97 protein-coding genes (1 of these 97 only partly in view) are annotated in these 115,343 nt (G+C 63.8%); 33 read left to right on the top strand and 64 right to left on the bottom strand.

The genetic code is table 11. The features are described from left to right. Positions 1–323: 323 nt before the first annotated feature. Together BUE39_RS07975 and BUE39_RS07970 are read left to right on the top strand one after the other, a co-directional pair. Positions 324–1,694, top strand: coding sequence for a phospholipase A (locus BUE39_RS07975; RefSeq protein WP_083083785.1), 1,371 nt, complete (start codon positions 324–326; stop codon positions 1,692–1,694). Positions 1,695–1,765: 71 nt separating this feature from the next. Next, positions 1,766–1,969 (top strand): DUF1289 domain-containing protein, encoded by a 204-nt coding sequence (locus BUE39_RS07970; protein ID WP_073428095.1) that lies wholly within the window; start codon positions 1,766–1,768, stop codon positions 1,967–1,969. A 40-nt stretch (positions 1,970–2,009) separates the two neighbouring features. On the opposite strand, the gene BUE39_RS07965 is transcribed toward BUE39_RS07970, so the two are convergent. The 4 genes from BUE39_RS07965 to BUE39_RS07950 form a co-directional block, all read right to left on the bottom strand. Beyond that, positions 2,010–2,678: an OmpW/AlkL family protein gene (locus BUE39_RS07965; protein ID WP_073428094.1), complete on the bottom strand. Its 669-nt coding sequence runs from the start codon at positions 2,676–2,678 to the stop codon at positions 2,010–2,012. Positions 2,679–2,748: 70 nt separating this feature from the next. Continuing rightward, positions 2,749–3,939 carry an NAD(P)H-dependent flavin oxidoreductase gene (locus BUE39_RS07960; protein ID WP_073428093.1) on the bottom strand — a complete coding sequence of 397 codons (1,191 nt, stop codon included), beginning with the start codon at positions 3,937–3,939 and terminating at the stop codon, positions 2,749–2,751. A gap of 128 nt (positions 3,940–4,067) precedes the next feature. Beyond that, positions 4,068–5,492: an aldehyde dehydrogenase family protein gene (locus tag BUE39_RS07955; RefSeq protein ID WP_073428092.1), complete on the bottom strand. Its 1,425-nt coding sequence runs from the start codon at positions 5,490–5,492 to the stop codon at positions 4,068–4,070. A gap of 152 nt (positions 5,493–5,644) precedes the next feature. Further along, complete coding sequence (locus BUE39_RS07950) at positions 5,645–7,237, bottom strand: ABC-F family ATPase (RefSeq protein ID WP_073428091.1); 1,593 nt, start codon at positions 7,235–7,237, stop codon at positions 5,645–5,647. A gap of 290 nt (positions 7,238–7,527) precedes the next feature. On the opposite strand from BUE39_RS07950, the gene BUE39_RS07945 reads away from it, so the two are divergent. Further along, complete coding sequence (locus BUE39_RS07945; protein WP_073428090.1) at positions 7,528–7,734, top strand: dodecin; 207 nt, start codon at positions 7,528–7,530, stop codon at positions 7,732–7,734. A gap of 148 nt (positions 7,735–7,882) precedes the next feature. On the opposite strand, the gene BUE39_RS07940 is transcribed toward BUE39_RS07945, so the two are convergent. The 4 genes from BUE39_RS07940 to BUE39_RS07925 form a co-directional block, all read right to left on the bottom strand. Continuing rightward, a complete protein-coding gene (locus BUE39_RS07940; protein ID WP_073428089.1) occupies positions 7,883–8,989 on the bottom strand; it encodes a BMP family ABC transporter substrate-binding protein in 1,107 nt (368 codons plus the stop codon). Positions 8,990–9,057: 68 nt separating this feature from the next. After that, on the bottom strand, positions 9,058–9,987 hold the full coding sequence (locus BUE39_RS07935) for an ABC transporter permease (protein WP_073428088.1): 930 nt from the start codon (positions 9,985–9,987) through the stop codon (positions 9,058–9,060). Between the two features lie 78 nt (positions 9,988–10,065). Further along, the gene (locus BUE39_RS07930; protein ID WP_073428087.1) at positions 10,066–11,172 is read right to left on the bottom strand and encodes an ABC transporter permease; all 1,107 of its coding nucleotides are present in this window, start codon (positions 11,170–11,172) and stop codon (positions 10,066–10,068) included. Between the two features lie 44 nt (positions 11,173–11,216). Then, entirely contained in the window at positions 11,217–12,818 is a 1,602-nt protein-coding gene (locus BUE39_RS07925; RefSeq protein ID WP_073428086.1) for an ABC transporter ATP-binding protein, read from the bottom strand. A gap of 250 nt (positions 12,819–13,068) precedes the next feature. On the opposite strand from BUE39_RS07925, the gene BUE39_RS07920 reads away from it, so the two are divergent. After that, entirely contained in the window at positions 13,069–14,001 is a 933-nt protein-coding gene (locus BUE39_RS07920; RefSeq protein ID WP_073428085.1) for a LysR substrate-binding domain-containing protein, read from the top strand. Between the two features lie 71 nt (positions 14,002–14,072). Here the strand turns inward: BUE39_RS07920 and BUE39_RS07915 are convergent, their stop codons facing one another. Beyond that, a complete protein-coding gene (locus BUE39_RS07915; RefSeq protein ID WP_073428084.1) occupies positions 14,073–15,461 on the bottom strand; it encodes an 8-oxoguanine deaminase in 1,389 nt (462 codons plus the stop codon). A gap of 537 nt (positions 15,462–15,998) precedes the next feature. Between BUE39_RS07915 and uraH the strand changes: the two genes are divergently transcribed. The 4 genes from uraH to BUE39_RS07895 all read left to right on the top strand — a co-directional run bounded on the left by uraH (position 15,999) and on the right by BUE39_RS07895 (position 19,608). After that, positions 15,999–16,352, top strand: a complete 354-nt coding sequence (gene uraH, locus BUE39_RS07910) for a hydroxyisourate hydrolase (RefSeq protein WP_073428083.1) — start codon at positions 15,999–16,001, stop codon at positions 16,350–16,352. A gap of 199 nt (positions 16,353–16,551) precedes the next feature. After that, complete coding sequence (locus BUE39_RS07905) at positions 16,552–17,745, top strand: urate hydroxylase PuuD (RefSeq protein ID WP_073428082.1); 1,194 nt, start codon at positions 16,552–16,554, stop codon at positions 17,743–17,745. Between the two features lie 244 nt (positions 17,746–17,989). Further along, on the top strand, positions 17,990–18,256 hold the full coding sequence (locus BUE39_RS07900; protein ID WP_073428123.1) for a helix-turn-helix domain-containing protein: 267 nt from the start codon (positions 17,990–17,992) through the stop codon (positions 18,254–18,256). Then, positions 18,253–19,608 carry a type II toxin-antitoxin system HipA family toxin gene (locus BUE39_RS07895; RefSeq protein WP_073428081.1) on the top strand — a complete coding sequence of 452 codons (1,356 nt, stop codon included), beginning with the start codon at positions 18,253–18,255 and terminating at the stop codon, positions 19,606–19,608. Before BUE39_RS07900 ends, BUE39_RS07895 begins: the two co-directional genes overlap by 4 nt. A 112-nt stretch (positions 19,609–19,720) precedes the next feature. On the opposite strand, the gene BUE39_RS07890 is transcribed toward BUE39_RS07895, so the two are convergent. The 11 genes from BUE39_RS07890 to BUE39_RS07840 form a co-directional block, all read right to left on the bottom strand. Next, on the bottom strand, positions 19,721–20,233 hold the full coding sequence (locus tag BUE39_RS07890) for an ureidoglycolate lyase (RefSeq protein ID WP_073428122.1): 513 nt from the start codon (positions 20,231–20,233) through the stop codon (positions 19,721–19,723). After that, on the bottom strand, positions 20,233–21,243 hold the full coding sequence (gene alc, locus BUE39_RS07885; protein ID WP_073428080.1) for an allantoicase: 1,011 nt from the start codon (positions 21,241–21,243) through the stop codon (positions 20,233–20,235). Before alc ends, BUE39_RS07890 begins: the two co-directional genes overlap by 1 nt. A 73-nt stretch (positions 21,244–21,316) precedes the next feature. Continuing rightward, the gene (gene uraD / locus BUE39_RS07880; RefSeq protein WP_073428079.1) at positions 21,317–21,838 is read right to left on the bottom strand and encodes a 2-oxo-4-hydroxy-4-carboxy-5-ureidoimidazoline decarboxylase; all 522 of its coding nucleotides are present in this window, start codon (positions 21,836–21,838) and stop codon (positions 21,317–21,319) included. Then, positions 21,835–22,785, bottom strand: coding sequence for an allantoinase PuuE (gene puuE, locus BUE39_RS07875; RefSeq protein WP_073428078.1), 951 nt, complete (start codon positions 22,783–22,785; stop codon positions 21,835–21,837). Before puuE ends, uraD begins: the two co-directional genes overlap by 4 nt. Before the next feature lie 207 nt (positions 22,786–22,992). Continuing rightward, entirely contained in the window at positions 22,993–23,859 is an 867-nt protein-coding gene (locus tag BUE39_RS07870) for an aspartate/glutamate racemase family protein (protein ID WP_073428077.1), read from the bottom strand. A 27-nt stretch (positions 23,860–23,886) separates the two neighbouring features. Next, positions 23,887–25,377 (bottom strand): NCS1 family nucleobase:cation symporter-1, encoded by a 1,491-nt coding sequence (locus BUE39_RS07865; RefSeq protein ID WP_073428076.1) that lies wholly within the window; start codon positions 25,375–25,377, stop codon positions 23,887–23,889. A 314-nt stretch (positions 25,378–25,691) separates the two neighbouring features. Beyond that, complete coding sequence (locus BUE39_RS07860; RefSeq protein ID WP_073428075.1) at positions 25,692–26,432, bottom strand: GntR family transcriptional regulator; 741 nt, start codon at positions 26,430–26,432, stop codon at positions 25,692–25,694. 242 nt (positions 26,433–26,674) lie between these two features. Next, positions 26,675–27,601 (bottom strand): muramoyltetrapeptide carboxypeptidase, encoded by a 927-nt coding sequence (gene ldcA, locus BUE39_RS07855; protein WP_073428074.1) that lies wholly within the window; start codon positions 27,599–27,601, stop codon positions 26,675–26,677. A gap of 46 nt (positions 27,602–27,647) precedes the next feature. Next, on the bottom strand, positions 27,648–28,199 hold the full coding sequence (tadA, locus tag BUE39_RS07850; RefSeq protein WP_412534853.1) for a tRNA adenosine(34) deaminase TadA: 552 nt from the start codon (positions 28,197–28,199) through the stop codon (positions 27,648–27,650). 185 nt (positions 28,200–28,384) lie between these two features. After that, a complete protein-coding gene (locus BUE39_RS07845) occupies positions 28,385–28,786 on the bottom strand; it encodes a DnaJ family domain-containing protein (protein ID WP_073428072.1) in 402 nt (133 codons plus the stop codon). Positions 28,787–29,384: 598 nt separating this feature from the next. Next, positions 29,385–29,987, bottom strand: coding sequence for a 2'-5' RNA ligase family protein (locus BUE39_RS07840; protein ID WP_073428071.1), 603 nt, complete (start codon positions 29,985–29,987; stop codon positions 29,385–29,387). A gap of 516 nt (positions 29,988–30,503) precedes the next feature. On the opposite strand from BUE39_RS07840, the gene sapR reads away from it, so the two are divergent. The 7 genes from sapR to BUE39_RS07805 all read left to right on the top strand — a co-directional run bounded on the left by sapR (position 30,504) and on the right by BUE39_RS07805 (position 37,473). Then, positions 30,504–31,451 carry a sap1 transcriptional regulator SapR gene (gene sapR, locus BUE39_RS07835; protein WP_073428070.1) on the top strand — a complete coding sequence of 316 codons (948 nt, stop codon included), beginning with the start codon at positions 30,504–30,506 and terminating at the stop codon, positions 31,449–31,451. A gap of 17 nt (positions 31,452–31,468) precedes the next feature. Continuing rightward, positions 31,469–32,032 (top strand): D-alanyl-D-alanine dipeptidase, encoded by a 564-nt coding sequence (gene ddpX / locus BUE39_RS07830; RefSeq protein WP_073428069.1) that lies wholly within the window; start codon positions 31,469–31,471, stop codon positions 32,030–32,032. A 61-nt stretch (positions 32,033–32,093) separates the two neighbouring features. After that, positions 32,094–33,698 carry an ABC transporter substrate-binding protein gene (locus BUE39_RS07825; protein WP_073428068.1) on the top strand — a complete coding sequence of 535 codons (1,605 nt, stop codon included), beginning with the start codon at positions 32,094–32,096 and terminating at the stop codon, positions 33,696–33,698. 62 nt (positions 33,699–33,760) lie between these two features. Next, entirely contained in the window at positions 33,761–34,840 is a 1,080-nt protein-coding gene (locus tag BUE39_RS07820; protein ID WP_073428067.1) for an ABC transporter permease, read from the top strand. 58 nt (positions 34,841–34,898) lie between these two features. Then, on the top strand, positions 34,899–35,813 hold the full coding sequence (gene nikC / locus BUE39_RS07815) for a nickel transporter permease (RefSeq protein ID WP_073428121.1): 915 nt from the start codon (positions 34,899–34,901) through the stop codon (positions 35,811–35,813). 2 nt (positions 35,814–35,815) lie between these two features. After that, a complete protein-coding gene (locus BUE39_RS07810) occupies positions 35,816–36,694 on the top strand; it encodes an ABC transporter ATP-binding protein (RefSeq protein ID WP_073428066.1) in 879 nt (292 codons plus the stop codon). Then, complete coding sequence (locus tag BUE39_RS07805) at positions 36,691–37,473, top strand: ABC transporter ATP-binding protein (RefSeq protein WP_073428065.1); 783 nt, start codon at positions 36,691–36,693, stop codon at positions 37,471–37,473. The genes BUE39_RS07810 and BUE39_RS07805 overlap by 4 nt, the downstream gene beginning before the upstream one ends. 57 nt (positions 37,474–37,530) lie before the next feature. Here BUE39_RS07805 and BUE39_RS07800 read toward each other — a convergent pair whose 3' ends face one another. The 12 genes from BUE39_RS07800 to BUE39_RS07745 form a co-directional block, all read right to left on the bottom strand. Beyond that, on the bottom strand, positions 37,531–38,301 hold the full coding sequence (locus BUE39_RS07800; protein WP_200799507.1) for a DUF2182 domain-containing protein: 771 nt from the start codon (positions 38,299–38,301) through the stop codon (positions 37,531–37,533). Between the two features lie 22 nt (positions 38,302–38,323). Further along, positions 38,324–38,926: a DUF1326 domain-containing protein gene (locus BUE39_RS07795; protein WP_073428063.1), complete on the bottom strand. Its 603-nt coding sequence runs from the start codon at positions 38,924–38,926 to the stop codon at positions 38,324–38,326. A gap of 298 nt (positions 38,927–39,224) precedes the next feature. Beyond that, a complete protein-coding gene (locus BUE39_RS07790; protein ID WP_073428062.1) occupies positions 39,225–39,536 on the bottom strand; it encodes a hypothetical protein in 312 nt (103 codons plus the stop codon). Next, on the bottom strand, positions 39,533–39,901 hold the full coding sequence (locus BUE39_RS07785; RefSeq protein ID WP_227470742.1) for a hypothetical protein: 369 nt from the start codon (positions 39,899–39,901) through the stop codon (positions 39,533–39,535). Before BUE39_RS07785 ends, BUE39_RS07790 begins: the two co-directional genes overlap by 4 nt. Beyond that, positions 39,898–41,118: an NRAMP family divalent metal transporter gene (locus tag BUE39_RS07780; RefSeq protein WP_073428060.1), complete on the bottom strand. Its 1,221-nt coding sequence runs from the start codon at positions 41,116–41,118 to the stop codon at positions 39,898–39,900. Before BUE39_RS07780 ends, BUE39_RS07785 begins: the two co-directional genes overlap by 4 nt. 99 nt (positions 41,119–41,217) lie before the next feature. Next, entirely contained in the window at positions 41,218–42,495 is a 1,278-nt protein-coding gene (locus BUE39_RS07775) for an NAD(P)/FAD-dependent oxidoreductase (protein ID WP_073428059.1), read from the bottom strand. A 98-nt stretch (positions 42,496–42,593) separates the two neighbouring features. Further along, positions 42,594–44,165, bottom strand: a complete 1,572-nt coding sequence (locus BUE39_RS07770) for an ABC transporter substrate-binding protein (protein WP_073428058.1) — start codon at positions 44,163–44,165, stop codon at positions 42,594–42,596. Positions 44,166–44,366: 201 nt separating this feature from the next. Continuing rightward, on the bottom strand, positions 44,367–46,382 hold the full coding sequence (locus BUE39_RS07765) for a hydantoinase B/oxoprolinase family protein (protein WP_073428057.1): 2,016 nt from the start codon (positions 46,380–46,382) through the stop codon (positions 44,367–44,369). Between the two features lie 23 nt (positions 46,383–46,405). After that, entirely contained in the window at positions 46,406–48,445 is a 2,040-nt protein-coding gene (locus BUE39_RS07760; protein ID WP_073428056.1) for a hydantoinase/oxoprolinase family protein, read from the bottom strand. A 43-nt stretch (positions 48,446–48,488) separates the two neighbouring features. Next, positions 48,489–49,823, bottom strand: a complete 1,335-nt coding sequence (locus BUE39_RS07755) for an NAD(P)/FAD-dependent oxidoreductase (protein ID WP_073428055.1) — start codon at positions 49,821–49,823, stop codon at positions 48,489–48,491. A gap of 107 nt (positions 49,824–49,930) precedes the next feature. Then, complete coding sequence (locus tag BUE39_RS07750) at positions 49,931–51,334, bottom strand: aminotransferase (RefSeq protein ID WP_412534852.1); 1,404 nt, start codon at positions 51,332–51,334, stop codon at positions 49,931–49,933. A 29-nt stretch (positions 51,335–51,363) separates the two neighbouring features. Continuing rightward, positions 51,364–52,248 carry an aldo/keto reductase gene (locus tag BUE39_RS07745; protein ID WP_073428054.1) on the bottom strand — a complete coding sequence of 295 codons (885 nt, stop codon included), beginning with the start codon at positions 52,246–52,248 and terminating at the stop codon, positions 51,364–51,366. A gap of 161 nt (positions 52,249–52,409) precedes the next feature. Here BUE39_RS07745 and BUE39_RS07740 point away from each other — a divergent pair, with 161 nt between their 5' ends. Continuing rightward, positions 52,410–53,141 carry an IclR family transcriptional regulator gene (locus BUE39_RS07740; RefSeq protein ID WP_073428053.1) on the top strand — a complete coding sequence of 244 codons (732 nt, stop codon included), beginning with the start codon at positions 52,410–52,412 and terminating at the stop codon, positions 53,139–53,141. 69 nt (positions 53,142–53,210) lie between these two features. Here BUE39_RS07740 and scpA read toward each other — a convergent pair whose 3' ends face one another. From scpA to BUE39_RS07690, 10 genes are all read right to left on the bottom strand, one after another. After that, the gene (scpA, locus tag BUE39_RS07735) at positions 53,211–55,310 is read right to left on the bottom strand and encodes a methylmalonyl-CoA mutase (RefSeq protein ID WP_073428052.1); all 2,100 of its coding nucleotides are present in this window, start codon (positions 55,308–55,310) and stop codon (positions 53,211–53,213) included. Beyond that, positions 55,307–56,131, bottom strand: coding sequence for a Pnap_2097 family protein (locus BUE39_RS07730; RefSeq protein WP_073428051.1), 825 nt, complete (start codon positions 56,129–56,131; stop codon positions 55,307–55,309). Before BUE39_RS07730 ends, scpA begins: the two co-directional genes overlap by 4 nt. A 13-nt stretch (positions 56,132–56,144) precedes the next feature. Further along, positions 56,145–57,449 (bottom strand): MSMEG_0569 family flavin-dependent oxidoreductase, encoded by a 1,305-nt coding sequence (locus BUE39_RS07725; protein ID WP_073428050.1) that lies wholly within the window; start codon positions 57,447–57,449, stop codon positions 56,145–56,147. Between the two features lie 76 nt (positions 57,450–57,525). Beyond that, positions 57,526–57,810 (bottom strand): MSMEG_0570 family nitrogen starvation response protein, encoded by a 285-nt coding sequence (locus tag BUE39_RS07720; RefSeq protein ID WP_073428049.1) that lies wholly within the window; start codon positions 57,808–57,810, stop codon positions 57,526–57,528. A 25-nt stretch (positions 57,811–57,835) separates the two neighbouring features. After that, entirely contained in the window at positions 57,836–59,005 is a 1,170-nt protein-coding gene (locus BUE39_RS07715) for an MSMEG_0565 family glycosyltransferase (RefSeq protein ID WP_073428048.1), read from the bottom strand. Next, positions 59,002–59,988 carry a sll0787 family AIR synthase-like protein gene (locus BUE39_RS07710; RefSeq protein ID WP_073428047.1) on the bottom strand — a complete coding sequence of 329 codons (987 nt, stop codon included), beginning with the start codon at positions 59,986–59,988 and terminating at the stop codon, positions 59,002–59,004. Before BUE39_RS07710 ends, BUE39_RS07715 begins: the two co-directional genes overlap by 4 nt. Further along, complete coding sequence (locus tag BUE39_RS07705) at positions 59,985–60,548, bottom strand: MSMEG_0567/Sll0786 family nitrogen starvation N-acetyltransferase (protein WP_073428046.1); 564 nt, start codon at positions 60,546–60,548, stop codon at positions 59,985–59,987. The genes BUE39_RS07710 and BUE39_RS07705 overlap by 4 nt, the downstream gene beginning before the upstream one ends. A 2-nt stretch (positions 60,549–60,550) precedes the next feature. After that, positions 60,551–61,678, bottom strand: a complete 1,128-nt coding sequence (locus tag BUE39_RS07700) for an MSMEG_0568 family radical SAM protein (protein ID WP_073428118.1) — start codon at positions 61,676–61,678, stop codon at positions 60,551–60,553. Next, positions 61,659–62,696, bottom strand: coding sequence for a Nit6803 family nitrilase (locus BUE39_RS07695; RefSeq protein ID WP_073428119.1), 1,038 nt, complete (start codon positions 62,694–62,696; stop codon positions 61,659–61,661). Before BUE39_RS07695 ends, BUE39_RS07700 begins: the two co-directional genes overlap by 20 nt. A gap of 20 nt (positions 62,697–62,716) precedes the next feature. Next, a complete protein-coding gene (locus BUE39_RS07690) occupies positions 62,717–63,199 on the bottom strand; it encodes an MSMEG_0572/Sll0783 family nitrogen starvation response protein (RefSeq protein ID WP_073428045.1) in 483 nt (160 codons plus the stop codon). A gap of 385 nt (positions 63,200–63,584) precedes the next feature. Between BUE39_RS07690 and BUE39_RS07685 the strand changes: the two genes are divergently transcribed. Next, the gene (locus BUE39_RS07685; RefSeq protein ID WP_073428044.1) at positions 63,585–64,976 is read left to right on the top strand and encodes an aminotransferase-like domain-containing protein; all 1,392 of its coding nucleotides are present in this window, start codon (positions 63,585–63,587) and stop codon (positions 64,974–64,976) included. A 70-nt stretch (positions 64,977–65,046) separates the two neighbouring features. Here the strand turns inward: BUE39_RS07685 and benD are convergent, their stop codons facing one another. The 5 genes from benD to catA all read right to left on the bottom strand — a co-directional run bounded on the left by benD (position 65,047) and on the right by catA (position 69,778). Further along, complete coding sequence (benD, locus tag BUE39_RS07680; RefSeq protein WP_073428043.1) at positions 65,047–65,823, bottom strand: benzoate diol dehydrogenase BenD; 777 nt, start codon at positions 65,821–65,823, stop codon at positions 65,047–65,049. Further along, positions 65,820–66,842: a benzoate 1,2-dioxygenase electron transfer component BenC gene (gene benC, locus BUE39_RS07675; RefSeq protein WP_073428042.1), complete on the bottom strand. Its 1,023-nt coding sequence runs from the start codon at positions 66,840–66,842 to the stop codon at positions 65,820–65,822. Before benC ends, benD begins: the two co-directional genes overlap by 4 nt. A 43-nt stretch (positions 66,843–66,885) precedes the next feature. After that, positions 66,886–67,374, bottom strand: a complete 489-nt coding sequence (gene benB, locus BUE39_RS07670; protein WP_073428041.1) for a benzoate 1,2-dioxygenase small subunit — start codon at positions 67,372–67,374, stop codon at positions 66,886–66,888. Beyond that, positions 67,371–68,729 carry a Rieske 2Fe-2S domain-containing protein gene (locus BUE39_RS07665; protein ID WP_073428040.1) on the bottom strand — a complete coding sequence of 453 codons (1,359 nt, stop codon included), beginning with the start codon at positions 68,727–68,729 and terminating at the stop codon, positions 67,371–67,373. Before BUE39_RS07665 ends, benB begins: the two co-directional genes overlap by 4 nt. 113 nt (positions 68,730–68,842) lie before the next feature. Next, positions 68,843–69,778 (bottom strand): catechol 1,2-dioxygenase, encoded by a 936-nt coding sequence (gene catA / locus BUE39_RS07660; RefSeq protein ID WP_073428039.1) that lies wholly within the window; start codon positions 69,776–69,778, stop codon positions 68,843–68,845. 175 nt (positions 69,779–69,953) lie between these two features. Here catA and BUE39_RS07655 point away from each other — a divergent pair, with 175 nt between their 5' ends. The 3 genes from BUE39_RS07655 to catC all read left to right on the top strand — a co-directional run bounded on the left by BUE39_RS07655 (position 69,954) and on the right by catC (position 72,480). Continuing rightward, entirely contained in the window at positions 69,954–70,877 is a 924-nt protein-coding gene (locus BUE39_RS07655; RefSeq protein WP_073428038.1) for a LysR family transcriptional regulator, read from the top strand. Positions 70,878–70,982: 105 nt separating this feature from the next. Continuing rightward, complete coding sequence (locus tag BUE39_RS07650; RefSeq protein ID WP_073428037.1) at positions 70,983–72,110, top strand: muconate/chloromuconate family cycloisomerase; 1,128 nt, start codon at positions 70,983–70,985, stop codon at positions 72,108–72,110. Between the two features lie 91 nt (positions 72,111–72,201). Further along, on the top strand, positions 72,202–72,480 hold the full coding sequence (catC, locus tag BUE39_RS07645; RefSeq protein ID WP_073428036.1) for a muconolactone Delta-isomerase: 279 nt from the start codon (positions 72,202–72,204) through the stop codon (positions 72,478–72,480). Between the two features lie 320 nt (positions 72,481–72,800). On the opposite strand, the gene BUE39_RS07635 is transcribed toward catC, so the two are convergent. Both BUE39_RS07635 and BUE39_RS07630 read right to left on the bottom strand, forming a co-directional pair. Next, positions 72,801–73,418 (bottom strand): TetR/AcrR family transcriptional regulator, encoded by a 618-nt coding sequence (locus tag BUE39_RS07635; protein WP_073428035.1) that lies wholly within the window; start codon positions 73,416–73,418, stop codon positions 72,801–72,803. A gap of 201 nt (positions 73,419–73,619) precedes the next feature. Then, positions 73,620–75,080 (bottom strand): efflux transporter outer membrane subunit, encoded by a 1,461-nt coding sequence (locus BUE39_RS07630; protein ID WP_073428034.1) that lies wholly within the window; start codon positions 75,078–75,080, stop codon positions 73,620–73,622. 94 nt (positions 75,081–75,174) lie between these two features. Here BUE39_RS07630 and BUE39_RS07625 point away from each other — a divergent pair, with 94 nt between their 5' ends. The 3 genes from BUE39_RS07625 (at position 75,175) to BUE39_RS07615 (ending at position 80,124) form a co-directional block, all read left to right on the top strand. Continuing rightward, positions 75,175–75,792 (top strand): TetR/AcrR family transcriptional regulator, encoded by a 618-nt coding sequence (locus BUE39_RS07625; protein ID WP_073428033.1) that lies wholly within the window; start codon positions 75,175–75,177, stop codon positions 75,790–75,792. Between the two features lie 82 nt (positions 75,793–75,874). Continuing rightward, entirely contained in the window at positions 75,875–76,990 is a 1,116-nt protein-coding gene (locus BUE39_RS07620; protein WP_073428032.1) for an efflux RND transporter periplasmic adaptor subunit, read from the top strand. Continuing rightward, complete coding sequence (locus BUE39_RS07615; RefSeq protein WP_073428031.1) at positions 76,987–80,124, top strand: efflux RND transporter permease subunit; 3,138 nt, start codon at positions 76,987–76,989, stop codon at positions 80,122–80,124. Before BUE39_RS07620 ends, BUE39_RS07615 begins: the two co-directional genes overlap by 4 nt. Positions 80,125–80,177: 53 nt before the next feature. Here BUE39_RS07615 and BUE39_RS07610 read toward each other — a convergent pair whose 3' ends face one another. After that, positions 80,178–81,107, bottom strand: a complete 930-nt coding sequence (locus tag BUE39_RS07610; RefSeq protein WP_073428030.1) for a LysR family transcriptional regulator — start codon at positions 81,105–81,107, stop codon at positions 80,178–80,180. A gap of 213 nt (positions 81,108–81,320) precedes the next feature. On the opposite strand from BUE39_RS07610, the gene BUE39_RS07605 reads away from it, so the two are divergent. The 4 genes from BUE39_RS07605 (at position 81,321) to BUE39_RS07585 (ending at position 90,120) form a co-directional block, all read left to right on the top strand. Beyond that, complete coding sequence (locus BUE39_RS07605) at positions 81,321–82,730, top strand: MFS transporter (RefSeq protein WP_073428029.1); 1,410 nt, start codon at positions 81,321–81,323, stop codon at positions 82,728–82,730. Continuing rightward, positions 82,727–83,257: a GAF domain-containing protein gene (locus BUE39_RS07600; RefSeq protein WP_073428028.1), complete on the top strand. Its 531-nt coding sequence runs from the start codon at positions 82,727–82,729 to the stop codon at positions 83,255–83,257. The genes BUE39_RS07605 and BUE39_RS07600 overlap by 4 nt, the downstream gene beginning before the upstream one ends. A gap of 12 nt (positions 83,258–83,269) precedes the next feature. Continuing rightward, positions 83,270–85,090 (top strand): CocE/NonD family hydrolase, encoded by a 1,821-nt coding sequence (locus BUE39_RS07595; RefSeq protein ID WP_073428027.1) that lies wholly within the window; start codon positions 83,270–83,272, stop codon positions 85,088–85,090. A 941-nt stretch (positions 85,091–86,031) separates the two neighbouring features. Continuing rightward, positions 86,032–90,120 carry a P-loop NTPase family protein gene (locus tag BUE39_RS07585; RefSeq protein ID WP_084561375.1) on the top strand — a complete coding sequence of 1,363 codons (4,089 nt, stop codon included), beginning with the start codon at positions 86,032–86,034 and terminating at the stop codon, positions 90,118–90,120. A 400-nt stretch (positions 90,121–90,520) separates the two neighbouring features. Here BUE39_RS07585 and BUE39_RS07580 read toward each other — a convergent pair whose 3' ends face one another. From BUE39_RS07580 to BUE39_RS07550, 6 genes are all read right to left on the bottom strand, one after another. Next, positions 90,521–91,396: a LysR family transcriptional regulator gene (locus BUE39_RS07580; RefSeq protein ID WP_073428026.1), complete on the bottom strand. Its 876-nt coding sequence runs from the start codon at positions 91,394–91,396 to the stop codon at positions 90,521–90,523. A 511-nt stretch (positions 91,397–91,907) separates the two neighbouring features. Beyond that, on the bottom strand, positions 91,908–92,909 hold the full coding sequence (locus BUE39_RS07570; RefSeq protein ID WP_235004830.1) for a substrate-binding domain-containing protein: 1,002 nt from the start codon (positions 92,907–92,909) through the stop codon (positions 91,908–91,910). 127 nt (positions 92,910–93,036) lie between these two features. Further along, positions 93,037–94,479 (bottom strand): LLM class flavin-dependent oxidoreductase, encoded by a 1,443-nt coding sequence (locus tag BUE39_RS07565; protein ID WP_167363271.1) that lies wholly within the window; start codon positions 94,477–94,479, stop codon positions 93,037–93,039. A gap of 78 nt (positions 94,480–94,557) precedes the next feature. Continuing rightward, a complete protein-coding gene (locus tag BUE39_RS07560; RefSeq protein WP_073428023.1) occupies positions 94,558–95,796 on the bottom strand; it encodes an SfnB family sulfur acquisition oxidoreductase in 1,239 nt (412 codons plus the stop codon). A 151-nt stretch (positions 95,797–95,947) separates the two neighbouring features. Continuing rightward, positions 95,948–97,030, bottom strand: a complete 1,083-nt coding sequence (locus BUE39_RS07555; RefSeq protein WP_073428022.1) for an ABC transporter permease — start codon at positions 97,028–97,030, stop codon at positions 95,948–95,950. Further along, positions 97,027–98,502 (bottom strand): sugar ABC transporter ATP-binding protein, encoded by a 1,476-nt coding sequence (locus tag BUE39_RS07550; RefSeq protein ID WP_412534851.1) that lies wholly within the window; start codon positions 98,500–98,502, stop codon positions 97,027–97,029. Before BUE39_RS07550 ends, BUE39_RS07555 begins: the two co-directional genes overlap by 4 nt. 397 nt (positions 98,503–98,899) lie before the next feature. Here BUE39_RS07550 and BUE39_RS07545 point away from each other — a divergent pair, with 397 nt between their 5' ends. From BUE39_RS07545 to BUE39_RS07535, 3 genes are read left to right on the top strand one after another with little or no spacing between them, the layout of a single operon-like run. Then, complete coding sequence (locus BUE39_RS07545; RefSeq protein WP_084561373.1) at positions 98,900–99,940, top strand: aliphatic sulfonate ABC transporter substrate-binding protein; 1,041 nt, start codon at positions 98,900–98,902, stop codon at positions 99,938–99,940. Positions 99,941–99,946: 6 nt separating this feature from the next. Further along, positions 99,947–100,837, top strand: coding sequence for an ABC transporter permease (locus BUE39_RS07540; RefSeq protein ID WP_073428020.1), 891 nt, complete (start codon positions 99,947–99,949; stop codon positions 100,835–100,837). Next, positions 100,837–101,598 (top strand): ABC transporter ATP-binding protein, encoded by a 762-nt coding sequence (locus tag BUE39_RS07535; protein ID WP_073428116.1) that lies wholly within the window; start codon positions 100,837–100,839, stop codon positions 101,596–101,598. Before BUE39_RS07540 ends, BUE39_RS07535 begins: the two co-directional genes overlap by 1 nt. Before the next feature lie 206 nt (positions 101,599–101,804). On the opposite strand, the gene BUE39_RS07530 is transcribed toward BUE39_RS07535, so the two are convergent. The 8 genes from BUE39_RS07530 to BUE39_RS07495 all read right to left on the bottom strand — a co-directional run bounded on the left by BUE39_RS07530 (position 101,805) and on the right by BUE39_RS07495 (position 111,738). Then, on the bottom strand, positions 101,805–103,463 hold the full coding sequence (locus BUE39_RS07530) for an ABC transporter substrate-binding protein (RefSeq protein ID WP_084561372.1): 1,659 nt from the start codon (positions 103,461–103,463) through the stop codon (positions 101,805–101,807). 10 nt (positions 103,464–103,473) lie between these two features. Continuing rightward, complete coding sequence (locus BUE39_RS07525; protein ID WP_073428019.1) at positions 103,474–104,406, bottom strand: ABC transporter substrate-binding protein; 933 nt, start codon at positions 104,404–104,406, stop codon at positions 103,474–103,476. A gap of 21 nt (positions 104,407–104,427) precedes the next feature. Then, positions 104,428–106,251, bottom strand: coding sequence for an amino acid ABC transporter permease/ATP-binding protein (locus BUE39_RS35990; RefSeq protein ID WP_073428018.1), 1,824 nt, complete (start codon positions 106,249–106,251; stop codon positions 104,428–104,430). 62 nt (positions 106,252–106,313) lie between these two features. Beyond that, the gene (locus BUE39_RS07515) at positions 106,314–107,633 is read right to left on the bottom strand and encodes an LLM class flavin-dependent oxidoreductase (protein WP_073428114.1); all 1,320 of its coding nucleotides are present in this window, start codon (positions 107,631–107,633) and stop codon (positions 106,314–106,316) included. A gap of 76 nt (positions 107,634–107,709) precedes the next feature. Further along, a complete protein-coding gene (locus BUE39_RS07510) occupies positions 107,710–108,645 on the bottom strand; it encodes an ABC transporter substrate-binding protein (RefSeq protein ID WP_412534848.1) in 936 nt (311 codons plus the stop codon). A gap of 26 nt (positions 108,646–108,671) precedes the next feature. Continuing rightward, entirely contained in the window at positions 108,672–109,223 is a 552-nt protein-coding gene (locus tag BUE39_RS07505; RefSeq protein WP_073428017.1) for a GNAT family N-acetyltransferase, read from the bottom strand. Between the two features lie 183 nt (positions 109,224–109,406). Beyond that, a complete protein-coding gene (locus BUE39_RS07500; RefSeq protein ID WP_073428016.1) occupies positions 109,407–110,435 on the bottom strand; it encodes a succinylglutamate desuccinylase/aspartoacylase family protein in 1,029 nt (342 codons plus the stop codon). 10 nt (positions 110,436–110,445) lie between these two features. Further along, positions 110,446–111,738, bottom strand: a complete 1,293-nt coding sequence (locus BUE39_RS07495) for an NtaA/DmoA family FMN-dependent monooxygenase (protein WP_073428015.1) — start codon at positions 111,736–111,738, stop codon at positions 110,446–110,448. A 339-nt stretch (positions 111,739–112,077) separates the two neighbouring features. Here BUE39_RS07495 and BUE39_RS07490 point away from each other — a divergent pair, with 339 nt between their 5' ends. From BUE39_RS07490 to BUE39_RS07480, 3 genes are all read left to right on the top strand, one after another. Further along, entirely contained in the window at positions 112,078–113,142 is a 1,065-nt protein-coding gene (locus BUE39_RS07490; RefSeq protein ID WP_073428014.1) for an LLM class flavin-dependent oxidoreductase, read from the top strand. Positions 113,143–113,163: 21 nt separating this feature from the next. Beyond that, positions 113,164–113,736, top strand: coding sequence for a GNAT family N-acetyltransferase (locus BUE39_RS07485; RefSeq protein ID WP_073428013.1), 573 nt, complete (start codon positions 113,164–113,166; stop codon positions 113,734–113,736). 62 nt (positions 113,737–113,798) lie between these two features. Continuing rightward, on the top strand, positions 113,799–115,343 hold the 5' portion of the coding sequence (locus BUE39_RS07480; protein WP_084561371.1) for an ABC transporter substrate-binding protein. Its footprint extends 105 nt past the window's final position; 1,545 of the gene's 1,650 nt are visible here — the first part of the coding sequence; the start codon lies at positions 113,799–113,801; its stop codon lies beyond the right edge, outside the window.

Here is a 115,343-nt window from a genome sequence, read left to right as displayed (position 1 = left end):
GAAGCCGCGCTACGAAGCCACGCCCCAAGGCTCGACCATCAACCAACCCACGCGACCTTTTCTCGCCCCCGGCTCCGGATGAAGTAAATTGGCGAGCATCGCCTGAGTATTTCGCCATAATCGGCGACGCCGCCCTCGGCCCGCGCCCCGCCGGCCAGGGCCTCAAGCTCGCGGCAGCGGCCGCGCATCGCGCCGCTGCCTTTTTGTGCCACGTTCGCGCCCTCGCGCTTCCGCGCGTGCGTTCCGGCGTGCCGGTGCCCTGTCGCGATTCGACACCCGCCGCGCCGTTTCGCCCGCTGCCCTTGCTCCCTGGACGACAGCCCATGCGTTTCGCCGTTTCGCTCAATCGCCTCGCCCGTCTCAAGTCACCTCGAACTCGCCGTGCCAGCGCGCGCACGTCAAGCCGCACATCAAGCCGCACGTCACCCTTCGCGCCGCTGTTTCCGTTCCTCGCCATCGTCGTCATTGCCGCAACCGCGGCCACGCCGCGCGAGGCCCGGGCGACCGTCGCCATGCTGCAGCCGGCGCGCGTGGCCGCCGCCACCGAGCCGTTGCAAATCACGCTGCTCTATTCCGCCGACGACGCCAAACCCCTCACCGTCACCGTGCCGCCGACGATCCGCGTGAGACTGAACGGCGCCGAACGATCGCCGCAACCGCTCGACTTGCAGCGCGAAGCGGGCGTGCCCGACACGCTGCGCCTGAGGCCCGGCCAGTTCCGCAAGGTCCGCTTCTCCGCGCCGTGGCCCGAGTGGGCGCGCGGCGAAGTGCGGATCGATCCGGTCGGCTTCGACGCTTCGCCGGCACTCGTCGCAATCAACCGCGGGCCGCAACAGATCGCGATCGCCCAGGCCGAACGCACGGAAAGCCAGGCGAGCACCCCGGCGCAAGCCGCGGCCACCGCGGCGGCGGTCGACGGCCCGACCGGCGACGCGATGTCGCCGCCCGGCGACTCGCTCGCCACGCCCGGACGCGGCGTGCTCGCCCACGTCTCCTACTACGACCCGATGTACATCGCCGCCGGCCACAACGGCGACACGAACGCGCGGCTGCAATTCAGCTTCAAATACCGCCTCATGATGCCGGACGACCTGCGCTCGAAAGCCTTTCTCGACAACGTCTATTTCGCCTATACGCAGACCTCGATCTGGAACCTGTCCGCCGACTCGCGGCCGTTCCGCGATACGACTTATAGTCCGCAATTCTTCTACTACGTGCCGGACACGGGCTGGCGCAGTTCGTGGTTCACGCGCATGGGGTTCGCCGCGGGGCTGAGCCACGAATCGAACGGCAAAGGCGGCGCGGACTCGCGCAGCATCAACATGCCTTTTATCCGGCCGACGTGGGAATTCGGCGATCTGACGGGCAATCACCTGAGCGTCTCGCCGAAAATCTATTACTACCTCGGCAAGAGCAGCAACCCCGACATCGCCGACTATCGCGGCTACGTCGACCTGCTGGTCAAATACGGCAGCCCGGACGGCTGGCAACTCGCGACCACCCTGCGCAAGGGCACCAGGCACTGGTACGGCAGCATCGACACGCAATTCACCTATCCGCTCGCCAAACTGCTGGGCAGCGCGTGGGGCGGCTATCTGTGGGTCGGCTATTTCAACGGTTATGGCGAGGATCTGCTGGATTACAACAACCGCCAGCACTGGATGGCGCGCATCGGCTACAGCATCGCGCGCTGAAAGCGGGGCAAGGGGCGCGCGCCGCATCGTTTAACATAGCGGAACTTCGCTTCTTCGCCCCAAGGTTTCCGATGGCTTCGAATCTCCATGACCTACCCGACAGCCCCTGCATCGGCGTCTGCTCCACGCTCTTCGACGAGGTGTGCAAAGGCTGCGGCCGCACCGCCACCGAGGTCTCCAACTGGGTGTTTCTGAGCGACGAGGAAAAGCGCGCGGTGTGGGTACGGATCGAGCAGGACGGCACCGCCATGCGCTTTCAGAACGACAAGCTGTAGTCCCTCTCCCTCTCCCGCTCCCTCTTCCTGGCGGTGGCGCTCAGAACCGCATGCCGACACCCAACCCCACGATCACCGGATCGATGCTCAAGCGGCCAAGCGACTGACCGCCGAGCGACGCATCCGTATGCATCCAGATCTTCTTGATGTCCGCGTTGACGAACAGCGACCTGGTCACCTGCACGTCCACGCCCGCCTGCAACGCGGGGCCGAAGCTGTGATTGGTGACCGAGATCGGCTGGCCGCCCACGTTCGCGCCGTTGTTATAGAACAGCGTGTAGTTGATGCCCGCGCCGACATAGGGGCGAATGCGCCCGGCATGATTGAAGTGATATTGCAGCAGCAGCGTGGGCGGCAACACGTTCACGCCGCCGAGATTGCCGAGGCTCGACGTCAGTTGATGGCGCGACGTGGCGAGAATCAGCTCGACGCCGAGATAATCGCGGATCATGTAAGTCAGATCCAGTTCCGGCACGATCGCGTTGTTCACGCCCACGTTGAGCGCCGACAGCGATTGCGTGGTGTCCACGTTCGGCATGATGCTGATCGCGCGCAAACGCACCAGCACGTCGCCGGCGTGAATGCCGCTGATCGGATCATCGCCCGCGGCCTGCGCCTGCGGCGCGAGAAGGCCCGCGCATAACAGGCTCGCCGCGACGGCGGCGGCCTTGATGCTCAGCCCGAGAACGTTTCTGTACGAGTGCTTCATGTGATTCCCCTCTTGTTGGTGTGGACATGGGGATTGTCGAAGCTCTCGTCAGCCCCTACGTTGACCGGTATCAACCCAGGAAAAACGCCCAGCGCCCTGCGACCGACGGTCGCGTTGCGCCGGTCAGCAGCAGTTCGATCAGATCGTGCACGCTGCGAATGGCCGAGCCGAACGGCAAGGCCTCGCGGCCGCGGAAGAACAGGCCGTTGGCGACGTCGCCGCGCAATGCCGCGGCGAGCCGCGTGTCGATGCAGAAGTGGCCGAACTTCTCGATACCGTCGCGCCAGCCGCACACGCTCAGGCATTCGAGCGCGGTCGGACAGGCATGTTTGAGCGCGCCGACCTTCTCGCGGATCTTCGTTTCCTGGCGCAGATAGCGCACCAGCCAAGGCGTCTTCACGGCACGCGCGGGCAGCCCCGTCACGCTGACGAATTCGACGATGTCCTCGGGCGCGGCTTCGGCCAGCACGCGCTTGAAGTTCGGATGCGCGTCGCCTTCCTCGGTGACGGCGAACGGCGTGCCGAGTTGCACGCCGTTCGCCCCGGCGTCGAGCAGTTCGCGCACCGCTTCATGACTATTGATGCCGCCCGCGACGATCAGCGGTACGTCGTCACGCTTCAGGCCGAGCGAGGTGAAGACCGTCTCGAGTTCCTCGAGAACGCGCACGAAGTCGAAGCGTCGATCGTGCATGTCGGCAAGATGGGTGACGCCGAGATGGCCGCCTGCGTGCGCCGGATGTTCGATCACCACGGCGTCGGGCAAGCGGCCTTTTTTCATCCACTTCTTCAGCATGAGCGCGACGCCGCGGCTATCCGAGAGAATCGGAATCAGCGCGATGTCGTGGCCTTGGGTCATATCCGGCAAATCGAGCGGCAGACCCGCACCCATGACGATTGCGTGCGCGCCGCTCTCGCACGCGACGCGCACGTAGTCCGCCTGCGCGCTGACTGCCTTCATCACGTTCACGGCGATCATGCCGCGGCCTTCGCTGAGTGCCTTCGCGGCATGAATCTCGCGGGCCAGCGCGGTCAGATTCGCCTGCTCCAGAGTCGCCCGGTCCGGCGACTGAGCGCAGCGTTCGAGCAAGTCGGGATGGTGATGGCGCAAGTCGATGCTGGCGATGGTGCCGAGCGCGCCCTCGCGGGCAACGCTGCCGGCAAGGCGATGGGCGGAGATACCGACGCCCATGCCGCCCTGCACGATAGGCAGTAACGAGCGGCCGCGGATGATGAGCGGTGGAAAGGAATGAGAAGTGAGCATGGCGCCCCGAGCGGTGACTATCGAAACGCAGATAATCGACCGTCGGGTGCGGCTTGCGTTGCGCTGGATCAACGAGCCTGTTCGCGACTTCAGCGCTTGTGATGCCTAGTTGACGCCGGTCATGCGGATCACAGCTTGAATTGCATGGATTTGAACTCGAGGTATTCGTCGAGTCCATAGACGCCGTTCTCGCGCCCGAACCCCGACTGCTTGAAACCGCCGAACGGCGCGGCCATATTCCACGCTCCGCCGTTGATGTCGACCTGCCCTGTGCGAATGCGCCGCGCGACGCCGGCCGCGCGCTCATCGCTGCCGGCCCATACCGCGCCGCCGAGTCCATAGGGTGAGTCATTGGCGATTCGCACGGCTTCTTCCTCGTCCTTGTATGTGAGGATCGAGAGCACCGGGCCGAAGATTTCCTCTTGCGCGATCGTCGCCTTCGGATGCACGCGGCCGAATACCGTCGGCTTCACGAAAAAGCCTCTGGATAAACCATCCGGCAGACCCGTCCCGCCGGTCACGAGTTCAGCGCCCTCCTCGACGCCCTTCGCGATGTATTGCTGCACACGCGACTGCTGGAGCGCCGAAGCCAACGGTCCGAGCCGGGTCGTCTCGTTGCGCGGATCGCCGGCCACGTACGCCTCGGCGGCCTGCTTCGCGAGCGCGCGCGCTTCGTCGTAGCGCGCCTCGGGCACCAGCATGCGCGTGTGGGCGGAGCAGGTTTGTCCGGAGTTCAGGAAGCATGCGTCGACGGTGCCCTTCACCGCCGCCGCGAAATTCGCATCGTCGAGGATGACCGAGGCCGATTTGCCGCCGAGTTCGAGCGCGACGCGCTTGACCGTCGCCGACGCCAGCTCGGACACCCGCTTGCCGGCGCGCGTCGAACCGGTGAACGACACCATGTCGACCGACGGATGGCTCGCGAGCACCTCGCCCACCACCGGTCCGTAACCGCTCACCAGATTGAACACGCCGGCCGGCAAGCCGGCTTCGTGGATCGCCTCGGCGAGCACGAACGCATTCAACGGCGCGACCTCCGACGGCTTGAGCACCACCGTGCAGCCCGCAGCGAGCGCCGCGGCGACCTTCAGCGTGATCTGGTTGAACGGATAGTTCCACGGCGTGATCGCCGCCACCACGCCGACCGGCTCGCGCACCACCAGCGAATTGCCGACGCGCTCCTCGAACTGGAACTCCGCTGCGAGCTTCGCGTAGGCACCCCAGTTGTAGATCGGGCTACCCACCTGAATCGCGCGCGCGAGTTTCAACGGCATGCCGACTTCGCCGGCGATCAGCGCGGCCAGTTCGTCGGTGCGCGCCTTCAGGTTCGCTGCGATCTTGCGCAGATAGTCGCCGCGTTCGGCGGGCGGCGTCGCGGCCCAGGCGTCGAAGGCGACGCGCGCGGCGGCAATCGCGTTTTCCGCATCGGCTTCGATGCCTTCCGGGATGCGGCCCATGATCTCCTCGGTGCCCGAGTCGATCACGTCGATCGTGCCGGTGCCGCACGGCGCGATCCATTTGCCGTCGATATAGAGCTTGTCGTAGGTCTTCATGATGGTCCGTCCGTGGCTCAGGATTGATCTATCCATTCTAGTCAGCGCTGCGACGCCTGACTGTGTGCAATCTTCGGGCCATGAAAAAAGCCCGCTTCGAGGAAGCGGGCCTGGCGGTGCCACATGACGCCTGGGCGAGAGGCTCGAAAACCTTACTGCACACCCTGGCTCAACAGGAAATCTTCATAGTTGCCGCCAAAGTCGTTCAGCGTGCCGTTGGTCTTCACTTCGATGATGCGATTCGCCAGTCCGCTCACGAACTCCCGGTCGTGGGAGACGAAAATCAGCGTGCCTTCGAACTTGTCGAGCGCGATTTGCAGCGATTCGATCGACTCCATGTCCATGTGGTTGGTCGGCTCGTCCATCAGCAGCACGTTGTGGCGGCCCAGCATCAGCTTGCCCCAGATCATGCGGCCCTTCTCGCCGCCGGACAGCACCTTCACCGACTTGCGGATGTCGTCCGCATTGAACAGCAGCCGGCCGAGCGTGCCGCGCACCATCTGCTCGTCGTCGCCTTCCTTGCGGTACGTGTCGATCCAGTCCATCAGCGTGACGTCGTCGGGAAATTCCTCGTACGTGTCTTGCGGCATGTAGCCGACGTTCGCGTTCTCGGCCCACTTCACGGTGCCGTGATCGAGTTGCAGCTTGCCGAGCAGCGCGCGCAGCAGCGTGGTCTTGCCCGCGCCGTTCTCGCCGATGATCGCGATCCGCTCGCCCGGCTGCACGCTGATGCTGAAGTCGTTGAAGATGGTGCGCTCGTACTTCTTCGTGATGCGCTCGGCGACCACGGCGATGTTGTGCAGCTTCTTCTCGTACTCGAAGCGGATGAACGGGTTCTGCCGCGACGACGGCTTGAATTCCTCGATCTTGATCTTGTCGATCATCTTCAGACGGCTGGTGGCCTGGCGCGCCTTCGACTTGTTGGCCGAGAAGCGGCGCACGAAGTCCTGCAGATCGGCCACGCGTTCCTTCGCCTTCGCGTTGGCGTTCTGCTGACGCTCGCGCGCCTGCGTGCTCGCCAGCATGTAGTCGTCGTAATTGCCCGGATAGACCTTCAGCGTGCCGTAGTCCATGTCCGCCATGTGCGTGCAGACCTGGTTCAGGAAGTGGCGATCGTGCGAGATGATGATCATCGTCGAGTTGTACTGGTTCAGCACGTCTTCCAGCCAACGGATCGAGTTGATGTCCAGGTTGTTGGTCGGCTCGTCGAGCAGCAGCACGTCCGGCTTCGAGAACAGCGCCTGCGCGAGCAGCACGCGCAGTTTCCAGCCCGGCGCCACGTTGCTCATCGGGCCGTTGTGGTCTTCGATCGCGATGCCGATGCCGAGCAGCAGTTCACCCGCGCGCGCCTCGGCCGTATAGCCGTCGTACTCGGCGAACTTCGCTTCGAGTTCGGCGGCGTGCATGTAGTCGTCGTCGGTGGCGTCGGGGTTCGCGTAGATCGCGTCGCGCTCGGTCATCGCGGCCCACATTTCGGTGTGGCCCATCATCACGACGTCGAGCACCCGCACGTCTTCATAGGCGAACTGGTCCTGGCGCAATTTACCGAGGCGCACGTTCGGCTCGAGCATCACGTTGCCCGAGCTCGGCTCCAGATCGCCACCCAGAATCTTCATGAAGGTGGATTTACCGCAGCCGTTCGCACCGATCAGGCCATAGCGGTTCCCTTCCCCGAATTTGACCGAGATGTTCTCGAAGAGGGGCTTTGGCCCGAATTGCATGGTGATATTGGCGGTAGACAGCACGGCGCGTCCCTTTGAATGTGATATCGGCGAAAAACCGCATATTTTAGCAGGTTATCGCGAATTTAACCTGCGCGCGCGGCCTGCGGCCGGGCCTCAGCGCCGCGCGGCGCGGGCCGCGCGTCCACGAAGGCGTGGCGAATGGCCCGCCTGGCCTCGCGTTCGCCACCCGCCCCATTTATCGGGTACGCGACGTGCGACAACGCTCGTTCGAACGGCGAACGGTGCCGGCGGCGCGCGCGATCCGTTGCCTATACTTTTTGGACACCCACGAAGAGGAAAGGAGGAAGTTCATGTCAGACCACGTCTACAAGCAGATCGAACTCACGGGTTCGTCGACCAAATCGATCGACGACGCCATCAGCACCGCGATCGCCCGAGCGTCGAAAACCTTGCGCAATCTGCACTGGTTCGAAGTCACGGAAACGCGGGGCCAGATCGAGGACGACAAAGTCGCTTACTGGCAGGTGACCATCAAGGTCGGCTTGCGTATCGAGTAAAGGCGGCGTTGCGCTTGCCTGCTACGCAAAACCCGAAGCGCCGAAACGAAAAAAGCTGCGTCCGCATTGGACGCAGCTCCTTGCACAGCGTGCTAAAAGCGCTTGCCCGCCGATCACCACGCGCGTCGGTCGCGAGCCCCTGGCTTATTTATTTCGGCAGCGAGCCGTCCACGCCTTCCACATACCAGTTCAGACGTTGCAGTTCGGGATCGGTCAGCGTCTTGCCGGCCGGCACCTTCACCGCGCCCGCCTGATCCTTGATCGGGCCCGCGAACACGTCCCACTTGCCGCCCGCCAGTTCGTCGCGCTTCGCGGCGACCTTCTTCTGCGCGTCGGCCGGCAGCGCCGACGTGTTCAGGTCTTCGAGATCCACGGCCTTGTGCGGAATCCCCCACCACACCGGATCGTTCTTCCACTTGCCGTCCAGCACCTGCTGGATCGCCGCGTTGTAATACACGCCCCAATGCGCGACCACCGAACCGAGGTGCGCGTCGGGGCCGAACTTCTTCATGTTCGAATCCCAGCCGAACGCGTGCACGTGCTTGGCCGATGCGGTCGCGAGCGTGGCGCTCGAATCGGTGTTTTGCAGCAGCACGTCGGCGCCCTGGCCGATCAGCGTTTCAGCGGCCTGCTTCTCCTTGCCCGGATCGAACCAGCTATTGATCCAGATGACCTTGGTATGCACCTTCGGATTCACCGAGCGCGCGCCGAGCGTGTACGCGTTGATGTTGCGGATCACCTCGGGAATCGGCACCGAGGCGACGAAGCCGAGCGTGTTGGTCTTCGTCACGTAGCCCGCGGCGACGCCGGCCAGATACGCGCCCTGATACATGCGCACGTCGTAGGTGCCGAAGTTCGGCGCCTTCTTGTAGCCGGTTGCGTGCAGGAACACGGTGTCGGGAAAATCTTTCGCGACCTTGAGTTCGAAGTCCTGGTAGCCGAAGCTCGAACCGATGATGATCTTGTTGCCCTTGTTCGCCAGATCGCGGAACACGCGCTCGGAGTCGGCCGATTCGGGCACGTTCTCTATGCGGGTGATCTTGACCTTGCCGCCGAACTTCGCTTCGGCTTCCTTCGAGCCCTGATCGTGCGCGAAGGTCCAGCCGGCATCGCCCGGATTGCCCAGGTAGACGAACGCGACGCCCGGCGCCTCCGCGGCCTGCGCGCTTTGCGCGAGCGGCGCGCTCAACGCCGCACCCAGCGCCAGCGACGCCGCGCCCCCTGCGAAAGCGGTCAGCAGATTGCTTCTCTTCATGTTTTCTCCTGTCGTGTCTGTCGAATGTGAGTGTGTCGAATCAATGAAACGTGCGCCTCGCTGCGCAATCAGCCCGCCGAGAAAAACGGCCTGCCGAGCGATGCTGGCGCATTCAGGCGAATGGTGTTCGGGTTGCGCGAAATCAGCACCAGCACGACGACCGTCGCGACGTACGGCAGCATCGCGAGGAATTGCGTCGGCACGGGCACGCCGATCGCCTGCGCGTAAAACTGCAGGCCCGTCACGGCGCCGAACAGCAGCGCGCCGATCAACAGACGACCCGGCCGCCACGTCGCGAACACCACCAGCGCGAGTGCGATCCAGCCGCGGCCCGAGGTGAGCTGTTCCTGCCACAAATGCAGATTGACGATCGAGTAATAGCCGCCCGCGAGTCCCGCCATGCCGCCGCCGAAGGCCACCGCGCCGTAGCGCACGCCGACCACCGGAAAGCCGACCGAATGCGCGACTTGCGGCGATTCGCCGACCGAGCGCAGCACGAGGCCCGCGCGCGTGCGATAAAGAAACCAGCCGATCACGGCGAACATCAGGAACGCGAGATAGTCGAGCGGCGTGAGGCTGAAGAACGCGGGACCGATGACCGGAATCTTCGAGAGGCCGGGAATGGTCCACGTTCCGATCGTCTCGCGCACGGCGGCCGACGTGTACGGCTTGCCGACATAGGCGGACAGGCCGATGCCGAAGATCGTCAGCGACAAGCCGGTGGCGACCTGGTTGGCGAGCATCGTGAGCGTGAGGAACGCGAACAGCAGCGACATCGCGAGACCCGCGCCGATCGCGGCGAGCACGCCGAGCCACGGGTTGCCGGTGATCGCGGTGACCGCGTAGCCGGTCACCGCGCCCATCAGCATCATGCCTTCGACACCGAGGTTCAGAACGCCCGACTTCTCGGTGACGAGTTCGCCCGCGCCCGCGAACATCAGCGGAATCGCGGCGGTGACGGCGCTCGATGTGAGCGCGCTGGCTTGTTGAATATCCATGAGATCCGGCGTGAAAAATCAGTGAGCCAATGAGTCAGCCGATCAGCGAGCCAATCGGCGAATGAGCGAGTGAGCCGATCAGTGAACCTGCGGCGCCAGCGAACGGCGGCGCACGCGGTAGTTCACGAACAGGTCGGCGCCCAGCAGGCAGAACAGGAGAAGCCCCTGGAACACGCCGGAGAGCGCCTGCGGCAACTGCATCGAGGTCTGCACCGCTTCGCCGCCGAGGTACAGCAGCGCCATCAGCAGGCTCGCGAGCACGATGCCGAGCGGATGCAGCCGCCCGACGAACACGACGATGATCGCGGTGAAGCCATAGCCCGGCGACCACGTGGCCTGCAACTGGCCGATCGGGCCGGAAATCTCGCCCATGCCGGCGAGGCCCGCGAGGCCGCCGCTGATGAGCAGCGACGTCCAGATGGTTTTCTTGTCGGAGAAGCCGGCGTAGCGCGCGGCGAGCGGGGCGAGACCGCCGACGTTCATCCGGTAGCCCGCGAAGCTCTTGCGCATGAACAGCCACACGAGCGGAATCGCGATGAGGGTGACGAACAGCGACGCGTTCAGACGCGTGCCGCGCAGCCATTTCCAGTGCCAGTCGCCGGAAAAGGTCGGATAAAGCGCGTCGCCGCCGAACATTTCGGAGAGCGGGAAATTCATGCCCTGCGGATCGCGCCACGGGCCGCTCACCAGATAGATCAGCAGTTGCGTCGCCACATACGTGAGCATCAGGCTGACCAGAATCTCGTTGGTGTTGAAGCGGCTTTTCAGCAGCGCGGGAATGGCGGCCCACGCCATGCCGCCGAGCACGCCGGCCGCCATCATGGTCGGCAGAATCCACCAGCCGGTGGCCTGATCGAAATAGATCGCGACGCCGCTCGCGGCGATGCCGCCCAGCAGCATCTGCCCTTCCGCGCCGATGTTCCAGACGTTGGCGCGATAGCCGATCGCGAGGCCGAGGCCGATCAGGCACAGCGGCGACGCTTTCAGCAGCAGTTCGGACCAGCCGTTCACGCTGGCAAGCGGCTCGATGAAAAACGCGTGCATTGCCTGCAGCGGATCACGGCCGACGAGGCCGAAGATCAGAAAGCCGATCGCGAGCGTGAGCAACGCGGCGATCAGCGGCACGGCAAGCTGCATCGCGCGCGAGGGCGTGGTGCGTGCTTCGAGTCGATACGGAAGAATCATGGGTAGCGTGTCGTTATGTTGGGTTCTGGCCGTGCCGATTCGCTTCAGGCGTGCGCCGGCTGTTCCGCCGAAGGCGCCGCGCCCTCGCGGTCGCCGAACAGGCCCGCCATCCAGCGGCCGATTTCCTCGGCGTTGGTCGCGCCGGTGGCGCGCACCGGCGAGAGCTTGCCGCGCGCGAGCACCGCGATCCGGTCGCAGATGTCGAACAGTTCCTCCAGTTCCTCGGAGATCACCAGGATCGCCACGCCGCGAGCCGACAAATCCAGCAACTGCTGACGAATGAACGCCGCCGCGCCGACGTCGACGCCCCAGGTCGGCTGCGCGACCACCAGCACCTTGGGAGACTGCAATATCTCGCGGCCCATGATGTATTTCTGCAGATTGCCGCCGGAGAGACTTTGCGCCAACGCTTCCGAGCCGCCGCAGCGCACGTCGAAGGCTTCGATGCAGCGCCTCGCGAACGCGCGCATCGCGCCCGCCTTGATCCAGCCGGAATTCACCATCTGCTGGCGATGCGCGGTAAGCAGCGCGTTCTCCGACAGCGTCATCGCCGGCACCGCGCCGCGGCCCAGCCGCTCTTCCGGCACGAAGCCGAAGCCGAGCGCGCGCCGCGCGCCCGCGCCGAGCCGCCCCGCCGGCTTGCCGCAGATCGTGACCGCATCGGCGCGCACACCGCGCTTTTCGCCCGATAGCGCCGACAGCAATTCGGCCTGCCCGTTGCCCGACACGCCCGCGATGCCGAATATCTCGCCGGCATGCACGCCGAACGACACGTTCTCGAGCGAGGTGCCGAACGGATCGTCGCTCGTCACCGACAACCGTTGCACGTCGAGCAGCACCGCGCCCGGCTTGTGTTCACGACGCGTGTAATCCGGCAGCGAATGACCGACCATCAACTGCGCGAGCGACGCATGCGTTTCCTCTTTCGGCTTCACGTGACCGGTCACGCGGCCGCCGCGCATCACGGTGGCGGTGTCGCACAGTTCCTGGATTTCGTCGAGCTTATGGCTGATGTAGAGAATGCTGCAGCCTTCGGCGGCGAGCCGCCGCAGCGTCTCGAACAGCTTGCGCACCGCTTGCGGCGTGAGCACCGAAGTCGGTTCGTCCATGATCAGCAGGCGCGGGTTCTGCAACAGACAGCGCACGATCTCCACGCGTTGCCGCTCGCCCACCGTCAGGCTATGCACGTGACGCTGCGGGTCGATGTCGAGGCCGTAATCGGCGGAGACTTCGCGAATACGCTTGGACAGCGTCTGCAGGTCGAAGGGCTCGTCGAGCGCAAGCGCGATGTTTTCGCCGACCGTGAGCGTCTCGAACAGCGAAAAGTGCTGGAACACCATGCCGATGCCGAGCTTGCGCGCCGCCGCCGGACTCGCGATCTCGACCGCCTCGCCTTCCCAGCGGATCTCGCCGGCGTCGGGCCGCACCGCGCCGTAGATGATCTTCATCAGCGTGCTCTTGCCGGCGCCGTTTTCGCCGAGCACCGCATGGATTTCACCCGGCGCGACGATCAACGTGACGTCGTCGTTGGCGCGCACGGCCGGGTACTGTTTGGTGATGCCCTCGAGCACCAGCCGGGGCGCCGCCTGTTCCGGCGTCGTTGCCGGCTGCGCGGCGGCGCCGTCGCTATAAGAAGAGTCGCTCATGTGTTTCCGTAGTACGTCGGTGACTGCCGGTTACAACGCGTCCGCCCGCCTTGCCGGCAGACGATCCGTCACCACAACCGGATGACGATACCTAATTCGACCCACTCAGTCGAGCCTTCAAAATTCCCGCAAACCCGCGCCACTGCTTGCTTTGCGGGTATGCCACCCTTGACGCGGTTTTTCGTCCATATTAAAACGCATATACCCACACGCCCATTCGATCAGCCAGAACATATATTTCGGAGAAGTCATGAGCCAGCAACGCGAGGCGATCGATACCTACCTGCTACGCGTCTTGCACACCCTCTTGATGGAGCGCAGCGTGACGCGCGCCGCCGTCAAGCTGAATCAATCGCAACCCGCCATCAGCGCCGCGCTGCGCCGTTTGCGCGACATCACCGGCGACCCGCTGCTGGTGCGCGGCAAATCCGGCATGGTGCCGACCGAATACGGCCTGCGCCTGCTCGAACCGGTGCAGAACGCGCTGCGCGAAATCGAGCGCATCAAGTTCCAGCAGCACAACTTCGATCCGGCGACCTCGATCCGCTGCTATCGCATCGGCTGCCCGGACTACCTGAACGTGCTGTTCGTGCCGACGGTGGTCGAACGTTTTCGCCAGGCCGCGCCGAACGCGACGCTCGAATTCCATTCGCTCGGCCCCGCCTTCGACTATGAACTCGCGCTCGAGGACGGCAAGCTCGACATCGTGGTCGGCAACTGGCCCGAGCCGCCGGAGCAATTGCATCTGTCGAATCTGTTCGTCGATCAGATCGTCTGCCTGATGAGCAACGCGCATCCGTTCGCCAAACGCGGCGGGCTCACGCTCGACCAGTACCTCAATGCACCGCATCTCGCGCCGACTCCGTATTCGGTGGGCCAGCGCGGCGCGATCGACGTGCACCTCGCGCGTGAGCGCCTGAAGCGTCACGTGGTCGTCACGTTGCCGTACTTCAACCTGGCGCCGTATGTGCTCATCAAGTCCGATCTGATCTTCACGACAACGCGCCTCTTTGCCGATTACTACGCGAAGTTCCTGCCGCTCACCGTGGTGCCCGCCCCGCTCGATTTCCCGCCGATGCAGTACTACCAGTTGTGGCACGAACGCGTGCACTACTCCGACGAAGTACGCTGGCTGCGCGGTCTGGTCGCCGAAGCGACCCGGACGTTGATCGACAAGCCCTGAAACCCTGGCGCTCCGCTATCGGCATCCAGGCTGCATGCATGCCGATAGCATCGCTTGCCGTTCTTGCGGTTTTACGCCGCCGCCTCGTAAAGCGTCCGCGCCAAGCGGTTATGCCGCTCGATGACCGGTCCGAGTTCCAGCGTCGTCAACCGTCCGTCCTTCACGACTACCTTGCCGCCGATCACGCTGTAGCTCACCTGCGACGGCGCGCAGAACACCAGCGCCGCGACCGGGTCGTGCAACGCGCCCGCGAAGAGCGGCTGACGCAGATCGAACGACACGAAGTCCGCCGCCATGCCCGGCGCCAAGGCGCCGATGTCGTCGCGACCGAGCACCTGCGCGCCGCCGAGCGTCGCGATTTCCAGGGCTTCGCGCGCGGTCATCGCATCCGGGCCGAAACCGACTCGCTGCAACAGCAGCGCCTGACGCACTTCCGCGATCATCTGCGCGCCGTCGTTCGATGCCGAACCGTCGACGCCCAATCCCACCGGCACGCCCGCAAGACGCATCCGCTTGACCGGCGCGATGCCCGACGCGAGCCGCATGTTCGAGCACGGACAGTGCGCGACGCCCGTGCCGGTGCGCGCGAATAGTTCGATGCCGGTTTCGTCGAGTTGCACGCAGTGCGCGTGCCAAACGTCATGGCCGACCCAGCCGAGGTCTTCCGCATATTCGGCCGGCGTCATGCCGAACTTCTCGCGGCTGTACGCGATGTCGTTGACGTTTTCCGCGAGATGCGTGTGCAGCGACACGCCGTATTGCCTTGCCATGACCGCCGATTCGCGCATCAGATCGCGGCTCACGGAAAACGGCGAGCATGGCGCGACCACGATACGCAGCATCGCGTAACGCCCTTCGTCGTGATACGTCTCGATCAGTCGCTGCGTGTCCCGCAAGATGTCCGCTTCACGTTCCACCACCGAATCCGGCGGCAAGCCGCCGTCTTTGCGGCCCACGCTCATGCTGCCGCGGGCCGCGTGAAAACGCATGCCGATCCGGCGCGCGGCCGCGATGCTGTCGTCGAGCCGGCTGCCGTTCGGGTAGATATACAAGTGATCGCTCGAGGTCGTGCAGCCGGAGAGCAACAGCTCCGCCATCGCGGTCAACGTCGAGACTTCGATCATTTCCGGCGTGAGGTTCGCCCACACCTTGTAGAGATTCGTCAGCCAGCCGAACAGCTCGGCGTTCTGCGCGGCGGGCAGCGCGCGCGTCAGGCTCTGATACATGTGGTGATGCGTGTTGACGAGCCCCGGAATCACCAGTTGACCGCGCATGTCCAGCACCTCGTCGGCGCTTGACGGCAACTCCGCCGTCGGGCCGACCGCGACGATGCGGTTGTCCTCGATATACAGGCCGCCGTCGCGCAGTTCGCGCCTCGCGCCGTCCATCGTGACCAGTACGTCCGCGTGCTTCACCAGCATCGTTCTTTTCGGCTCGTTGACCGCTTGCTCCATCGTCATTCGTTTCTCCGCTTCATGCTTGCCGTGCAAAGCCGTTCGAACGCGATGCGACGGCACGCTCGCCGTGCCGCCGCGTTCCGTCGAACGCCGTTGGCCCGGTTACCCAGCGTGTTTGCGCCGTCTTCGGGTGGCGCCGCGCGTGAGTCTGGTTAGGCTAAGGTTCGACTCGCGTTTGCTGCGGCGCACAGCCGTAACCTTCGACGGTCAAAATAACGCTGACAACTCGCGCCGGTGCGATACCCAACTTCACGCCGGCGATATAGTGGGTCTTTTTTGGCCCCGCTACGATCGAATCCACTGCACGGGTCGAACGAAACGGCTCGTGGCCGCTTCCAGCGGAGTGTCCGTCATGCGCCAGCTATTATCTTTCCTATCTCGCGCGCACCGACACGAACAAGCTTTTTACAATGGATGCCACGGCGCTCGCTTCATTTCGCCGACGGGTATGTAGCCACTGACGTGGAGCCTCGATCCGCCGCAACCGTATCTGGATCGGGCCGCCGCCGAAACCTCGCATTCACATAAGGAAAATTGCGAATGGGAAAGCTCACCACCCATGTGCTCGACACCGCGAACGGCCGTCCCGGCGCGGGCATCAAGGTCGAACTCTTCGCGCTCTCGGGCGACACGCGCCGCGCGCTCAAATCCACTCTCACCAATAGCGACGGCCGCTGCGATCAGCCGCTGCTCGAAGGCGACGCACTGGTCGCGGGCGAATACGAACTCGTATTCGGCGCCGGCGATTACTTCGCGTCGATCGGCGCGAAGGTGCCGGAGCCGCGTTTCGTCGACCGTGTGGTGCTGCGCTTCGGCGTGGCCGACCCCGCCGCGCACTATCACGTGCCGCTGCTGGTGTCGCCGTGGTCGTACAGCACGTATCGAGGCAGTTGAGGAAACACGTCATGGGGACGTGCGGTCCGCGTGCCCAGAACAACGGCGCCGTGCGAACTGAGCGCACCGCGTCTTTCACCCCGCATTCCGCGCGATCACGCGTTGCATGCCGATTACCCGCGCTCGGCGGGTCCCTGAAAAGGCAATCAAGGCACTCGCGTCGTCGCGCGATAAAACGAATCAGAAGTGGAGGAGTTTCATGGAAGGCTTTATCACCGACTGGCTGAATCTGGCGATTCGCTGGTTCCACGTCGTCGCCGCGATCGCATGGATCGGCGAGTCGTTCTATTTCGTCGCGCTCGACAACAGCCTCAAACCGCCGCAGGACCCGAACCAGCGCAAACGCGGCGTGTTCGGCGAACTGTGGCACGTGCACGGCGGCGGCTTCTACAACATGCAGAAGTACACCGTCGCGCCGCCGGAAATGCCGGAAGATCTGCACTGGTCGAAGTGGCCCTCGTACACCACGTGGCTGTCGGGCTTTGCACTCTTTACCGTGCTGTATCTGTTCTCGCCCACGACTTATCTGATCGACAAGAACGTGCTCGACATGGGTCCGGTGGTCGCGGTGGCCTCGGCGCTCGGCTTTCTCGCCGCGGGCTGGATCGTCTACGACTCGCTGTGCCGCATTCTCGGCAACCGGGATACGGTGCTCGGCATCTGCGTCGGCGCTTATGTGCTGATCGCGACGTGGCTCGCGTGCCATATCTTCGCGGGCCGCGCGGCTTACCTCATCATGGGCGCGATGCTGGCGACGATCATGTCGGCCAATGTGTTCTTCGTGATCATTCCGGGCCAGCGCAAGATGGTCGACGCGATGCTCAAGGGCGATACGCCGAATCCGGTCTACGGCAAGCGCGGCAAGCAGCGCTCGGTGCACAACACGTATTTCACGCTGCCGGTGGTGTTCGCGATGCTGTCGAATCACTACGCGATGACCTACACGCATCCGTACAACTGGGCGGTGCTCGTCATCATCATGCTGGCCGGCGCGCTGATCCGCCAGTTCTTCGTGATGCGTCACCGCGGCCAGGTGCTGTGGTATCTGCCGATAGTCGGCGTCGTGCTGATGTTCGGCGCGCTGTTCTGGACCATGCCCAAGCCGATGGTGCCGCAAGCGCAGGCCGCGAACGCGCCGGCGGTCAAGGTGGCCGACATCGCGCCGGTGCTGCAACAGCGCTGCGCCGCCTGCCATTCGGCGCATCCGACGATGATGGGCAGCGCGCCGGCCGGCGTGCTGCTCGATACGCCGGATGAAATCTCGCAGAACGCGCAGCGGATCTATCAGCAGGCGGTGACGTTGAAAGCGATGCCGCTCGGCAACGTCACGCACATGACCGACGAAGAGCGCATGAAGATCGCCGCGTGGTTCGAAGGCGGTGCGGTGAAGTAGTCGAATGGCCGGCGGGAGGCCCGGTTTCGGTGAGGTATGAGGCGGGTTTTTCGCGCGAGCGGGGAACCCGTTTTTATTTTGGGATTTGCGCAGCGACATTGCGTATAAATGTAGCCTTTGGGACACAAAAATCGAATTTCTCCGCTGGTTTGTAGCCCTTGAGATACAAATTCTCGACCACGATTTGTCGCTCACGGGCTACAATAAAGATGAAATGATGAAAATTGAGGCCTTGGGGCTACAAATGACCAATCTCGCTGACGTCTCCGATATGCTGCGCGCCATACGGCGCGAAACCAGGCTCTCGCAAGAAGAACTGGCGCGCCGGGCCGGTGTTGCTCGCACTACGGTCGCACGCATGGAAACGCTCGCTAAAAACGACATGAGCGTGTCCGTCCTCGTACGCCTGCTCGAAGCGGCGGGCTACGATCTCAAGGTCGTGGCGCATGGGCACGCACGCACGCTCGAAGACATCCTCGCCGAGCAACGCATGCCGGATCAGAATTCATGAGGCTCGACGTCCAGGTGCTGGGCAAGAACGTCGCCACGCTGTTTCGCGAGCGTGACGACTATGTCCTCAAATACAACCGCGACGCGACGGCCGCCGACTTCGTCAGCCTGACCATGCCGGTGCGTGAAGAAGCGTGGCGCTGGCCGCGCGACCTGCATCCGTTTTTCCGGCAGAACCTGCCGGAAGGTTATCTGCTGAACCTGATTCGCGAACAATTCGGGCCCTTGCTCGACGGCACCGATCTCTCGCTGCTGGCCGTGGTGGGCGCGATGGGGATCGGACGCGTCACCGTCACACCCGAGGGCATGCCGCCAGGCACCGACCTGCAAGCGCTGGACGTGCGGGATATTCTGCACGGCGACAACACGGCCGAGCATTTCGCCGCATTGGTGCGCGACTACGCGCGCGCCGCCATTTCCGGCGCGGTGCCGAAGTTCATCGCGCCGCAAGCCCAGGCCCCCGGCACCTCCACGCCAATGCCGGTGACACTGGGCAAACCGACGATTCGCACGAGCCGCCATATCGTCAAAGGCTCCGACGACAACACGCCGTTTCTCGGCTTCAACGAGTTCCATTCGATGCGCGTACTCGAACGGCTCGGTGTGGCGCCGGTCGCGCGTACGCAGATGTCGGACGATGGCCGGGCGCTGATCGTCGAACGTTTCGACGTGGATGCGCACGGATTGCCGGCGTATGGTGTCGAGGACCTGTGCGGCCTGTTGGGCTTACCGCCGCATGAGAAATACAACTCCACCAGCGAAAAGATGCTCAATGCCGCGAAGGCCTATCTGCTCGATCGCGACAGCATGCGGCAGCAACTCGAACGGCTCGGCTGGCATCTGCTGACCAACTATGTCGTGCGCAACGCCGACTGTCATACGAAGAACATCGCGCTGCTCTACACGTCGGTGGACGACGTCACGTTCACGCCCGTCTACGACATCGTCACGACTCAGGCTTATCCGCGTTTCGCCGCCAACCCGCCGGGGCTTCCGATCGACGGCCGCAAAAGCTGGGCGGCCGGCAAAACACTGGAGCGTTTTTTCAACACCCGCATGGGGATTCCGCCGCGGCAATATGCGCAGATGGTCGAAGCATTGTGCGATTCGGCCGTCGCAGTCGGTCACGAGTTGATCGAAGCGGCACGCAATGAGTCGCCATGGCGCAACGTCGCCAAGCAGATGCTGCACGCATGGGACGACGGAATGACCTCATTGCGGTCGCCGAAAAAAAGCCTTCAGTTCAAGGGACTCAAACCGGCGATCGAAGCCGCCGGCTTTTCCGCACCTGAGCCGGCGGAACGCGCGCGTGAAGTAATCGGGCGCTCACCGCTACTCGCCAAGCGTGGCTGAACACGCCGATCCCGTCCATCGCCTGCGCTCACAAAAGCGAAAGCCCACGGCCTGCGCCGTGGGCTTTCGCATCAGCATCAACAACCCGCTCATTGCGCCGAAGCAATGCGCTTCAAACAGTCACCGCGCTCAACGCATCCTCGGTGAGCCACAGCGATTCAGCCAGATCCTGCTCATTCAGATTGAGCCCCTCGCCGCCGCGATCCACGACGATGAAGTCGCTCACCTCGCCCAGCGCGATCAGCGGATGATGCCAAACGCCCTTCGCATAATTGACGCCCTGCCAGCCGCTCGTCACGAATGCGCGAATCCGCTGCGCGTCGAGTTCACCCGCCGGCGCCACCACCACGAGATACGGCTTGTCGTTCAGCGGCACGAACGCCTGGCTGCCTAGCGGATGACGCTCCAGCATCGTCACCTCGAACGGCAACGTGCGCGGCTGTCCGCGAAACAGGTTCACCAGCGTGCGGCCGTTCTCGTCGGTGACGTCCACTTTCGCGAGATCGTGATAGCGGATCGTCGTGCCGAGATTGATCGGAATCTGCTTCGCGCCTTCGAGTTCGATGACGTCGCCGAATGCGGCGAACGCTTCCTTGGTCAACGGTTCGATCGCCAGCGTTTTCATCATGCGAGCGTGCCCCACAGACGCAGACGCGACACGCCGCCATCCGGAATGATGTTAAAGCGCACATGCGTGACAGGACCGAGCGCGGCGATTTCGCTTTCGAAGTCATGCTGCTTGTCCATCTCCAGCTTCTGTTCGCCGAGCAGCACCGGCCAGAACATCGCTTGCGTGACGAGCGAGCTGTCCGTGCCGCCCGTCACGTACGCGGCCTGAATCGAGCAGCGGTCGGGATAGTTACCCTTGAAGTGGGCCGTATCCACTTCGATTTTCCTGATCACGCCCGGCTGCGCCAGCGCGACGATCGCCCAGTCGTTGCCCGGTTCGCGGCGGCGGCGCGTTTCCCAGCCGTCGCCCATGTTCACGCCACGGCCCGGCATCAGAATCGTCGAGGCCGCGCCGAAATGCTGGTTGTTCGCCGCGACCAGATACGCGCCGTTTTCCATCGCGGCCAGATCGAACTGCTCGGTGCGGCTCGCGCCCGCCCAGTCGACTTGCGGCTGACCGTACACGCGCAGACGCGCGATGCCGCCGTCCGGATAAATGTTCACGCGCAGATGCGTGTACGCATTCGCGTCGCTGACTTCGTGATAGTGATGGCTGTTGCCTTGCAAGGTGGTGGACGGAACGATTTCGGTCCATTGCGTCGACTGGTTCGGCACGCCGTCCGTCACGCGCGCGGCTTCCACGGAAGCGGCCGGCGGAAAGTTGCCCGTGAAGTGGCTGGTATCGAGGTCGAGCCCCTTGATCACGCCAGCGCGCGCGAGCTTCACGATGCACCAGTCGTAGCCGGTGGCGCGCTTGCGGCGCGTTTCCCAACCGTCCATCCACTTGCCGTTGTCGTCGTACTTGCCTGGAATGAAGACGGCCGGCTCGGGATTCAGCATGCGTTCCTTCGGTGCGAAGAATTCGTCGCTGGCCTCGAGCGCCTGCGCGCCCAGACGCGGGTCCGCCAGGTTCACATAGCGGCGCGTGAATTCCGGTGCGTTAGGGTCGAGAATCGGGAGTGCCATCTTTATCTTCCTTGGTGTTGGTTGATGCCGGGAAAACGTTTCGGTTCGAGGATCGCGACGCGTGGCTAACGCGCTACGCGTCGATCAGATCGTCGAGCCGCAAACGTGCGATGCGGTAGATCTGATCGAGGCTCGCGCGCAATTCGTCGGCGCGGCTGTTGTTCACGCGCGCCTCGAAGTTCGCGATGATGCCGTGGCGGTCATAGCCGCGCACCGCGAGAATGAACGGAAAACCGAACTTCTCGCGATACGCGCGATTGAGCGCGACCAGCTTGTCGAATTCCTCCTGGGTGCATTGAGCGAGACCCGCGCCGCTTTGTTCGCGCGTGGACTCGGCCGTCAGTTCGCCGCGCACCGCCGCTTTCCCCGCGAGTTCCGGGTGAGCGTTGATCAACGCGAGCTGCTTCTCCTCGCCGGCCGTTTCGACGATGTGGGACATCTTGCGATGCATTTCGTCGATGCCGCTGAACGGCCGCTGCCGCGCGGCGATTTCCGCGACCCACGGCGAGTGCTCGAAAATGCCCGACAGCGCCGCGACGAACGCGTCGGCTGGAATGCTGTTGAGTTGCGCCAGGGTGTAGTGCATCGCCTTCATGCCGCCGCTCCGCGGCCGCCCGGTTGATAAGGATGATGGTCGCGCCAGTGCCGCGCGATGTCGACGCGCCGCGTCACCCAGACGCGATCGTGCTGTTCGAGATGATCGAGAAAACGTTGCAGCGCGCGAAAGCGCCCTGGGCGGCCGAGCAGGCGGCAGTGCATGCCGATCGACAGCATCTTCGGCGCTTCGTCGCCTTCTTCGTACAGCACGTCGAATGCGTCCCGCAGATACGTGAAGAAGTGGTCCGCGGTGTTGAAGCCTTGCGGGCTGGCGAAGCGCATGTCGTTGGTGTCGAGCGTATACGGCACGATCAGTTGCGGCACCTTCGCGCCGCCCGTTACGTCGACCTCCATCCAGAACGGCAGATCGTCGCCGTAGTAATCGGAGTCGTACAGGAAGCCGCCGTATTCCGCCACCAGACGATGCGTGTTGGGACTGTCGCGCCCGGTGTACCAGCCGAGCGGCCGCTCGCCGGTCGCGCGCTCGATCGCTTGCATGCCGAGACGCATATGCTCGGCCTCCTTCTCCGGCGACATGTCCTGATAGTGAATCCAGCGATAACCGTGGCAGGCGATCTCGTGACCGAGTTCGACAAAGGCGCGCGCCACGTCGGGATTGCGTTCCATCGCCATGCCGACGCCGAACACCGTGAGCGGCAAGCCGCGCTTTTCGAATTCGCGCAGGATGCGCCACACGCCGGCGCGCGAGCCGTATTCGTAGATCGACTCCATGCTCATGTGACGAGCCGGAAAAGACGCCGCGCCGACGATCTCCGACAGGAACTGCTCCGAGCCCGGATCGCCGTGCAGCACGCAGTTTTCACCGCCCTCTTCGTAGTTCAGGACGAATTGCACCGCGACGCGCGCTTGCCCCGGCCAGTTCGCCTGCACCGGGTGGCGGCCGTAGCCGATCAGATCGCGTGGGTAGTTCGGGTCGAGTGGCATGGTTTGACGGATGCGTGGTGACGGTACATGAAAGTCGCGCTGGATTATCGCGTGAGCTAGCGTGCGGCGAGCAGGCGGCTGACGCTGGCGCGGCGCGCAAATACCGCTGGAAAACAGCGGCAAAAGCATTTCGCGCACCCGCGACGAGTGGAACCAGTGTAGCGAAAACGCTCCGACGCGCCCATACAGCCCGGCAGATAGTGCGTGTCAGACTGAATGTATGTGCTCGCCCGGTTCGCCCGTGTTTACCCGCAGCAAACCGGCGGTCTCCGCACTCTCTTGCGCATCGACCAGAGAGACTCCGGCAGGACCCCGCGCCGGTTGCGCATTCACGTCGTCCCCGGTCGGGCTGAACGACGCCAGCGCGCCGTCGTAGCGCTTGGCCAGCGGCCGCGCATAGTCGCCGCGCTTGGCTGTCGACAGACGCAGCGCGATCAGCGCTTCGGTCCATTTGACCGCGGCCGTCACGCCCTCGATCACCGGCGCACCCAACGCATCCTCGATTTCCGCGCACAGTTCGGCCATGCCCGCGCAACCGAGCACGATCGCGTCGGACCCGTCTTCCGCAAGCGCGCGCCGGCATTCGTCGAGGATGATGCGGCGCGCCGCCGAGCCGGGCTTGTCGAGATCGAGCACGGCCACGTCGGTCGCGCGCACGTTGCGGCAAAAGCGCTTCATGCCGTAGCGTTCGGCGAGATGCCACGCCATGCCGCAGGTGCGCGCCAAGGTGGTCACGACGGAAAAACCCGGCGCCAGCACGCTTGCCGCGTGCATCGCCGCCTCGGCGATGCCGATCACCGGACCGCGCGCCAACTCGCGCGCCGCGTACAAGCCGGGGTCGCCGAAGCACGCGATCACGTAACCGTGGCAGCCCTCGCGCTCGCCGGCCATGACCTCGGCGAGCAAGCCGGGCGTGGCGAGCGCCTCGTCGTAATAGCCTTCGATCGACGGCGGCCCCATCGTCGGATTCACGGCGATCACTTCGGTGCCGGGCGCCGCGACGTCACGCGCGCAGCGGCCCATTGCATCCGTCATGCGTTGGGTCGTGTTCGGGTTGATCAGTTTGATGCGCATAGCGACTCCTGTTGCGTCTGCACGCACTCAGCGTGCGAGCAAGCGATAGAACAGCGCGCCCAATCCCGCGCCGATGAACCACGAAAAATTCGCCATGCCGTCGAGCGCCGGCACCATCACGCAGATCACGGCGATGAGCGCGGCGGGCAGCAACGCGGCCACCGCCCGGTAGTTGACGCCGTTGCGATACCAGTACGAGCCCGTGGGCGCCACGGTGTACAGATCGTCGAGCACGATCTTCTGACGCTTCACGAGATAGTAGTCGACGATCAAGACGCCGTATAACGGGCCGATGAAGCTGCCGAGCACGTCGAGCGTGTAATGAATCACGGCCGGGTTGTTGAAGAGATTCCACGGCGTGATGAAGATCGACGCCACCGCCGCGAGCATGCCGCCCGCGCGCCAGCTAATCAGACGCGGCGCGACGTTCGAGAAGTCGAAAGCCGGCGAGACGAAATTGGCGACGATGTTGATGCCGATGGTCGCAATGGTGAACGTCAAGGCGCCGAGAATCACCGCGGTCGGATAGTCGATGCGGCCCACCGTTTCGACGGGGTCCGTGATCAGTTCGCCGAACACCGGCAGCGTGGCCGCGGTCGTGATCACCGTCACCAGCGAGAAGGCGAGAAAGTTGACCGGCAGTCCCCAAAAGTTGCCGCGCTGCACGCTGCGAAAGCTCTTGCCGTAGCGGGAAAAGTCGCCGAAATTGAGCATCGGTCCAGAGAAGTACGAGACCACCAGCGAGGTCGCCGTGATCATCACCGGCACCACTTGCAGGCCGTGATATTTGACGCCGCCGAGATTGATGCCGATGTTGCGCCAGCCCGCGCGATACACCATGTAGCCCGCGAGAATGAACATCACCACGTAGACGGCGGGACCGGCGAAGTCGATGAACTTCTTGATGGTCTCCATGCCATGCCAGAACACCAGCGCCTGCAAGACCCACAGCAGCATGAAGCCGGCCCAGCCGAGCGTCGAAAGACCCATGAAGCCATGATGATGAACGTCGGCGTAAGGCAGCAATTGCGGCACGAACTTGAGCACCACGATCACCAGCGCGCTCGAAGCCAGATAGGTCTGAATGCCGTACCACGCTACCGCGATCAGGCCGCGAATCACCGCCGGAATATTTGCGCCGAGTACGCCGAAGGTCGCGCGGCACGCCACCGGATAAGGCACGCCGTTCGCCTGGCTCGGCCTGGCGATCAGGTTGCACAGCACGTTGACGATCGTGATGCCGATCAGCAATGCGATCAGCACCTGCCAGCTCGTCAGGCCGAGCGCGAACAGACTGCCCGCGAACACATAACCGCCGACGCTGTGCACGTCCGACATCCAGAACGCGAAGATGTTGTACGCGCCCCAGGTTTGATGACGCAACGGCGCGAGGTCTTCGTTATACAGCCGCTCGCTGTAGCCGGCCGGCATCGACGAATCGTCGGGCGCGCCGGCGTCTTCGTAAGCGGGGATTGGGGGAATTGCGGGACTTCCGGGCGCTGCGCTGAACTGAGCCATGACTCCTCCTTGAGATAGGGACCATCGATAGCGAATCGAAGGACATTGCATCGGCCATGCCAGTCGCACCCTGCTCGGGCGCTATCCAGGCAGCCGTGCCGCGGGTGTCTCCGTACTTGATGTACTTGTGCTTATCGCAGCGCTCGGACCGCGGATTCCCGGCGATGCTTCGTTGCTCGAAAGCCGCTACCCACGCGCGGCGCACGCGTGCGCAAGCCGGCAGCACGCGCATCGAGCCGCCTTGCAACACTGGTGTGGTTCAGTTCAATTCAGTGCGGCGCGCACCAGCAAAGCGCGCACGCCGGCCGCTCGCCTCAGTCTCGCTCCGACTTCACTTTGGCTTCGTTCCTGGACGCGCCGTCGAGCGCGCCGAACACTTCATGCAGATCCGCCGCGCCGCGCGCGGGGCGCTCCAGCATCTTCAACTCGACGCTTTGCAGATGGTGCGCCATCAGCGCCGCCGCCTCCTTGGCATCGCCGGCGTCGAGCGCGGCGAGAATCGCTGCGTGGTCCTCGAACGAGCATGGGCTGCGTCCGAGCGACTCGTACAGCGCGGAAATCAGCGTGGAGCGCGCCACCAGTCCGTTCAGGCAGTCGCACAGCACGGTATTGCCGGTGAGCCCGGCCAACTCGGTGTGAAATTCGCCCGACAGACGAATCCACGCCGGAAAATCACGCGTTTCGAACGCCTTGCGTTCGCGGCCGATCATGCCGCCGATGTTCTTCAGGCGCCGCACGCCGTGGCCGCTGCAAATCTTTTCCACCACGGCCAGTTCGATGATGCGGCGCATTTCGAACACCTCATGCACTTCCTGCAACGACGGACTCGCGACGAACGCACCGCGGTTCGGTTCGAGATCGACGAGACGATCGGCGGCCAGTTGCGCGAGCGCTTGCCGGATCGGACCGCGCTTCACGCCGAAGACTTCGCATAACTGGGCTTCGGTCAGCTTGGCGCCGGGCGCGAGCCGATGCTCGAGGATCGCGGCGCGAATGCGTTCGGCGATGACTTCGGGCTTCGAATGACTCGCGGCGGCGGAATCTGTGTCGGACATGATGTGCGTCTCGGTATGTTGGTCATCATAGGATGGACATAAAGATTGTCAACAATTTTTATCTTGAATAGGGACAATCCGGAAGGTCTGGACGAGCGGATAGGCCGGCGGCGCGCCACGCTTGGCCCGCGCTGCTTGAGTAGGCGTTTAATTGAGCGAGGGAATGGCCGTCTATTGACGGCCGGTTTTGTCAACAATGTCGCGGGCTTTCGCAAACGCGCGCCGCCCGGCTCCGCCGACTGTCACGTCAGGTGCGGATAACCCGACAGCGTCAGCTTGAATCCGTGCGCGTTTGCGACGAGATGCGCATCCGCGCCCACCGGCAGCGTCAGCATGTTGGGAACATGCCCGAATTGCAGGCCGGTCACGACCGGCACCCCGGTCACCGACCTCACCTGCTCGATCATGGCGTGCAGATCGTAGCCGTTGTCGTACTCGTAGGATTTGCCGCCGGAGAAGTCGCCCAGCACGAGCGCCTGCTGCCGCGCGAGGATGCCGGACAAATGCAGCTGATAAATCATCCGCTCGACGCGGAACGGCTGCTCGTTGATGTCCTCGAGAAACAGGATGCCGCCCTGCACGGGCGGCATATAGGGCGTGCCGATCAGCGAGGCGAGCACGGCGAGATTGCCGCCCCACAGCGTGCCCGACACGTCGACCGCCTGCGCTTGCGGCGCGTTGCTCGTCACCGTCATGGTCGGCCTGGTCAACGCCGACCAGAAGCGCCGCATGGTGAATTCGCTGGGATCTTCGGCGCCGAAATCGCTCATCAGCATCGGCCCGGCGAAAGTCTTCACGCCGGCGCGCGCCAGCAACGCGAGCTGGATCGCGGTGAAGTCGCTATGCCCGACCAGCGCGACCGGTCGGCCGCTCAGCCGCCGTTGCAAGCCGTCGTAGTCGAGGCCGTGCAGGATGCGCACCGCGCCGTAGCCGCCACGCACGGCAAGCACGATGTCGGGCAGTTTGCGCGCGGGATCGGCGAGGCGGTTCAGCTCGGCCGCGCGTTCGCCGTCGGTGCCGGCAAAGCGCTGGTAGCAGCGCTGTGTCGCCTCGACGCCCAGAACCCGATGCCCCTGCGCATGGAAGCGCTGCAACGCGCGATGCACCACTTCAGGATCGTTCGGATAACCGGACGGGGCGATCAATTCGATGGTGCGATGAACGGTCATTGGCAAGACCTGTTGGACGTTGATGTTTAGAGCGGTTTAGAGCGGTTTAGAGCGGCTCGGCCGGATCGGAGCCGCCGCTGGCTTCGGCGCCGCCTTCGCGACGTGCCGCGGCGCGGGCTGCCCGGCTCGCGCGGCGCCGCTCGGCAAAGAATGATTTGAGCGCCGCGCCGCATTCGTCCTCGAGCACGCCGCCGATCACCGTGGTGTGATGGTTCAGTTGCGGATTCGCGAATGCATCGACGACGCTGCCGCACGCTCCCGTTTTCGGATCGCGCGCCCCGAATACGACGCGCGCGATGCGCGCGTGCATGATCGCGCCGGCGCACATCAGACACGGTTCGAGCGTGACGTAAAGTTCGCAGCCCGGCAGGCGGTAGTTTTCGACGGCTTGCGCGGCTGCGCGCAGCGCGGCCATTTCGGCATGCGCCGACGGGTCGTGCCCGCTGATCGGATGGTTGAAGCCTTTGGCGATGACCTCGTCGCCTCGCACGAGCACCGCGCCGACCGGCACCTCACCGGCTGCGCGCGCTTCCTCGGCGGCGGCTTGGGCGAGCGCCATGAAGCGGCGGTCGCGCTCTGAGACTGGTGCGGGTGTCACGGCGAGCGCGGCGACCGGGTTTGACGTGCCGGCTGCGGCGGCCGGCTCGGGATTGGGGTTGGCGGCGTTGGCGGGTTCGCCCGGTCCGACGAACGCGGACTCAGCCTGGGGAGCCGACGAATTCGGCGCGCCGTCGGATTCGGCGGAAGCGGAACCCGGCGCGGCCGAGCGGACAAACGGCTCGTTCACTGCGAACCCGCGTCAGCGGTATCGGGCTCGCCGGCGCGCTGCGACAGTCGTTCGGCAATGCGGCGGCAATATTCGCGCGGCAGGACCAGCGGGCCGCCGCGCAGCGATTCAAGCGCCATGTCGAGCGCCAGCATGCGCGCCTGGAGACGGCAACGGGTGACCCGGTCGCTCACGGCGTTCAGGTCCGCTTGCAGATCGCGCAACGCGCGCAGCTGTTCGACAGCCGGCGGCACGAAGCCCGCGTTCTTTAGGATCCGGTTGGCGACGCGCACTTCCTCGGGCACCAGTGCATCGTCTTCGAGAGGCAGCGGCGCGCCCGCGCCCGGCAAATCGTCGAACTCGCCGCGCGCGGCTGCGGCGGCAATACGCTGTTCGACTAACGCATCAAGCAATTTCATCGGCAATCCACTACGTTGCGGCCCACGCATTCTATCAGGGAGCGCACGGGCGGTTTCGCCTGTTCGACCGGAGAAATCCGCTGGACTTTCGGACTTCGCGTAGATGAGTGGCGGCGCGCGTGAACTAGGCTGCGGGGTTCGCCGCCGCGCCGCTTTTCTTGCGTCAACCAGCGCGGCTCTCACTACCGCTTACCCCTGATAAGAGTCATGTACTCCATGCAATCTGGAACGTTCGAGCTACCCGCCAGCAATACCGTTAGCGCTTCCGCTGAAAGCCCGCGCCCCGCCGCATTCACTGGCCGCCTCGGCAAGCCGGCTTTCCGGTCATGCCTGCGCGTGATGCTCGCAGCGGCGACGATGTCGGTCGCGTTGTCCGGCTGTGGCGTGTTCTGCGGCGGCGCGGGCGGAAGCGGCGGCGGCTTTGCTGGCGGTTGTGCAACCGGCGTGCGGTTCTAGGCGGGTGCGGTTCTAGGCGGGTCCGGTTCTAGCCGGGTCCGGTTCTAGCCGGGTCCGATTCTAGCCCGATGCGCTGCCGGCCAACCTCGTCAGACGGGCAGGCCGGCGCGCCGCGAGGTGGGCGCGAAGTCGCCGCGCGCCGTTACTCCGCGCCTTTCAACGACCAGCGCGCCAGCGCGATATGCCGCGTGCGTCCAAGCAAACTGTGTATCAACGCGAACTCGCGCACGTTCCAGCAGACCGGCTCGATCGGGCGCGCCGCGCCCCAGGGCATGCCGTAAGCCAGCGTGACATGCGGCGTATAAGGCGCGGCCGGTGAATGCGCGCGGCCGCCGAAACCGATGTTTTGCAACGCCTCCGCGAGCGCGTCGTGAAGCGCATGAAGCCCGACGACGCCCTCGCTTCCTACCAGCACCAACGGCCCCGGCCGCGGCTTCGACGCAAAGCTCGTTACCGCGTCGAATTCGACCGTGAACGGCTCCATGCTGATCGACGCGGCTGCCCGCATCGCCGCGTCGACGAGTGCTGGCGGCAAGCCACCCGCGAAATTCCCCAAGTGCTGCAAGGTGACGTGCAAGCGGCCAGCCCCGAGCGGTTTGCTTCTCGCGCGCGTCTGTCCGCAAAGCTGCTGCGCGAGTTCGGAAATGCCGGCCGCCGTGCGCGTGTCGGGAAAGACGGCGAAGAAAAGCCCGTCCGTCGGCGGGGGCGGTGCCTCGAGCCCGGGCAGCCAGAGTTGTTCAGGCATGGTGCTCCTGACTGGATGAAGCGGGCATGAGGATGGATCTCCATTGAGTGCGCGAGCATGGCCGCGCATGGTTGATTCGGCTGAGCCGATTGCGCGAGGTTCGACCAACACTGTACATACAGACAGTAGTAGCGGCAATGGGGACAGTGGAAAGCTGTCGCGTCGGCGGTTCGCGAGGATCAACATGAACTGCGGTCGATCGGCAAAGCAGGCCTGGGCTTGCGGCGGCATGCGGCCTCGAACCGTCCTGGCCGACAATGACGATCTATCCCGCCCCGACGCGCGCAGTGCGCGTCGACGGTCCGCCTCGACGTGGACCAAGCGAGGCACCGTTCCCGTTAAGCCACTCATACCGCGAAGGCGGCGAGCAAGACTACGCCGCGCGTTCCGTCGCCAAAACCTATCGATCCCCGCACTCCGATTATTTTTCCAGACTGGCGCTCGGTTTATTGGCTTTGTTAGATGCATGTCGTCGCTCCAAAAAATGACAGCCAACTAACAAGAAGCAAGCGCCCTATGCCGCCCACTTTCGCGCAAACCGTCGAAGCACGCTTCGCCGAACTCACGCCGACCGCAAAGCGCATCGCCAGCTATCTGCTCGCGAATCTCGACCGGCTCGGCCTCGAGACCGCCGATCAGATCGCGCAGCAAGCCGGCACGAGCGGCATTTCAGTGGGCCGCTTTCTGCGCAGCGTCGGCTACCGCAATCTCGACGATTTGAAACGCGAACTGCGCGGCACGCACCGGGACCGTCCGTGGATGATCACCGACCGGCTCGACGCGTTTCGCCGAGCATCGGGTGAACACGGCGAAGCCGCGCACGCGCGGCAGGCGCCGCAAACCGGCAGCGCCTTCACGGCCAGCCCGACCGCCAGCCCGACTGCCAGCCCCACGCCCAGCCCCGCCCTCGCCCACTCGCTCGACCTCGAGATCGGCGCGATCCAGCACGTCTACCAGCTCGCGCAATCGCCGACCTTCGCGCGCGTCGCCGAGCGCATTTCCAGCGCGGATGCCGTCTACATTCTCGGCATTCAATCGACCCGCGGCATCAGCAACGCCTTTTACAGCTACCTCGAATATATTCGCCCGCGGGTGTTCTATTCCGACGGCATGTCCGGCTCGTACGTCGATTCGCTGAACTCGGAATTCGCGTCGCCGTATCTGATCGTCACCGACACGCGCGCCTACTCGATGATCGCGCGCCGCTATTGCGAGGCCGCCACGCGCCGCGGCCTGCCCTTCGCGCTCGTCACCGACATCTATTGTCCGTGGGCCAGGGATTTCGCCGCCGATCTGCTGCAGGTGAAAACCGACGTGGGCCAGTTCTGGGACTCGCTCGCGCCGCTCACGTGCCTGTTCAATCTGCTCATCACCGCCATCGTCGAGCGGCTCGGGCCGACGCTGGACGAACGCGTCGCGCGCAATCGCGAACTGCAAGGCGAACTCAACCAGTTCGATCTTTGAACCTTCATTCACCGCTCATGACCGACCACCGACTCATCGAGATCACACCCGCGACGCATGGGGTCGACATCGACCTCGTGTACGCGACGCACCGCAATCTCACCGGCAAGCCGATCTACCGAGCCGCGCACTGCCTGCTGCTGGAACCGGCCGAAGTCGCGCTGCGCCGCGCGGTGCAACTCGCGCGCCACATCGGGACGACGCTGCGCATTTTCGACGCCTACCGTCCGCCGCAAGCGCAACAGGTGCTGTGGGACTGCCTGCCGGACCCGACCTATATCGCCGACCTCGGCCGCGGCTCGAACCATAGCCGCGGCACGGCGCTCGATCTGACGCTGGTCGATGCGAACGGCGAGGCGCTCGACATGGGCACCGGCTTCGACGCGATGACCGTCGAATCCGAGCACTTCCACGCCGGCTTGCCCGAGCCTGTCCAGCGCAATCGCATGCTGTTGCTCGGCGTGATGCATGCCGCGGGCTTCATGCACATCAAGAGCGAATGGTGGCACTACGAGTTGCCGGGCTCGCTGGCCTTGCCGCTGATCGACAACAGCGAAAGCGGCCCATTGCGCCTGATGTAGTCACATCGTATTTGCAGGTCCGCATCTTTCTTGCCGTTCAACCATTCCTCACGGAGCGAGTATGAAACTGGTTTTGCGCAATGCGCTGGCGGTGGCCGCCGTCGCGTCGGCTTTGGCGCTGTCGGTGGCGGGCGGTGCCGCCCAGGCGGCGACGCCGAAGGACATGTTCGTCATGGCGACGCTGCTCGACGAATTCACCACGCTCGATCCGGGCGAAATCTACGAACTCGTGCCGGAAGAATACGTGGCGAATACGTATGACCGGCTGGTGCGAGTCGATTTGCGCGATCCGTCGAAGTTCAACGGCGACGTCGCGCAATCGTGGACGGTCAGCCCCGACGGCCTCACCGTCACCTTCAAGATTCGCCCGGGCCTCAAGTTCCACTCGGGCAATCCGCTCACCGCCGACGACGTCGCGTGGTCCATTCAGCGCGCGGTGCTGCTCGACAAGGGACCGGCGGCGGTGCTGCAAGGCATCGGCCTCGCGAAAGACAACGTGCTGCAACGCGTGAAAAAGGTGGACGACAGCACCGTCAGCGTGACGACCGATCAGAAATACGCGCCAACTTTCGTGCTCAACGTGCTGGGCTCCTGGCCCGCCTCGGTGCTCGACCAGAAGCTCCTGATGTCGCATCAGAAAGGCAACGACTTCGGCAACGACTGGCTGCGCACCAACGAGGCGGGTTCCGGCGCGTACAAGCTGGTCAAATGGACCGCGAACGACAGCATCGTGCTGCAACGCTTCGACGGCTACCGGGTGCCGCTCGCGATGAAACGCATCGTGTTGCGCCATGTGTCCGAAGCGGCGAGCCAGCGTCTGCTGCTCGAAAACGGCGACGTCGACGTGGCGCGCGACCTGAGTCCCGACGACCTCGCGACGCTCGCCAAAAGCGGCAAGGCGCGCGTGACGGCGGTGCCGCAAGCGACGCTGATGTACCTCGGCCTGAACGTGAAGAACCCGAACCTCGCGAAGCCCGAGGTACAGGAAGCCATGAAATGGCTGATCGACTACAACGGCATCCAGAATCACGTGGTCAGATCCACTTACAAGGTGCACGAAACCTTCTTGCCGGAAGGCTTCCTCGGCGCGCTGACTGCGAACCCGTACCAGCAGAACGTCGCGAAGGCGCGGGCCCTGCTCGCGAAAGCCGGGCTCGCCAACGGCTTCACCGTAAAGATGGACGTGCGTAACGACTATCCCTACAACGAGATCGCGCAGGCCGTGCAGGCGAATCTCGCGCAAGGCAACATCAAGGTCGAGATCATTCCGGGCGACAACAAGCAGACCCTCGCGAAATATCGCGCCCGTCAGCACGATATCTACATCGGCGAATGGTCCGCGGACTATATCGACCCGCACAGCAACGCCCAGGGCTTCACGTGGAATCCCGACAATGGCGACGGCTCCAGCTACAAGATGCTCGCGTGGCGCAACGCCTGGGACATTCCGCAACTGACGAAAGAGACCAACGCCGCACTGGCCGAACCGTCGAGCGCGAAACGCCCGCAACTGTACCAGGCGATGCAGAAGGAAGTACTGGCGCAATCGCCCTTCGTCATCATGTTCGAGAAGGTCGCGCAGGTGGCGTACCGTCCGGGCGTGAGCGGTCTCGAAGTCGGCCCGATCAACGACCTCGTGTCGTATCGCGATCTGAAGAAGCAGTAAGCGCGACAGCCTGAAGCGCGGCTTCGCGGCATTCGCCGCCGCGCTTCGGGCAAGGAAAAATCATGTCCACTCCGATTACACCCGTTGGCGCATTCGACCGCGTGCGCGCGCTCGCCGCCGATCGCGGCAGCGTGCGCTGGACCTTGCGCCTGCTGCGCTGGGCGCTCACGCTGCTGATCACGTTTGCCGGCCTGCTCGCGGTGACCTTCGTGATCGGCCGCAAGGTGCCGATCGATCCGGTGCTGGCGGTGCTGGGCGACCGCGCCTCCGCGCAAGCGTATGCCGCGATGCGCGTCGAACTCGGCCTCGACAAGCCGCTCGCCGTGCAATTCCTGATCTACGTGCGCGACGTGCTGCACGGCAATCTCGGCATGTCGCTGCTGACGGCGAATCCGGTGATCGACGACATCAAGCGCGTCTTTCCCGCCACGCTCGAACTCGCCACGCTCTCGACGCTACTCGGCGTGCTGGTCGGCGTGCCGCTCGGCGTGATCGCCGCGGTTCGCCATAACCGCTGGATCGATCACGTCGCGCGTTTCGTCGGCCTGATCGGCAGTTCGGTGCCGGTGTTCTGGCTCGGTCTGATGGGCCTGCTGCTGTTTTACGCGAAGCTGCATTGGGTGTCCGGGCCCGGCCGCATCGACCCGGTTTTCGACGGCATGGTCGACACGCACACCGGCAGCCTGCTGCTCGACGCGCTGATCGCCGGCGAATGGGACGTGTTCTTCAACGCCGTGTCGCATATCGCGCTGCCCGCCGCGATTCTCGGCTATTACTCGGTCGCCTACCTGAGCCGCATGACGCGCTCGTTCATGCTCGACCAGTTAAGCCAGGAATACATCACGACGGCGCGCGCGAAAGGTTTGCCGGAGCGCCGCGTGATCTGGCGTCATGCGTTCGGCAATATCGCCGTGCCGCTCCTCACCGTGATCGCGCTCGCCTATAGCTATCTGCTCGAAGGCTCGGTGCTCACCGAAATCGTATTCGCGTGGCCGGGCATCGGTTCCTATCTGACGGGCGCCTTGCTCAACGCCGACATGAACGCCGTGCTCGGCAGCACGCTCGTGATCGGCATCACTTTCATCGCCCTCAACCTGCTGACCGACGCGCTCTATCGCGTGTTCGATCCGCGTGCCCGCTGAGATTCAGGAGAGTCACGCCGTGCTTCCTTCCACCGACGATTCAACGCAGGACTGGCCGATGAACGCCCCGCCCCGACGCTGGAAAGCCTGGCTGCTGAGCGACACGCCAGGCTCGCGCAAACAGGCCGCGCTCGGGCTCGCGTACCGGCGCTGGCGGCGTTTCGCCGGCAATCCGCTGTCGGTGTTCGGCCTCGCCATCCTGACGCTGCTGATCGTCGTCGCGGCGCTGGGACCGCTGCTCGCGCCGCACGATCCGCTGCAACAGGTGCTGGCCGACCGTCTGCTGCCGCCGGGTTCCGCATCGCATTGGCTCGGCACCGATCAACTCGGCCGCGATATTCTTTCGCGCCTGATCGACGGCTCGCGTCTCACGCTGTCGATCGCCATTCTCGTGGTCGTGATCGTCGTGCCGGTCGGCCTGGCGGTGGGCACCACGGCGGGCTTCTTCGGCGGCTGGATCGATAACGTGCTGATGCGCGTCACCGACATCGCCCTCGCCTTTCCGAAGATCGTGCTGGCGCTCGCCTTCGCCGCCGCGCTCGGCCCCGGCGTCATCAATGCGGTGATCGCGATTTCGATTACCGCGTGGCCCGCCTATGCGCGGCTCGCGCGCGCCGAAACGCTGCGCATCGTGCAGGCGGATTTCATGCACGTCGCGCGTTTGCAGGGCGCCTCGCGCCCGCGCCTGCTGCTGCGCTACGTGGTGCCGCTGTGCTCGTCGTCGGTGATCGTGCGCGCGACGCTCGACATGGCCGGCATCATCCTGACGGTCGCCGGCCTCGGCTTTCTCGGCCTGGGCGCGCAGCCGCCCAGCCCGGAATGGGGCTTCATGGTGGCGTCGGGGCGCAACGTGCTGCTCGACGCCTGGTGGGTCGCGACGATTCCCGGCTTCGCCATTCTGCTCGTGAGCCTGTCGTTCAATCTGCTCGGCGACGGCTTGCGCGACGTGTTCGACCCGCGCCACGGAGGATGAAAATGAATGCCGATTCCAAGCGGGCGCTGTGCGAAATCGACGATCTGCGCGTGGGTTTTCGCGGCCACGACGGCAGCCTGACCGAAGCCGTGCGCGGCCTTTCGCTCACCGTCAATAAAGGCGAACGGCTCGGCATCGTCGGCGAATCGGGTTCGGGCAAATCGCTGACCGGGCGCGCGTTGCTCGGCTTGCTGCCGGCCGCCGCGCAATGCACGGCGAAAACGCTGCGCTTCGACGGCCAGGACCTGCTCGCCATGCCGCCGGGCAAACGGCGCCGCCTGTGCGGCCAGCAGATGGGCATGATCCTGCAGGACCCGAAATATTCGCTCAATCCGGTCATGACCGTGGCGCAGCAGATGCGCGAGGCGTTCGCGCTGCACGATCCCAAACTGGGCCGCAAGGCGATGCGCGAGAAGATCGTCGCCGCGCTCGCCGCCGTGCATATCCGCAATCCCGAGCGGGTCGCGGATGCGTACCCGCACGAACTCTCGGGCGGCATGGGCCAACGCGTGATGATCGCGATGATGGTTTCCTCGGGACCGCGATTGCTCGTCGCCGACGAACCCACGAGTGCGCTCGACGTGCTGGTCTCCGTGCAGGTGCTCGGCATTCTCGATGAAATGATCGCGAAGCACGACACCGGCCTGATCCTGATCAGCCACGACTTGCCGCTGGTGATGTCGTTCTGCGACCGCGTCGTGGTGATGTATGCGGGACGCGTGGTCGAAACCTGCGCGGCGCGCGATCTGGCGCAGGCGCAACATCCGTATACGCGCGGCCTGCTGGCCGCCAACCCGCCCCTTATCGACCCGCCGGACGAATTGCCCGTGCTCGCGCGCGATCCGGCATGGCTCACGCAATCCACCGGAGCGCCGGCATGATCGACGTTCAGCAGGCGCAAATCCGCTTCAAGACGAAAACCGGTTATTTCGACGCCGTGAAGGACGCCAGCTTTCAGGTCGGCGAGGGCGAGGTATTCGGCCTTGTCGGTGAATCCGGCTCCGGCAAGTCGACCGTCTTGCGGGCGCTGTCGGGACTCACGCCGCTGGCCGGCGGCGGCATGCGGGTCGGCCGGCATGTCTTGGGCGAGAAGATCGACCGCTCGTTCCGGCGCGACGTGCAAATGGTGTTTCAGGACCCGTACGCGTCGCTGCACCCGCGCTTCACCGTTGATCAGACGCTGCGCGAGCCGCTGGCGATCAACGGCATCGACCGTCAGGAAGAACGGATCGTGCAAGCCTTGCTCGAAGTCGGACTCGGGCCCGCGTTCCGCTTTCGTTATCCGCATCAGCTTTCGGGCGGCCAGCGTCAGCGCGTGGCAATCGCGCGTGCGCTGATCGTCGAACCGCGCGTGCTGCTGCTCGACGAACCGACCTCCGCGCTCGACGTTTCCGTGCAAACGGAAATCCTCAATCTGCTGCGGCGCTTGCATCGTGAACGCAGGCCGACCATGGTGCTGGTCAGCCACAACCTCGCGGTGGTCGGCTTTCTCTGTCAACGCGTCGCGGTGATGCGCAACGGCGAGATCGTCGAGGAGCGCGCGATCGAGCAGATTCGCGCGCAGCAGGTCGAGCACGACTACACGCGCAGCTTGTTGCTCGCCACTGATGGATATCGGCGCCAGGCGGTTGAAGTCATCGGCGTGGATGCGGCCTTGTAGGTTCGCGGTTTGGGGGGGCATGAGCAGACCGTTCACCCGGCTGCTAGTGTCGCGACCTCACCCCGTCGTTGCAACCGCGACACCCCAGCCAACCAGCAGCAAGCCCTCCGCAAACGGAAGCCATCGCGCTTGCGGCAGCATTTTTTCGAGCATCACGTAGATCGACAAAGCGGCAACCCAGAGCACGTTCATGACGCCGAACACGAAGAGCAACGCCATCAGTGCGCCGCAACAGCCGACGCAATACGCCCCATGACGGAACCCCATGATCCAGGCGCCGACGCTGCCGTCGCGCCATTCGTTCAGAAGAAAACCGAGCGGCGAAGCACACTTGCTAAGGCACGCGTGCTTTAAGGGTGTGAGTTGGAAGACGCCGGCAACGATCAGCAACGCGCCCGCAAGCAGCGGGGTTGCGCTCACCATCATCGGCGTAACGAGACGGGCCTCCAGCAGGCCCCACTGCGCGAGCGTCGCCAACAGGCTGAAGCCGGACCACACGGCCAGGTAGCCGAGAACAAATACGCTCGTGTGCGCATACGGCAGTCGTTGCGCACGCCGCTGACGGCTCAGGAACGCGAAACTCAAAACCATCGGCACGATTGACGGGAGCATCATGGCCGCCATCATGATGGCCCACATCGCCAGCACCAGCAGCAGATCGATGACGCCCCAGTCCGTCATGCGCGGCATGATGAGCATGACGGCGCCCGCGTCCATGTGCTCCATGCCCCAACTCATGTTGAGCAGGTAAATCCACGCGAGCGTCGCGGCGGCCGCGAGTCCCGACAGCACGATCACGCGGTCGCGCACCGGGAGCCGTCGCGTCACGAGGCCACTGTCGAAACCTCGCTCAGCCATGGTAGGCGAACGGAGAATAGAAGCCGTTCCGATCCGAGATCTCTCTGGAAAAACCGTGGTCGGTGAAGCGAAAGCGCGTCGACTTCCCGATCACCGCCGCAAATCCGGGGACTGGGGTCAGCGGGTGATTGCTGATGGTGACGTCGCCTCCGTCCTGCCCGGACAGCGCTTCGATTTCCATGTCCGCGATATCGGGTATGCGAAGGCTGCGACGTTTTCCGTCGAGTTGATAGTCGATCGCGACCGGTTTGACGCCCATGACTTCGCCGATCATCGGGCCCAGCGCGGAAAGCGGCCCGCCGGCTTGACCCGAGAAGATCTGACCCAACGCCTCTTGCTGCTTCGGCGTCCCGCGTTCGTCGAGATAAAGCGCCACCCGCCACTTGTTTTGCAGCATGTGACCCGGCGCATACGCAAAGAGCGCGATGTTGAGTCCGTCCAGTGTCACGCCGGCGAACTCGCCTTGATCGACGTGCCAACCGATCAGCGCCGCGCAGTCTCCATCCGACGGCGGGCCGAGACAAACGCAACTGCACGGGGCGTAGCAGTTGCAGCTCTCGAAATACGTACCGGCAACCTTCCAGCTCTCGGCCATGGCGCTCACCTCCGTCGTTGGGATACGGGTACAGGGCGTTCGCGTTTACGGAATTCGGGCATGGCGCGTTTGCGCCCGTCAGTGGCGATTGCGGACGCCGAACCCGGCGAGCGAATCCATTCAAGTCTAGGTCAAAATGGCCGGGGGGCGTTCGCTTTCGCGATGGGTAGCTCGTTCTTTCGCGATGGTGACGAAGCAACAACCGGGCGTGCTCACGCGTTCGGATCGCTCGCGCTGCTGTTCGGCGTCCGGGCCGACGCCCGCCGCCTCACGACAGAGCCGGCACACGCTGTCTCGCTCACGAAAAGCGGCTCAACTCGGTTTCATCACACAACAGCCGCGGATGCCGCGGGTCCGCGATGTCGATCTGGTGCCACGCGATCCGATGACCTTGCGAGCGGCGCCTGTGCCGCATCGCTTCACGCAGCAGCCGCGGCAGCAGCCCCACGGCAAGGCGCTCGAGCAGCGCATCCGAACCCATGTGAAATTCGCTGATCACCCATGCGTCCGCGTCGCGTATGACGTGAATCGATTCGACATGTCCGAGCCGCCTGCCGTCTCTCGACAGCACGCGCCGGCCGAGCAGAAGATCGACGTTGACCCGCGTCATTGCAGCCACCTGGGAAGGCGCTCGATGACGTGCTCGCGCAGCCAGCGCTGCCAATCGTCGATGGGCGTGTCGTTCATGTCGATGTCGACCTCGATGTCGACATCCATGAGGCGGATACGGCTCCACGCAATCCGGTACGGCTCGGCATGGCGTGCGCCGCCGATCCTCGCGGCGAGCCGCCCGACCCAGCGCGCGGTGCGCTCCCCGACGCGCCGCGCGATCGCCATCGAGCCGATCTCGATCGCAATCACTTCCGGCGGCCGGCCGGGGCGCAGTTCCGCGACGATGCCGTCGACCCGGCCCATCCTGACGGAGTGGCGGTCCACCACCTGCTTGTCGAGCACGTCCCGCACGATGTCCATCATGCGCCTCCCAATACCTGTAACGGCAGCGCGACGATCGCCAGCACGAAGGCCAGCACGATGATCGCGACGACCACCGTATTGGAAATCACGCCGTTGCCGTGGCGTCCCACGTAGCGCTCGTCGTTCATCAGCACCAGAAACGGCACGACGGTGAGCGGCAGGCTTACCGCTGTGAGCGCCATCGAGAACACGGTCAGTTTGAGCGGGTCGACACCCGCGGCGATCGGGATCGCACTGATCGCGAGCGCGCACGTGTAGACGAGGCAAAACCCTGGATCGTCGCGCGGCTTGCGGTTTTCGCCCCAGTTCCAGCCGAAGCCCTGCGCAACTAAATACGCCTGCTCCAGCGCGATCTGCAAGATGGCGCCGAAGCACGCGAACGCGAGCGACGCGACGAACAGCACGAAGCCCCAGAAGCCGAAGACCGCGACCAGCAGCAGCGGCAGTTGGTGGTAGTCGTCGACGCGCGTGATGCCGTGGGCGGGAAACACATACGCCGCGGCAACCAGCACGGCCACCGAAATACAGCCGCCGAATGCCATGCCCAACGTGGCGATCGCGCGGTTCGCGCCGAGATAGCCTGAGTCCCACTGATCTTCGACCGCGCCGGACGAATAGAACAGGAACAGCGACGGCGTGATCGACGCGCCGAGGATGCTGACGACGATGAACCAGTAGTTCGCCGGATCATGATGCGGCACGCTGGGCAGCACGCCCGCCGCCACCTGATGCCAGTCCGGTTTGAGCGTGACCGCCGCGGCGACGAAGCTCAACGTGACGAGGCCGAGCAGCGACACGCCTTTTTCGATCAGCCCGAAGGTGCCTCGCCACAGCGTGAACCATGCCAGCAGCGCGACGGGCAGCGCCCACCACGGGTGCTTCAACCCGGTGGCCATCTCGAGCGCAACACTGACGCCGCCGATTTCCGCCGACAGCACCAGCGTGTTCACGATCAGCACCGCGACGAACGGCAACAGGAAGAACTTGATGCCGAAGCGGTCGCGAATGCCCGCGGCGATCGTATGCTGGCTCACCGCGGCAAAGCGGCCCGCCATCTCGGTCAGGAAGATGATGCACAGCGTGCCGACGACAATCGGCCAGACCAGTTGCAAGCGGAACGCGGCCCCGCCCTGCGCCGCGGTCGACAGCGATCCCATCTCCAGAAAGCCGCCCACGCTGGTGACGACGCCGAGGCAGATTTCGAATATTTTTTTCATCCCGTCCGGCTCCGTCTGAAGACACCCGTGCCTTAGCATCGTTCGTTCCTGCTCGCCCCGAGCGTCGATGCAAGGTGGTATCTTCCCGCGCATTTCACGTCAATGCAGCAAGTCCTGGATCCGGTAGTACGCACCGACGAGCGGCAGCATCCAGCGGCGCGCGGCATGGGCCGGCACCGGCGGCCAGGGCAGCGCGCGCCACGGGTTCGCAGCGGGCGAACCGGACATCACGTCCGCCATCACGCGCCCCATATGCGTGGACATCTGCACGCCGTGCCCGCTGTAGCCCATCGAGTAGTAGAGCCCGTCATGCTGACCGGCGCGCGGCAGCCGGTCGACGGTCATGTCGACGAGACCGCCCCAGCAATAGTCGACCCGCGTTGCGGCCAGTTCCGGAAAGTACTTCGCCAGGTTGGCCTGCAGCACGCGGCCGCTCTTCGCATCCGAGCGCGGGTCCGACATCGCGAATCGGGCCCGCCCGCCCCACAGCAGCCGGTTATCCGGCGTCACACGAAAGTAGTTGCCGATGTTCAGCGAGGTCACATAGTTGCGCCGCCGAGGAAAGAGCGCGTCCAGCTGCCCCGTGGAAAGCGGCTCTGTCACCACGATGAAACTGCCGACGGGCGCCATCCGTTGCTGGAACCATTGCAGCGGCCCTTGCCGCGACGGTCCTGTCGCCACCAGCACCTTGTCGGCCAGAATCACGCCGCGCGCGGATGTGACCTCGAAGCGGCCGCCGTCGATGCGCTTCATTTGCGTCACGGCGGCATGCTGGAAGATGCGGGCCCCATGACGCGCCGCGGCCTGGGCGAGCCCCACGCCGAACTTGCCCATGTGCATCTGCGCGCCATTGCGTTGCAGCAGTCCGCCATGGAAACTTTCTGAACCGACTTCGCTGCGCATGCGTGCCGGCTCGATCAGTTCGATATCCTGGTCGACTTCACGATGCAACACTTCATAGCTCCGCGCGAGCTTCTCGAAGTGCTTCGGCTTCGCCGCGAGTTTGAGCTTGCCGCAACGCACGAAATCGCAGTCGATCCGATGCTGCGTCACGATCGATTCCACCGTTCCCACCGCGCTTTCGTACGCGCGATAAAACGCGCGAGCCTGGTCGAGCCCGACGCTCCCCGCGAGCGACGCAAAGTCCTGCGCCACGCCGGTGTTGCACTGCCCGCCGTTTCGCCCCGATGCCTGGCCCGCGATCCGCCCCGCCTCGAGCACGGTGACCGACACGCCGCGCGTGGCAAGTTCGAGCGCGGCCGACAGGCCCGTCAAGCCCCCTCCGATCACGACCACATCACTGCGCCCTTCCACGGGACCGTCGGCGCCGTCCTTGAATTCGGGAGCCGTATCCAGCCAGTACGAATCTAGCTTCATTGAATTTTCGATTGAATGCCACGACGCGGACCGCCTCGCCAGCGAGGCCTTCGCAGCGAGCCGGTCACCGGAACGAACAGCAACGTGAACGGCCTACTTCAAGCCGACCACCACGCATATTCGGCGAACGAAAAGCCCATCATCGCGCCGGTCGGAATCGAGCCGAGCCCCTTGAGGCGCTTGTCGTTCGCATCGAGCAGACTGATGAACGACGGAATGCCGATACCGCCCTCGTCCGTCACGAGCGCCTGCATTTCGCCGTACATCTGCTTGCGCTTCGCGTCGTCGGTCTCGGCGCGCGCGCTCACGAGCAGTTGATCGAACTTCGGATCCTTCCACGCCGACTCGTTCCACGGCGCGTCGGATTTGAAGAACTGCGTGAACAGCACGTCCGCGCTCGGCCGCGGATTGATGCTGCCGAAGCCGAGCGGGTGCTTCATCCAGTGATTCGACCAGTAGCCGTCCGCGGGAACGCGGTTCACGCTCAGGTTCACGCCGATCTTCGCGGCCGTTTGCTGGATCAGTTGCGCCATTTCGACGGAGCCGTTCGCGTCCGTGGTGGCGTAGATCGGCGGCAACGTGGTTCCGACCGCGCCGGCCTTCTGCATGTAGAACTTCGCCTTGTCGAGGTCGAACTTGCGTTGCGGCAACGAGGCATTGAAGTACCGATGACCCGGCGGAATCGGCTGGTCGTTGCCGATCACCGCATAGCCGAGAAAGACTGTGGAGCGGATCTGCTCGCGATCGAACAGGTACTTCATGCCCTTCACGAAATCAGGGTTGCCCGTGAACGTGTTGTCGCGGCGCATGATCAGGTCGGTATAAAGCCCCGACCGCGTCTCCTTCATTTCGTATCCCGGCGTCGCGGCGATACGGCGTGTCGAGCGCGGGTCGACCGAGTTGATCAGATGAACGTCGCCGGCGAGCAGCGCGCTCACACGCGCCGCGTTGTCGCTGATGCTGATCAGCTCGATCTGATCCAGATACGGCTGCCCCGGCTTCCAGTAGTTGTCGTTGCGCACGCCGATCGTGCCCGCGCCCGGCTTGAAGCTTTTCAGCTTGTAGGGACCGGTGCCGATCGCCTGGTTGAAGTTGCTCGTGCCGTCCTTGACGATCACCAGTTGCGGGGTCGCGAGAATCACCGGCAAGTCGGCGTTCGGCACCTGCAGCGTCAACGTCACTTCGTTGGGTCCACTTGCGGTCACGCTCGTGAACTGATCGGCGAGCGTCTTCACGCGCGAGGCCGTTTGCGGGTCCTTGTGACGCATCAGCGAATAGACCACGTCGGCCGGCGCAAGCGGCTTGCCGTCGTGAAAGGTCACGCCCTGGCGCAGCTTGATGATCCACGTTTTCGCATCGGTGCTGGAGACCGATTCAGCGAGATTCATGCGCGGCGTCAGGCTTTCGTCAAGCTGCGTGAGGCCGCTGTAAAACATGAAGAAGCGGATGTAGTCGCCGCCGGTCGAGCCCGCTGCCGGATCGAGCGTATCCGATACGGAACCCGCGTCATAGGCGACACGAATGCTGCCGCCCTTCTTCGGAACCTCGGCGGCGAGCGCGCCGGGCGCGGCCGTGAGGAGTCCGCCGCCGGCGGCCATCATGCCGGTTCCAGCCAACATGCGCATCATGTCGCGGCGGCTGATGCCGCGGCTATTCGTTTCGTCGTTCATGTTCAGGGCTCCGCGGATGTAAATGAATCAGGCAACGTTCTCTTGTGAAGTCTCGTCGGCAGCATCGTATGCCGGCACAAAACGCGTAAAGCGCCGACAAAAAAAGGCAGACGGCATAAACAAACTGTTTCGGCGCCGCCAACGCGGCACTTTGCATGGTCGCCGGTTTCGCGCCGACGACCTGCCATGGACCGGGTGCTGTCAGGCGCTCGCCGGCGCCTTGGTGTCGAGCAACTGCGGATAGCGTCGCAGCACTTCGTCATACAGTTGCGCGATCACTTGCGGCCCCGGCGCCAGGGTGCCGGCCGTCTCTCTCGCGTCGAGCGCATCGAAGATCTTGTGCTTGAGGAAGTGCCGCCATACGACCGGCGCGCGCGCGAGAATGCCGGTCAGAACGTCGTAGCGTTCGCGGGTCCATTTCGCTTCATACGCGTCGCGCTGCGCGCCATGGTCGAAGTGACATGCCGGCCGCTGCCGCGCCGCGCTTCGCGCCGCCTCGCGCAGACGCGCGGTCGCCTCCGCATCGACAGCGCCCTCGACCAGCGCCACGCCATACAGATCGCGCGCCTGAGCGACGGACAGATAGCCGCGCCGCACGTCCTCGAGCACCTTCCCTGTATCCCGTTCGTAAGGATGACCATAGCCGCCGCCGCCGCACCCTTCGAGACGGATCACGTCGCCGGGACCGCACATCACGAGGTCGGTCACGCCGAGGTCTTCCTCGCTGTCAGTCCCTGGGTTACGGGTGAAGCGCGACACGGCGCCGGCCTTGCCGCCCAACACACCCCACGAGGCAAAGCGCGAACGGTCGCGATTGCGCGCCGTCACGAGCGTGCCCGGCGAGAAGACACGAAACTCCATGACGGTCCCGAGGCCGCCGCGATACTTGCCGGCGCCGGCGCTGCCCGGCACCACGCCATAGCGCGTGATGCGGATCGGCACTTCCGCTTCGTTGATCTCGACCGGCGTGTTGCGCAGGAACGCGACATTCGCGCCCGACGCGTCGGAGCCGTCGGCGCACGCCATGCCGCCCGCGCCGCCGCCCACCGGTCCAATCGACGCGATCACCGTGCGGCCGTTGCGATCGACCGTCTTCACGTTCAGGATCGACATGCCGCCGGCCGGACAGGCCGGCAAGCGGTCCGGGCACACCATCGAGAATGCGCCGAACGTGACGTATTGCGCGACCTTCGCGGTCAAACTGCGCATGCCGACCGCGGCCGGCGGCACGCAGTTCATGATCGTGCCTTCGGGCATGATACAGCGCGCCACTTTCAGCATGCCGGCGTTGAGCAGCAGATCGGGATTCAACGAATACAGCACGTAGTTCAGGCCGACGAGCGCGAGCACATGGCGCTCCTTGCCGCCCGTCGGCATGTTCAGCGACGAATTCAACTGCGGATCGCTGCCCGTGAAGTCGAACACGAGCGAACCGTCTTTCACCGTCAGCGTCAACGCGACGCGCAGCGGCTTGCCGTTGACCGAATCCTCGTCGGCGTATTCGGCGAAGAAGTACTCGCCGTCCGGCATGCCGCGCACGATCGTGCGCGCCTGCTCCTCCGAATAGTCGAGCAGCGCGTCCATGCCGGCCCGAAACTGCTCGATGCCGAAGCGCTCGATGATTTCCAGCACCCGCCTCTCGCCGGTCATGAGCATGGCGATCTGCGCCTTCAGGTCGCCGCGATTCTGCTCGGGCGCGCGCACATTGATCGCCATGTGTTCGAGCAATGCTTCATCGAGCACGCCCGCGCGGACGATTTTGGTCGGCGCGAAACGAATGCCTTCCTGATAAATCTCGGTGAGCGTGCGCGACAGCGACGCCGGCACCGCGCCGCCCATATCGGTGTTGTGAATGTGCCCGCCGACATGGCAGACGATCTCGCCGCCGAAGAACACCGGTTTCCACATCATCACGTCGGGCGTGTGGGTCGCGACGTAGCCGCTATACGCGTCGTTCGTCATGCAGATGTCGCCCGGCTCGTAGTGATCGATCATGTCGATCACCGCGCCGAAATCGAGCCCCGGATACCAGGTCGCGCCGAGCGTTTTCGGCGATGCGAAAGTCAGGCCGCGCGTGTTCATCAGCGTGCAGGAGAAGTCTTCGGTTTCCTTCACGAACGCCGAATGCGCGGTGCGCACGAGCGTGTACGCCATGCTTTCGGCGGCCGCGACGCAATAGTTCGCGAAGACCTGAAGAACGGATTTATCGAATGTCATCGTGCGTTTCCAGGGTCGGCCAATCAGACCGCTTCGAGAAAAAGGTTGCCGTATTCGTCCACGCGTGCGTCGAAGCCGGGCAGCACGCAGGTCGTGGTGTCGTCCTGCGCGACGATCGCCGGCCCCGTGAACCGGTGTCCCGCGAGCAGCGCGGCGCGCCGGTAAAGCGGCACGCGGCGCCAGGCGCCGTCCAGATAGACGTCGATCTCCGATTCCACCCGCGGCGCGCCCTCGCCCATCGCGATCCGCGGCAGTTCGGGTTTCGGCGTGGGCGCGGTGATGACGAGCCGCAGCGCCACCACCTGAATCGGCGACTTCTCGTCGCTGTGCCCAAAAAGGCGCGCATGTTCGCGATGAAATGCCTGCGCGATCGCTTCGAGATCGCCGCCGGTGAGCGCTTCCATCGCGAGCGGCGTGTCGATTTCGAACGATTGCCCGCGATAGCGCATATCGGCCGATACGACGATCTCGACGGCGGCGTCGCTGCCCGCCTCGCGAATCACCCATGCGCGGGCGTCGGCTTCGAGGTGGGCGAGGTCCTCTCTCAGCAAGGCGAGCGATTCACGGTCGAGCGGATAGTAGGTGGCTCGAACAAAATCGTTCTTCGTATCGGCGATCAGGCCGCCGAGTGCGCTCAACACGCCGGGCGTGGTCGGCACCAGCAGGTTGCGCACATTCAAGGCGCGCGCGAGAAAGCAGCCGAGCATCGGCCCCGCGCCGCCGAACGGCATCAGCGCGAAAGTGCGCGGGTCGATCCCGAAGCGCGAGCTGAGCCGGCTCACGCCCGCGTACATGCCCGAGATCGAAACCTCGATGATGGCCGCCGCGGTCTGATGGATATCGAGCCCCAAACGCCGCGCGAGCGGTTCGATTGCGCGCCGCGACGCGTGCGCATCCACCTTCACCGCGTTGTAGCCGAGCGCGGCGTTGCCGAGCACGCCGATGACGGCGAACGCGTCGGTGATGGTGGGGCGCGTGCCGCCGCGTCCGTAGCAAACCGGTCCTGGGCTCGACCCCGCGCTTTCGGGGCCGACCTTCAACACGCCGAATTCGTCGACCCAGGCAATCGAGCCGCCGCCGTCGCCGACCGACGACACGGACACCGACGGAATATGAATCTGGAATTCGCCGATGTATTCGCCGGTTGCGTACTGCGGTTTGCCGTCCACGATCAGCGCGATATCGGCGGTCGTTCCGCCGATGTCGAGACTCATGCAATCCTTCACGTTGCAGAGCCTGGCGAGATACGCCGCGCCGATCACACCCGACGCGGTGCCGGACAGGATCATCTGCACGCAGTTCTGTTTGCCGTGCTCGGCGCTCATCACGCCGCCATTCGATTTCGTGACCTTGAGGTCCGCCGCGACACCGCTTTCCGTCAGCGCCGCCTGCAACTGCGTCAAGTAGTTCGACACGCGCGGCTGCACATAGCCGCCGATGGTCGCCGTCACCGTTCGCTCGTATTCGCGGATGATCGGCCACACCTCGTGCGAGCACGACACGAAGAAGCCCGGCAGCGCAGCCCCGATAATCGCCTTGACCCGCTGTTCGTGCGCCGGGTTGCGGTATGAGTGAAGCAGCGACACGATCACGCCCTCGCAGCCCGCCGCCTGCAAGCCGCGCACGGCGGCGAGCACGCTCTGTTCGTCGATGGGCGTTTCCTCCACGCCGTCCGCGCCGAGACGCCCTATCACGCCGAATACACGGTCGCGCGGAATGAGCGGCGCCGGGCGGCTCGACATCAGATGGTACATATCGGGGATCTTCAAACGCGCGATGTCGAGCACGTCCTCGAAGTGGCGCGTGGTGATGAGCCCCAGCTTCAGCCCGCGCCGCTGCACCACCGCGTTCACGCCGACCGTCGTGCCATGCGTGAAATACGTCACCTCGTGCGGCTCGATGCCGTAGCGCTCGCGCAGTCCCTCGACGCCCGCGAGCACTTCGCTGCCGGGGCTGTCGGGACGTGAAAACACCTTCAGCGTGCGAATGGTCCGCGTGGCTTCGTCCAGCACCGCGAAATCGGTGAACGACCCACCGATATCGACTCCGATTCTCAAACCCATTGTCGTGTTCCTGCCTGTGTGAAGTGATGTGCGCCGCTGCCGCTCAAGCGCGTTGCCTGCGTTTGTCGATGACGTCGCGAATCTGGTAGTAGCTGCCGAGCGCGGGCATGAACCACGGCTTGCCGCCGTAGAGCGGATGCGTGAGCATCGGCGTGCCGTAGGCGCTGGTTTCGGGCGCTTGTCCTTCGGCGATCAGGCGCGCGACCTTGTAGCCGAGATACGTCATCATCACCACGCCGCTGCCGTTGCAGCCGAGTGCGTAGTAGACGCCATCGGCGGTGCGGCCCAGATGCGGGAGGAAGTCGAGCGTGAGCGCCACCGTGCCGCCCCAGCTATACGCCACCTTCACGCCGGCCATCTGCGGAAAGCGCTCGACCATCTGCGCATGCAGGATCGCGGCCGACTGGCGGCGATCGAGGTTGTAAAAACGCGCCCGGCCACCGAACAGCAGGCGCGTGCCGTCCGGCGAATAGCGGTAGTAGTTGACGACGCGGCGCGTCTCCGAGATGCCGCGACGCTTCGGTATCAGCGAGGCGCGCAAGTCGGCCGGCAATGCCTCGGTGGCGATCTGATGCGATACGACCGGCACCACGCGACGTTGCAGATCGGGCGTCGACGAACCGGTGTAGCCGTTCGTGCAGATCACGACGTGCCGGCTGGCGAGCGCGCCGCGCGGCGTCTCGACCCGGTATTGCGCGCCGACTCGCGCGATGCTGCCGACCGGGGCGCGGCTGCATACCGTGACGCCCGCGCCGCGCGCCGCGGCGAGCAGACCGGCGAACATCATCGACGGATGAAGCTGGCCCGCCCGTTCGAGCAGAACGCCGCCGGCATAGATGTCGCTGGCCAGTTCGCCGCGCAGTTCGTCGCGTGAAAGCAGCCGCGCCCCGGCGCGCGCATACGTGTTCAGATTGACGATGCGCTTGCGCCACGCGGCGAGATGCTCGTCGGTCCACATCGCGTTGATGCGCCCGGCCTTCACGTAGCTGCATTCGATCGCGTTATCGCGCAGGATGCTTTCGAACACCTCGTAAGACGCCGACGCTTCGCTCAACAGGGTGCGCTGACGCTCCTCGGATACCGAACCATCCAGCTTTTTTCCCGACGGCGCCTTGCCGACATTCACGCCTCCCGACACCTGTCCGCCGCTGAGCGTGCTCGCGCCGATGCCCGGCACATCCGCTTCGAGCACGGCCACGCGCAAGCCCTGCTTCGCCAGTTCGAGCGCGCACGACAAGCCCGCATAGCCGGCGCCGACAATCGCGACGTCCACCTCGCGGGGCACCTCCGACATCAGTTCGTCATGCGGACGCCAGTCTTGCCACCAGTACGGTGTGTCGGTGAAATCAAGGGAAAAAACGTCGTTGCGCGTGGACACGGTCGAGTCCCTGGTTGGATTGAATAGCCCCGCTCGCCGGACTCAGCGAGGGCGTGAAAAAACCAGCGGCTTCCGCGAGCCGTCGGTCGCGGTCTCGGGCCGCGCTGTCATGGCGCCGATAACGCGTCGCTCACGTCGTGCAGCGCATGGCGTGCGATAGCAACGATCTCGTCGATGTCGGCGCGCGTGGCGATGAGCGGCGGCGCAAAGCCGACAATGTCGTTCGTGCCCAGCGCGCGCACGATCAAACCGCGCGCGAGCGCCGCCTGCGCCACCCGTTGGCTCGCCTTCGCCGCGGCCGGAAAGGGTCGTCGTTCAGTCTTGCCGGCCATCAGTTCGAGCGCGGCGAGCATGCCCACGCCCCTCACATTGCCGACGAGCGGATGCGCGTCGAACGCCTCATGCAGACGCGCCTGAAAATAGGCGCCGACCTCCGCCGCATTGCTCACCAACTGCTCGCGCTCGATGATGTCGAGGTTCGTCAATGCCGCCGCCGCGCACACCGGGTGGCCGGAGTAAGTCCAGCCGTGATTCATCGCGCCCTGCTCGCGCGAGCCGCGCTCGATCACATCCCACACGCGCTCGCTGACGATCACGCCGGACAGCGGCAAATACCCGCTCGTCAGTCCTTTCGCCACCGACATCAGATCCGGCGCGAGGCCGTAGTGCTCGCTGCCCGTGCGCGAACCGAGGCGGCCGAAACCGCACACCACTTCATCGACCGCGAAGAGAATGTCGTGACGCTCGAGCACCGCCTGAATCGCGGGCCAATAACCCGACGGCGGCGGCACGATGCCGCCCGAGCCCATCACCGGCTCGCCGAAAAACGCGGTGATCGTGTCGGCGCCCTCGCGTGCGATCAGTTGCTCCAGGTGCTCGACGCAATCCGCGACGAACTCCGCTTCGCTCGCGCCGGGGCGTGCGTCGCGATAGAAGTCGGGACTCGCCGTGTGCAGCACCTGCGGCATGGGCAGATCGAAACCGGCGTGAAACTTCGGCTGCCCCGTGAGGCTGCCGGTCGCGATGCCCGAGCCGTGATAACTGCGCTGCCGCGCGATGATCTTCTTCTTGCGCGGCCGTCCGAGCACGTTGTTGTAGTACCAGGCGAGCTTCACCTGCGTCTCGTTGGCGTCCGAGCCCGACATGCCGTAGAACACCTTCTTCATGCCGGGCGGCGCCCACTCTTCGATCAGACGCCGCGACAGTTCGACAGCGGGGTCGTTCGAGAAGCCCGCATACGTGTGATAGAACGACAGCCGGCGCGTCTGGGCGGCGATCGCGTCGGCCATTTCCTCGCGTCCATAGCCGATGTTCACGCAGTAAAGCCCCGCGAACGCGTCGATGTACGAGCGCCCCGCGTGATCTTCTATGCGGATACCCTGTGCGCGCGTCATCAGCCGCGCATCCAGTTCGCCCGACGCATGGTCCGACGCGTGCGTGCCGGGATGCATCAGATGCCGCCGGTCGGTTTCGAGCGTGAGCTCGCCGCGCCTGTGCATGGCTGCATTCATGTCGATGGGGATGTCGGTGTCGACGAAGTTCATGTTTTGTCCGCCGCTGAGGAATTTGCCGCAGCGTCCCACCGCGGATGCCACGCCGGCTGGCTCACGCGGCCGTCGGCGCGAGCCAGCGCGCCGATGCGCGCCGTCGAACTCGCATCGAGTTCGAAATCGGATACCGCAAGGTTTTCGCCGATGCGCACCGGGTTCGACGACTTGGGAATCGCCGCCACGCCGGGCTGCTGCACGAGCCAGCGCAAGATGATCTGGGCCGGCTTGCGTCCGTGTTCGCGTGCGATCTCCGCGATGACCGGATCGGCAAGCAGCTTGCCGCTGCCGAGCGGCGTGTGCGCGATCAGCGCCATGCCATGCCGGCGGCACGCATCGAGCACCTGGGTCTGGTCGAGATACGGGTGGTATTCGCACTGATTGGCGGCCAACGGCACCGAGGCGAGCGCGACCGCGCGATCGAGCAAGGCCACCGGAAAATTCGATACGCCGATATGCCGCGTCAAGCCGCTGCGCTGCGCTTCGCACAGCGCGCCGATGGTCTCTTCCAGCGGCACTTCAGGGTTGGGCCAATGCACCAGCAGCAGATCGACGTGATCGAGCCCGAGCCGCGCGACGCTTGCCTCGGCGGCACGCCTGAAATCCGCGGCGCGCAATTCGGTGTGCCACACCTTGGTCGTGACGAACACCTCGTCGCGCGGCAGACCGCTCGCGGCGAACGCCTGGCCGACCGCCTGCTCGTTCTCGTAGCGCGCCGCCGTGTCGATATGCCGATAGCCCGCTTCGAGCGCCGCGCGCACCGCTTGCACGCCTTCCTCATGCGTGGACCGCCAGGTGCCGAGGCCGATTGCGGGGATGCGCGCGCCATGAGCCCGGATAACCGGCAAGGCGTCGAGCGGCTGAAAAGAGAGTCCCATTGCCGTAATCGTTCTCCAATGCTTTCCAACTCGATGGGGGTGTGCCACAATACGGCACGGCGTTCCACAAACAGTGAACGAAAAGTAACACGCGCTTTTTTGCGTTGCAAGCGCAGCGTGGGCGAGCGCTCGCCCGTCGCCGTCCTTCATCGGAGACCTGCATGAAAAGTTTGTTGAAGAGCCTCGAGATCCTCGAGGCTGTGTCGAAGAACCAGCCGGTCAGCGTGGGCGTGCTGGCACGCCTGCTCGATATGCCGAAGTCGAGCGTGCAACGCGTGCTGTTGACGTTTCACGAGGCGGGCTGGCTTCGTCAGTCGAGCGGCGATTTGACGCGCTGGGAAGTGGGACCGCGAATTCTCGGCGTGCGGCCCGCCGCGCTGCGCGGCGGCGCGCTGTATGCGGCCGCGCGTGAGCCGATGCGCGAGTTGCGCGACCTGACCAACGAAACGGTTCATCTGTCGGTGCCGGACAGCACCAACTCGATGGTCCTGATCGATCGTGCGGACTGTACGCAAACGGTGCGCACGTTCAGCCCGATCGGCGATCCGAGCCCGTTCCACGCCACCGCCACGGGGTTGGCGGTACTGGCGTACATGAAGGAAGCCGAGGTCGACGAAATCCTGAGCCGCGACATGCCGAAGTTCAGTGAAACAACGCCATGCGATCCCGCCGAAATACGGCTGGAACTCGAGCGCATCCGGCAACGCGGCTATTCGGTGAATCTCTCGCAGTACCGTCCCGCGGTGTGCGCGATCGGCGCGCCGATCATCGATTCAGACGGCGCGCCGGCGGCGAGCATCTGCATCTCGATGCCGGAATCGCGCTATGACCCGGCACGTCTTGAAGAATGGGGCAAGGCGGTCGCGAAGGCCGCGGCTGCGATTGGCGTGTAGCAATCCGGTAGCGATGGGGCGACGCGCGATTCACGGCGCGTCATGCCGTCGCCGCTTCCCGTCAGAACTTCAGCACGCCACGAGCCGCACCAGGCGCAGCACGATTTCGTGCATGCGCGTGCCGGGCAGGAAAAATTCGGCGACACCCAGCGCTTTCAGCACCCCCGCGCTTTCCGCCTGAACATTCCCGCCAAGCACGACGGGTATCGCGGCATGCCGCGCGCGCAATTCACGCATCAATTGCGACGTCAACTCGACATGTGCGCCCGCGAGCGATGACACGCCGATCATGTCGACCTCGTTCGCCAGCGCGCGCCGCGCAACTTCCGCGGGCGAGATGAAGAGTTCGTTGGACACGACCTCGAAACCCGCATCGATCAACGCGGCAGCCACCGCTTGCGCGCCGCGATCGTGGCCGTCCTGTCCGAGCTTCGTGATCATCACGCGGGGCTTGCGCCCCAGCGTCGATGTCAATTCATCGACCTGTTCGCAGGCGGCTTTCCACCTTGCATCCGACGAAAGCGTTTCCTCGTAGATGCCGGCGCTCGCATGCAAACCGATCGCATGACGCGGCCACACGGCTTCGAGCGCGCGCGTGCATTCGCCGACTGTCGCGCGCGCACGCATGCAGCGGATCGTCAACGCGAGCAGGTTGCCCGTGCCCTCGCGCGCGGCCGTTTCGAGCGCGTCCAACGCACGCGCCACATGCTGCGCATCGCGCCGCAGCTTGACCTCCGCGATGCGACGGAGCTGGTGGCCGCGCACTTTTTTTCCGTCCAGTTCGAAACATGCGGGCGCTTCGTCAGCGTCGCCATGAACGAACGCGTTGACGCCCACCACGACGCGTTGCCCGCTATCGATTTCGGCCTGCAGCGTCACGGCCGATTCGTGAATGCGTTGGCGAATCCATCCCGAGCGGATCGCTTGCACGATGCCGCCGCGCGCGTCGATCTCGCCGATCAGCGAACGCACGCGCGCCGCGATGTCGGCCGTCAGCGCTTCCATCATGTACGAACCGGCCCACGGATCGACGACGTCGCACAGTCCCATTTCGTGCTGAAGCATGAGTTGCGTGTCGCGAGCGAGACGCGACGACGATGCCGAGGGCAAGGCCAGCGCCTCGTCAAAGGCGTTCGTATGCAGCGACTGCGTGCCGCCGAAGACGGCCGCCAGCGCTTCGACGGCGGTGCGCACGATGTTGTTCGACGGCTTCTGCGCGGTCAGCGACCAGCCGGACGTCTGGCAATGCATCCGCAGGGCGCGCGCCTTGTCGGAAGCCGCGCCGCACTGCATCGCGAGTTCCGACCAGACGAGACGCGCCGCGCGCAGCTTCGCCACCTCGACATAGAAGTCCGTGCCGACGCCGAAGAAGAAGCTCATGCGCTCGCAGGCGTCGTCGGCATTCATGCCTCGCGCGCCAAGCGTTTCGATGTAGGTGCGCGCATGGGCCATCGTCAGCGCCAGTTCGAGCACCGGATCGGCGCCGGCCTCCTGAAAGTGATAGCCGGACACCGATAGCGCGTTGAAGCGCGGAGCATGTCGCGCGAGATAATCGACCACGTCGGCGGCGATTCGCAACGACGGTTCAGGCGCGAAGATGCAGGTGTTGCGCACGATGAACTCTTTGAGAATGTCGTTCTGAATCGTGCCGGTCAGTTGCGCCGCGGCCACGCCGCGCTCCTCGGCCGCGACGATGAAGGCGGCCAGCACCGGCAGCACCGCGCCGTTCATCGTCATCGATACCGAGGTTCGGTCGAGTGGAATGCCCGCGAAAAGACGCGCCATGTCTTCGACCGTATCGATCGCGACCCCGGCCAGCCCGACCTCGGCGCTCGCGCGCGGATCGTCCGAATCATAGCCGCGCTGGGTCGGCAGATCGAACGCGACGGACAAACCCTGCGCCCCTTCCGCCAGCGCGGTGCGAAACGCGAGGTTCGAATCGGCCGCTTCGGCGTAGCCCGCGTATTGCCGGATCGTCCACGGCTTCGCCGTGTACATCGACGCGTATGGACCGCGCACGAACGGCGCGGCGCCAGGCATGCTGTTCAGATGCGCGACGCCAGCGAGGTCGGAGGCGGTATAAAGCGTCTTCAGCGGCACGGCGCGGCGCCGGGGCCTGGGCCGGGACTGCAAGCGCAGCGGCGCCTCGCGTTTGACGGCGGACCTCATCGCTGTCTCCAGCGTTTTTCCGTGACGACGTCGGCAATCTTCAGGTTGTCGCTGCCGCGTCGCACTTCGCTCCAATGCACGATGCCCTGCCCGCTTTCGCGTTCGCCGACCACATGCACGTTCAACGCATCACCGATGTTGACGTTGCCATAAAAGTGCAGCGACCGGCTCGCGATCACGGGCGGCTCCGCAAACCGGTGCCGTTGCCATTCGGCGCGATCGACAAACGACTGGAAGCTCGCGAAGTAGAGAAAGTCCGCGCCATTGAAGTCGTTGTTCGGACAGGGAAGAAAGCGGGCGGCCTCGTGCACGCCAGGCTCGAGCCCTTCGCATGAGGCCCAGTCTCCCGCCCTCAGGCGCTTGCCCGTTTGCGTCATGGCCAGCGCTTCGTCGGGCGCCGGACTGATCGCCCCCGCCAGCGCGGCAAGCGTTGCACGCGCGACCGAACGATTGTTGCGCGCTTCGGCGCGCGTGACGAACGTCGACGACATCGACACCTCCGCGATCGACGCATCGTCACGCACGATGCGGTGTGTGCTGAAGTGCCGGACCGGGCCGGTTCTGCATAACGCGCTGTGAATGTCGAACTCGTCGTTCTCGCGCACGGCATCGAAACCGTGCGCCCGCAGGCGGATCGCGGTGAAGGCGGCATACGAGCGGCCGCCGTTGTCGTCGCTGACATCCGGCGTGGCTCGCCCTGTGTGCGCGGCCAGCGCCTCCCAATGACGATGCCCGCATTCCTTCAGCAGCCAGTTCTCCGACAGGCCGGTGAAGCTCAATTGCGGCATGCCCGCGCGATAGCGTCCCGTCGTGTTCTGCATGGGCTTCGGTCGCTCAGGCCGCGAGACTATCGGTTGCCGGGTCGGACGCATCGAGCGACGCGCGAATGGCGTCGACGACATAAGCCGCGTCGCGCGCGACGCCCGAGAAGCGCCCCGACCCCCACGTATGCAGCCACGGCAAGCCGATGAAATACAGCCCCGCTTGCGGCGTGATGCCCCGCGTGTGCGCCGGATAGCCGCGTCCATTGAACACGGGCGCATCGATCCAGCTGAAGTCCGGCGTGAAGCCGATGCACCAGATGATCGACGTGATGCCGCTCGCCGCCAGATCGAGCGAGGTGCGCTCGCCGTCCGGCCGCCATACCGGCTCATAGGCCGCTTCGCGCGGCGCGTCGATGCCGTGCCGGTCGATGAACGTATCGATGCTCGCGTTGATGCGGTTGTAGGTATCGTCCGCGCTGTCCAGGTTCTCGATCAGGTTCGGTGCGAACTTCAGGCGGCCGTCGCGCAGATCCTCGAGCCGGCCGTACAGCTCCATGCCTTCCAGCGCGAAACGCCGCAGATCGATGTCGCGTCCGCCGTCGCGGCCGGTCACGTAGTGGTTCGTGTTGTCCCGCACGCCTTCACGCAGCGGATGCTGCTCGACGGGCATGTCGTAGTAGTGCATGTCGGCGAGCCAGTCGACCACGTCGCGTCCGCGATAGAAACGCGCGCAGCGCGGCGCCTCGCCGACCGCGAGGTAGATCTTGCGCCCGGCCAGATGCAGATCCTCGGCGATCTGCGCACCCGATTGTCCCGAGCCGACGACGAGCACCGCGCCGTCCGGCAAGACCTCGGGATTGCGATAGTGCGAAGACTGCATCTGCACGATCCCGGCGGGCAGGCGCTCGGCCATGCGCGGCACGATCGGCGTGTGATAGCCGCCCGACGCCACGACGACGTGATCCGCGGTGAACTCGCCATTCGAGGTCGACACGTTGTAGCATCCATCGGCGTCGCGCTTCACGCGTTTGACCTCGGTGTGCTCGAGCACCGGCGCGTCGACCATCGCGATGAAGCCGTCCAGATACGCGATGATCTGATCCTTCTTCATGAAGCCATGCGGATCGTCGCCGCGATACGGGTAGCCGGGCAGCGCGCATTGCCAGTTCGGCGTGACGAGACAGAATGCGTCCCAGCGTTGCGAACGCCAGGTGTGCGTGACCGAATGCTTTTCGAGCACGAGATGATCGATGCCGGCTTCTTTCAGGTAGTAGCTGATGGACAGGCCCGCCTGGCCGCCACCCGCGACGATGACCGGGTAGTGACGATTCGCATGGGCCGCCTGAGGGCCAGGGCTAACGGTTGTGTTCGACATGGTTCTTTCCTGCTTTTCGTATGAATGTTCCGGCGCGCGGCCATTGCTTCGTCAATGGGCGCGCCGCATTCAGGTTTCACAAAAGTTCGACGACCTTCACGACCGCCAGCGGGTCCGACGAAAAAGCCTCGGCCTGCTGCTCGATCTGCGCGAGCTGATCCATCGCGGCCGAACAGGCGAAGCCGTATTTCTCGCGCACGCGCTCGGAGCCGATCTGCAAAGCCTCGCGCGAGCGTTCGACAAACTCGCTCAATGCATAGCTCTCGCCCGCGGCAAGGAACTCGCCGACCACCGTCGACGGCGAATAGCAGTTGGCCTCGGTGCCATCGGGCCACTGGACCCTGAAGTGCATGACTGGCATGACATATCCTCGATGAGTGAAGGGTTCAGACGGGAGCGGGTTGCAGTTGCCGCCGGTACAACGCGATGTGACGGCGGGCGCTCGCGGTCCAGCTGAAGCGCTGCAACAACTCAGGGACCGCGTGGGCGAAATCGATGCCGCCGCGCGCATCGAGCGAACGGCGCAACGCGCCGGCGATGCTGTGCGCGTCCTCAGGCTGCGCCCAGCAGCAGACGCGTTCATCGAGGTACTCGATGAACGGCGCGATGCGCGAGACGACAGCCGGCGCGCCCGACGCGAGCGCTTCCAGCACGACCAGCCCGAAACCCTCGCGCAACGAAACCATCGAGACGACATCCGCGCGGCGCAGGAGCGCGGGCATGACCTCGTCGTCGAGCGGGCCGGTGACGACGATCGGACAGCCCGCGCCAAGCGCAAGGTTCAGCGCCGCCGCGCGTTCGAAAAACCGCCGGCCATAGGCGTCGTGATCCAGAAGACTCGCGCCGCCCGCCACGACGAGTTGCGCATCGACATGCGTCTGCCTGAGCAACGCGAACGCTTCGAGCAGTTGCAGTGTGTTCTTGCGTTCCTCGATGCCGCCGACCGCCAGCACGACGGGCGCGCCGACCATGCCGAATCGTGCGAGCAAGGCCGTGTCGGTGGCGTCACGTTTTGCCGTGAAGCGCGTTAAATCGACGCCGTTCGTCACGGTCACCGCGTTCACGCCGAAGTCGCGCTGCATCCGGCGCGTCCACGCATCGCTGACGCAATAAACGGCGTCAGCATCGGCATACGCGCGCCGCTGCCATTCGGCGAGGCGCGGCACGGCGAAGTCGTCGAGATGGTGGACCGTTCGCACGAACCCGCGTATCGCGCCGTCATGCCGAAGTTCGGCGAGCGCGTTGCCGCTGATGCTGTCCTGCGCGTGGAGAACGGCGAAGCTCGCCGGATCGCTGGCCAGCAACGCGGCCTTCAACGCATCAATACGCGTCCGCACCATCGATACCGTGTCGCTCGCGTTGCCAGCGACCCGAGCGAGCACGATCCGGCACGGCGACGCCCGGAACATCGCGGCCCCGCCCACCGACGGCGCGAAGATCGTCACGCGATGCCCCGCGTCATGCAATGCGCGCGCAAGTTCGAGCGTGTGCACGACGCCGCCGCGCGGGTTCACCGAGTGCGTGAAGAGCGCGATTCGAAGGGGACGTGTCTTCATGCGCACGCTCCCGAAGGCGCGCCGATGAACGGCCCGTCGCCGAAATTCCAGAGCAGCGCCGCGTCGCCGCGCTGAGTGAGCACCACTTCGCGCGATGCATCGACTTCGCCGATCACCGCGCACGCCAGATCGCGTGCAACGAAGCGCGCGAGCACTTCGTCGACGTGTTCCGCGCGCACCGACAGCACGAAGCCGAAGCTCGGAAACGCGCTGAGCCAGCGCTCGAAGTCGACGCCCGGCGGTCGTGGAATCGCGTCGAGATCGATTCGCGCGCCCATCGCCGAACATTCGAGCAGCATCAACGACGTGCCCAGCACGCCGGCCATGCTGATGTCCTTCGCGGCATCGCACAGGCCGCTTTCCGCGAGCGCGGGCAGCAGCTCGAGATCGTCGCGCAAGCGCTGCGACGGCGCGCCGACCGAGGCGTTCCAGAACGGGTACGGGTCTTCGAAGCGGCCTCGCAGATCGACGGCCATCACGAGCCGATCGCCTGCGCGCGCCTTGAAGCTCGACAGCAACGCGCGCGCCCGGCCCACGATCGACACCGCGAGTTGCGGCTGCGCGCTGCGCGTATTGCTATGCCCGCCCACCACCGGCACGCCGTAGGCAAGCGACGCCGCCGCCATGCCGGCCAGCACTTCTTCGGCCGCGCCGAGGCCGTCGCTCCACAGCGCATCGACGACGGCAAGCGGCCGGCCGCCCATCGCATATACGTCGCTGATGTTGACCATCACGCTGCTGTAGCCCGCGAACCACGGCATGGCTTCGACGAAATCGCTCACCAGCCCTTCGATCGCGAAGAGCAGGTAGCCGTCGCCGTCACGGATCGCCGCGCAGTCGTCGCCGAGCGCGACCGCCTGCGCGAGATCACGCACGCCGTGCGGCAGGCGCTGCGCCAACGACGCGACGACGCCCGCAATATCGGTCTTATGCCGGAAGCCGCGGCTTGCCCTTAGCCGTTCAACGAGCGAAGCGATGCTCATGAGCGGCCCCGCGACGACGTGACGAGCCCGCTCTCCGGCGTAAAGCACGGCGGATAGTGCGCGAGGTCCGCTTCCATCAGACGATGCGCACGGCCGAACAGCATCTCCTCGCCCACCGATTGCCAATGCAGACGCCGGAACAACGGCACATTCTGGCTTTGCACATGCGCAAGAAACGTCTCGCAACCGAGCGCGTGCGCGCTGCTCACGGCGAGCCGGATCAGCGTCGAGCCGAGCTTGCCGTGCGAGCGGAACGCCGCATGCACCGCGAGCCGCGAGCCCAGCCACACATGCGGCTCGGTCTCGTGAATCCGTACCGTGCCGACGACCTGCTCCGGCACGCCCGCGATGCAACTCAGCGCGACCAGCAGCTTCGCGCGAGCGTCGATTTCGTCGCGGTCGTCGCCGGCGAAGATGCCCTGCTCCACGCAAAACACCGCGCGCCGCAGCACATAAGCCTCGTTGCTTTCCCACGGCAGCGTCGCCCATTTCACGCGGTACTCCGCAGGCGTGAACGCAAGCGGCAAGGCGTCCAGTTCATCGACGGCTTCGCAGAACATGGCTACTCCTCGTACGATGCCAGCGACGAACATGCGCCGCATTTGCCGCAGCCCGCCTTGATGTCGGCGGAACGCATCCGCGCGTCGCGCAGCATCGCACCGAGCGGAACCAGCACCGACTTCATGAACGCCGGCGTCGGCGCGGGATGGTCTTCGAGCGGCGTGCCGCTGATCGGCACGAACGGCACGACGAACGGATAGACGCCGAGCGCAATCAGTTCACGCGAGATCGACAGGATCGCGTCGGCGGTGTCGCCCAGTCCGGCGAGAATGTACGTGCTCACCTGCCCGCTGCCGAACACCGCGACGGCCGCCTTGAACGCCTCCCTATAACGCGACACGGGCACGCTCGCCTTGCCGGGCATCACGCGTTCGCGCACGGCGGGCGTCACCACTTCCAGATGCATGCCGAGCGTATCGATGCCGCTCGCCTTCATCCGCTCGAACCAGCGGTCGTCGTCGGGCGGCTCGCATTGCGCCTGGATCGGCAGATCGACAGCGGCCTTGATTGCGAACGCGCTTTCGCAGAGGATCCGCGCACCGCGATCGCTCGTCGGCGGCGTGCCCGTCGTCAGCACCATGTGCTTGACGCCGTCGAGCAGCACGGCCGCGCGCGCGACTTCGGCGAGTTGTTCAGGCGTCTTGCGCGCAATCGTGCGGCCCGCCGCGAGCGACTGGCCGATTGCGCAGAACTTGCAGGTCTTGCGGCGGCTTTCGTAACGGATGCAGGTTTGCAGCACGGTCGTCGCGAGCACGTCGGTGCCGTGCAGCGTGGCGATGTGCGAGTACGGCACGCCGTCCAGCGTTTGCAAGCGCGTGAAGCGCGGCGCCTTCGGAAAGCTGATGTCCGCGATCGGTATCGTGCCGCGCAGCAGCGCGCTCGCGCCCGCTTCATCCGGCGCACTGGCGACGAACGGCGAGTTCCACGCCGAACTCGTATGCACCGGCACCATGATCGTCACGCCGTCGACGGTGACCGCCTTGTGATCCGACGGCCCCGCGCCGCCGCGCCGGCTCGCGACGCCCGCGTTCGGATCGACCAGACGCAAACCCGCGGACTGCAACTCGGTGCGCAGTTGCGTCATCTGCCGGTGCCGTTCGGTTCCCACTTCACTCGACCGCCGGCTCATGGCCGGCGGGTTCGCGCTGGTATTCATCCTGACCTCCACCCGTGGTATCGAAAGCGGCGTCGGCGCTGAATCGCTCGAACGCCGTGTTCATCGGCGCGACCGGGGTCGCGGGACGATCGTTGATCGCAAGGCTCAACAACTCGGGCCGCGCGTAATGGCCGACCGAGTCCATCATCCGTTTGCGCTTCGTGATGAGCGACATGTCGAGATCGGCAACCACCATCCCTTCGCCTTCGCGCAAGGGCTCGGCGAGATGCTGTCCTTCCGGCGACACGATCGCGGTATGACAGCCACCGCGCAGCGCCTTTTGCAGCTTTGGATCGCTCGTCACCGAATCGATCTGCGCCTCGCTCAGCCAGCCCGTCGAGTTGACGACGAAGCAGCCCGATTCGAGCGCGTGATGACGGATCGTGACTTCGATCTGCTCGGCGAAGATCGGCCCGACGAGCGAACCGGGGAACTGGCTGCAATGGATCTCTTCGTGCTGCGTCATCAACGCATAGCGCGCGAGCGGGTTGTAGTGCTCCCAGCAGGCGAGCGCGCCGACGCGCGCTATACCCGTCTGCGCGACCTTCAGTCCCGCCGCGTCCCCCTGGCCCCAGATCATCCGCTCGTGAAAAGTCGGCGTGAGCTTGCGGCGTTTGAGCACGAGGCGACCGTCGACGTCGAACACGAGCTGCGTGTTGTACAGGCTGCCGTGATCGCGCTCGTTCACGCCGAGCACCACCACCATCGCGTGACGGCGCGCCCGTTCGGCTACCGCCTGCGTGACGGGCCCCGGCACGACGACGGCCTGTTCATACAGCCGCATGTGATCGGCGCCCGACGCGACGGGCGGAAGCACGAACGAAAAGTACGGGTAGTACGGCACGAACGTCTCGGGAAAGACGATCAGCTGTACGCCTTTGGACGCGGCTTCGTCGATCGCGGCGCACACCTTGTCGAGCGTGCCGCCGGGACGATCGAACTCCGGCGCGATCTGCACCGCGGCCGCTCGGATGATTCGCTGGTCGGACATGATCGGCACCCGGCCCGCGCTCAAACGGTCCACGTATGGATGATCAGCGCGTTCTCCTTGCGATGGAGAAGCTGGATATCGAGCACGTCGAGCGGACTGACCGGACGAATGCCTTCGATCAGCGACGCTTCGCCATGACCGTACAGCGCCTGCAATGCGAAGCGGCAGGCGTACACCTTGCCGCCCTCTTCCATGAACTTCACGAGCTGCTTGTTGAAGTTCAGATGACCCGGAAAGGCTTCGTCGCCGAGCGTCGGAAAGCCGCGTTGCAGACCGAGCGTGACGCCCGGCCCGTACAGCAGCACCGATGTATCGAAGCCCTTGCGTTGCAGGCGCGTGGCCTGCAACAGATTGACGAAACCGATCGAGCCTTCGAACGCGACGGTGTGAAACGTCACCAGCGCCTTTTCGCCGGGTTCGGCTTTGACGTCGGGGAACACCTTCTCTTCGTAATCGACCAGAAAATCGCCTTTCTGATGCAGAGGTTTATTGACGGCGGGCATATCACTCTCCAATAAGTCGCGTAATTGATCGTATTTGCCCGCCGGAAAATGGCCGGCTGGCGAATTCAATAACGCAATGGATATGCCAATATCCGGCCCGAAACATGCAATCAACTTCCAATCATTCAAAGAGCGATTGTTCGAGCGACCCGAAAAAAATTTCGCATGCCTTGTTCGACGGGACTTTGCGCCGAATCGCGCAAGGCGGCCGCGCACCCTGTCAGCGCAGCGCAAGACCTGTTCATGCGTGCGCATGGTGCGGCAAACCCCGAAAGCGTGCATTCATCCAATCAATGCGATCAACTCTCAGGTTGAATGAAAAATGATTTATTTCTATTGCGAACCGCGTGCTACTTTCGAGCGACGCCAATAAGGAATGTTTAGCATGGACAGCCTCACGCATCACTGGCTCAAGCGATTAACCGAAAGCCGCAAACCGGCTTATCTGGTGATTCCTGATCTGATCGAGGAAGATCTCGCGAGCGGGCGTCTGCGTCCGCGTGACCGTCTGCCGGGTCTGCGCGATCTGGCGGCCGCGCTGCAACTGAACTACACGACCGTCGCGCGCGCCTATGCCGAAGCGCGCAAGCGCGGCCTGCTCGACGCGCGCGCCGGCAGCGGCACCTTCGTGCGCGGCCGAACCCAGACGTTGCCGCTCGCGGGCGGCAGCAGTGTCGAGATGTCGATGAACATGCCGCCCGAACCGCCCGAACTCGCGGCGCGTCTGCGCGAGTCGGCAGCGAGTCTGTTCGCGCACGCCGATCCGTACCGCCTGCTGCGCTATCAGGATTTCGGCGGCACGCCCGACGATCGCGCTGCGGGCCGCGCCTGGCTGAAAGAGCGTATGCCCGACTGCACGGACGATACCGTGCTCGTCTGCCCCGGCATTCATAGCGCGCTCGTTGCGCTCGTCTCGCAACTCGCGCGCCGCGGCGAGACGATCTGCCTCGACACGCTCGCGTATCCCGGCATCAAGGCGATCGCGTCGCAACTCGGCGTGCGCCTGCAACCGCTGCCGCGCGACGACGAAGGGCCGCTGCCTCATGCATTCGAAGCGCTGTGCAAGAGCGAAAAACCCGGCGCGTTCTATTGCAATCCGACGCTGCAGAATCCGAGCACGCTCACGTTGCCGGGTCAACGCCGCGAGGCGCTCGCCGACGTCGCGTTGCGCTATAGCGTGCCCATCATCGAAGACGACGCCTACGGCTGGCTGCCGGCGAAAAAGCCCATCGCGCTTGCCGCGCTCGCGCCCGAGTTGACCTATCACGTCACCGGCTTTTCGAAGACGCTCGGCGCCGGTTTGCGCGTCGCCTATCTGCGCGCGCCGACCGCGCGGCAAACGCAACGCATTGCCGGCGCGTTACGCGCGACGACGGTCATGCCCAGTCCATTCACGGCGATGCTGGCGACGCAATGGGTCAACGACGGCACCGCGCACGAGATGCTCGACGCGATTCGCGTGGAGGCCAATGCGCGCCAGGCGATCGCCGCGCAGGAACTGGCTGAATTGCGCTACGACGCGCACGTCGACGGCTTTCACCTGTGGCTGCCCATTCCGGCGCAATGCAACTGGAGCGCACCCGAGCTGGCGTTGCAACTGCGTAATCAGGGCGTCGGCGTGGTGGCGGGCGCCGCGTTCTCGACGGACGGCAATCCGCCCAACGCTATCCGCGTGTGTCTCGGCGGGCCGCAAGATCGCGACGATTGCCGCGACGCGTTGCAACGCGTCGCGGAGACGCTGAACGATCCGCATCATCTGCATATGCCGATGATGTAGGCGGTCATGTCGATCATTGGAGCACAAGGCACTACCGTGGGACGTTGAGCGCAGGGCGTGTCCGCAAGCGCTAGCCGTTGTCGCCTCCGGCGACTGGCAACACGGTTCCGGTGATGTAGCCCGCCTCGTCCGAAGCGAGGAACAGAATCGGCGCGGCCTGCTCCTCGATGCTCCCATAACGTTTGAAGAAGGTCGATTCGATGACCTGCCTGACCGCTTCGCTCATCCAGATCCTCTCCTGCTCGCTATCGCCGGCCGCGTTGCGCGGGACGCGTCGCGGAGGCGCATCGGTCCCGCCCGGCGCGGTCGCAACCACGCGGATGTTGTGCTCCGCGTATTCCATCGCGAGCGACTGCGTAATCGCGTTGACGCCGCCCTTGGCCGCCGAATACGGTACGCGGCGGATACCCCGCGTCGCATTCGATGAGACATTGACGATGGTCCCGCCGCCACGCGCGAGCAGGTGCGGCAACACGGCATGGCAGGCGTACAGCGTCGGCATCAGGGAGCGGCGGATTTCCGCGTCGATCTGTGCCGGTTCGAACTCGGCGAACGGACGCATGCGAATCGCGCCGCCCACACCGTTGACCAGAATATCGATGCCGCCAAACTTGCGCACTGCAAAGGCCATCGCCGATGCCGCGCCGTCGTATGTCTCGAGGTCGGCGACGAAGCCGGCCGTGTCCGCGCCGCTCGCTTCGGCGGCGACCTCGGAGACGAAGTCGGCGCGGTCGACGAACAGCACCTTGCCGCCTTCGGCCGCTGCGCGAAGCGCGACCGCGCGACCGATGCCCTGTGCGGCGCCGGTGACCACCATCACCTTGCCGGCAAACCGTTGCGTGCTCATGCCGCCCTCGGTGCCGCGTTAGGCGTGAACTTCTCGTAGTGGAAGCTGTTGGGCTTCACGCCGTTGGCGTCGAAATGCTGACGCACCGCATCGACCATCGGCGGCGGCCCGCACAGGTACACGTCCACGTCGCCATCGTTGACGGCCTCCGCCGGCATGTGCTGCGTGACCCAACCCCTGCGGGGATGGGTCGAATCCGTGTCGGCCACGACGGTGCTGTAAGTGAAGTTCGGCAGCTTCGCCACGTACCCGTCGATTGCCTCCACCCGCACGAGATCGAGGTCTCGCGTCACGCCGTAAATCAGATGGACTTTTTGCTGCGACTTCGCACGGGCCAGCACTTCGAGCATCGACAGGAACGGCGCAAGCCCAGTGCCGCCCGCGAGGAACAGCAACGGCCGCTCCACAGCGCGCAGATAGAAGCTGCCGAGCGGTCCGGTCAGTTCCACCTTGTTGCCGGCCTGCGCGGAGTCGAGCCAGGTGCTCATCACGCCACCCGAAATTTTCTTGATCAGAAAACTGATTTTCGATTCGCCCGGCGCCGACGAAAAAGAATATGAACGGTGCTGACCGCTGCCAGGAACGTCGATGTTGACGTACTGGCCCGGCAGGAACACCGGCGCGGTCGCCTCCACATCGAGTTCGAGCACGATGGCCGCGTCGTTGTGCGCTTCGACCTTCGATACGGTCGCGGCGAAGCTGCCTTGCCCGGTCTTGCATGCGATGGAAGACGCCGGCACCGCAATGACACAATCGCTTTCCGGCACCATCTGGCACGTGAGTACGAGACCGCCTTCCTTCTCGTCTTCGGTCAGCGCATCTTCGATGTAATCGTCGCCTAGGTCGTAGCGTCCGCTCTCGGCTCGGCACTTGCAGGTGCCGCACACGCCATCGGAGCAATCCATCGGCAGGTTGATTTTTGCGCGAAAGGCGGCATCGAGTACCTTTTCGCCCGCCTTGCATGTCACGAAGCGGGTCACGCCGTCTTCGAAATTCAGTGCAATGTTGTAGCTGGACATCTTGCCTCCTGGTCTTCTCTTCTCATTTCCGCAGGGTTTGCGCTCAAACGTGATAGACGTCGAGTACCTGGCGGATGTAGTCGTCCTTAAGCACAATTCGCTTGCGGGAAATCAACAGTTCATCGCCGACCGTTCGCAGTGTGACGAACATCGTGCCGAAGAACTGGTCGGTGGTTTTGTAACGGTGGCTGAGCGTGTTGAAGTTGTAGCGCACGTCCACTTCGTTCTCGCGCTCGGCCAGCACTTCCACGTTGATGACGTTGTGACTGGTTCGCGGTTCAGGCATCGACGCGCCGCTGCGTTCGGTCTTGATACGGAACACCCGGTCTTCCAGGCCGCCACGGTTCGGGTAATACATCAGCGAAATCTGACTCTCGTGGTCGTCGGTAAGCTGGTCGTCGTCGTCCCACGCCGGCATCCAGTAGGTGACGTCCCCGGTATAGCAGGCAAGCCAGTCGTCCCATTGACGGTCGTCGAGCAGGCGCGCTTCGCGGAACAGCGCGGCGCAAATCGTCTGGTAATCGAAGCTCATGCCAGGGCCTCCCCGTGTTCCTTTTTGAGTGCGTCGCTCATCACGCGCACCCAGTATTCGTGCTGACACACGAACAGGCCTTCGTCCTCGCTTCGCTCGCCCGAGATGAGCGGCTTCATGCCCATGCTTTTCGCGTTGGCGTCGGGACCTTCGACCCACAACGGCGCCCCGCGCGAAAGGTCGTTCCACAACGCAGTGGTGCCGGCATAGCCAGCCTGGCAGGCGCGAAACTCTTCGAGGTCGTCCGCGGTGCCCATGCCCGAGACGTTGAAGAAGTCTTCGTACTGGCGAATGCGGGTCGCCCGCTCGGCTGCGCTCTCGCCCTTCGGCGCGAAACAGAAGATGCTGACTTCGGTCTTGTCCACGCTGATCGGACGTACCACGCGAATCTGGGTGCTGAACTGGTCCATCAGGAACACGTTCGGATACAGGCAAAGATTGCGGGTCTGGTTGACGATGAAGTCCGCCTTTACGTCGCCAACGCGTGCCTTGATTTCGTCGCGGTATCGATAGACCGGTCGCACTTCCGGGTTCATCGTCCTGGTCCACAGCAGGATGTGGCCGTGGTCGAACCCGTACACGCCGGCTATCGACTTGCTCCAGCCATTCGCGTCCACGGCCTTGGTGCCATCGGCCTTGCGCCGGTCCATCGTCGCAGCGTAGTTCCAGTGCACGGTGCTGACGTGGTAGCCGTCGCAGCCGTTCTCCATCTGCATCTTCCAGTTGCCGTCGTAGACGTAGGATGAATTGCCGCGCAACACTTCCAGACCGTCCGGGGCCTGGTCAACGATCTGGTCGATCACGACCCTGGTCTCGCCGAGGTAGTCCTCCAGTGGAATCGCGTCTGCATCGAGGCTGCCGAACAGAAAGCCGCGATAGCTCTGGAAGCGTGCGACTTTCTTCAGGTCGTGCGAGCCGTGGGTATTGAATTGCACCGGGTACTCGGTGGTCTTCACGTCTTTCACTTTCAGCAGCTTGCCGGTGTTGGCGAAGCTCCAGCCGTGGAACGGACAGGTGAAGGTGCCTTTGTTGCCGTGCTTTTTACGGCACAGCATCGCGCCCTTGTGCGCGCAGGCGTTGATGACCGCGTGCAGTTCGCCGTTTTTGTCGCGCGTGATCACGACAGGCTGGCGGCCAATCCAGGTGGTGTAGTAATCGTTGTTGTCGGGAATCTGGCTTTCATGGGCGAGATAGACCCAATTGCTCTCGAAGATGTGCTTCATCTCAAGCTCGAACAAATCGGCGTTCGTGAAGATGTCGCGGCGGCAACGGAATACACCGTTTTGCCTGTCGTCCTGAACGGCGGTGTGCAGCAGTTCATCCAGTTGCCTGGCTTTGTCGATAATGGCGGACATGTGTGCTCTCCCTACGCGTGCTCCAGGTCGTGGAGCACGCGCATCGGTGTCGAAAGATTCTTGCGGAGCATTGAGCGGCAGCAGCGGTACGACGTAGCAGCCGCGTTGAGCGCTTACGCCGTGGCGGACGCACGCAGGCGATTGACAAGCTGGTTATCCTTGCCCTGCACCCGCGGAGTCAACGCGATGTTGAACTCGATTTCCCTGTACGCGTCGGCCTTCATGCCTAGCGCCGTGCCGCCGGTCTTTTCCACCACATGCGGAATCAGATCCTCGCGGGTGGCGTAGGCGAAGTCGTCCCAAATCAGCGGGTCGCCCTCGATGTTGATTTGAGTCGTCAGCTTGCGGTACTTGTCCGTGGTGACGAAGAAGTGCACGTGCGCCGGACGGTTGCCATGACGAGCCAGCGCATTCAACAGTTGCTGGGTCGCGCCATGCGGCGGGCAACCATAGCCGACCGGCATGAGCGTACGGAACTCGTACTTGCCGTCGACACCCGTGCTGACCGCACCGCGCAGATTGAACTCGCTCTGCGCGCCGGTCGGGTCGAAGTGTGAATAGAAGCCTTTTGAATTGGCGTGCCAGCATTCGACCACCGCTCCCGCGACGGGCTTGCCGTCCGGGCCGGTGACGGTGCCGCGGATAACCAGCGGGCCCGCATCCTGATCCGGGTCGATGTCGATCTTCGAGATGCCGTCGCGCACGGGCGCACCGGCGACATACAGCGGACCTTCGATGGTACGCGGCGTGCCGCCGATGATTTCAGCCGCCTTATCCGCTGCGTCCATGCGAATGTCGAGATATTTTTCCAGACCGAGGCCAGCAGCAAGCAGCGCCGCTTCGCCGTCCTGGCCGAGCTTGTTGAAGTAGTGGACGCCCGCCCAGATTTCATCGGGCGTCATGTCGAGGTCGTCAATGGCCCTGAACAGGTCGCCCAGCAGGCGCTCGACAATCTGCTTTGCACGCGCATTGCCGTCCTGACTTCCGAGGTTGGCGGCGACCTTCAGCAGGTCCTGCACTTCCTTCGTATCGAATACCTTGACGCTCATGTCTGCTCCTGAATCCCTATTTTCTGGTCGGGGTAAACCCCTTGTTCGGCGTCCGCTCGAATATGCCTGAGAGGTATAATCGGCGCTGAAACCGGGTGTAAATGCAGAATAGTGGACGTTGGAATGCCCAGTCCAACACTGATTTAGTATCGGTCTATATCCGTGAGGTATTGAAATGGAACTGCGGCATCTTCGCTATTTCGTCGCCGTGGCCGAGGAACGCAATTTCACGCGCGCGGCACAGCGGCTGAACATGGCCCAACCGCCTTTGAGCCGTCAGATCCAGCAGCTCGAAGAGATTCTCGAAGTGCAGCTATTCCAGCGCGACTCGCGTCCGCTGAAGCTCACCGAGACGGGCAAGTTCTTCTACGCTCATGCCGTGCAGTTGCTGGCCCAAACGTCCGAACTCGAATCGATGACGCGGCGCGTGGGCAACATCGAGCGCAGTCTCTCCGTCGGTTTCGTGGGTTCGACGTTGTACGGAATGCTGCCAAAAATCATCCGGCGCTTCCGCGATGAGAACACGACAGTCGAACTCAGCCTCCATGAGATGTCGACGATGGACCAGATCCGAGCGCTGAAGGACGGTCGGATCGACGTCGGGTTCGGCCGTATCCGGCACGAGGACGCACACATCCGCCGGGTGATTCTGCGCGAGGAGAAGATGATCGTTGCCCTACCCGAGGGGCACTCGCTGTCGCTAGCCAAGCCCGTCCTTGCGCTCGGCGACCTGGTCAACGAGACCTTGATTATTTTCCCCAAGGCGCCGCGCCCCAGTTATGCGGACCAGGTGCTCTCGGCATTCGAGGACCGCGGCCTCAAGCCTCGGCGGATATATGAAGTACGAGAGTTGCAGATCGCGCTGGGCCTCGTGGCGGCGGGGGAAGGAATTTCTGTCGTTCCGAGTAGCGTGTACGGTTTGAAGCGGGACGATGTGAGCTACAAGGAACTCGACGACCCGACTCTGGTTTCGCCGATCATCATGAGCATGCGTGCGCTCGACGAGTCGCGGGACATTCGGGAAATGCTTGAACTCATCTATCGGCTGTACGAGGAGGAGCAGATCGACCACGCACCTCGCAACGATCCTGAGCGGTGATATTCGCCATACCCACTGGGTATGGCACTAGACGTCAACGGTGTTGGACATCGGGTAATTGGGCACGCAATACTTCAGCAAGCCCTCCACTCCAACATTCCAGGTATGAACGCTCAAATCACCTCCGTCGAAGCGATTCTGGTTGATCTTCCAACCATTCGCGCGCATCAGCTAGCCATGGCGACGATGCAGCAACAAACCCTGGTGATCGTCCGTCTGCGCTCGAGCGACGGCATCGAGGGTCTTGGCGAAGCCACGACGATCGGCGGTCTGTCGTACGGCGACGAGAGTCCCGAAGGCATCAAGCTGACCATCGATACTTATCTCGCACCTGCAATCGTTGGGCAAGACGCGACCAACATCAACGGCGCCATGCTCAAGCTGAACAAGATTGCGCGCGGTAACCGGTTTGCCAAGTGCGCCATTGAAACGGCTTTGCTGGATGCTCAGGGCAAGCGCCTGGGCGTGCCGGTTTCAACGCTTCTTGGCGGCGCGGTCCGCAAGACGCTTCCGGTCCTGTGGACGCTCGCAAGCGGCGATACCCAACGCGACATCGATGAAGCGGAAACGCTGCTTGCGGAACGTCGCCACCATACTTTCAAGCTGAAGATCGGGCGGCGCAGCGTTCGCGATGACGTCGCGCACGTGTCGAGAATCAAGGCCGCGCTCGGCGACCGTGCCAAGGTCACCGTCGACGTGAATCAGGCCTGGAACGAGGTTGACGCGGCGCTGGGAATCGAAGCGCTTGAAGCCGCCGGCATCGACCTCATCGAGCAACCTACTCCGCGAGAGCAACGCGCAGCGCTCGCGAGACTCGCATCGCGTTTCATCGTGCCCATCATGGCCGACGAAGCAGTAACCGGCCCGGAGGACGCCCTCGAACTCGTGCGCGGTGCGTGTGCGGACGTGTTTGCATTGAAGATCGCGAAGTCCGGTGGAATTTACGGAATGATGCGTACCGCCGCCATTGCGGATGCCGCTGGCGTGTCGCTGTACGGCGGCACGATGCTCGAGGGCAGCATTGGCTCGATAGCTTCGGCGCACGGATTCAGCGCTCTTGCGCAGCTTGCGTGGGGTACCGAGCTGTTCGGACCGCTGCTGTTGAAAGACGACATCGTTACTGCGCGACCGCAATATCGGGACTTCGATCTTCACATGCCAGAGGGTCCCGGCCTCGGCCTCCACATCGATGAAGACAAGCTCGCCTTCTACCGTCGCGACAAAGGAATCTGAGCACGCGCCGTTCAACCTAGAAGCCATTACTCCGACCGTCTCTTGTCAGTCCGGCTGGCTGGCTGGAACGTCGCATTTCAGGAAGGGAATCATGCTTTACCTCGTCAGGATGGACGTACATCTGCCGCACGACATGCCCGCGGCTCAGGCCGATGAAATCAAGGCTCGTGAGAAGGCTTACTCGCAAGAACTGCAACGGCAAGGAAAGTGGCGGCAACTGCATCGCGTGGTGGGTGAGTATGCGAACTACAGCGTCTTCGATGTTGAATCACATGACGAACTTCACGCTATTCTTTCGGGTCTGCCGCTGTTTCCGTTTATGACGATGAAGGTGACTGCGCTTGCTCATCATCCGTCGTCTATTTGTTGATGCGCTGCGGTGCTGGAACTCATGTCGATGCAACATGATTTCGAACTCCGGGCCTACGAAGTCCGGCATGTTAAAAAGCGCTTCATGGGTGAATCCACCTTCATTTCTCGAAAGCACGGCATCAAGCGTTTCAAAAAAACTCTCCTCCCCTCGTACCACTCTGCACGAAGGCATTCTGGTTCTAAAAGAACGTGCAGAAGGTTCTCTAGGCCACTAACTTCTTCCGATACGCGCTGGAACCGCTTTGCTACGCCTGCGGGTCAAGGCGGGTCTCGATATAAGCAATTCCCGCACACCCAAAAAGTCCGCGATGAATATTTCTATTGCGGTTTCAAACCGAAGATTTCTGCAAAGACATTGCACAGCACCGCTTCGGCCGAAGCGGTCGGCAGTTCGTTGGGCATCGTCATGTTGAAATAGAGGATGCCGTCCATCAACGCGATGGCGGCGAGCGCGTAGTCGGTGCAAGGACCTGGCGATTGCATATTGACGCGTTTGCGCACATGTTCGATGAAGGACGCGACCATATCGCGCTTTTCCAGGCACAGGGCGTTCATGCGTTGCCGGAATTTCGCGTCACGCATGGCGTGCAGACGCGCCTCTGCCCAGATGATGTAGTTGCCCTCGTCACGATAACGCTGTGCGTATAACAAGGTGAGCTGCTTTTGCAGCCCGTCGCTGCGCGGGTCTGCATCCAGCAGCTTGCGCAAGTTTTCCTGCACGTTCTGATGATCGCGCCGGAGCAGTTCGAGGAACAGGTCGTTCTTGCTGTCGAAGTTCGAATAGAACGCGCCGCGGGTGTAGCCGGCGTGGGCGGCGATGTCCTCCACGCTGGTCGCAGCGAGCCCTTTTCCTGCAATGCGCAGGGCCGCTGCGTCGAGCAGGCGCGAGCGAGTCTGTTCGCGGGCTTCATCCCGGCTTAATCGTTGACGTAGCATGCGGCAAGGTATCGAGTCATTGCGTTATCAGCCCGGTGCGGCGCCTGGCGCAGACGGAACGATGCGTTCCGGCGCGCGACGGCAAGCAACAGCAGGCACCTTTCGACAGACGGGCGAAACAGAGCCCCCGGCAACGGCCATCGAATCACGGAGACGGCAAAATTCCATGCCCTCCCTGGGCGCTACAAGCGCGTACGGTTGCTACCTGATTGCGACTGCTTCCAGGTCGCCGGCTTGCCAACCTCCCCCGAGTGCCTTGAACGCAGCGACCGCTGCACGTGCTGATTCGGTTTGCGCCTGCGCGCGCTCATCCGACGCACGGAGCAGGTTTTCGTCGGCCTGCAGGACTTCGATCAGACTGACGACACCTTTTTGATAAGCTGCAAACGAGGCCGCTCGCGCGCGGCCGAGCGAGTCCACTCCCTGGGTGAGCACGGCAGCCTGTTCCTCGCGCTTGACCAGGGCCGAGAAGGCGTTCTCCACGTCCTCGGTTGCATGTAGTGCAGCAAGCCGATACGCGGCCAGCATCTCGGCCTCCTGGCCCTTGGCCTGATCGATCTGCGCATTGATCCGGCCGAAGTCGAACAGACGCCAGCGCAGCCCCAGCACGCCGGCCGCCTGGTTGGCGCCGCTTGAAAACAGATTGCCGCTGGCCACTGATGTCGCGCTGCCGATCAGTCCACTGAGCGAGAGCTTGGGGTAGTACTCGGCGATGGCGACACCAATGCGCGCATTCGATGCGGCGAGGCGCCGCTCAGCCACGATCAGGTCGGGCCGACGCCTGAGCAGTTCCCCCGGCGATCCGGTGGCCGCCATCCGCGGGGCGGCCGGGATGTCGCCAGCTTCGACCAGCTCTGCGCGATGCGTGCCGGGCTGCGCACCCAGCATCACGTCCAATGCGTTCATCGCCGCGTCCAGGCCCGTCTCGAGAACGGGGACGGAGGCCCGGACCTGGGCAAGCGCTCCCTCGGCTTGCCTCACCTGAAGCTCGGCCGCCAGGCCCTTGCCATACAGAAGGTTGATCGTCGAGAGCAGATCCTGCTGGGTCCGCACCTGCCGCCGGGCAACGTCCAGACGGGCTTGCAAGCCACGGATGCTGATGTAGGTGTCGGCGGTCTGTGCCGCCACAGCCAGGCGCGTGGCCGCTGCGCCCGCTTCCGAAGCCTGGTACTCGCCGAGCGCCGCTTCCCGTCCACGACGCAGCCCTCCGAACACATCCAGTTCCCAGCTCGCGCCAAGATTGGCTTCGTAAGCGTTGCCGTAGCGGTCGAAGCCCGGCGTCGAGTTCAAGACCCGCCCCAGCGGCGTTTCAACGGATTGGTAGGCTCGGGCGGCCTGGCCGCTGAGATTGCCGGAAGGCAGCAACGCGGCATTCGCCGCCCCAAGTCCCGCACGCGCTTGCGCGACGCGAGCGGATGCCTGCACGAGATCGAGATTCTGCTCCAGCGCCAGCGCGACGAATCGTGTCAGTTGCGGATCGCTGAACCCCGTCCACCATGTCACGAGGTCGGCGCTGGCCGTCGCCTGCCGCTGCTCGACCGTGGCCTGTCCCAGGAACCGCTCGGGCATGGGTACGTTTGGCCGGGTGTAATCCGGACCGACGGCGCAGCCTGCCGAGAGGCTGGCGACGATGAGCATGGCAAGGGTGCGTTTTGGCAGCATGGGTTTCTTCCGGCGAGGAGAACAAGTGATTGTGACTATAATACACATTAGTCACTTGTTGTCGATTCCTGAGAGCGGCGGTAAGCTGCGAACCATGAAAAGTGCAATCACCTATCCCGTTTCCGCCCGCGGCCCCGCCGACCACGACGTGCGCGATCAGATCGTGGCGGCGGCCACCGAGCACTTCAGCCGCTTTGGCTACGAGAAGACAACCGTCTCCGACCTTGCCAAGGCCATCGGCTTTTCGAAGGCCTACATCTACAAGTTCTTCGAGTCCAAGCAGGCGATTGGCGAGATGATCTGCGCGAACTGTCTGCGCGAGATCGAAAGCGAGGTCAAAGCGGCCGTTGACGAGGCCGACCGGCCGCCGGAAAAGCTGCGGCGCATGTTCAAGTCGATCGTCGAGGCCAGCCTTCGCCTGTTCTCGCAGGACCGCAAGCTTTACGAAATTGCCGCGTCGGCCGCCACGGAGCACTGGCAGGCGACGCTCGCCTATGAAGAGCGCATCCAGAAGCTGCTGCAGGACATCCTGAAGGAAGGCCGGCAGAGCGGGGACTTCGAGCGCAAGACGCCGCTCGACGAGACCGCGATGGCGATCTACCTGGTCATGCGCCCCTACCTCAACCCGCTCATCCTGCAACACAGCTTCGATTACACGGTGGAGGCGCCGGCGCAGTTGGCAAGCCTGGTGCTCCGCAGCCTGTCACCCTGAAGCAAAGCTTTTGGTGACTGTTGACTATATTAGTCACCAGAACCATAATGAAAGCCGTCATCACTTCGTCGATGGGACTTTCATGCTCTCGCGCCGCCTCGCCACCTGCACCGTCGTGTGTTCCTTGCCATTCGCGCTAGGCGCTTGCGGCGCAAAAGCACCCTCCGATCCGCGCACCGAGGCGCCGATGGTGCGTGTCGCCATTGTCCAGAGCGCGACGCCAGCGTCGCGTTCGTTCACGGGAACCGTAGCCGCCCGGGTGCAGAGCGACCTCGGGTTTCGCGTCGCTGGGAAGGTGCTCGAGCGGCTTGTGGATACGGGGCAAGCCGTCAAGCGCGGCCAGCCGCTCATGCGCATCGACCCCGCCGATCTGAAGCTCGCTGCGCTGGCTCAGCAGGAGGCGGTTGCGGCCGCGCGGGCGCGGGCCCAGCAGACGGCGGAGGATGAAGCCCGCTATCGCGACCTGCGCGGCACCGGCGCGATCTCGGCTTCGGCCTACGACCAGGTCAAGGCGGCGGCGGACGCGGCCAAAGCCCAGCTCAGCGCAGCCGCGGCCCAGGCCGACGTCGCCCGGAATGCGAGCCGCTATGCGGAGCTCGTAGCCGATGGCGATGGCGTCGTCATGGAAACGCTGGTCGAGCCCGGCCAGGTCGTCAACGCGGGGCAGATCGTGGTACGCCTCGCCCATGCCGGGCGCCGTGAGGCCGTTATCCAGTTGCCCGAAACCCTGCGCCCCGCGGCCGGTTCGATCGCGCAAGCCACGCTGTTCGGCAAGGAAGGCGTCAGCGTTCCGGCCACGCTGCGGCAGCTCTCGGATGTGGCGGATCGCCTGACCCGCACGTTCGAGGCGCGGTATGTGCTGGACGGAGAGTTCGCCAACGCACCGTTGGGCACTACGGTCACGATCCGGATTCCGGATGGACATGCCTCCGCGCAAGGCGGCTTGCAAGTGCCGATCGGCGCCCTGTCCGACGCGGGCAAGGGACCGGGGGTGTGGGTCATCAACGGCGAGCCGGCAAAGGTTGGCTGGCGGCCGGTTGCGATCCAGCATCTCGACGACGATGGCGCACGCGTCGCCGGCCAGCTCAGCCAGGGCGACCGGGTCGTCGCGCTCGGCGCGCATCTGCTGCGCGACGGCGAGCAGGTCCGGGTGGCAGGCCAAGCCGCCGCCGCTACGACCGAGGGAGCCCGTCCGTGAGCGAAGGTCGTTTCAACCTGTCGGCGCTCGCCGTACGCGAGCGCTCCATCACCCTGTTCCTCATCTGCCTGATCTCGCTCGCGGGGCTCGTCTCGTTCTTCAAGCTGGGCCGGGCGGAAGATCCCGCCTTCACGGTCAAGGTGATGACCATCATCACCGCCTGGCCTGGGGCCACCGCGCAGGAAATGCAGGATCAGGTCGCCGAAAAGATCGAAAAGCGCATGCAGGAACTGCGCTGGTATGAACGCACGGAAACCTACACGAGACCTGGCCTCGCCTTCACGACCTTGACGTTGCTCGACAGTACACCGCCTTCGGACGTGCAGGAGCAGTTCTATCAGGCCCGCAAGAAGGTCGGCGACGAGGCGGCCAACCTTCCGCCTGGCGTCATCGGGCCGATGGTCAATGACGAATACGCGGACGTCACTTTTGCGCTGTTTGCGCTCAAGGCCAAGGGCGAACCGCAGCGCCTGCTGGTACGCGACGCGGAGACGCTGCGCCAGCGGTTGCTGCACGTGCCCGGCGTGAAGAAGGTGAACATCATTGGCGAGCAGGCGGAGCGGATCTATGTCGAGTTTTCGCATGACCGTCTCGCAACGCTGGGCGTCAGCCCGCAGGACGTATTTGCCGCGCTCAACGGTCAGAATGTGCTGACGCCGGCCGGCTCCGTGGAGACCAGGGGCCCTGAGGTACTGGTTCGCGTGGACGGTGCCTTCGACGAAATGCAGAAGATCCGCGACACGCCGGTGGTGGCGCAGGGTCGCACGCTGAAGCTGTCGGACATTGCCACCGTCGAGCGGGGCTATGAAGATCCGGCGACGTTCATGATCCGTAACGGCGGGGAACCCGCGCTGCTGCTGGGCATTGTCATGCGCGACGGTTGGAACGGGCTTGATCTCGGCAAGGCGCTCGACGGCGAGGTCGGGGCGATCAACGCCGAACTGCCGCTGGGCATGGGCCTGACCAAGGTCACGGACCAGGCGGTCAACATCAGCTCGGCGGTCGATGAGTTCATGGTCAAGTTCTTCGCCGCCCTGCTGGTGGTCATGCTGGTCAGCTTCGTGAGCATGGGCTGGCGCGTGGGCCTCGTGGTCGCCGCGGCCGTGCCGCTGACACTCGCGGTGGTCTTCGTGGTGATGGCCGCGACCGGAAAGAACTTCGACCGCATCACCCTGGGGTCGTTGATCCTGGCGCTGGGCCTGCTGGTGGACGACGCCATCATCGCCATCGAAATGATGGTGATAAAGATGGAAGAGGGTTACAGCCGACTCGCTGCCTCCGCTTACGCCTGGAGCCATACCGCTGCACCCATGCTGTCGGGCACGCTGGTCACGGCGGTCGGCTTCATGCCCAATGGCTTCGCCCGATCCAGCGCGGGCGAATACACCAGCAACATGTTCTGGATCGTCGGCATCGCACTGATCGCGTCGTGGGTGGTCGCGGTGGTTTTCACGCCGTACCTGGGCGTCAAGATGCTGCCCGACTTCAAGAAGGTCAAAGGCGGGCACGGCGCGATCTACGACACGCCGCGCTATAACCGCTTCCGTCGACTGCTGAGGGGCGTCATCGGGCGCAAATGGCTGGTCGCCGGTTCGGTGGTGGCGCTCTTTGTCGCCGCCATACTCGGTATGTCGGTGGTCAAGAAGCAGTTCTTCCCGATCTCCGACCGTCCCGAAGTACTGGTCGAGGTGCAGATGCCCTATGGCACGTCCATCGCCCAAACCAGCGCCGCCACGGCGAAGGTGGAAGCCTGGCTGGCCGGACAGAAGGAAGCCCGGATCGTCACCGCCTACGTCGGCCAGGGCGCGCCGCGCTTCTATCTGGCGATGGGACCGGAACTGCCCGATCCGTCGTTTGCCAAGATCGTGGTACGCACGGACAGCCAGGATGAGCGCGACGCATTGAAGCAGCGACTACGCCAGGCGATCGCCGACGGTCTCGCGTCCGAGGCGCGCGTACGCGTCACACAACTCGTATTCGGCCCGTATTCGCCGTTCCCGGTCGCCTATCGGGTCACGGGTCCGGACCCGGACAAGCTACGCGGTATCGCGGCCAGGGTTCAACAGGTGATGGAGGCCAGTCCGATGATGCGGACGGTCAACGCCGACTGGGGCACGCGCACGCCCACGCTGCACTTCACCTTGCAGCAGGACCGGTTGCAGGCGGTGGGCCTGAGCTCCAGCGCGGTCGCGCAACAACTGCAATTCCTTCTGACCGGCGCCCCCGTCACGACCGTGCGCGAGGACATCCGAACGGTGCAGGTCATGGCGCGTTCGGCCGGCGATGTCCGTCTCGATCCGGCCAGGATCGGCGACTTTACGCTGGCTGGCGCCAACGGCCAGCGCATCCCGCTGTCACAGGTCGGCAAGGTCGAGGTCCGCATGGAGGAGCCGATCATGCGCCGGCGCGACCGGATGCCGACGATCACCGTGCGGGGCGATATCGCCGATGGCTTGCAGCCGCCGGATGTATCGACGGCGCTCACGAAGCAGCTTCAGCCGATCATGGACAAGCTGCCGGGCGGCTACCGCATCGAGGAGGCGGGTTCCATCGAGGAATCGGGCAAGGCGACGGTCGCCATGCTGCCGCTCTTCCCCATCATGCTGGCGATCACTCTGCTTATCATCATCTTCCAGGTGCGCTCGATTTCCGCGATGGTCATGGTGTTCCTGACCAGTCCATTGGGACTGATCGGCGTGGTGCCCACCCTGATTCTTTTCCGGCAACCCTTCGGCATCAATGCGCTGGTCGGCCTCATTGCGCTATCGGGAATCCTGATGCGCAACACGTTGATACTGATCGGTCAGATCCATCAGAACGAACAGGCGGGCCTGGGTCCGTTCGACGCACTCGTTGAAGCAACCGTGCAGCGTGCCAGGCCGGTGATCCTGACCGCGCTGGCGGCGATCCTGGCATTCATCCCGCTGACCCATTCCGTGTTCTGGGGAACCCTCGCTTACACGCTGATCGGCGGCACTTTCGCAGGGACGATCCTGACCCTCGTGTTCCTGCCGGCCATGTATTCCATCTGGTTCAAGATCAGGCCCGGCAATACAGCCGGTCGGAAAGAACGGCAGGATCAGGCACAGCCTGCGGAACAGATGCTGGAGGATCCGGCCGCCGCTTCGAGATAAGAACCGCTCATGCCATGCATGCTGTGGGACAGGCAGGAGTCGACGATTTTCTGCTAGATGAACTCGAAGTCGGACGCCGGCACTCCAATTTCGGGCAGACGGTCCCTTGCTGTCCGCACTACCGCTTCGGCCAGCCGACGGGCGGCGAACGAGCGACTTTTACCGACCGGATAAAGAAATCCATAATCAAGCGGAATCTTCACCGAAAGTCGCTTCATCGCGAGGCCGCTCGCTCCACTCGAAAGCGCGACGAACGGGTCGGCCAGAGCGACGCCGAGACCTTGCGCCGCTAGTTCGCAGGCAATGAGTCCGTTGGTCGCCTCGAAGCGGATGTCGGGCTTCCTCTTTTCCTCGCGAAACATCCGGTCCAGACTCTGGCGCAACAACGACCTGGAATGCGTCGCCACCAGTGCCGTGTCGTACAGATGCTTTGGCTGAATGACCTTCAGCCTGGTCAGGGGATGCGTCGCGGCCATGACCACGACCACGGATGTCCGCAAAAATGGTTCGGACTCGACCGCCGGGCTGTCCAGGGGAAGTATCCCAACGCCAATGTCGAACTGCTCCTGCGTAATCCACGTTTCGATATCGAGCCGCACGCGAGACGCAACCTCGGCTGTCAGGTTCGGTATCTCCCGCGCCACCGACGACAACGCTGGCGCGACCAACGCTTTTGTCACGTGCGGGGCCGTGAGGATGCGCACGTGGTCAGAAGAACCGGAGCGAATCTGCTCCGCCGAGCGACTGAGCGACTGCAGTTCGCCCATGACCCGGTCCACTTCCTTGTAGAACCGCCATCCCTCCGGTGTTGCGCGCAGCCTTTTTCCGGAGCGGCTGAAAAGCGCGAAGCCGAGCGATTCCTCGAGCGACGTCAGCAGCCTGCCCACCTGGGGCTGCGTTCGACCCAGCCGGTCTGCAGCCAGCGTCACCGACCCGCACTCGATGAACGCCCTGAAGGCTTCCAGTTCCTTCACGTTGAGCACGCGGCTCTCCTTAAACTATTTTCGCATGACCACAATTGTTTTTCGCATTTGACGCATATTAGCCGACCTCGTTTAATGACATCAAGCGCGCAGAGACCAGTGCCGTGCGACACGTCGGAAGCTCTTTCTTCCTGGAGAAGGCCGGGTTTCCGCTTTGGAATTTCTTTCGGACCCGGCGCACCCGGAGATTCGAGCAGTACCTGGAGATGAGGCATGTCCAACGTCGCAGCGCGACTCGAGCGTTTACCATTCTGCGGCTTTCACAAAAAGCTGCTTTTCATGGGAGGACTCGGCTATACCTTTGATGCGATGGACTCGTCATCAATGGCGTTCGTTCTTCCTGCCATTAGCAAGGCATGGTCGCTATCGTCCTTCCAGACCGGGCTGATTGCCAGCAGTACGTACACGGGCTTCTTCTTCGGCGCGCTGCTGGCGGGGCTGTGCGGTGACCTGCTCGGCAGACGGTTTGTGATGATGACCGCGCTCGTCATCTTCTGCGTTGCGTCGCTAATAAGTTCGCAGGTGGACCACTGGCAGGCGTTCTACGCGATCCGGATTTTTGCGGGCTTCGGTGCTGGCGCCGAAAGCGCTATCGTTGCGCCGTTTCTTTCCGAATTCGTCGCCCGCAAGTATCGCGGCGCGTTCACCGGGGCGCTCGCCGGATTTTTTGCCATTGGATATGTCATTTCGGCAATTCTGGGCAACCTGATAATCCCTCACATGGAGAATGGCTGGCGCGTGGTCGTTGTCATTACCTCGCTGCCTATCTTCATTCTGCTGTGGTGGCGCCGCGCGCTTCCCGAATCGCCCCGGTGGCTCGAGAGCCGCGGTCGGCTCCAGGAAGCGAACGCCACTCTCGACAGGATTGAGGCGCAGGTGCTGAAAGAGGGGCGCTCGTTCGAGCCGGTGCCCGAATCCATCCTCAAGCCGGCAGCCCCCACGGTCCAGGCATCGTTCTTTGGCAACCTCGCAGCAATCTGGTCCAGGAAGCTTCGGCGCACGACCGCAATGTCGTGGACGATGTGGTTTGCCATCGCCTTCAGTTACTACGCTTTCTTCACCTGGATTCCCAGCCTGCTGGTCCAGCACGGCATGACGATTACCAGAAGCTTCGGATTCTCGCTGCTGATGTATATCGCCCAGATTCCAGGCTACCTGTCGGCCGCATATCTCAACGAACGCTTTGGCAGACAGGCCACGATTGCGGGGTACATGGTCCTCGGCGGCGTCTCTGCCGTTGGGATGGCATTTGCCAACGCCCCCTGGCAGATTGCCTGCGCGGGTATCTGTCTATCGTTCTTTATGAACGGCACGTTCGGCGGTATCTATGCCTACACGCCGGAGATTTTCCCGACCTATCTTCGGGCAACCGGCGTGGGTACGTCATCGTCTTTCGGGCGCATTGGCGCCATCATCTCACCCATCATGGTCGGGATGATGTATCCGGTACTCGGATTCGCCGGCGTGTTCGGTGTCACGACCTGCGTACTGCTCGTTGGAGCGCTAACCGTGCTGGTGTTCGGTGTTCCAACGCGAGGCCTGGCACTTGAAGAAATCTCCCACGGGGATGGCACTCCGGCACCGGGCGGGTTGCTCGCAGACGTGCGCCGAGGCGACGCATGACGCCGGAAAAACTACTCGCGGAACTGGCGGGTATTGCGTCGGCTCACGCATGCGTCGAACAACCGCGCGCCACCCTGCAAGCGCTTGACAGCGCGGTGAACAGCCTCGTTGGCCGGAAGCTTCTGACAGTCCTGACAGTCAACGAACGACGCGGCACGGTCACGCGGGCATTCAGCAATATGGGCGACAGATATCCGGTCGGAGGGCACAAGTCCATCGCGCAGGCGCCTCGACTGCGTGCCGTCCTTGGCACCGGTGAGCCGTTCGTTGGCAGGTCGAGGAACGACATTCTCGCGAACTATCCCGACGCGGACACCATCTTCGCCGCTGGGTGCGGAAGCATCCTGAATTTCCCGGTACGTTGGCGGCAACAGGTCGTAGCGACCGTGAACCTTCTCCATGACGAAGGATTCTACGACGACCATCACGTCGACCTGGTCCGTTGCCTGGCTCATGCCGCTCTTCCGGCGTTGCTGCTTGACACACCCAACTGTCCGGACAACGTCAATAACACTCGTACCTTCTAACAGGAAACCGACATGTCTGACCGCGACGACAAGGGCACAGCATGGGTGGTGCCGCCGAGCCAGTATCTGGCGTCACGCCCTGAGATATTCGACCTTCCGGCTGCGCCGCTGTCGCAATACATCACGATGCGTGACGGCTGCCGGCTGGCAGCGGACATCTATGTGCCACAAGGCGAACACGCTGCAGAACGATTCCCCGCCCTCCTTATCTTTACGCCTTACTACCGGCGATTCGCGACTCATGGCGATGTCGCGGAAGCTGCGCCCGCCGCAGCCCGATACCGTGACTTCTTTGTTCCGCGAGGCTATGTCGTGGTCGTGGTCGACGTCCGTGGCACAGGCGCCAGTTTTGGTACGCGCGATGCCCTGCGCTCCCCAACTGAGCGGGATGACTACAGAGAGGTCGCGGAATGGGCGATTGGACAGCAGTGGTCCGATGGGGTGCTCGGCTCGACTGGCATCTCGTACGTCGGCGCTGCTGCCTGTTTCCTGGCAAGTACCGGTCATCCGGCCGTGAAGGCGATTGCGCCGCTATTCGCTGTGTCCGACATCTATAGTGAGCAGCTCTATCCAGGTGGTCTGCTCTCGAAGGTCTGGACCGGCGCCTATGACCGCCTGATGCTTGCCATGGACCACGACCGGCGCGACCTGCTTGGCGCATTTTCGTACTACGCAGACCCCGGCCTGCGAGGGCCACATCCCGTGGACGTGGATATTGACCGGTCCCTGCTCGCTGCGGCGATTGGCGAGCATTCGAACAATTTCAGTCTGCACGATGCGGCGGCTGAATTTACGTTCCGCGACGAGGGAATGCTGCACGACCCATTATTCAATCTTGCCGTGTGCAGCCCGTATCACTACCTCGACCAGGTGCCGCAGGATGTTCCCATCTACTCGGTATCGGGATGGTTCGATGGCGCCGGATACAGCAATGGAGCGATTACCCGGTTTCTGACCAGACACAACACGCGTGACAGGCTTCTGCTTGGAGCGTGGGACCACGGAGCCCGGACGAACGTCTCCCCGTGGCGTGAGGAGGCCGCGCCTCAATACAACCTGCTGGCCGAATTGCTTCGCTTCTTCGATGAACATCTCGCCGGCAGGGATACGGGTCTCAGCCGGGAAGCGCCTGTGCACTACTTCAACATCCACGCAGAGAAGTGGGAAAGCGCTCCAACCTGGCCGCCAACTGAACACACAATCACGCTTTTCCCGACCGCGGGCAGACTTCTCACCAGCGCGCCGGCCGAAGAGAGCGTCGACACGTATCAGGTCGACTTCTCTACAACTACGGGCGCAAACACCCGCTACGAGCGCCTGGGCGCGGCGGGAATTGTTGACTACTACCCGGACTGGAGTGAGCACTGCTCCCGGATGTTGAACTACGATACCGCAGTGCTCGACGAGCCCCTTTCCATAATTGGGCACGCCGTAGCGAAGCTGAGAATGGCTATCAATGAAGGCGATGCGTCCATATTCGTGTATCTCTCCGAGGTCGCCGGGGACGGTTCGGTTTACTACATCACCGAAGGCATGCTGAGAGCGATTCACAGAAAGGTCGCTCCTGCGCCAGCGAATTACCTCACGACGTGGCCGTTCCGGACGCATCACCGTCGGGACTCCGCGCCTGTCGAAAAGAACGTGGTCGACGACTACGTCGTGCCGTTACTGCCTGTTGCGTGGACACTGGCGAAAGGTAGTCGTTTGCGCGTCTCCGTGGCGGGAGCTGACGCCGGCCATTTCGTGCAGACGCCGTACGGCCGGCCACCTCGATTCAGACTCATCACAGGCTCGGGCGGAACGTCAATCGAGGTTTCGACAAAGGCAGAGTGACTGTCCAAGATTTCGTCCGCCCCCCGCAATTCATTGCGGTAGTTGACCCTTACATCCGCGGGTATAACACCAAGAGGATCAAGGTCTCGCCTGACTCACTCGGCCAGCTCGAATACCGGGAGAGTCTCGGAATTGCGGCACAAAATCAGTTCAGGATTTTTGCCGCACCCCATCAATCGCCGCGCCCGGTGTCGGGATACGCCACAAGACTCCATATCGATAGGACAAGGATGGCGATTGGCGAAATATTCGAGAAACACAGCCGTTTGACAGGCTTGTTCACGATCTCGCCGGTTTCTGGAGCGACCCGGTGCACCCGCATTACGTTTGTTGCGATGTCCACTCACCCACGATCGTATGCGTCATGATGGATCCTCCGGCTAAGTAGGCCAATGGTCACCGATTTCTATTCGGTAGCCATCGCTGGCCACCGATGTACCGCTGACGCTGCATGTAGCGATGGTGGGGGCGTTCATATCATTCACTTTGCTCTTGGGATGTGGCCTTTAAGCGCGGCCGGCGATGGTGGTCAAGGAATATTGCGGGCGATGTATGCCGACGGCATCGGGTGGCAGGCGGCCAACTGTGGTCATTCGCCCATGGACCAATGCCGACGTTCGAGCGTCCCTTCTACCTAAACAATGGTCATTTGTGGGCTGCCTGCAGGCGTTGCCTCGTCAGCTATCTTGGCCGTTCGTAACAGAGGGTCTGTCGTGAAGAGGGTCCGCTATGCCATCCAACTTGCTTATATCGAAGGGGCACAAGGCGCGAAAAGCGCCCGATCCAGCGAAAGCCCAATGCCTCGTCGATCACCCCAATCGATCCGCCAGAGGAACTTCTTGGCCCGGTGCTAAACTCAAAAACATTGACCATCGCATATTCGCCGTCCGGCCGAACCGCAACGGTCGTGCCGACTGAGTGAAATAGCAACGATGAACAAAATGAACTTTTCACTGCTGGAAATGACGGGTTGGTGCCGCATCGGCGATGCTGCCCGGCAGGCTGTCGATTCACTTCGCGGGTATGCCTATCAGGTAACGGCAGCGGCACTCGCTTGGCTCGACCTCGTTGAAGGTGGCCGGCTCTATCTGGAAGTAGCGGAAGATTACGCGGTCGTCGTCCATCAAGCGATCGAAGCCGTACAGGTCAAAGATACGGAAGCCTCGGGGACTGTCACGCTCAATACCGGTAGCGTTCGGGACGCGGTTTCGGATTTCGTGTCGTTGACAGCCGGCAATCCTAATGTGGATGTGCAGCTTCGGTATTTCACGACTTCTGAGATTGGGACGGAAAGAGCGGTAGACGAGCGTCCGGGTGGGATGGCCGGTCTTGCGTATTGGCGCAATGCGGCCACCGGTGCTGATGTTGGGCCGCTTCGCTCGATATTGGAAAGCGACAAGTTCTCGGCGGCGGTCCAGAAATTCGTGAAGGACCGGGAGGACGAGGCTCTTCGCAGCGATATGCTCCGCAAAATCCATTGGGATTGTGGCAAGCCCGACCTCGCTTCGCTTCGCAAGGAATTCGAGCTAAGGCTGGTTGTGGTCGGACGCGATGTCTTCGGCCTTGCTGCGCCCGAGGCGACGCGCATTGCGGACGTGCTGATCTACCGAGTGCTTGAGAAAAGCATTGCCAAAAATTCGACCGACCGCGTCCTAACGCGAGCAGACCTTTATCTCGCCGTCGACCAAGCTACTCGGATTTTTGTTCCCCGAGCAATGGCCGACATGCTGGCTTTGATTTCGTCCGGCCTAACAACTTCTGCATTGGCAGGCCTTGGCGCAAGTCTACCTGTCGCCGTCGCGGAGCCAGGTTGGCTCGTCGCCGGCAACGCGTTACCGCTGGCCAGGGACATGGTGCCGCGCACGGCAATCGAGGCTGACATTGCCGACCGGCTGCGTCGGCTCGGTACTAGCATTGTCACTGGTGCGAGCGGTCTCGGTAAGTCCTCGGTGGCACGCGCGGTTGCGAGAAAGTTGGCAAATGAGTTCGTAATAGTCGATTTTCGAAACAGCGACTCCGAGGAAACGCGTAGCCGCCTCGATGCAATGGTCTCGCGAATCGGCGGTCTCACCTCGTCGATTGTCATCTTCGAAGATCTGAATCATTTTAACGACCCACTTGTCGCGCCGTCGATGGCGCGGGTCTTGGAGGCGCTGCGCCGGCGCGATCGCGCAGCGATCGTCACGTGCTATCTTCCACCCACGGCGAGAGCGCTCTCAACCGCTGGCCTCAATGTGGGCTGCAGAGTCGAGTGTCGGTATTTCACAGAAGGTGAAGCAGCGGAACTGGTGACGGTTCACGGTGGCGATCCTAAGGTTTGGGGGCGCCTTTCTTATGTCACCGGAGCTTTCGGGCATCCGCAATTGGTGCATGCATTCATTTCGGGAATGGCCGCGCGCGGTTGGCCCCGCAGCGAGGTCATGGACATCGTCGGCGCTGGACTTTCAACCGGAGATATCGACGCGGAGCGGGAAGCAGCGCGGCGCACGCTTGTTTCTGTGCTTCCCGAGAACACGCGCAATTTGCTCTATCGCCTTAGTTTGACCATCGGCCGTTTTGATCGAGCAATGGCACTGACCGTTGCCAACGCACCGCCCCCCCTCGCACGCGCCGGTGAATGCATAGATGCTCTGATCGGGCCATGGTTGGAAACGGTGGGCCGCGACAGCTATCGTGTTTCTCCGCTGGCGGCTCGGTCCGGCCAAGGGATGATGTCGTCCGCCGAGCAAGCCAGTATCCATAGTGCGATCGCAACGCAGTTCATGGCGAGCGGCACGATCAACGGCGATGACGTCGATGTCATCATACTGCACGCGATGCTTGGCAAGAACGAGCGAGTCTTGTTCGTGCTCGCCCACAGCATTTTGATGTCGGACGAACGCACCATTGGGCTTCTCGCTGATAACCTCACGACGTTCAAGCTACTTCGTACCGACACGCCGATCTATCCGGACAATCTTCGTGTATCGGGAATGCTGCGGATCGCGCAATTCAAGATTCTGGTCGCAGCGGAGGAGACCGACAAGATCGCGGAATGCGTACATGCCTTGTTTAGCGAGACGGAGCAACAGCCGGATGGCGAAATGCGTCACGCCTTCCGCGCGATGTCCTTCGCGGTTGTTCTTGGCACGATGGGCATCGCCAATTATCTCGACAACTGGCTTGACCTTCTCCAGCAATTTCAAGCGATCACGGAAGCAGATGAATTTCTGAGCGGTCTTCAGAACAATTTTGAAGCAAAAGGTCAGCAATCTTCAAACCTGTTTGGACTGCTCTTTGCCATCGGCAGCGCAAGCCCGTCTACCGTCGCGAAACTTGAAAGTGTGATCAACCAGTTGGACGAGGTTGAGCCAGCCCGACGCACCCTTTATCTCAACGCCATTGGCGAAGTCGCGCCCGATTACTCCGTGTTTATTAATAGTGCCTGGACTGTGGAGTGCCGGCACGACGCTTTGAATGCTACCGACGCGGCCGAGTGCTATCGCCGTATGGCGATCAAGACCGTCCCTTGGGCCACACGGCCGATTACGATCCAGTGCTGGGTCGCGCAATCTGTCATGCTCGACGAATATGCCAACGATCGCGAAGGTGCGTTGAAGGTGCTGGACGAAGCCGTCGAAGCATTCGGCGATGATGTCTTGCTATCCCGCGCTCGCGCTAAGGTCTACTGGCGCGCACAAGATCACGAACGGGCCTTAGCAATCTTGCGTGACATCGCAGACGAGGTTGGCCGTGACAATCATGTCGAACGCGCTTTCGCTCTGCGAGAAGCGGCGATCAGCGCCGCGAAGTGCAGCGAGTGGGCGCAAGCGGAAAAGTGGTTCTTGGAAAGTAAGGAAGCTGCAGCACAGTGTCAACTTCCCGACATGACAGTCATGTCAGTCGGTCTTGGCGCAGATGCCGCCGTGGCCGCTCTTCAAATCGAACAGATCAAGCGTGCACTAACCGGCTTGCGTGACGCGCTGACAGCGCTTGTGGGTATTGACCCTGCTTCGTCGCTTCGCGCCGCGTATTGTCACCACGTGGTTCGCCACACGGTGCTGTGGGCGCAGGCGCGCATTGACAGAAATAAGGTCAAGATCGACGGAGAGCCTATTGCGATCGCGCCAGGCTGTTGCAGCAACCATGAACCGCAAAAGGCTGTCACCGAGCGCCCGCTCGGTCCGCTTGACCTTGCTTGGTACATGCTTGCCGGATGCGAAGTGACGAGCGGCGAGAACGCGGGCATAGCCGACAATTTATATAATCGACTCACGGGTGGTCCGATCCCCGTAATGGAAGTCGATCTTCGCGCGAGGAGCGTGACGCGCGACATCACGGATTTGAACGCGGTTGGTTTTGCACGCCACCTGTGGAGTTACGTTGAGGCGATTGCGCATCTGTCCCAGCAGGCACAACGGATGAGGGCAACATTCGATATTCTAGAGCCGGCGCGAGGAGCCATTCCGCCGGTGCCTCGTACTGACCTTTCCGCTCCTCTTGTTTCCGCCATCACCAGTGATGCCGTGTTTGCATATCTCATTGCCGCTGCTTGCAAGCATTCGGCAGAGGTACTTTCGGACCTTGGTGCGACGCTAAAGGCTGAGTTCGGCGGCGATGTCGCTGGCGCCGCACTTGCTCGCGCGAATACGACGCTCCAATTGCCGGCGGCATCGTCATTCGAAGATGCTTTGATCGATTCCGTCAGATCGTTTAGGAGCGACACGCATCCGACACCACAGGCTTACGGCTTGGCGGTAATACGATTTGTGCTGCAAGCGAGCCGATCAAACTTTAAGAGTTACCTCATTGCGGTCATTGCCTCATGGCAACGCAAAGCGTGGAAACGGATCGTCGGATCGGAGACGTTCAGGCTGTCACGGCCTCAGACGACGGTGCCAGCAATTGAGGCCGCTCTGGCCATAGCTGATGACGACGAGCGCTTCCTCTGCATTCTTTGTCCTACCGTTGCGAGTGCTATCGGGGTGACGTTGTCGCCGGAAATACATGCAGAGTTCGCTAAGCTGGCAGCGATCCCTTCAGTTGCATAACACTCGTCATCGAAACAGCAGTCATCACACGCCTTTCAGTCGCCTGCGTTTGCTCATTTCGGATCGAACGTACTGAACCGACGCTTCGTTGGAGCGCTCAACGGTTCCCATATACGGACCTTTTAAGGATCATCGATGAGTCGAATATCGTCGTCCCCAACGTTTCAACACTCGTAACTGGATCGCTGCTCACACGGTGTCTATCCGTTTCGGCCAACTACCTGCAGGACAAGTCAGAAGAAGGAACAGCCGCTGCAGCTCGCAAGCGGACATTCAAGGCGCGGGAAGACGACTGGCAGTTGTGGGTCGGCTAGCGGCTGTCACATCATACCGTCACCAGCGGCCGCGCCATGACAATCCTCGCGAATTCAGAAACAACCGTGGACGCCACAAAGAAGAATCAAACGCCTTTCAGCGCGGCGCGCACAAACGGGACGAACCGTGACGTAACAGGATTGTTTTGCGCATCCGCCCACACAAGCCCTACGCGCCATTTCGCGTGTCTTCCGCGAAGCGGTAGGACTGTAGCGTCCCGAAGCAGATGTTGCGCACGCGAGGGAACGAACGCGACGCCAACGCCAGCAGCGACAGATGCCAGGACAGACTGCACATCATCAGCCTGTTGCGTCACGTTCGGCACAAAGCCCTGTTCGCGGCACCAGGCGTCGACCTGAGCCGCGAGTCCAGGCCCACGCGCACGCCGCAAGGCCAGGAAACCCATTTCATTCAACTTGCCAAAATCGGACGGAAGACGCACGCGCTCAAGGCCTGGGGGTAACGCCAGCGCCAATGTCTCGTCGATCACGCGAAGAGACGAGAGCCCTTCGACCGAGGGCATCCGCATAAAGCCCACATCCAGCTTCCCCGCCAAAAGGCGTCGGGTTTGCTCAGCGGAAGACAGGTCGCTCAACGCGACGGCAATGCCCGGATACTGCTGACGGAAGTCGGCAATGATCTGTGGCGCGATCATCAGCACGGACAGGCAAATGCCGATCCGCAAATGCCCGCGTCTGCCGCTGCCTGCCTCTCGGGCACGCGCGAGAATCTCGTCCGCGTCGCAGACGAGCGCTTGCGCATCGGGCAGGAAAATTTCCCCGAACCGCGTTAGCTCCGCGCCATGCCGCCCCCTTTCGAACAGTTTTGCGCCTAGGCTCTCCTCCAGCGCACCAACCTGTTTGCTCAACGCCGGCTGACTCATATGCAGAGCCTCCGCCGCGCGTCCAAAATGACGCAACTCGACGACCGACAAAAACGTTCGCAGCAGTTTGAGTTCCATTCCGTACTGTTATCGTATCGATCAAATCATTCATTTTACTAATCGATGATCGAGTCGTTCAATACGGGATTAAATCTTTTTACATGCGATGACTCATGGCCCCGACAAACCGTAAGCGTCATCTACATCGGCTGCCGCGCACAGATGTCCCAGTTGACGACCGCGCCGGCAATCCCGATCCTACGCAGGATCTTCTGGTGAGTCGGGAGCGCCGCCCTCGTCGCCCTCGTTTCGCCGGCGTACTCTCGGCAGACGATGGCCACGTTCAGGCGGGCGCCATCGCCGTGAGCTTCGCCGTCGTCTCCCGCAAACGATGGCCGCGCTGAACCAGGCCGTTCCCCGAGGCCGCGATTCATGATGGCCTTCTTCCGGACACGGTGTTCATCGTGAAGGCGCTGAGGACGATCGGTTTCTTCTTCGACACGTTGCCTTTGCGGCCACGCGAGCATTGCGTGAAGGAGGTGTTGATTCCGTGCTCGTTGCGATGTGCCAGCGCCCGGGTCCGCCATGCTCAGTCGGCCGCCGGGATCCATGCAGCGGTGGCCGCGTCGCTGGCGCGGAATGCCGGAAACTTCTGGCCGAGTTCGGCGATCGTCCTGATGTTGTTCTTCAGCAGATCGTCGCGTGTGATCAACGCCGGCTTGACGACGATCCGGTGCTCGGGCTCCTGCCCCGCCAGCAACAGCGCGGCGGCGCGCACCGACACCGCGCCGACCACCGCCGGGTTGGTCGCCGCGGTCGCGACCCATGCGCTGTTCGGCGCGCGAATCGCCTCGATGTCGGACGTCGAGATGTCGGCGCTGTAGATGCGCAGCTTCGACGCGAGGTTCGCCTCGTCCGCGGCGAGCTTCGCGCCGCGCGCAAATTCGTCGTAAGGCGCGAACACCACGCGAATCTCAGGATGCGCGCGATAAGCGGCCGCGGCCTGATTGGCGACGGACTGCGCAATCGGATTGTCGACCGTGCCCCAGCGCGCCTTTTCCTGAACCTTCGGATGCGCGGTCTTGAAGTCGCGCCACACCGCATCGCGCCGGTCGAGCGACGCAAAACCGGCGACATAGACGTAGCCGGCCGAGAACGCGTCGCCGTTGTCTTTCACCGCCTGGTCGAGCAGCAGCGCGGCGAGGTCGTGATCGCTCTGCTCGATCTGGGGCACCTTCGGATTGCCGAGGTCGACATCGAACGCGACGACCTTGATGCCCTTGTCGAGCGCGCGTTGCACGACGTCCTTCAGCGATTCTGGCAAGCCGTGATTGACGATGATCGCCGACACGCCGAGGCTGATCGCCTGCTGGATCTGCTCGCGTTGCTCCGCCGCGTCCTGGCGGCCTTCGTAGATGCGCAGATCGATGCCGAGCGCCTTCGCCTGCTTCTGCGCGCCGGCCTCGTAGGCCTGGAAGAAATCGCCGGTGGACAGATAGTTGACGAGCGCGACTTTCACGCCGCCCTTGTCGAACGGCGCCGGCGCGCCCTTGAGCGGCGCGGCGTGCGCGGCGGCGCCTGCCAGCAGCATCGTGGCGGCGGCGGTGGCGACGACGGCAAGCGCGCGCGCCTTCAGGCTCGTCTCGAACTTGCGACGCGGAAATGATTTCATCAGCGATCTCCAGACCGGAAAAGGACAGCGTTGTGATGGATAGTTTTTATCCGGCATGTGCCGGTGTGTGGGCCGGCGCATCGGCCTGCCCATTGGCACTCGCCTGATTCAGCGCTTGATTCAGCGCCCGAGTCCGATAAGCCGCGCCCGGATGCGGCTCGGCGAGCCGCGGACCGCGCCCGTGCAGCTTCTCGCGTAACGAGCCCGTCGCGTAGTCGGTTTTATAAACGCCGCGCCGTTGCAGTTCGGGCACGACGAGGTCGACGAAATCACTGAAGCTCTCGTGCGTCAGCGCATACGCGAGGTTGAAGCCGTCGACGTCGGTTTCCTCGACCCACGACTGCAACTCGTCGGCGATCTCCTGCGGGCTGCCGACCGACAGCGGCCCCAGGCCGCCAATGCCGCCCCACTTCGCGATCTCGCGCACGGTCCACACGCGCGTCGGGTCGGCGCTCGACAGCGCCTCCACCGCCGATTGCACCGCGTTGCTCTCGACATAGCGCAGCGGCTCGTCGAGGTCGTATTTCGACAGGTCGATGCCGGTCCATCCCGACATCAGCGCGAGCGCGCCCTCGTCGCTCGTATAGCGGCGATAGTCGGCGTGCTTCGCGTGCGCCTCGGCCGACGTGTTGCCGGTGATCACCGTGTGCAGATTGAAGATCAGCACGTCGTGCGGATCGCGTCCGAACGACTTCACGCGCGCGCGGATGTCGGCGACGAAATGCTTCAGGATCGTGCGCGACGGCGCCGCGATAAAAATGCACTCGGCGTGCTGCGCGGCAAAATCCTTGCCGCGCTTCGAGGCGCCCGCCTGGTACAACACCGGCGTGCGCTGCGGCGACGGCTCGCAGAGGTGGATGCCCGGCACGTCGAAATAGGGGCCGCGGTGGTTGATCGGGTGGACCCTGGACGGCTCGGTGAACACGCGCCGCCCGGCGTCGCGCACCACCGCATCGTCTTCCCACGACGCTTCCCAGAGCTTGTAGCAAACCTCGAGATATTCCTCGGCGAGCGAATAACGCTCGTCGTGATTCACCTGGGCGGGCAAGCCGACATTGCGCGCCGCGCTATCCAGATACGACGTGACGATGTTCCAGCCAACCCGGCCGTTGGTCAGATGATCGAGCGTCGACATGCGCCGCGCGAACGGATACGGATGTTCGTACGACAGCGAGCAGGTCAGGCCGAAGCCGAGATGCTCGGTCACGTTCGCCATCGCCGACACCAGCAGAATCGGATCGTTGACGGGCACCTGCGCGGCCTGGCGGATCGCGGCCTCGCCGTTGCCGTTGAAGACGTCGTAAATACCCAGCACGTCGGCGATGAACAGGCCGTCGAACTTGCCGCGCTCGAGCAGCTTCGCGAGGTCGGTCCAATAGTCGATCTGCTTGTAACGCCACGATGCATCGCGCGGATGCGCCCATAAGCCCGGCGACTGATGCCCCACGCAGTTCATGTCGAAAGCGTTGAGGCGGATTTCTCTAGCCATGTTCGGATTCAGTGGAAGATGACGACGGCGCGCCGGCACAGCCGGCCGCGAGCGATAGCGCGAAGCGCGGACATCCCGTCAATTCCACGGATGCCGCACCGGTTTGACGCCGTTCAGATAGTAGTTGCCGACCAGGTGATATTTCCAGCGCACCGGATCGTGCAGCGTATGCACGCGCGCGTTGCGCCAGTGGCGATCGAGGTTGTGCTCGGCGAGCGTCGACTGCGTGCCGGCAAGCTCGAACAGCTTTTCGCCCGCGAGCAGCGCGACTTCCGTGGTCAGCACCTTCGCCTCGCCGACCGCGACCGACGCGCGCGCGACGTCGTCTTCGGTCGTTTCAGGCTTTGCCGCGCTCGCGTCGAGCACGCGCGCCGCCCGTTCGAGCAGCGCTTCGGCCGCATGCAACTGGATATGCAGATGACCGATTTCGCGCACCGTCAACGGATCGTCGCTCGCGCGTTCGACCCCGCTGTCGATCCACGGCCGCGAGCGCGCGCGCACGAACGTCAGCGTGTCGGCGAGCGCGGCCTGGGCAATGCCCGCATCGATCGCGGCCTGGATGATCTGCGAGATCGGCCCGTTGAGCGTCGGAAAATCGGTCACGCGATGCGCGGGCAACACGTGCGATGCCGGCACGCGCACGTGGTCGAGCGTCACCGTGCCGCTGGCGGTCGTGCGTTGGCCGAAGCCCGACCAGTCGTCGATCACGCTCAGCCCCGGCGTGCCCTTCGGAATATAGGCGAGCCAGCCCTTGCGCTCGGCGTCGAGTCCGAGCACCGGTACGAAGTCGGCGAACAGCGCGCCGGTCGAATAGAACTTCGTGCCGTGCACCACGTAGTTTTCGCCGTCGCGCGTCACGCTCGTCTTCAGATCCAGCACGTTCTTCGTGCCTTTCTCCGAAAAGCCGTTGCCGAAGCGTTTGCCGTCCAGCACCTGCGCGAAGAAATACTGCTTCTGGGCTTCGCTGCCGGTCAGCGCGACCACGTCGACGAGACCGAAGTGGTTTTGCGGCAACTGTCCGAGCGACGAATCCGCTGCTGCAATGATCCTGATCACCTCGGTCAGCGTGACGAAGGACACGCCCGCGCCGCCGTATGCCCTCGGCACGGTGATCGCCCACAGGCCCGACTGCGAGAACCATTCGATTTCCTCGTGCGGCAGACGGCGCTCCGCATCGCGCCCGGCGGCGCCTTTCGCGAGACGTGCCGCTACTTCGTGGGCCACGGCGAGCGCTTCGGCGTCGTCGGCAATCACATGCGCCGCGGACCGGTTTGCATCGAACGTTTTCGAGGAAACCGCTTCGTCAACTTCTGCCATGGGAGTCTCCGTTTGCATGACCGTTCGCTCAATCTATCAGCGGCCATCACGCGCGCAAACTGAACGATTCCGCAATCGATATTCCTTGGCGGATGCAAAGGATTTGCGCGCAGCGCGTGCGCGTGCGCGGCCGTGGCCGCTCGCGGGCGGCTCAGGCGCGCGAGTCCGCGCGCCGCCCGACACTGAACGTGAATGCCAGCGCGAGCACCAGCAGCACGCCCTTGATGAAATCCTGCATGTAGTAAGGCGCGTTGAGCATCGTCAGCCCGTTGAGCAACACGCCGACGAACACCGCGCCCACCACCGTGCCGAACACGTTGGGCCGCTTCGCGCCCCACACCGCGTAACCCATCAGCGCCGCCGCCACCGCGTCGAGCAGCAGCGAGTGACCGGCGCTGACATCGCCACGCCCGACCCGCGCGGCGATCAGCACGCCGCCCAGCGACGCGATCGCGCCCGACGCCACGTAGGCCGCGATCCGGTAACGCGCGCTCGGCGCGCCCGCGAGTCGCGCGGCCGTCTCGTTGCCGCCGATCGCATAGATCACGCGTCCCCAGCGGGTCGTTTCCATCACGATGCACGCGAGCACGGTCAGCACGGCGAGCACCAGCACGGGCAACGGCACCACGTCGAACAGACGCAGGCGGCCGAGCGCCAGAAACGCGTCGGGGAACATCCCGCTCGCCTCGGTGCCGTCGGGCAAGATCGTGCCGGTGGCAAGAGAGCGCCCGCCGGTCGGAATCAATTGCAGCCCGGCGAGCAGGAACAGCGTGCCGAGCGTCGCCAGTTGATCCGGCACGCGCAGCCGCGTGATCAGGAGGCCGTTGAACAGGCCGGCCGCCACGCCGAGCACGAGACACGCGGCGACCGCTTCCAGCATCCCGCCATGCCAAACGATCAGCACGTAGCTCGCCGCCATCTGCGCCGACGCGGCCACGCTGCCGACCGAAAGATCGAAGCCGCCCGCGGCCAGCGTGATCGTCACGCCGATCCCGAGCAGCGCAACGATCGATACCGCCTGGAGGATGCTGAACAGGTTGTCGATGTTCAGGAACGCGGGTTCTTTCGTCGCGAACACGGCGATCAGGATCGCAAGCACCAGCAGGATGCCGGTGCGCTCCAGATGATCGCGCAAGCCACGCAAGCCACGCAAGCCACGTAGGCCGCGCAGCGCGGGACGCGCACGGCGGTTGCCGGCCGCATCGCGCACAACGGAAGGGGTGACGGATTTCATCGATCGGAAAGAGCACTCAGGTCGTGGGTGGGATGATGATCGAGCGTCGCGCGATCGAAGCGGACCACGCGATCGGCGATCTCGAAGGCCTCTTCGAGATCGCTGACGAACACGATCGTCGCGCGCTGTGGCGCATGGCGCCGCAACGTATCGGCGATGTCGGCGCGAGCGCCCGCGTCGACGCCCTGAAACGGTTCGTCGAGCAGCAGCAGCCGCGCGGGTTCGACGTGCCAGCGGGCCAGCACGACCTTCTGCTGATTGCCGCCCGACAAACGCGTCAGGCGATCGTCGGGGCCGGTGCAGCGAATCCCGAAACTGGCGATCGCCTGCGTAGCGACTTCGCGTTCCGTCGCCCGTTTCACCGCGCCGCGCCGGAACCAGCGCGATAGGAACGGAAAGCTGAGCGTGCCCGCGATCGACGCGAACGGCACGCTGTCGGGAAACAGCGAGGACCGCCAACGGTCTTCGCCGGCGAGGAACACGCCCGCGCGAATCGCCGCGGCTGGCGAACGCGGACGCCACGGCTGTCCGTCGAGCAGCATGCGGCCGCCGCTCGCGCGCGTCGCGCCGAAGATCGCGCTCGCGAGCCGCGACTTGCCGCCGCCGACCGGACCCGCGATCGCGACGATCTCGCCGCGTCGCACGTCGAGGTCGAACGGCACGCTGTGCGGCGTCAACTGGAAATCGCGCAGGCTGAACGACGGTTCGAGCGGCAGCGTGCCGGCCGTCCGCCGATTGCGCGGATCCGGCAACGGGCGGCCGATCATCGTTTCGACGGCGGCGTCGAAATCGATCGGCGGATGAAGGTCGGCAACCAGGCGTCCATCGCGCACCACCGCGACCCGGTCTGCAATGCGCCGCAAATCGCCGATGCGATGCGAGACCAGCAGAATCGCGACGCCCTCCTCCCGCAACGGTTCGAGCTGCGCGAACAGCCGCTCGGCTTCGGCGGCGGACAGGCTCGCGGTGGGTTCGTCGAGAATCAGCAGCCTGGGGTGTGAAGCGAGCGCCCGGGCCAGCGTCACGCGTTGCTGATTCGCGAGCGACAGCGAACCCAGCGGCGCCGCCAGGTCGATCCGCAGACCGACGCGTTCCGCGAGCGGCCGGGCCGCCGCGCGCCGCGCGGCAGGCGGCACGCGCCACGGCGAACCCGGATCGCACAGGCGCTCGAGCAGCAGGTTGTCGGCGATCGACAGCGCGGGCACGACCGCATCGGCGATCGACTGGTGCACCGTCGCGACGCCGAGTTGCTTCGCGGCCTGCGCGGACGCGGGGCGGTACGGTTTGCCGTCGAGCGTCAACGCGCCGCTGTCGGGTGAATAAATGCCGCTCAGGATCTTCACGAGCGTCGACTTGCCCGCTCCGTTCGCGCCCATCAACGCGACGACCTCGCCCGGATGAATCGACAGATCGAGGTTCGACAGCGCGAGCGTCGCGCCGAAGCGTTTCGTCACGGCCGTGACGCTTAACAGCGGTGCGCGCGAAGCGCTGCCTGCCGGCTGCGCCGCGACGCCGGCAATCCGTTGGTGCGTTGCGTTTTCCGTGGCGCTCTCCTGAACGATGCGATCGACTAGCCTGTAATCACAGCAGCCTTCAAGCGAACCATGCTAGCGGCGATTCGAGCGCGGCAGAAACGATCATTTGTGATTTGAATATGGCGCCGGGCTTAGTCTCTGCCGACATATCGATACCAGAATTGATTGATGGTCCAGGATCGCCGGGCGATCGACAAAGGAAAGATTCACCAGACGCAGATGATTGCCGCTATTGCGGACGCCGTGCTTTGGTTGTGAGCTTTTATTGGTTCGCTTGCGCCTGTGCATTGATTACATTGACCGGTCACAACGATACGGTTTCAAGGACCATTCAATGACAGTCTCCCGGGGTGCATTCGTACAGAAGCCGCGCCGTCTGCTGGCCGGACTGGCCGCTTCTCTCGCGTCTGCCGCGGTCGCTATAGCCGCTATTGCCGCCCTCGCGCCTGTTGCAGCGCAGGCTGCGCCGCCGGCCGAACTCAAACTCGACTATGCGTACTATTCGCCCGAGAGCCTCGTCATCAAGCGCAATGGCTGGCTCGAACAGGAACTCGCGCCCGATCATACGCAAGTCAAATGGGTGTTGAGTCTCGGCAGCAATCGCGCGCTCGAATATCTGAACAGCGGCGCCATCGACATCGGTTCGACCGCGGGCCTCGCCGCCGTGCTCGCCAAGGCGAACGGCAATCCGATTCGTGCCGTGTATATCTTTTCGCGGCCCGAATGGACGGCGCTCGTCGTGCGCAAGGATTCATCGATCACGACGCTTGCCGATCTGAAAGGCAAAAAAATCGCCGCAACCAAGGGCACCGATCCCTTCCTCTTCACGTTGCGTGCGCTGCACACTGCAGGCCTCTCGCGCGACGACGTCGAGATCGTCAACCTGCAACACCCGGACGGACGCGTCGCGCTGGCGAACGGTCAGGTGGACGCATGGGCGGGTCTCGATCCGCATATGGCGGCCGCGCAGATCGACGACGGCGCCCGCCTGCTTTACCGCAACGTGGACTTCAACACGTGGGGTTTTCTGAATGCGCGGCAAGACTTTATCAACGCGCATCCGGATACGCTGGCTCACGTGCTGAAGGCATACGAGAAAGCACGCCTGTGGATCGCCGCCCATCCGGACGAAGCGGCAAAAATCGTCGCGGAGGATTCGAAGCTGTCGCTGCCGGTTGCCCGACTGCAATTGAGCCGCAACGATTTCAGTCAACCTCAGCCCGGCGAACGGCAACTGGCTGCGCTGAAAGCCGCCGCGCCGCTCCTCGTGCGCGAGCAATTGGTCAAACCCGGCACCGATCTGAACGCCGTGATCGATGCGTTGATCGACGTAAAGGCAGCACAACCGGTTATCGCGACGAGCAGCGGCAAGTAACGACACATGAGCCGCACAGTCCGTCAGATCAGCATAGCCGCCGACGATTCGCTCGCGCTCCCCAACCGCGGCTCAGCCGAACCCGTTCGCCGCGCGCTCGCGCGCCCGCGCGACCCGCTCAGGCATTGGCGCATCGCCGGCCTCGCCTTGCCATTCGGCTTCCTTGCCGTTGTCGAAGTGCTGGTTCGCCTGTCGGTCCTGCCGGAACATCTGGTGCCGGCGCCGAGCGCCATCGCGCAGACACTGTGGGAGCTCGGCGGCGTCCGCCTCGGTCGTCATATCGGGGCAAGCTGCGTTCGCGTCCTGGCAGGCTTCGGCCTCGGCGCCGCACTCGCGTTGCTGCTCGGCGCGGCGATGGGTTTGAGCCGGCGTCTCGACGCGTTGCTCGATCCGGCGTTTCAGGCACTGCGCGCGATTCCGTCGCTTGCGTGGGTGCCCATTCTCCTGCTGTGGATGGGTATCGACGAGGCGCCGAAAATCACGCTGATCGCGATCGGCGCGTTTTTTCCGGTGCAATTGAGCGTCGTGGCGGGGATTCGCGACGTCGACAGAAAACTGATCGAACTCGGTGAAGTCAATCGATTGGATCAGCGTGCGCTTTTCACACGCATCCTGTTGCCCGCCTCGCTCCCCCAGATCTTCACCGGACTGCGCACGGGCTTGAGTCTCGCATGGATGTTCATGGTGGCGGCGGAACTGATCGCGGCCACCCGCGGACTCGGCTACCTGCTCAGCGATGGGCGCGAGACCGGGCGCCCCGACCTCGTGTTCGGCGCGATCCTGCTGCTCGCGTTGCTGGGCAAGCTCAGCGACAGTGTTCTTAAGGCGATCGAGGCGCATACGCTGTCGTGGCGCGACACGGCAACCGATCAACGTTCTTCGCGGAGCGCGCGCTGATGCAGCCGAACGCACCAACTCTGCTCGAAGTCCGCGCAGTCAGCAAGGGCTACGACGGACGCACCGTGCTCGAACGCGTGACGTTCGCAATCGGACGCGGCGAAATCGTGAGCCTCGTGGGGCCGAGCGGCTGCGGCAAGAGCACCCTGCTGCGCGCGATCGCGGGTCTCGACCGCGACTTCGATGGCGAGATCCTGCTCGACGGCGTGCCGCAACGCGGACCATCGGCGCGGGTTGGCGTGATCTTCCAGGAGCCTCGCCTGTTGCCATGGCTGAACGTCGGCCACAATGTCGCGTTTTCCGCCCGGCCGCAACGAGGCACCGATCCGCGCGTGGCGGAACTGCTCGGCGAGGTAGGTCTCGCCGGTCTCCAGAAGACGTTGCCCAAGCAGCTCTCCGGCGGCATGGCGCAGCGCGTCGCACTGGCACGCGGCCTGTTCCCACGGCCCGATCTGCTGCTGCTCGACGAACCGTTCAGCGCCGTCGATGCGATCACCCGGACACGGCTGCAGGATCTATTGTTATCGCTCACGCGGGCGCACGGCACCGCGGCGCTGCTCGTCACGCACGATCTCGACGAAGCGCTGTATTTGTCGGATCGCGTGCTGTTGCTCGCGCCATCCGGCAGGAACGGCGCGGGCTGTCTCGGGCGAGACGTCGAGATTGCCGCACCCCGGCCGCGCGATCGGCGCGACGCATCGCTAGCCCGCGTGCGGGACGAATTGCTGAGCGGTATCGGCGCGGCGCTGCCCGCTGCCTGAGCCGCCAGTCATCGCTGCGCGAAGGTTAAAACCTGGTGGCCGGTATCGCAGGAAGGCTAGAACGTGATGAACCGCGCCGACGTCCAGACCTTGCTGTCATCCCGCTGCCGCCGCCCGAACAGATACACCGGCAGGAAGCCAAACGGGGCCGGCCCATGCCGAATCGCTGTTCGGATCGCGGATCGGGCATGCCGGCCTGTCCACCCTCACTCCAACCACACGCCTTCGAAGCGATGACTGCCGAGCGGCGAAAACGCGAGCCCCTTGACACGCTTCGACACCGGCAGAGAGACGATCGAATGCGCGATCGGCGTGTACGGCACCTGCTGCTTGAAGATGACCTGCGCCTGCTGATAGAGCGCCGTCCGCTCGTCGACGTTCGCCGCCGCGCGCGCCTTGTCGATCAACGCGTTGAACGCCGGATCGCACCATTTCGACACGTTGCTGCCGTGTACCGCATCGCACCCGAGCAAGGTGCCAAGCCAGTTGTCGGGGTCGCCGTTGTCGCCCGACCAGCCGTACAGCATTGCGTCGTGTTCGCCGCCCTGCTTCGCGCGGCGGTTATATTCGCCCCACTCGTAACTCACGATCTTCGCGCGCACGCCGATCTTCGCCCAGTCCTGCTGGATCAGTTGCGCCATCAATTGCGCATTGGGATTGTATGGACGCTGCACCGGCATCGCCCACAGCGAAATCTCGAAACCGTTGGGAAAGCCCGCCTGCGCAAGCAGCGCCTTGGCTTTTGCGGGATCGTACGGCGCGTCCTTCAACTGCTTGTTGTACGACCATTGGGCAGGCGGCATCGGATTCGACGCAATGGTCGCATTGCCCGAAAAAACCGACTGAATGATCGCGGGTTTGTCGATGGCCATATCGAGTGCGCGGCGCACTTCCACACGGTTGAGCGGCGCATGTTGCGTGTTATAGGCGACGAAGCCCGCATTGAAGCCGACGCCCGAAACGGCGGTAAGCGCGGCGTTTCGCTTCAGAACCTCCAGATCGGCGGGACGTGGAAATACCGACACCTGGCATTCGCCGCTCGCGAGCTTCTGGATACGTACCGCCGGATCAGGCGTGATCGCAAAGATCAGATGCGCGAGCTTGACGTCGTCCGGACGCCAGTAGCCGGGATTGGCGTCGTAGCGGATCAGCGCGTCCTTCTGGTACGAGCGGAACACGAAGGGCCCCGTTCCCACCGGCAATTGATTGATGTCCGCCTCGCGATGCGCCGCGCCCAGCTTCTCCGCATATTCGGCTGACAGAATCGACGCGAAGCTCATCGCAAGATTGCGCACGAAGATCACGTCCGGCTCCTTGAGCCGGAAGCGCACCGTGAGAGCATCGACCTTCTCGATGCTCTCGATGTTCCTGTCGAAACCCAGATCGCTGAAATACGGAAAACTGGCCGGGTAGGCCTTGCGGAACGGATCATCGGCATGCAGCATGCGGTTGAACGTAAACAGCACGTCGTCGGCGTTGAAGTCGCGGGTCGGGCGAAACCATGCGGTCGTATGGAACTTCACGCCGCCGCGCAGATGAAACGTGTACATGCGCTGATCCGCGGAAATGTCCCAACTCGTCGCCAGGGCGGGTTCGAGATCGAGCGTGCCGCGCCGGAACTGCACCAGTTCGTTATAGACCGTATTGGTGCTCGCGTCGAAATCGGTGCTGGTCGTGTGCTGGCCCGGATCGAACCCGGCGGGGCTGCCTTCGGAGCAGAACACGAGCGTGCCTGTCGGCGCCGCGTGGACGGGCGCGCCGTTCATCAGCAGCGCGCCGACCAGTACCACCGGGACGCCGAGACGCGAGACACGCAACATGGCGCGACGCAGCGGCGCGCCGGAAAGAATGGAACGGAAGGTCATTGGCGTTGAGTCAGAATTTTGGCAGGCCCGGCGGGTTGCTTTCGGAACGGTTCAGCGCCTCGGCCTGAATCCCCCAGCGCGCGAGCGAGCGCGCGTAAGTCCCGTTGGCGATCACACCGTTGGTCGCGAGTGTCAGCCCGTCGACGAGTCCGCTGCCCTTGCGTGTTGCAATCGCAACGTCCGCTCTCGCGGGCCAGCCCGCATTCACGGTTCCCACCTGGCGAATCGCGCCGCTTCGCGCGGCGTCGTACGCAAGCGGCGCATTGGGATTGAACTCGACGTCCGCTCGACCGGAAAGCAGCGCAACGCGGCTCGCCGCGTCGTCGTCGAAATACTGAAGCTCGACGGGCTTGAGACCTTTCGCGACGTTCTGCCGGTTCCATTCGAGGATGATCTTTTCCTGAATCGTCCCCGAGCCGGTGATCACGCGCAGGCCCGCGATGTCTTTCGGCTCCGCGATGCCGCGTATCGGGCTGGCGGTTCGCACGTAGAAACCATGCAAGCCCTGACGGTACGTGGTGAAGTCGAACTTCTCCTTGCGCTGTTCCGTTACACCGACGTTCGAGATGACCGCGTCGTATTTCCCCGACGTCAAACCCAATGGCCAGTCGACCCATGCAATCGGCACGATGTCGAGCTTGAGCCCCAGCGCGTCGGCGATCAGTTGCGCGTAGTCCGCATCCGACCCGACGACGGTTCGCGCATCCGTCGCATAGGTCGCGGTGGGCGGGCCGTGCGGCGAGATGGCGACTGTAAAGAACCCTTCCCTCACGAACCGGTAGCGATTCGCGAGCGCCGCAATCGCCTGCTCGTTTTTGCCGGTACGTAGACGTCCCGGCTGTTGCGGACTGAGGTCGATGCCGGTCGGCGCGGCATGAGCGCCGCCGATCGCCGCCAACCCCGCCGCGATGCCCGTCATAACGAATGTTCGCCTGTTGATCATCGTGTTGCGAAGAAAGAGTTATCAGAGCACACGCGACAAAAATTCGCGCGTGCGGGAATGTTGCGGTTCGTTCAGCACGCTCGCCGGCGGACCGACTTCGATCACCCGGCCGCGATCCATGAACACGATGGTGTCGGCCACCTCCCGCGCAAAGCCGATCTCATGCGTGACGATCACCATCGTGGTCCCGGAGCGCGCCAGCTCCTCGATGACGTCGAGCACTTCGTTCACCAGTTCGGGATCGAGAGCGGATGTCGGCTCGTCGAACAGCAGCACCTTTGGCCTCAACGCCAATGCGCGAGCAATCGCGACCCGTTGCTGCTGGCCGCCCGACAATTGCCGCGGCCACGCGTGCGCCTTATCCGCCAGCCCGACGCGCGCAAGCAGACCCTGGGCGAGCCGCTCCGCTTCCTTGCGCGGCAGGCGGCCAAGCGCGACAGGCGCCTCGACGAGGTTGTCCAGCACGCTCAGATGCGGGAAGAGATTGAAGTTCTGAAAAACCATGCCGACGTCCCCGCGACGCCGCAGCACGTCCCTCTCCTTCAGTTCGTGGAGCGTCATGCCTTCACGGCGATATCCGATCAGTTCGCCGTCGATATCGATGAAGCCGTCGTCGACGCGTTCGAGATGATTGATCGTGCGCAGCAACGTCGACTTGCCGGAGCCCGATTGACCGAGGATCACCGTCACGCTGCCGGGACGCATGGTGAGCGAAACGTTGTCGAGCACTTTCAGTGTGCCGAAGCTCTTGGAGACGTTGTGGATGACGACCTCGCCGCCTGCGCGCTGATCGATCCACGGATTCGCATCGCCGGCGATCTCCGAATCAATCGGCGCGACGGCAGGCCGCGAGTCGCCGGACAACGCGGTTTCGCGCCGACGCGGCCGCCGACGCAAAACAAACCCTGCAAGCGCCTTGATTAAATCGTCGAATGGGGACGACGTTGTACTGCGCGTGGCCCCGCGCGAGAAATAGCGTTCGACATACACCTGAATCGCCGAGAGCACCGTGAGGATGATCAGATACCACACCGTCGCCACCATCAGCAGCGGGATGACTTCGAGATTGCGCCGATAGATGATCTGCACCGTGTAAAACAGTTCAGGCATGGCCAGCACATAGACCATTGCCGATCCCTTCGTCAGTGAGATGAGATCGTTGAACGCGGTCGGTACGATGGCCCGCATGGCCTGCGGCAGCACGATGCGTCTCGCCTGGCGAAGCCGCGGCAGCCCCAGCGCCGCAGCCGCTTCGAGCTGCCCCTGATCGACCGACAGAATCCCGCCGCGAATCACTTCCGCTGAAAAAGCGGCGTGATTGAGCGTCAGGCCGAGAACGGCCGCGCAGAAAGGACTGATGACCTCGATGGTCGGCCAGTGTGCGAACGCGATGCCGGTAAAGGGAATGCCGATGCTGATGGTCTCGTACAGATAGCCGAGGTTGTTCAGAATAAGCAGCAGCACGATGAGCGGAATCGAGCGGAACAACCACACGAAGACCCACGCGCTGCCTGCCAGAAGCGAAGAACGCGAGACTCTTGCCAGCGCGATGAGCATGCCGAGCGCGAAGCCGATCGACGCACCCAGCGCCGTGAGCAGCAGTGTTCGCCCAAGTCCCGAGAGCACCGGTTCCGACAGAAACCATTCGGCAAAAACGCCCCAGCCCCAGCGCGGATTACCCAGCACGGAGTCGAGCACGAGCGCGATCAGGATCGCCGCGACGGCCGCGCCGGCAGTGCGCGCGCGATGCTTCGCGGGCACGACGTGATATCGGTTGCGGTCCCGTTGCAATTCTCCTTGCACGGAACCCGGCGCCTGTACGGCGACTTTAGCGGCTTCGTTCATCGTTCGTACCGTGTTCGTTCTGGTGCCCGTTTGGTGCCCGTCTGGTGCGCGCTCGTGTCTGTTTATGCAGTCTCGGTCAGCGTGTAGCGGCTTTCCTTGCGCGGCAAGCCAAGATGGTCGCGCAGCGTCGCGCCCGCGAGCGTCGTTTCGTAACGGCCGCGCCGCTGCAGTTCGGGTATCACGTAACGGACGAAATCGTCGAGGCCCTGCGCCTGCACCGCGAAGCCGAGAATGAATCCGTCCGCGGCGCCTGCTTCTATCCAGCGAATGAGCTCATCGGCCACGTGTTCGGCCGTCCCCAGGAAATGCGTCTTCGGCGTCGCGACTTCGAGCGCGACTTCGCGCAAGGTTTGCCGCTGGTTGCGCGCATTGGCCTTGATGCGGTCGGTCGTCGAGCGGAAGCTGTTTCTGCCGATATCGCCGAGTTCGGGGAACGGGGCATCGAGCGGGTACTGCGTAAAGTCGTGATGGTCGAAAAAGCGGCCCAGATAGGCGAGCGCTTCATCGATATTGAGCAGATCGCGAATCGCCCGGTACTTCGCTTCGGCTTCTTCATGCGTCGCGCCGACGATCGGGCCGATGCCGGGGAAGATCTTCACGTGGTCGCGGCTGCGCCCCTGCGCCGCGGCGCTGTCCTTGACGCGCTGCGCGAAGAGCCGCGTCTCCTCGACCGAGACCGAATGCGTGAACACCGCATCGGCATACTTGCCCGCCAAGGCGATGCCTGCGTCCGACGAGCCGGCCTGAAAGATCACCGGCTGCCCTTGCGGTGAACGCTGGATATTGAGCGGCCCCGCTACCTGAAAGAATTTTCCCTCGTGATTCAGCGCGTGCAACTTGTCGCGATCGAAAAACACGCCGCGCTCGCGGTCACGCACGAATGCATCGTCATCCCAACTGTCCCACAGCCCTTGTGTCACGCTCAGGTATTCGTCCGCGATTTCATAGCGCAACGCGTGTTCCGGATGCGATCCGCCGTAGTTCCTGGCGGTGCCTTCGAGCGGCGTCGTGACGACGTTCCAGCCGGCCCGGCCGCCGCTGATCAGATCGAGCGAGGCGAACTGCCGTGCGACCGTGAACGGATCGCTATACGACGTTGAAACCGTACCCGCGAGACCGATCTTCGACGTGACCGTGGCGAGTGCCGACAGGATCGAAACAGGCTCGAAGCGGTTCAGGAAGTGCGGGATCGATTTCTCGTTGATGTAGAGACCGTCCGCGACGAATGCGAACGCAATGCCGTTAGCTTCGGCTTTCTGCGCCGTCCCGATCATGAAATCCAGGTTGACGCTGGCATCCGCGGGACCGGCGGGATGCTTCCACGCGTTCATGTGGCTGCCGGCGCCTTGCAGCATGATGCCGAATGGGATGTGCTTACTCATGATGTCGTTCGCCACACAGAAGAAAAAGATCGAAGCGGGTGATGCGTTCGCGCTCGCAAGAGGATCACCCCGCGTGTCACGACTTCGGCAAACCCGGCGGATTGGTCGCCGCCTTCCCGATCGCCTCGGACTCGAGATGCCAGCGCGCGAGCACCGAACGATACTGTCCGTTCTGGATGAGATCGTTCAGCGCGATGGTGAGCGGATCGGCGAGACCGCTGCCCTTGCGCGACGTCACCGCGACCTCCGCCGTGCGCGGCCAGCCGCCGCTCAACGTGCCGACCTGACGCGTCTTGCCTTGCCTCGCCGCATCGTAGGCAAGCACCGCGTTGACGCTGAAAATCGCGTCCGCCCGTCCCGACTGCAGCGCGACGGACTTCACCGCATCGTCGTCGTAGTACTGCACGGAAACCGGCTTGAGTCCGTGCGCGACGTTCTGCCGGTCCCACTCCAGCAGGATCTTTTCCTGATTGGTCCCGGCGTCGGTGATGATCCGCAGACCGGCAACGTCCTTCGGCTCCGCGATTTGCCTGATCGGACTGTCGGTTTTCACATAGAAGCCGATCTGATCCTGCCGGTAGGTCGAGAAGTCGAACTTCGCCTTACGCTCTTCCGTTACCGTGACGTTGGAAATCACCACGTCGACCTTGCCCGACACAAGGGCCAGCGGCCAGTCCGGCCACGAGAGAATCACGACGTCGAGATGCTTGCCGAGACTGTCCGCAATCAGTTGCGCGAGATCCGGGTCGAATCCGACTACCGTCCTCGCGTCGCTCGCGTAGGTGCTGATCGGCGGATGACCAACGACGATGCCCACCGTCAACGCATTCTTCGCGACGAAGCCGAAGTTCGAAGGTATGGCCTTGATGGCGGCCGGGTCCTGCGTGCCGCGAATCCGGTTCTGTTGCGCCGGGCTCAGATCGAAGCCCGGCTCGGCGGCGAGGGCTGGAGCGATGCCGGCCATGCTCGCCAATAGAAGCGTTGCAAGATGCGCGCGCAATCTCATCGTCATTTTCTCTATGGGAATTGCAGGTCGGTTTATCGGGTCGCGAGGTGGACTTCTTTCGCGCGAAGATCGTCGAGGGTATCGATGCGGCCCGGAGCTAGCAGATCCTTGCCATAGCGCAAATGAACATGCACCTCAGGCGGCAAGGACGTGTCGAACAGGCTGGCGTAGCCGGTATTCGTGTACAACGCCCACGCTTCGGGCTGCCGGAAGCCGGTGGTCAGATAAACGCGGGTGTAACCCTGAGCGAGCGCACGTTGTTCGAGCTCTTGCACGACGCGGCGCGCGAGACCCTGGCGGCGCACATCGTCGCGCGTCCAGACACGCTTGAGTTCCGCGGTGCGCGCGTCGTAGCGCTTGAACGCGCCACCGCCGATCGCCGCGCCGTCCCGCAGCAGCAGAATGAATGCGCCCTCCGGCGGCGCAAACGCCTCGGCCGGATAACGCGCGATTTCCTGCGCGGCCGACTCGCCGTTATCCTTGTGAAACGACGCGTAGCGCGTGGCGTACTCGCGCTGTAAAGCGCTCAGCAAAGGCGCGGCGAGCGGATCGAGCGGAGTGGTATCGACAACGCTAAGGCTCATGACGATCGACCGGACGTGCCGGCTTGTCTTCGGGAGCTCACACGATAGCGCGCCGTCGTTCGACGGCTAAACAAGCAATTGGTATATGAATATGGTGCCGCTGCGGCGAATGTTTTTTGATGTCCGTTCGATTGCCCGCGCAGCGCTTTCGGTTACCGGCGCATCGTATCCGTCAATAGAACATCATCGCCGCGCGGGCGCCGCGGAGAACGACGCGTCGTCCTCGGCAAGATGAAACAGACAATCGCCTCGTCGGACCAGCGCGGGCACGCGTTTGCAGACCACTTCTCCGTCGCTGTCGAAATGGCGAATCACAGGCTCGCGCCATGGCGTATCGGGGAAATGGATTCGCGCAGCGGGTTGCCCATGACTCACTCGTTCGCCGAGTTCGACAAGCGGCTCGTAAACGCCGCTGTCGTAGGCATAAACGTAGTGCCGCGCACCGGCGACGCGTCTGAAACGCGTACTCGCAGGCGGCGATTCCGGCACGAGCGGTCCATGCAGCAGACCCACATGGCCGAGGAAATGCAGCAGCCCCTGGCGCGCCTCGCGAATCAGCGTGGGGTCGACCGTTCCCGCACCGCCCAGTTCGGTCGTGATCGATACCGCGCCTCGACGGCGCGCCGCTGCCGCCGCGTGCACGGAATTCTCGCGATGAATGAATGCGTTCGGCAAGCCGAATGCATTCAGTAAATCGATCAGCCGCGCTTTCTCGGCTTCGTCGCGCGGCTCGATCGCGAGCAGGTTGCCGCCGTGATAGAGCAGTGAACTTCCGCCCGAATGGAGATCGATCAGATAGTCGGCGCGCGCCAGCAGTTCGTGCTCGATGTAATGCGCGATGATTTGCGTGGGAGAGCCTCGCGGGTCGCCGGGAAACGCGCGGTTGAGGTTGCCGTCGTCTATCGGGGATGTCCGTAGACCCTGTTCCACCGCGGGCGCATTGGCGGCCGGCAACACGATGATTTGACCTGTTACATACGCGGGATCGATCTCGCGCGTGAGTTGCGCGGCGAGAATCTGCCCTTCGAATTCGTCGCCATGATTGCCGGCCATCACGAGCACGACAGGCCCGCTTCCATTGCGGATCGAAACAACCGGTATGGGCAGCCAGCCGTATGCGGAACGATGCACCGAGTGCGGGAGACGGAGATAACCGGTGTGCCGGCCGGGCACGTCGAAATCGATTTCGCTGACGATCGGATTCAGGTGCATATGAAACCTCCTATGGCAGTGCGGGCAACTCGAGGTTGGAGCGGAAGTCGCCACCTGGGTAATCCGCGTCGAGCAGATCGCGCTTGCGCAGTTCCGGCAACAGGCCATTCAGAAGCAGATCTTCCTGGTCCGGTTGCCCGAGTCCGTGCAGCGAAACGACGTCCACGAGGCCGGCGCGGTAACGTTCCTCTATGGCATCCGCGAGGCGCTCCGGTGTGCCGGCCACGAACCAGTGTCCCGTTTCCTGTGCCTCTATGATCAGTTCTCGCAGCGTCATGCCTTGCAGCGCATATCGGCGGAAGATCTCCACGCGGCCGCGCCGGCGATTGACGTTCCCCACATCTGGAAGTACCTCGGCCGGCAGCGGCCGATCGAGAGGAAAATCGCTCAGATCGAGTCCACCTCCGAGCATGTCGGAGAGTTTCAGGCGCCCCTGGTGGAAGTCGATGCGCTCATGCTTCTCGCGCAAGCGCCGTGCGACGTCCGCATCCGATTCACCGATCACCGAGTGAAACGAGTTCATGATCAACGGTCCGCCGTCCACGCGTCCCAGTTCGATTGCCTCGCGACGCAATGCGGTGACGAACGCCTCCGCGTCGGTCAGCGTGGGTTGCGATGTATAGACGACCTCGGCATAACGCGCGCCGAGCGTGACGCCCTGCTTCGACTGGCCGGCCTGAAACAGCACAGGACGGCGCTGCGGCGGTGGCGGAACATTGAGCGGCCCTTGCACCTGGAAATGCTGGCCGCGATAGTCGATACGCTTTAGCTTGCGAGGATCGACGGCAACCGCGCCGCTCGCGGTGCGCCGCGCCGCCGTCGTATCGTTGGCATCGAACAGCGCGTTCACGACCTCGATGAATTCGGTCGCGCGCGCATAACGCCTTGCGGGATCGGGTAATCCGGAATCGCCGAAGTTCTCTTCGCCGACAGAAGACGTCACCGCATTCCACGCGGCACGCCCGCCACTCAGATGATCCAATGTACCGATCATGCGCGCGATGTTGTAGGGATGATGGTACGTGGTCGAGACGGTCGCGACCAGCCCGATGTCCGAGGTCACCTGACTCAAACCCGCCAGCGCCACGATCGGCTCCTGACTGCCCGTTCCACCCGATAATCCTTCGGCATCGGCCTGGAGAAGATCGGCGGTGAAGAGGCCCGTGATCTTCGCGGCCTCTGCCTTGCGAGCCAGATCGGCCGCACGTTTCGCGCCGCGCCGCCGCTCGGCGTCTTCGTTCGCGAACAACACGCTGCCCGCGCCGACGAGCGTCTTCAGTTTTCTCCGTTTCGCAGCGCACATCAGCCGCACCTCACTGCGTGACAAGGCATCGTCCCGTTGCCTGCGCCGCTCATTGTTTCGCACTGTCCGCGAACAAGCGAGTTCATTCGATCATGCATGCGATTGTCTTCCAAAGCCGATGAGAGTGACCCGCGTTATCAGGCGCGGCTTTCGAGTGTATCGATATTGGCTTCACTAAACATCGGTCGGCGCGGCCGCATTGAACCAATCTTTTTGCCTTTGCTTATTCTTCTTGATTGTTTGACCGTGCCGTTCACGGAGAAATACCATCGCCATACTAATCAGATCGGCTCACCAGGCCGCGCGAGCCCGACCCATGTCGCACTTCCAGAACTTCCAATGACCGCCTACGCTTTGAGCCTGCTGGACAAGAGCCCTATCGCACGAGGCGAGACAGCGACCCAGGCACTGACGCGCACGATCGACCTCGCGCGCCATGCGGAGGCGTGGGGATACCGGCGCTATTGGCTGGCCGAGCATCACAACACGAGTCAACTCGCCTGTCCTTCGCCTGAAATCCTGATCGCTCATATCCTTGCGCGCACAAGTCGCATACGTGTCGGTTCGGGCGGCGTGATGCTGCAGCATTACAGTCCGTACAAGGTCGCGGAGAATTTCAATCTGCTGGCCTCGCTCGCTCCCGGCCGCGTCGATCTCGGCATCGGCAAGGCGCCCGGCGGGTTGCCGCTCTCGACGCGCGCGCTGCAATCCGCGCACGACCCCGCGCACAAACCGGATTTCGCGGCGCTTGCATTCGAGCTGAACGGCCATCTCGTCGATCGCCCCGCCGGGAATCCTGAACACAGTGCCGCGGACGGCGAGGAGCAGTTTGGTTCCGTTCTGCGAGCCACGCCGCTGCCGCCGTCGCCTGCGCGCCCTTTCCTGCTCGGAGCGAGCATCGAAAGCGCGGCGCTCGCGGCCTGGCTTGGCTGGGACTTCGTGTACGCGGCGCACATCAACGGCGCACCGGACGAGATCGAGCGCGCTTTCGGGCGCTATCGCGCGGCATCGAACGGACGCAAGCCATTGCTGGCCATCTCCGTCATCGCAGCGCAAAGCGCTGACGAAGCAGCGCGGCTCGCATCGGACACACGGCGCTTTCGCGTGCAAGTCGGCGATCAACAGCCGGTAACGGTGGGCAGCATCGCCCAGGCCGAAGAGTTCGTTCGCCAGGCAGGCGGCGGTGCCCATCGCATCGACGAGCGCGAGACGCATATCGTGCATGGCACGCCCGACGCCGTCCATGACACGCTCGGCGAACTGCAAGACCGCTATGGCGTGGAGGAATTCATCATCGACAACCCGGTGACGGACGCCACGCAACGTATCGCCTCGGTGCGTTTGCTGGCGCGCGGGCTCCTGCACGGCGAAACGCCGCACGCCGCCGAAGCGGCGCGCGGCTGAAACGATTCCAGCGACTCAGCGATGAAAGACACAGTCCGCGTTGCCACTGCCGACGATGCACCGGCACTTTATCGTCTGCTTCAACAGTCGTATGCGCCGCTCGCGCAGCAGGGCATTCACTTCACGATTACTCGCACGCCGTTCGAACAGGTCCGCGAAAAGGTTCTGCGCGAATCGACATTCGTGCTCGAACGCACGCATTCGCCGCATGCGGAAACAGAGATCGTCGCCACGCTGACGGTGCGATTTCCCTGGCTGTCTCAGGACGAGCAGGCGCCGCCGTATCCCTTCATCCACTGGTTTGCCGTTTCCGAACGCTATAAGCGCCAGCGCGCGGGCAGCGCATTGCTGGATCACGTCGAAACCGCGTTCCTGCGCGCGCAGATCAAGGCGCCCGCCGTCTATCTCGCGACGGCGGTCGGGCATCCCTGGCTGCGCAACGTCTACGAGCGCCGCGGCTATGAGCCCTTTCGCCACTCCATCAACGCGCTGGGTACGCCGCTCGTGTGGCTACGCAAGATTCTGATCGCGGATATTTATCGCGATCTGCCCGAGGCGAGACGCCCCTCTCGCGACGAGCTCACCACATCCTGATTCCGTGCGCCGCGCGGCGCGGATCTCACTCCACGATTGAACATTCCTGAAGGCATTAATCGATGAATCTCTCATGGCGGGCGTCTGGATTCAACCATCGCGTTTCGCTGCGCCAAGCCGCCCTCGCGGTTGTGTTTGCATTCGCGGCACAGCACGCATTGAGCGCGCAAAGTGCGCCTGTCGCCGGCGGCACGCTCAATTGGGGCGTGGAGACCGAACCTCGCACGCTCAATCCGCAGCTCAACGGACAGGACAAGGTCGAACTGCTGCTGCGCAACGCATACGAGAACCTGCTTGCCCGCAACGCGGACGGCAGTTTCGTGCCGTGGCTCGCAACCGCATACAAGGTATCGGCGGACGGCAAGACCTATACCTTTACGTTGCGCGAAGGCGTGAAGTTCTCCGACGGCGCGACATTCGACGCCGCCGCTGTCGCCCGCAATTTCCTGAATGCGCGCGAGCCGGCCTACTCGGGAGGCAGCAGCCTCGCCACGCTGATTTCGCACGTCGCGGCCGTGACCACGCCGGACAGCCGCACGGTCGAGATCACACTGAAGGAACCGTACTCGCCGTTCCTCACGTTCGCGGCTCGCTTGCCGCTGCTATCGCCCGCTTCGTTCGACCGCCCCAATCTCAAGGCCGGCGGCATCGGCATAGCGGGCACAGGTCCCTTCATCCTGCACAAATACGATAAGGGCCAGGAGATCGAGTTCGTCAAGAATCCCGACTACAGGTGGGCTCCCGCGAATACCGGCCATCAAGGCGCGGCGTATCTGGATCGCGTCGTATATCGCTTCCTGCCCGAATCGTCGGTTCGCACAGGCGCGTTGCTTTCGGGACAGGTCGACGTGATCGAAGGCGTGTCGGGCAACGACGCCGGGTTGATCCGCAAGAATCCGGATTTCAGCTACCGGCAGGCACTCAACACGGGCACGCCCTATTCGCTGTTTCTCAACGTGACGTATGGTCCGACGCAGGACCCCAAGGTGCGTCGCGCGCTGCTCGAAGGTCTCGATGTCGGCGGCATTATCCAGTCGATCTATCGCGGGCAGCGCACCCGCGCGTGGGGCATCGTGTCGCCGATCGACCCGCTGTACGACAGGCGGATCGAACAGGCCTACGGCAACAACCCGACGCTCGCGAATTCGCTGCTGGACGGGGCCGGCTGGAGCACGCGCGACAGCGCCGGCTTCAGGACCAGGCATGCGCAGCGCCTGACCATCGACGTGATCCAGGCGCAAGCCACCGTGCGCGATCAGCGCGACGTGCTGTTGCAGGCGCTACAGGCCCAGGCGCGCCAGCGTCTGGGCGTCGACCTGAAGATCAACTATGTCGACGACGGCACTTACACCGACGTCCGCAAGAGCGGCAAGTTCGGCGCCATCGCGAACTCCAACACGCCGCCGGACGGCATCGACATCGAAGGCCACTATCTTCCTGTCGACCGCGGCGGTGCGCTGAACTACAGCCGCAGTCCGGCACCCGAACTGAGCCGGTGGCTGCAAGCCGCCGCCGGCACGCAAAACACCGCGGAACGCAAGAAGGCCTACGGCGAGCTGCAGCAGTTCGCGATCAAGGAGCAGGCGCTCGCCGTGCCGCTCTACGAA

This window comes from Paraburkholderia terricola (assembly GCF_900142195.1).
Lineage (GTDB): Bacteria > Pseudomonadota > Gammaproteobacteria > Burkholderiales > Burkholderiaceae > Paraburkholderia > Paraburkholderia terricola.
Note: the sequence above shows the minus strand (reverse complement) of the source record. Positions and strands in the feature narration are given on the sequence as shown.

Bases quoted from the DNA above. Each gene is read 5' to 3' on its own strand.
- BUE39_RS07515 (WP_073428114.1), bottom strand. From the start codon at position 107,633: ATGAGTAAGCACATCCCATTCGGCATCATGCTGCAAGGCGCCGGCAGC.
- BUE39_RS07820 (WP_073428067.1), top strand. From the start codon at position 33,761: ATGTCCACTCCGATTACACCCGTTGGCGCATTCGACCGCGTGCGCGCG.
- BUE39_RS07685 (WP_073428044.1), top strand. From the start codon at position 63,585: ATGGACAGCCTCACGCATCACTGGCTCAAGCGATTAACCGAAAGCCGC.
- BUE39_RS07540 (WP_073428020.1), top strand. From the start codon at position 99,947: ATGAGCCGCACAGTCCGTCAGATCAGCATAGCCGCCGACGATTCGCTC.
- BUE39_RS07585 (WP_084561375.1), top strand. From the start codon at position 86,032: ATGAACTTTTCACTGCTGGAAATGACGGGTTGGTGCCGCATCGGCGAT.
- BUE39_RS07715 (WP_073428048.1), bottom strand. From the start codon at position 59,005: ATGAAGACACGTCCCCTTCGAATCGCGCTCTTCACGCACTCGGTGAAC.
- BUE39_RS07825 (WP_073428068.1), top strand. From the start codon at position 32,094: ATGAAACTGGTTTTGCGCAATGCGCTGGCGGTGGCCGCCGTCGCGTCG.
- benD (WP_073428043.1), bottom strand. From the start codon at position 65,823: ATGAGCACGCAACGGTTTGCCGGCAAGGTGATGGTGGTCACCGGCGCC.
- BUE39_RS07920 (WP_073428085.1), top strand. From the start codon at position 13,069: ATGAGCCAGCAACGCGAGGCGATCGATACCTACCTGCTACGCGTCTTG.
- BUE39_RS07545 (WP_084561373.1), top strand. From the start codon at position 98,900: ATGACAGTCTCCCGGGGTGCATTCGTACAGAAGCCGCGCCGTCTGCTG.
- BUE39_RS07955 (WP_073428092.1), bottom strand. From the start codon at position 5,492: ATGAAGACCTACGACAAGCTCTATATCGACGGCAAATGGATCGCGCCG.
- BUE39_RS07745 (WP_073428054.1), bottom strand. From the start codon at position 52,248: ATGGGACTCTCTTTTCAGCCGCTCGACGCCTTGCCGGTTATCCGGGCT.
- BUE39_RS07940 (WP_073428089.1), bottom strand. From the start codon at position 8,989: ATGAAGAGAAGCAATCTGCTGACCGCTTTCGCAGGGGGCGCGGCGTCG.
- BUE39_RS07750 (WP_412534852.1), bottom strand. From the start codon at position 51,334: ATGAATGCAGCCATGCACAGGCGCGGCGAGCTCACGCTCGAAACCGAC.
- BUE39_RS07605 (WP_073428029.1), top strand. From the start codon at position 81,321: ATGTCCAACGTCGCAGCGCGACTCGAGCGTTTACCATTCTGCGGCTTT.
- BUE39_RS07490 (WP_073428014.1), top strand. From the start codon at position 112,078: ATGACCGCCTACGCTTTGAGCCTGCTGGACAAGAGCCCTATCGCACGA.
- BUE39_RS07795 (WP_073428063.1), bottom strand. From the start codon at position 38,926: ATGGCCGAGAGCTGGAAGGTTGCCGGTACGTATTTCGAGAGCTGCAAC.
- BUE39_RS07495 (WP_073428015.1), bottom strand. From the start codon at position 111,738: ATGTGCGCTGCGAAACGGAGAAAACTGAAGACGCTCGTCGGCGCGGGC.
- BUE39_RS07890 (WP_073428122.1), bottom strand. From the start codon at position 20,233: ATGAAAACGCTGGCGATCGAACCGTTGACCAAGGAAGCGTTCGCCGCA.
- BUE39_RS07595 (WP_073428027.1), top strand. From the start codon at position 83,270: ATGTCTGACCGCGACGACAAGGGCACAGCATGGGTGGTGCCGCCGAGC.
- BUE39_RS07655 (WP_073428038.1), top strand. From the start codon at position 69,954: ATGGAACTGCGGCATCTTCGCTATTTCGTCGCCGTGGCCGAGGAACGC.
- alc (WP_073428080.1), bottom strand. From the start codon at position 21,243: ATGGCACTCCCGATTCTCGACCCTAACGCACCGGAATTCACGCGCCGC.
- catA (WP_073428039.1), bottom strand. From the start codon at position 69,778: ATGAGCGTCAAGGTATTCGATACGAAGGAAGTGCAGGACCTGCTGAAG.
- BUE39_RS07945 (WP_073428090.1), top strand. From the start codon at position 7,528: ATGTCAGACCACGTCTACAAGCAGATCGAACTCACGGGTTCGTCGACC.
- BUE39_RS07620 (WP_073428032.1), top strand. From the start codon at position 75,875: ATGCTCTCGCGCCGCCTCGCCACCTGCACCGTCGTGTGTTCCTTGCCA.
- BUE39_RS07895 (WP_073428081.1), top strand. From the start codon at position 18,253: ATGAGGCTCGACGTCCAGGTGCTGGGCAAGAACGTCGCCACGCTGTTT.
- BUE39_RS07530 (WP_084561372.1), bottom strand. From the start codon at position 103,463: ATGACCTTCCGTTCCATTCTTTCCGGCGCGCCGCTGCGTCGCGCCATG.
- BUE39_RS07665 (WP_073428040.1), bottom strand. From the start codon at position 68,729: ATGTCCGCCATTATCGACAAAGCCAGGCAACTGGATGAACTGCTGCAC.
- BUE39_RS07860 (WP_073428075.1), bottom strand. From the start codon at position 26,432: ATGTCCGACACAGATTCCGCCGCCGCGAGTCATTCGAAGCCCGAAGTC.
- BUE39_RS07500 (WP_073428016.1), bottom strand. From the start codon at position 110,435: ATGCACCTGAATCCGATCGTCAGCGAAATCGATTTCGACGTGCCCGGC.
- BUE39_RS07765 (WP_073428057.1), bottom strand. From the start codon at position 46,382: ATGACATTCGATAAATCCGTTCTTCAGGTCTTCGCGAACTATTGCGTC.
- BUE39_RS07725 (WP_073428050.1), bottom strand. From the start codon at position 57,449: ATGTCGAACACAACCGTTAGCCCTGGCCCTCAGGCGGCCCATGCGAAT.
- ddpX (WP_073428069.1), top strand. From the start codon at position 31,469: ATGACCGACCACCGACTCATCGAGATCACACCCGCGACGCATGGGGTC.
- BUE39_RS07560 (WP_073428023.1), bottom strand. From the start codon at position 95,796: ATGGCAGAAGTTGACGAAGCGGTTTCCTCGAAAACGTTCGATGCAAAC.
- BUE39_RS07690 (WP_073428045.1), bottom strand. From the start codon at position 63,199: ATGCCCGCCGTCAATAAACCTCTGCATCAGAAAGGCGATTTTCTGGTC.
- BUE39_RS35990 (WP_073428018.1), bottom strand. From the start codon at position 106,251: ATGAACGAAGCCGCTAAAGTCGCCGTACAGGCGCCGGGTTCCGTGCAA.
- BUE39_RS07805 (WP_073428065.1), top strand. From the start codon at position 36,691: ATGATCGACGTTCAGCAGGCGCAAATCCGCTTCAAGACGAAAACCGGT.
- BUE39_RS07900 (WP_073428123.1), top strand. From the start codon at position 17,990: ATGACCAATCTCGCTGACGTCTCCGATATGCTGCGCGCCATACGGCGC.
- BUE39_RS07710 (WP_073428047.1), bottom strand. From the start codon at position 59,988: ATGAGCATCGCTTCGCTCGTTGAACGGCTAAGGGCAAGCCGCGGCTTC.
- BUE39_RS07695 (WP_073428119.1), bottom strand. From the start codon at position 62,696: ATGTCCGACCAGCGAATCATCCGAGCGGCCGCGGTGCAGATCGCGCCG.
- BUE39_RS07635 (WP_073428035.1), bottom strand. From the start codon at position 73,418: ATGCTACGTCAACGATTAAGCCGGGATGAAGCCCGCGAACAGACTCGC.
- BUE39_RS07840 (WP_073428071.1), bottom strand. From the start codon at position 29,987: ATGCCTGAACAACTCTGGCTGCCCGGGCTCGAGGCACCGCCCCCGCCG.
- BUE39_RS07960 (WP_073428093.1), bottom strand. From the start codon at position 3,939: ATGCTCACTTCTCATTCCTTTCCACCGCTCATCATCCGCGGCCGCTCG.
- BUE39_RS07770 (WP_073428058.1), bottom strand. From the start codon at position 44,165: ATGAACGACGAAACGAATAGCCGCGGCATCAGCCGCCGCGACATGATG.
- BUE39_RS07705 (WP_073428046.1), bottom strand. From the start codon at position 60,548: ATGTTCTGCGAAGCCGTCGATGAACTGGACGCCTTGCCGCTTGCGTTC.
- BUE39_RS07780 (WP_073428060.1), bottom strand. From the start codon at position 41,118: ATGAAAAAAATATTCGAAATCTGCCTCGGCGTCGTCACCAGCGTGGGC.
- uraH (WP_073428083.1), top strand. From the start codon at position 15,999: ATGGGAAAGCTCACCACCCATGTGCTCGACACCGCGAACGGCCGTCCC.
- BUE39_RS07775 (WP_073428059.1), bottom strand. From the start codon at position 42,495: ATGAAGCTAGATTCGTACTGGCTGGATACGGCTCCCGAATTCAAGGAC.
- benC (WP_073428042.1), bottom strand. From the start codon at position 66,842: ATGTCCAGCTACAACATTGCACTGAATTTCGAAGACGGCGTGACCCGC.
- BUE39_RS07905 (WP_073428082.1), top strand. From the start codon at position 16,552: ATGGAAGGCTTTATCACCGACTGGCTGAATCTGGCGATTCGCTGGTTC.
- BUE39_RS07970 (WP_073428095.1), top strand. From the start codon at position 1,766: ATGGCTTCGAATCTCCATGACCTACCCGACAGCCCCTGCATCGGCGTC.
- BUE39_RS07570 (WP_235004830.1), bottom strand. From the start codon at position 92,909: ATGCTGCTGGCAGGCGCCGCCGCGCACGCCGCGCCGCTCAAGGGCGCG.
- BUE39_RS07810 (WP_073428066.1), top strand. From the start codon at position 35,816: ATGAATGCCGATTCCAAGCGGGCGCTGTGCGAAATCGACGATCTGCGC.
- sapR (WP_073428070.1), top strand. From the start codon at position 30,504: ATGCCGCCCACTTTCGCGCAAACCGTCGAAGCACGCTTCGCCGAACTC.
- BUE39_RS07930 (WP_073428087.1), bottom strand. From the start codon at position 11,172: ATGATTCTTCCGTATCGACTCGAAGCACGCACCACGCCCTCGCGCGCG.
- BUE39_RS07580 (WP_073428026.1), bottom strand. From the start codon at position 91,396: ATGGAACTCAAACTGCTGCGAACGTTTTTGTCGGTCGTCGAGTTGCGT.
- BUE39_RS07740 (WP_073428053.1), top strand. From the start codon at position 52,410: ATGAAAAGTTTGTTGAAGAGCCTCGAGATCCTCGAGGCTGTGTCGAAG.
- ldcA (WP_073428074.1), bottom strand. From the start codon at position 27,601: ATGACCGTTCATCGCACCATCGAATTGATCGCCCCGTCCGGTTATCCG.
- BUE39_RS07555 (WP_073428022.1), bottom strand. From the start codon at position 97,030: ATGAAATCCGTCACCCCTTCCGTTGTGCGCGATGCGGCCGGCAACCGC.
- BUE39_RS07730 (WP_073428051.1), bottom strand. From the start codon at position 56,131: ATGCAGAACACGACGGGACGCTATCGCGCGGGCATGCCGCAATTGAGC.
- BUE39_RS07865 (WP_073428076.1), bottom strand. From the start codon at position 25,377: ATGGCTCAGTTCAGCGCAGCGCCCGGAAGTCCCGCAATTCCCCCAATC.
- BUE39_RS07565 (WP_167363271.1), bottom strand. From the start codon at position 94,479: ATGGCTAGAGAAATCCGCCTCAACGCTTTCGACATGAACTGCGTGGGG.
- scpA (WP_073428052.1), bottom strand. From the start codon at position 55,310: ATGAGGTCCGCCGTCAAACGCGAGGCGCCGCTGCGCTTGCAGTCCCGG.
- BUE39_RS07935 (WP_073428088.1), bottom strand. From the start codon at position 9,987: ATGGATATTCAACAAGCCAGCGCGCTCACATCGAGCGCCGTCACCGCC.
- BUE39_RS07510 (WP_412534848.1), bottom strand. From the start codon at position 108,645: ATGACGATGAGATTGCGCGCGCATCTTGCAACGCTTCTATTGGCGAGC.
- BUE39_RS07650 (WP_073428037.1), top strand. From the start codon at position 70,983: ATGAACGCTCAAATCACCTCCGTCGAAGCGATTCTGGTTGATCTTCCA.
- BUE39_RS07525 (WP_073428019.1), bottom strand. From the start codon at position 104,406: ATGATCAACAGGCGAACATTCGTTATGACGGGCATCGCGGCGGGGTTG.
- BUE39_RS07975 (WP_083083785.1), top strand. From the start codon at position 324: ATGCGTTTCGCCGTTTCGCTCAATCGCCTCGCCCGTCTCAAGTCACCT.
- BUE39_RS07600 (WP_073428028.1), top strand. From the start codon at position 82,727: ATGACGCCGGAAAAACTACTCGCGGAACTGGCGGGTATTGCGTCGGCT.
- BUE39_RS07485 (WP_073428013.1), top strand. From the start codon at position 113,164: ATGAAAGACACAGTCCGCGTTGCCACTGCCGACGATGCACCGGCACTT.
- catC (WP_073428036.1), top strand. From the start codon at position 72,202: ATGCTTTACCTCGTCAGGATGGACGTACATCTGCCGCACGACATGCCC.
- uraD (WP_073428079.1), bottom strand. From the start codon at position 21,838: ATGAAGGCGATGCACTACACCCTGGCGCAACTCAACAGCATTCCAGCC.
- benB (WP_073428041.1), bottom strand. From the start codon at position 67,374: ATGAGCTTCGATTACCAGACGATTTGCGCCGCGCTGTTCCGCGAAGCG.
- BUE39_RS07625 (WP_073428033.1), top strand. From the start codon at position 75,175: ATGAAAAGTGCAATCACCTATCCCGTTTCCGCCCGCGGCCCCGCCGAC.
- BUE39_RS07915 (WP_073428084.1), bottom strand. From the start codon at position 15,461: ATGACGATGGAGCAAGCGGTCAACGAGCCGAAAAGAACGATGCTGGTG.
- BUE39_RS07535 (WP_073428116.1), top strand. From the start codon at position 100,837: ATGCAGCCGAACGCACCAACTCTGCTCGAAGTCCGCGCAGTCAGCAAG.
- BUE39_RS07790 (WP_073428062.1), bottom strand. From the start codon at position 39,536: ATGACGCGGGTCAACGTCGATCTTCTGCTCGGCCGGCGCGTGCTGTCG.
- BUE39_RS07925 (WP_073428086.1), bottom strand. From the start codon at position 12,818: ATGAGCGACTCTTCTTATAGCGACGGCGCCGCCGCGCAGCCGGCAACG.
- BUE39_RS07630 (WP_073428034.1), bottom strand. From the start codon at position 75,080: ATGCTGCCAAAACGCACCCTTGCCATGCTCATCGTCGCCAGCCTCTCG.
- BUE39_RS07870 (WP_073428077.1), bottom strand. From the start codon at position 23,859: ATGCGCATCAAACTGATCAACCCGAACACGACCCAACGCATGACGGAT.
- puuE (WP_073428078.1), bottom strand. From the start codon at position 22,785: ATGCCACTCGACCCGAACTACCCACGCGATCTGATCGGCTACGGCCGC.
- BUE39_RS07785 (WP_227470742.1), bottom strand. From the start codon at position 39,901: ATGATGGACATCGTGCGGGACGTGCTCGACAAGCAGGTGGTGGACCGC.
- BUE39_RS07505 (WP_073428017.1), bottom strand. From the start codon at position 109,223: ATGAGCCTTAGCGTTGTCGATACCACTCCGCTCGATCCGCTCGCCGCG.
- BUE39_RS07720 (WP_073428049.1), bottom strand. From the start codon at position 57,810: ATGCCAGTCATGCACTTCAGGGTCCAGTGGCCCGATGGCACCGAGGCC.
- BUE39_RS07700 (WP_073428118.1), bottom strand. From the start codon at position 61,678: ATGAGCCGGCGGTCGAGTGAAGTGGGAACCGAACGGCACCGGCAGATG.
- BUE39_RS07760 (WP_073428056.1), bottom strand. From the start codon at position 48,445: ATGGGTTTGAGAATCGGAGTCGATATCGGTGGGTCGTTCACCGATTTC.
- BUE39_RS07845 (WP_073428072.1), bottom strand. From the start codon at position 28,786: ATGAAATTGCTTGATGCGTTAGTCGAACAGCGTATTGCCGCCGCAGCC.
- nikC (WP_073428121.1), top strand. From the start codon at position 34,899: ATGAACGCCCCGCCCCGACGCTGGAAAGCCTGGCTGCTGAGCGACACG.
- BUE39_RS07965 (WP_073428094.1), bottom strand. From the start codon at position 2,678: ATGAAGCACTCGTACAGAAACGTTCTCGGGCTGAGCATCAAGGCCGCC.